This is a genomic window from Rahnella sp. ChDrAdgB13 (assembly GCF_017655185.1).
Classification (GTDB): Bacteria; Pseudomonadota; Gammaproteobacteria; order Enterobacterales; family Enterobacteriaceae; genus Rahnella; species Rahnella contaminans.
This window is the reverse complement of sequence record NZ_JAEMGT010000043.1, coordinates 1-104,188: the sequence shown is the minus strand read 5'-3', so window position 1 is coordinate 104,188 and position 104,188 is coordinate 1. Positions and strand designations below refer to the sequence as shown.

At 55.5% G+C, this 104,188-nt stretch carries 91 protein-coding genes and 1 pseudogene; 42 read left to right on the top strand and 50 right to left on the bottom strand.

The window, feature by feature from the left end:
* Positions 1-31: 31 nt before the first annotated feature.
* Positions 32-955, bottom strand: a complete 924-nt coding sequence (locus J8X26_RS13990) for a LysR family transcriptional regulator (protein ID WP_152326255.1) — start codon at positions 953-955, stop codon at positions 32-34.
* Positions 956-1,150: 195 nt separating this feature from the next.
* On the opposite strand from J8X26_RS13990, the gene J8X26_RS13985 reads away from it, so the two are divergent.
* Both J8X26_RS13985 and J8X26_RS13980 read left to right on the top strand, forming a co-directional pair.
* A complete protein-coding gene (locus J8X26_RS13985) occupies positions 1,151-1,756 on the top strand; it encodes a cysteine dioxygenase (RefSeq protein WP_208951160.1) in 606 nt (201 codons plus the stop codon).
* Positions 1,749-3,365, top strand: a complete 1,617-nt coding sequence (locus J8X26_RS13980; protein WP_208951159.1) for a rhodanese-like domain-containing protein — start codon at positions 1,749-1,751, stop codon at positions 3,363-3,365. Before J8X26_RS13985 ends, J8X26_RS13980 begins: the two co-directional genes overlap by 8 nt.
* A 64-nt stretch (positions 3,366-3,429) precedes the next feature.
* On the opposite strand, the gene J8X26_RS13975 is transcribed toward J8X26_RS13980, so the two are convergent.
* Positions 3,430-3,696: a DUF3811 domain-containing protein gene (locus tag J8X26_RS13975; RefSeq protein ID WP_095922033.1), complete on the bottom strand. Its 267-nt coding sequence runs from the start codon at positions 3,694-3,696 to the stop codon at positions 3,430-3,432.
* A 174-nt stretch (positions 3,697-3,870) separates the two neighbouring features.
* On the opposite strand from J8X26_RS13975, the gene J8X26_RS13970 reads away from it, so the two are divergent.
* Positions 3,871-4,989 carry an ABC transporter substrate-binding protein gene (locus J8X26_RS13970; RefSeq protein ID WP_208951158.1) on the top strand — a complete coding sequence of 373 codons (1,119 nt, stop codon included), beginning with the start codon at positions 3,871-3,873 and terminating at the stop codon, positions 4,987-4,989.
* A 119-nt stretch (positions 4,990-5,108) separates the two neighbouring features.
* Here J8X26_RS13970 and J8X26_RS13965 read toward each other — a convergent pair whose 3' ends face one another.
* Entirely contained in the window at positions 5,109-5,480 is a 372-nt protein-coding gene (locus J8X26_RS13965) for a protein YebF (protein ID WP_104922019.1), read from the bottom strand.
* A 215-nt stretch (positions 5,481-5,695) separates the two neighbouring features.
* Here J8X26_RS13965 and J8X26_RS13960 point away from each other — a divergent pair, with 215 nt between their 5' ends.
* Both J8X26_RS13960 and J8X26_RS13955 read left to right on the top strand, forming a co-directional pair.
* On the top strand, positions 5,696-6,571 hold the full coding sequence (locus J8X26_RS13960) for an NAD(P)-dependent oxidoreductase (protein WP_208951157.1): 876 nt from the start codon (positions 5,696-5,698) through the stop codon (positions 6,569-6,571).
* A 158-nt stretch (positions 6,572-6,729) separates the two neighbouring features.
* Entirely contained in the window at positions 6,730-7,743 is a 1,014-nt protein-coding gene (locus J8X26_RS13955) for an isopenicillin N synthase family oxygenase (RefSeq protein WP_208951156.1), read from the top strand.
* A gap of 1 nt (position 7,744) precedes the next feature.
* On the opposite strand, the gene J8X26_RS13950 is transcribed toward J8X26_RS13955, so the two are convergent.
* The 5 genes from J8X26_RS13950 to J8X26_RS13930 form a co-directional block, all read right to left on the bottom strand.
* The gene (locus tag J8X26_RS13950; RefSeq protein WP_152326249.1) at positions 7,745-8,794 is read right to left on the bottom strand and encodes an HlyD family secretion protein; all 1,050 of its coding nucleotides are present in this window, start codon (positions 8,792-8,794) and stop codon (positions 7,745-7,747) included.
* A gap of 48 nt (positions 8,795-8,842) precedes the next feature.
* Complete coding sequence (locus tag J8X26_RS13945) at positions 8,843-10,591, bottom strand: MFS transporter (RefSeq protein WP_208951155.1); 1,749 nt, start codon at positions 10,589-10,591, stop codon at positions 8,843-8,845.
* A 187-nt stretch (positions 10,592-10,778) separates the two neighbouring features.
* Positions 10,779-11,234 carry a MarR family winged helix-turn-helix transcriptional regulator gene (locus J8X26_RS13940; RefSeq protein ID WP_165057569.1) on the bottom strand — a complete coding sequence of 152 codons (456 nt, stop codon included), beginning with the start codon at positions 11,232-11,234 and terminating at the stop codon, positions 10,779-10,781.
* 227 nt (positions 11,235-11,461) lie between these two features.
* On the bottom strand, positions 11,462-12,472 hold the full coding sequence (gene gap, locus J8X26_RS13935) for a type I glyceraldehyde-3-phosphate dehydrogenase (protein ID WP_208951154.1): 1,011 nt from the start codon (positions 12,470-12,472) through the stop codon (positions 11,462-11,464).
* Between the two features lie 79 nt (positions 12,473-12,551).
* The gene (locus tag J8X26_RS13930; RefSeq protein WP_152326245.1) at positions 12,552-13,529 is read right to left on the bottom strand and encodes a GlxA family transcriptional regulator; all 978 of its coding nucleotides are present in this window, start codon (positions 13,527-13,529) and stop codon (positions 12,552-12,554) included.
* A gap of 199 nt (positions 13,530-13,728) precedes the next feature.
* Between J8X26_RS13930 and J8X26_RS13925 the strand changes: the two genes are divergently transcribed.
* Positions 13,729-14,334, top strand: a complete 606-nt coding sequence (locus tag J8X26_RS13925; RefSeq protein WP_152326244.1) for a transglycosylase SLT domain-containing protein — start codon at positions 13,729-13,731, stop codon at positions 14,332-14,334.
* 467 nt (positions 14,335-14,801) lie between these two features.
* Here J8X26_RS13925 and J8X26_RS13920 read toward each other — a convergent pair whose 3' ends face one another.
* Entirely contained in the window at positions 14,802-15,410 is a 609-nt protein-coding gene (locus J8X26_RS13920) for a class I SAM-dependent methyltransferase (RefSeq protein WP_165057562.1), read from the bottom strand.
* Positions 15,411-15,614: 204 nt separating this feature from the next.
* Between J8X26_RS13920 and yqfB the strand changes: the two genes are divergently transcribed.
* The gene (gene yqfB / locus J8X26_RS13915) at positions 15,615-15,923 is read left to right on the top strand and encodes a N(4)-acetylcytidine aminohydrolase (RefSeq protein ID WP_208951163.1); all 309 of its coding nucleotides are present in this window, start codon (positions 15,615-15,617) and stop codon (positions 15,921-15,923) included.
* A gap of 56 nt (positions 15,924-15,979) precedes the next feature.
* Here the strand turns inward: yqfB and J8X26_RS13910 are convergent, their stop codons facing one another.
* Positions 15,980-16,621 (bottom strand): HD domain-containing protein, encoded by a 642-nt coding sequence (locus tag J8X26_RS13910; protein WP_152326240.1) that lies wholly within the window; start codon positions 16,619-16,621, stop codon positions 15,980-15,982.
* 115 nt (positions 16,622-16,736) lie between these two features.
* Here J8X26_RS13910 and J8X26_RS13905 point away from each other — a divergent pair, with 115 nt between their 5' ends.
* Complete coding sequence (locus J8X26_RS13905) at positions 16,737-17,696, top strand: GlxA family transcriptional regulator (protein ID WP_208951153.1); 960 nt, start codon at positions 16,737-16,739, stop codon at positions 17,694-17,696.
* A 27-nt stretch (positions 17,697-17,723) separates the two neighbouring features.
* Here J8X26_RS13905 and J8X26_RS13900 read toward each other — a convergent pair whose 3' ends face one another.
* Positions 17,724-18,305, bottom strand: coding sequence for a DNA-3-methyladenine glycosylase I (locus J8X26_RS13900; RefSeq protein ID WP_208951152.1), 582 nt, complete (start codon positions 18,303-18,305; stop codon positions 17,724-17,726).
* Positions 18,306-18,483: 178 nt separating this feature from the next.
* On the opposite strand from J8X26_RS13900, the gene tus reads away from it, so the two are divergent.
* Entirely contained in the window at positions 18,484-19,419 is a 936-nt protein-coding gene (tus, locus tag J8X26_RS13895) for a DNA replication terminus site-binding protein (RefSeq protein WP_152326237.1), read from the top strand.
* A gap of 84 nt (positions 19,420-19,503) precedes the next feature.
* On the opposite strand, the gene fumC is transcribed toward tus, so the two are convergent.
* Complete coding sequence (fumC, locus tag J8X26_RS13890; protein WP_165057555.1) at positions 19,504-20,901, bottom strand: class II fumarate hydratase; 1,398 nt, start codon at positions 20,899-20,901, stop codon at positions 19,504-19,506.
* Positions 20,902-21,162: 261 nt separating this feature from the next.
* Here fumC and manA point away from each other — a divergent pair, with 261 nt between their 5' ends.
* From manA to fetB, 4 genes are all read left to right on the top strand, one after another.
* Positions 21,163-22,344 (top strand): mannose-6-phosphate isomerase, encoded by a 1,182-nt coding sequence (gene manA, locus J8X26_RS13885; RefSeq protein ID WP_208951151.1) that lies wholly within the window; start codon positions 21,163-21,165, stop codon positions 22,342-22,344.
* Positions 22,345-22,488: 144 nt separating this feature from the next.
* On the top strand, positions 22,489-24,012 hold the full coding sequence (locus J8X26_RS13880; RefSeq protein WP_208951150.1) for a YdgA family protein: 1,524 nt from the start codon (positions 22,489-22,491) through the stop codon (positions 24,010-24,012).
* Positions 24,013-24,204: 192 nt separating this feature from the next.
* Entirely contained in the window at positions 24,205-24,876 is a 672-nt protein-coding gene (gene fetA, locus J8X26_RS13875; protein ID WP_208951149.1) for an iron ABC transporter ATP-binding protein FetA, read from the top strand.
* Positions 24,863-25,636 (top strand): iron export ABC transporter permease subunit FetB, encoded by a 774-nt coding sequence (gene fetB, locus J8X26_RS13870; RefSeq protein WP_152326232.1) that lies wholly within the window; start codon positions 24,863-24,865, stop codon positions 25,634-25,636. Before fetA ends, fetB begins: the two co-directional genes overlap by 14 nt.
* 50 nt (positions 25,637-25,686) lie before the next feature.
* Here the strand turns inward: fetB and J8X26_RS13865 are convergent, their stop codons facing one another.
* The 5 genes from J8X26_RS13865 to J8X26_RS13845 form a co-directional block, all read right to left on the bottom strand.
* Complete coding sequence (locus J8X26_RS13865; protein ID WP_152326231.1) at positions 25,687-26,382, bottom strand: GntR family transcriptional regulator; 696 nt, start codon at positions 26,380-26,382, stop codon at positions 25,687-25,689.
* A gap of 284 nt (positions 26,383-26,666) precedes the next feature.
* Positions 26,667-27,281: a dual specificity protein phosphatase gene (locus J8X26_RS13860; RefSeq protein ID WP_244370561.1), complete on the bottom strand. Its 615-nt coding sequence runs from the start codon at positions 27,279-27,281 to the stop codon at positions 26,667-26,669.
* A 93-nt stretch (positions 27,282-27,374) separates the two neighbouring features.
* Complete coding sequence (locus tag J8X26_RS13855) at positions 27,375-29,108, bottom strand: iron ABC transporter permease (RefSeq protein ID WP_208951147.1); 1,734 nt, start codon at positions 29,106-29,108, stop codon at positions 27,375-27,377.
* A 19-nt stretch (positions 29,109-29,127) separates the two neighbouring features.
* Positions 29,128-30,129 (bottom strand): ABC transporter substrate-binding protein, encoded by a 1,002-nt coding sequence (locus J8X26_RS13850; protein WP_193333127.1) that lies wholly within the window; start codon positions 30,127-30,129, stop codon positions 29,128-29,130.
* A gap of 54 nt (positions 30,130-30,183) precedes the next feature.
* On the bottom strand, positions 30,184-31,245 hold the full coding sequence (locus J8X26_RS13845) for an ABC transporter ATP-binding protein (RefSeq protein ID WP_208951146.1): 1,062 nt from the start codon (positions 31,243-31,245) through the stop codon (positions 30,184-30,186).
* A 320-nt stretch (positions 31,246-31,565) separates the two neighbouring features.
* On the opposite strand from J8X26_RS13845, the gene J8X26_RS13840 reads away from it, so the two are divergent.
* Both J8X26_RS13840 and J8X26_RS13835 read left to right on the top strand, forming a co-directional pair.
* Positions 31,566-31,904: a type II toxin-antitoxin system RelE/ParE family toxin gene (locus tag J8X26_RS13840; protein ID WP_255562213.1), complete on the top strand. Its 339-nt coding sequence runs from the start codon at positions 31,566-31,568 to the stop codon at positions 31,902-31,904.
* Positions 31,888-32,190 carry a helix-turn-helix transcriptional regulator gene (locus J8X26_RS13835; protein ID WP_208951145.1) on the top strand — a complete coding sequence of 101 codons (303 nt, stop codon included), beginning with the start codon at positions 31,888-31,890 and terminating at the stop codon, positions 32,188-32,190. The genes J8X26_RS13840 and J8X26_RS13835 overlap by 17 nt, the downstream gene beginning before the upstream one ends.
* A gap of 27 nt (positions 32,191-32,217) precedes the next feature.
* Here J8X26_RS13835 and xdhC read toward each other — a convergent pair whose 3' ends face one another.
* From xdhC to J8X26_RS13805, 6 genes are all read right to left on the bottom strand, one after another.
* Positions 32,218-33,006 carry a xanthine dehydrogenase accessory protein XdhC gene (gene xdhC, locus J8X26_RS13830; RefSeq protein ID WP_208951144.1) on the bottom strand — a complete coding sequence of 263 codons (789 nt, stop codon included), beginning with the start codon at positions 33,004-33,006 and terminating at the stop codon, positions 32,218-32,220.
* A gap of 11 nt (positions 33,007-33,017) precedes the next feature.
* Positions 33,018-35,435, bottom strand: coding sequence for a xanthine dehydrogenase molybdopterin binding subunit (gene xdhB / locus J8X26_RS13825; RefSeq protein WP_208951143.1), 2,418 nt, complete (start codon positions 35,433-35,435; stop codon positions 33,018-33,020).
* Positions 35,428-36,831 (bottom strand): xanthine dehydrogenase small subunit, encoded by a 1,404-nt coding sequence (gene xdhA, locus J8X26_RS13820; protein ID WP_208951142.1) that lies wholly within the window; start codon positions 36,829-36,831, stop codon positions 35,428-35,430. The genes xdhB and xdhA overlap by 8 nt, the downstream gene beginning before the upstream one ends.
* A gap of 11 nt (positions 36,832-36,842) precedes the next feature.
* Positions 36,843-37,514 (bottom strand): TetR family transcriptional regulator C-terminal domain-containing protein, encoded by a 672-nt coding sequence (locus J8X26_RS13815; protein WP_165057534.1) that lies wholly within the window; start codon positions 37,512-37,514, stop codon positions 36,843-36,845.
* Entirely contained in the window at positions 37,511-38,863 is a 1,353-nt protein-coding gene (gene guaD / locus J8X26_RS13810; protein ID WP_208951141.1) for a guanine deaminase, read from the bottom strand. Before guaD ends, J8X26_RS13815 begins: the two co-directional genes overlap by 4 nt.
* A gap of 120 nt (positions 38,864-38,983) precedes the next feature.
* Positions 38,984-40,156 (bottom strand): ROK family transcriptional regulator, encoded by a 1,173-nt coding sequence (locus J8X26_RS13805; protein ID WP_193333141.1) that lies wholly within the window; start codon positions 40,154-40,156, stop codon positions 38,984-38,986.
* A gap of 317 nt (positions 40,157-40,473) precedes the next feature.
* Here J8X26_RS13805 and J8X26_RS13800 point away from each other — a divergent pair, with 317 nt between their 5' ends.
* The 8 genes and pseudogenes from J8X26_RS13800 to ydfG all read left to right on the top strand — a co-directional run bounded on the left by J8X26_RS13800 (position 40,474) and on the right by ydfG (position 49,198).
* Positions 40,474-41,724, top strand: coding sequence for an extracellular solute-binding protein (locus J8X26_RS13800; RefSeq protein ID WP_208951140.1), 1,251 nt, complete (start codon positions 40,474-40,476; stop codon positions 41,722-41,724).
* A 69-nt stretch (positions 41,725-41,793) separates the two neighbouring features.
* Complete coding sequence (locus J8X26_RS13795; protein ID WP_208951139.1) at positions 41,794-42,696, top strand: carbohydrate ABC transporter permease; 903 nt, start codon at positions 41,794-41,796, stop codon at positions 42,694-42,696.
* Positions 42,693-43,532, top strand: coding sequence for a carbohydrate ABC transporter permease (locus J8X26_RS13790; protein ID WP_208951138.1), 840 nt, complete (start codon positions 42,693-42,695; stop codon positions 43,530-43,532). Before J8X26_RS13795 ends, J8X26_RS13790 begins: the two co-directional genes overlap by 4 nt.
* A gap of 25 nt (positions 43,533-43,557) precedes the next feature.
* The gene (locus J8X26_RS13785; RefSeq protein WP_208951137.1) at positions 43,558-44,511 is read left to right on the top strand and encodes a carbohydrate kinase family protein; all 954 of its coding nucleotides are present in this window, start codon (positions 43,558-43,560) and stop codon (positions 44,509-44,511) included.
* A pseudogene (locus J8X26_RS27910) lies at positions 44,512-45,616 on the top strand (ABC transporter ATP-binding protein). It abuts the gene before it with no gap.
* Positions 45,617-45,731: 115 nt separating this feature from the next.
* Positions 45,732-47,177 (top strand): MFS transporter, encoded by a 1,446-nt coding sequence (locus tag J8X26_RS13775; protein ID WP_208951136.1) that lies wholly within the window; start codon positions 45,732-45,734, stop codon positions 47,175-47,177.
* Between the two features lie 47 nt (positions 47,178-47,224).
* Positions 47,225-48,280, top strand: a complete 1,056-nt coding sequence (locus tag J8X26_RS13770) for an aldo/keto reductase (protein WP_152326214.1) — start codon at positions 47,225-47,227, stop codon at positions 48,278-48,280.
* 168 nt (positions 48,281-48,448) lie between these two features.
* Positions 48,449-49,198, top strand: a complete 750-nt coding sequence (ydfG, locus tag J8X26_RS13765; RefSeq protein WP_152326213.1) for a bifunctional NADP-dependent 3-hydroxy acid dehydrogenase/3-hydroxypropionate dehydrogenase YdfG — start codon at positions 48,449-48,451, stop codon at positions 49,196-49,198.
* Positions 49,199-49,321: 123 nt separating this feature from the next.
* On the opposite strand, the gene J8X26_RS13760 is transcribed toward ydfG, so the two are convergent.
* Entirely contained in the window at positions 49,322-50,617 is a 1,296-nt protein-coding gene (locus J8X26_RS13760) for an NCS2 family permease (protein WP_104922061.1), read from the bottom strand.
* A gap of 329 nt (positions 50,618-50,946) precedes the next feature.
* Here J8X26_RS13760 and J8X26_RS13755 point away from each other — a divergent pair, with 329 nt between their 5' ends.
* Positions 50,947-51,852, top strand: coding sequence for a LysR family transcriptional regulator (locus J8X26_RS13755; protein ID WP_152326212.1), 906 nt, complete (start codon positions 50,947-50,949; stop codon positions 51,850-51,852).
* A 3-nt stretch (positions 51,853-51,855) separates the two neighbouring features.
* Here J8X26_RS13755 and J8X26_RS13750 read toward each other — a convergent pair whose 3' ends face one another.
* Complete coding sequence (locus J8X26_RS13750) at positions 51,856-52,182, bottom strand: YnfA family protein (RefSeq protein WP_152326211.1); 327 nt, start codon at positions 52,180-52,182, stop codon at positions 51,856-51,858.
* 134 nt (positions 52,183-52,316) lie between these two features.
* Between J8X26_RS13750 and J8X26_RS13745 the strand changes: the two genes are divergently transcribed.
* Positions 52,317-52,673 carry a DUF1283 family protein gene (locus J8X26_RS13745; protein ID WP_152326210.1) on the top strand — a complete coding sequence of 119 codons (357 nt, stop codon included), beginning with the start codon at positions 52,317-52,319 and terminating at the stop codon, positions 52,671-52,673.
* A 110-nt stretch (positions 52,674-52,783) separates the two neighbouring features.
* Positions 52,784-53,080, top strand: a complete 297-nt coding sequence (locus J8X26_RS13740) for a DUF1161 domain-containing protein (protein WP_152326209.1) — start codon at positions 52,784-52,786, stop codon at positions 53,078-53,080.
* Between the two features lie 129 nt (positions 53,081-53,209).
* Here the strand turns inward: J8X26_RS13740 and malI are convergent, their stop codons facing one another.
* On the bottom strand, positions 53,210-54,241 hold the full coding sequence (malI, locus tag J8X26_RS13735) for a Mal regulon transcriptional regulator MalI (protein WP_208951135.1): 1,032 nt from the start codon (positions 54,239-54,241) through the stop codon (positions 53,210-53,212).
* Positions 54,242-54,497: 256 nt separating this feature from the next.
* Here malI and malX point away from each other — a divergent pair, with 256 nt between their 5' ends.
* The 3 genes from malX (at position 54,498) to add (ending at position 58,496) form a co-directional block, all read left to right on the top strand.
* The gene (malX, locus tag J8X26_RS13730; protein ID WP_208951134.1) at positions 54,498-56,111 is read left to right on the top strand and encodes a maltose/glucose-specific PTS transporter subunit IIBC; all 1,614 of its coding nucleotides are present in this window, start codon (positions 54,498-54,500) and stop codon (positions 56,109-56,111) included.
* Positions 56,112-56,172: 61 nt separating this feature from the next.
* Positions 56,173-57,360 carry a MalY/PatB family protein gene (locus tag J8X26_RS13725; protein ID WP_208951133.1) on the top strand — a complete coding sequence of 396 codons (1,188 nt, stop codon included), beginning with the start codon at positions 56,173-56,175 and terminating at the stop codon, positions 57,358-57,360.
* A 137-nt stretch (positions 57,361-57,497) separates the two neighbouring features.
* Positions 57,498-58,496: an adenosine deaminase gene (gene add / locus J8X26_RS13720; protein ID WP_152326205.1), complete on the top strand. Its 999-nt coding sequence runs from the start codon at positions 57,498-57,500 to the stop codon at positions 58,494-58,496.
* 77 nt (positions 58,497-58,573) lie between these two features.
* On the opposite strand, the gene J8X26_RS13715 is transcribed toward add, so the two are convergent.
* The 9 genes from J8X26_RS13715 to argH form a co-directional block, all read right to left on the bottom strand.
* Entirely contained in the window at positions 58,574-59,584 is a 1,011-nt protein-coding gene (locus tag J8X26_RS13715) for a bile acid:sodium symporter family protein (protein WP_208951132.1), read from the bottom strand.
* A 51-nt stretch (positions 59,585-59,635) separates the two neighbouring features.
* Positions 59,636-60,679, bottom strand: coding sequence for an oxidoreductase (locus J8X26_RS13710; RefSeq protein ID WP_152326203.1), 1,044 nt, complete (start codon positions 60,677-60,679; stop codon positions 59,636-59,638).
* 114 nt (positions 60,680-60,793) lie between these two features.
* On the bottom strand, positions 60,794-62,149 hold the full coding sequence (locus tag J8X26_RS13705; protein WP_208951131.1) for an MmgE/PrpD family protein: 1,356 nt from the start codon (positions 62,147-62,149) through the stop codon (positions 60,794-60,796).
* Positions 62,142-63,044, bottom strand: coding sequence for a polysaccharide deacetylase (locus J8X26_RS13700; RefSeq protein ID WP_208951130.1), 903 nt, complete (start codon positions 63,042-63,044; stop codon positions 62,142-62,144). The genes J8X26_RS13705 and J8X26_RS13700 overlap by 8 nt, the downstream gene beginning before the upstream one ends.
* Positions 63,037-63,894, bottom strand: a complete 858-nt coding sequence (locus J8X26_RS13695) for a polysaccharide deacetylase (protein WP_152326200.1) — start codon at positions 63,892-63,894, stop codon at positions 63,037-63,039. The genes J8X26_RS13700 and J8X26_RS13695 overlap by 8 nt, the downstream gene beginning before the upstream one ends.
* Positions 63,895-63,915: 21 nt before the next feature.
* Positions 63,916-64,737, bottom strand: a complete 822-nt coding sequence (locus J8X26_RS13690) for an ABC transporter substrate-binding protein (RefSeq protein ID WP_165057496.1) — start codon at positions 64,735-64,737, stop codon at positions 63,916-63,918.
* Between the two features lie 38 nt (positions 64,738-64,775).
* A complete protein-coding gene (locus J8X26_RS13685; RefSeq protein ID WP_101079700.1) occupies positions 64,776-65,540 on the bottom strand; it encodes an amino acid ABC transporter ATP-binding protein in 765 nt (254 codons plus the stop codon).
* 11 nt (positions 65,541-65,551) lie between these two features.
* Complete coding sequence (locus tag J8X26_RS13680; RefSeq protein WP_152326198.1) at positions 65,552-66,424, bottom strand: amino acid ABC transporter permease; 873 nt, start codon at positions 66,422-66,424, stop codon at positions 65,552-65,554.
* Positions 66,425-66,461: 37 nt separating this feature from the next.
* A complete protein-coding gene (argH, locus tag J8X26_RS13675; protein WP_208951129.1) occupies positions 66,462-67,889 on the bottom strand; it encodes an argininosuccinate lyase in 1,428 nt (475 codons plus the stop codon).
* Positions 67,890-68,076: 187 nt separating this feature from the next.
* Between argH and J8X26_RS13670 the strand changes: the two genes are divergently transcribed.
* The 7 genes from J8X26_RS13670 to J8X26_RS13640 all read left to right on the top strand — a co-directional run bounded on the left by J8X26_RS13670 (position 68,077) and on the right by J8X26_RS13640 (position 75,358).
* The gene (locus J8X26_RS13670; protein ID WP_208951128.1) at positions 68,077-69,057 is read left to right on the top strand and encodes a LysR family transcriptional regulator; all 981 of its coding nucleotides are present in this window, start codon (positions 68,077-68,079) and stop codon (positions 69,055-69,057) included.
* A gap of 278 nt (positions 69,058-69,335) precedes the next feature.
* Complete coding sequence (locus J8X26_RS13665) at positions 69,336-70,346, top strand: ABC transporter substrate-binding protein (RefSeq protein WP_165057492.1); 1,011 nt, start codon at positions 69,336-69,338, stop codon at positions 70,344-70,346.
* Positions 70,343-71,152 (top strand): ABC transporter permease, encoded by an 810-nt coding sequence (locus J8X26_RS13660; RefSeq protein WP_101079695.1) that lies wholly within the window; start codon positions 70,343-70,345, stop codon positions 71,150-71,152. Before J8X26_RS13665 ends, J8X26_RS13660 begins: the two co-directional genes overlap by 4 nt.
* Positions 71,152-71,922, top strand: coding sequence for an ABC transporter ATP-binding protein (locus J8X26_RS13655; RefSeq protein ID WP_101079694.1), 771 nt, complete (start codon positions 71,152-71,154; stop codon positions 71,920-71,922). The genes J8X26_RS13660 and J8X26_RS13655 overlap by 1 nt, the downstream gene beginning before the upstream one ends.
* Before the next feature lie 16 nt (positions 71,923-71,938).
* Positions 71,939-73,279 (top strand): histidinol dehydrogenase, encoded by a 1,341-nt coding sequence (gene hisD / locus J8X26_RS13650; protein WP_152326192.1) that lies wholly within the window; start codon positions 71,939-71,941, stop codon positions 73,277-73,279.
* A gap of 2 nt (positions 73,280-73,281) precedes the next feature.
* Positions 73,282-74,610 carry a hypothetical protein gene (locus tag J8X26_RS13645; RefSeq protein ID WP_208951127.1) on the top strand — a complete coding sequence of 443 codons (1,329 nt, stop codon included), beginning with the start codon at positions 73,282-73,284 and terminating at the stop codon, positions 74,608-74,610.
* Positions 74,603-75,358: an SDR family NAD(P)-dependent oxidoreductase gene (locus tag J8X26_RS13640; protein ID WP_208951126.1), complete on the top strand. Its 756-nt coding sequence runs from the start codon at positions 74,603-74,605 to the stop codon at positions 75,356-75,358. The genes J8X26_RS13645 and J8X26_RS13640 overlap by 8 nt, the downstream gene beginning before the upstream one ends.
* Before the next feature lie 180 nt (positions 75,359-75,538).
* Here J8X26_RS13640 and J8X26_RS13635 read toward each other — a convergent pair whose 3' ends face one another.
* The 10 genes from J8X26_RS13635 to J8X26_RS13590 form a co-directional block, all read right to left on the bottom strand.
* A complete protein-coding gene (locus tag J8X26_RS13635) occupies positions 75,539-76,624 on the bottom strand; it encodes an iron-containing alcohol dehydrogenase family protein (RefSeq protein ID WP_152326189.1) in 1,086 nt (361 codons plus the stop codon).
* 81 nt (positions 76,625-76,705) lie between these two features.
* Positions 76,706-77,854 carry an alpha-hydroxy acid oxidase gene (locus J8X26_RS13630; RefSeq protein WP_208951125.1) on the bottom strand — a complete coding sequence of 383 codons (1,149 nt, stop codon included), beginning with the start codon at positions 77,852-77,854 and terminating at the stop codon, positions 76,706-76,708.
* The gene (gene hisC, locus J8X26_RS13625; protein WP_208951124.1) at positions 77,851-79,005 is read right to left on the bottom strand and encodes a histidinol-phosphate transaminase; all 1,155 of its coding nucleotides are present in this window, start codon (positions 79,003-79,005) and stop codon (positions 77,851-77,853) included. The genes J8X26_RS13630 and hisC overlap by 4 nt, the downstream gene beginning before the upstream one ends.
* A 182-nt stretch (positions 79,006-79,187) precedes the next feature.
* Complete coding sequence (gene hutU, locus J8X26_RS13620) at positions 79,188-80,870, bottom strand: urocanate hydratase (protein WP_208951123.1); 1,683 nt, start codon at positions 80,868-80,870, stop codon at positions 79,188-79,190.
* A 78-nt stretch (positions 80,871-80,948) separates the two neighbouring features.
* The gene (hutH, locus tag J8X26_RS13615; RefSeq protein WP_208951122.1) at positions 80,949-82,499 is read right to left on the bottom strand and encodes a histidine ammonia-lyase; all 1,551 of its coding nucleotides are present in this window, start codon (positions 82,497-82,499) and stop codon (positions 80,949-80,951) included.
* A gap of 117 nt (positions 82,500-82,616) precedes the next feature.
* Positions 82,617-83,402: an ABC transporter ATP-binding protein gene (locus J8X26_RS13610; protein WP_152326184.1), complete on the bottom strand. Its 786-nt coding sequence runs from the start codon at positions 83,400-83,402 to the stop codon at positions 82,617-82,619.
* Positions 83,402-84,283, bottom strand: a complete 882-nt coding sequence (locus J8X26_RS13605; RefSeq protein ID WP_152326183.1) for an ABC transporter permease — start codon at positions 84,281-84,283, stop codon at positions 83,402-83,404. Before J8X26_RS13605 ends, J8X26_RS13610 begins: the two co-directional genes overlap by 1 nt.
* 17 nt (positions 84,284-84,300) lie before the next feature.
* Positions 84,301-85,281, bottom strand: a complete 981-nt coding sequence (locus J8X26_RS13600) for an ABC transporter substrate-binding protein (protein WP_208951121.1) — start codon at positions 85,279-85,281, stop codon at positions 84,301-84,303.
* A gap of 232 nt (positions 85,282-85,513) precedes the next feature.
* Positions 85,514-86,095, bottom strand: a complete 582-nt coding sequence (locus tag J8X26_RS13595; RefSeq protein WP_208951120.1) for a HutD family protein — start codon at positions 86,093-86,095, stop codon at positions 85,514-85,516.
* Positions 86,092-87,465, bottom strand: coding sequence for a formimidoylglutamate deiminase (locus tag J8X26_RS13590; protein WP_208951119.1), 1,374 nt, complete (start codon positions 87,463-87,465; stop codon positions 86,092-86,094). The genes J8X26_RS13595 and J8X26_RS13590 overlap by 4 nt, the downstream gene beginning before the upstream one ends.
* A 240-nt stretch (positions 87,466-87,705) precedes the next feature.
* Between J8X26_RS13590 and hutC the strand changes: the two genes are divergently transcribed.
* The 3 genes from hutC (at position 87,706) to hutG (ending at position 90,782) form a co-directional block, all read left to right on the top strand.
* Positions 87,706-88,506 carry a histidine utilization repressor gene (gene hutC, locus J8X26_RS13585; RefSeq protein WP_208951118.1) on the top strand — a complete coding sequence of 267 codons (801 nt, stop codon included), beginning with the start codon at positions 87,706-87,708 and terminating at the stop codon, positions 88,504-88,506.
* A gap of 180 nt (positions 88,507-88,686) precedes the next feature.
* Positions 88,687-89,949: an imidazolonepropionase gene (hutI, locus tag J8X26_RS13580; RefSeq protein ID WP_374101280.1), complete on the top strand. Its 1,263-nt coding sequence runs from the start codon at positions 88,687-88,689 to the stop codon at positions 89,947-89,949.
* Positions 89,946-90,782 (top strand): N-formylglutamate deformylase, encoded by an 837-nt coding sequence (hutG, locus tag J8X26_RS13575; protein ID WP_208951117.1) that lies wholly within the window; start codon positions 89,946-89,948, stop codon positions 90,780-90,782. Before hutI ends, hutG begins: the two co-directional genes overlap by 4 nt.
* Before the next feature lie 301 nt (positions 90,783-91,083).
* Here the strand turns inward: hutG and J8X26_RS13570 are convergent, their stop codons facing one another.
* From J8X26_RS13570 to bcsR, 5 genes are read right to left on the bottom strand one after another with little or no spacing between them, the layout of a single operon-like run.
* The gene (locus J8X26_RS13570; RefSeq protein ID WP_307803472.1) at positions 91,084-94,374 is read right to left on the bottom strand and encodes a cellulose biosynthesis protein BcsC; all 3,291 of its coding nucleotides are present in this window, start codon (positions 94,372-94,374) and stop codon (positions 91,084-91,086) included.
* A gap of 4 nt (positions 94,375-94,378) precedes the next feature.
* Positions 94,379-96,715: a cellulose biosynthesis cyclic di-GMP-binding regulatory protein BcsB gene (gene bcsB / locus J8X26_RS13565; protein WP_208951116.1), complete on the bottom strand. Its 2,337-nt coding sequence runs from the start codon at positions 96,713-96,715 to the stop codon at positions 94,379-94,381.
* Positions 96,712-99,327: a UDP-forming cellulose synthase catalytic subunit gene (bcsA, locus tag J8X26_RS13560; protein WP_208951115.1), complete on the bottom strand. Its 2,616-nt coding sequence runs from the start codon at positions 99,325-99,327 to the stop codon at positions 96,712-96,714. The genes bcsB and bcsA overlap by 4 nt, the downstream gene beginning before the upstream one ends.
* Before the next feature lies 1 nt (position 99,328).
* Positions 99,329-100,048 (bottom strand): cellulose biosynthesis protein BcsQ, encoded by a 720-nt coding sequence (bcsQ, locus tag J8X26_RS13555; RefSeq protein ID WP_208951114.1) that lies wholly within the window; start codon positions 100,046-100,048, stop codon positions 99,329-99,331.
* 1 nt (position 100,049) lies between these two features.
* Positions 100,050-100,250, bottom strand: coding sequence for a cellulose biosynthesis protein BcsR (gene bcsR, locus J8X26_RS13550; RefSeq protein ID WP_152326368.1), 201 nt, complete (start codon positions 100,248-100,250; stop codon positions 100,050-100,052).
* Between the two features lie 203 nt (positions 100,251-100,453).
* Between bcsR and bcsE the strand changes: the two genes are divergently transcribed.
* The 3 genes from bcsE to bcsG are packed head-to-tail and all read left to right on the top strand — an operon-like array spanning position 100,454 to position 103,937.
* Positions 100,454-102,052, top strand: a complete 1,599-nt coding sequence (bcsE, locus tag J8X26_RS13545; protein ID WP_208951113.1) for a cellulose biosynthesis protein BcsE — start codon at positions 100,454-100,456, stop codon at positions 102,050-102,052.
* A gap of 5 nt (positions 102,053-102,057) precedes the next feature.
* Positions 102,058-102,291: a cellulose biosynthesis protein BcsF gene (bcsF, locus tag J8X26_RS13540; protein WP_152326170.1), complete on the top strand. Its 234-nt coding sequence runs from the start codon at positions 102,058-102,060 to the stop codon at positions 102,289-102,291.
* A complete protein-coding gene (bcsG, locus tag J8X26_RS13535; RefSeq protein WP_165057456.1) occupies positions 102,288-103,937 on the top strand; it encodes a cellulose biosynthesis protein BcsG in 1,650 nt (549 codons plus the stop codon). The genes bcsF and bcsG overlap by 4 nt, the downstream gene beginning before the upstream one ends.
* The last annotated feature ends 251 nt before the right edge of the window (positions 103,938-104,188 follow it).

Genomic DNA, 104,188 nt, shown 5'->3' with positions numbered 1-104,188 from the left:
CCTGAGGCCGGTTTGGGTGGCAACCCAAGGTTTAGAATTTGGAATTAAGGCCCGTTTGGGCGGCAATCCCAAGATCCAGCCCTTCTGCCACTGCCGCCGCAAACGCATCAATCGCCGGAACCTGACTCGCCGGGACATTCGGATACACCAGCCATAGCTGGCTTCGTGGGGCGAAATCTTTCAGGGCGTAAATTTCAAGCTCATCGCGCAGCGGATGGCGTTCGACCAGCGGTTTAGGCATCAGGCCGAGCCCGCGACCTTCGGCGATCAGCGATAACTGGAGCGTGGTACCAAAGGCTTCGAGATTGATGAGCAGCGGCAAACCCTGCTCAGTCAGTGCGCGTTGCAGGGCGGCGCGAAAACCGCAGCCTTCGGGATTGAGGATCCAGCCGCGCTGATAACAATCTTCCAGCCGCTGCGGCAGGGTGCCGGTGGTTTTCGGGCCGACAACCACCAGGTCAACCGCGCCGAGTGGCTGGTTTTCCACGCCCTCGGGGAATTGCTTGCTGGCCGGAAACAGCACCACGGCAGCTTCCAGTTCCTGACGCTGAATGCGTAACAACAATTCTTCTCCCCAGCCGCTGGAGAGGCGCGGCTGAATATCCGGGAACTGCGCGGAGAGACTCTTCAGCGCGGGCAGCAGACTGCCTTCGCTCAGGCTTTGTGGCACGGCGAGGCGTAAAAGACCGGAAGGCGGGCTGTCGGCGGCGACCAGATCGCTGAGCGCATCCACTTCACGCAGAATATGACGGCACTGCTGATAAACGCGGTTGCCCATCAGCGTCGGTTTCAGGGGTTTGGTCTGGCGGTTAAGCAGCGGAATACCCAGCGACTCTTCGAAATTCTGCACCCGGCGGGTAATTGCCGGCTGCGTCAGCCCCAGCTCATCAGCTGCAAGTCGCGTTGACTGCAACCGGATAACCGCCACAAAAGCGGTCAAATCTTCAATTTTCATCGGGACTCAGTATCAGAAAGTAAACGTTGTGCGTCTCCACAGGATAAAACAATTCCACCGGTGACGCTGGATCCCACCGCACATTTTTATGTGTGAATTGCATATTAGCTTATCCATAAAATGCATTTTGCTTGAGTTTGACCGGTGTTAGCCTGAGAGAAATCAGGATCGCTTATAGATGAAAGAGGTGAAGGTATGGTGGCTTTACAGGTGGCACCGCTGCGGCAGTTTCTGGCGGATTTTACCCGGCTGGTGCAGGAGCCTCACGGGCAGACCGAAATACTGGCGCAGGGCAGTGCGTTGCTGGAAAAGCTCGTCAGCACTGACGGCTGGCTGCCGGAGGATACCGCGCAGCCGCACGCTGAGCATTATCAGCAATACCTGTTGTATGCCGATCCGCTTTCACGTTTTTCCGTTGTCAGTTTTGTCTGGGGACCGGGGCAGAAAACGCCGGTGCACGATCACCGCGTCTGGGGGCTGATTGGCATGCTGCGCGGCGGGGAAACCAGCCAGAACTATGTCCGCTACAGCGACGGCAGTTTGCATCCTGAAGGCGCTGCCGTGACGTTACAGCCAGGCAATGTGGAAAAAATCGCGCCGGATTTGCTCGATATTCATCAGGTCAGCAACCTGTATGACGACCGGGTTTCAGTCAGTATTCACGTCTACGGCGGCAATATCGGTGCGGTGTCGCGGGCGGTTTATCTGCCGGACGGCACCGAGAAAGCCTTCATCTCCGGTTATTCCAATTCGTACATTCCCAATATCTGGGATCTGTCAAAAGAGAACACTCATGTCTGAATCTCATCCGTTACCTCTGCGTCATTTTTCACAACTGCATCAGGCCCTGCGTGACGGGCAGGAAGTGGCTCTGGTTGATCTGCGTGAAGAGGGGGCGTTTGCCACCGGGCATCCGCTGTTTGCCGCCAATCTGGCGCTGTCCAAACTGGAACTGGAAGTACCGGATCGCATTCCTAACCGGCAGACCGCCATCACGCTCTACGATAACGGCGAGTTTTATGACGAACGCCGCGGGGAACGTAAAACCACGCGCGCGGCGGCGTTGCTGAAATCGCTGGGTTACCGGGATATCGCAGTACTGGCGGGGGATCTGGCAGGCTGGAAAGAAGCGGGCGGTGAGATTTTTACTGATGTGAATGTGCCGAGTAAGGCGTTTGGTGAATGGGTTGAACATCATTATAAAACTCCGTCTCTGACGGCTAATGAAGTTCAGGCGTTACAGGAAAAGGGCACGAATGTGGCTGTGCTGGATGTGCGCCGGTTCGATGAGTTTCAGGCGATGAGTATTCCCGGTGGCGTGAGCGTGCCGGGCGGAGAACTGGCGCTGCGTTTACGCGACGTGGTGCCTGATAAAAAAACGCAAATCATCATCAACTGCGCCGGTCGTACCCGCAGCATTATCGGTACGCAATCGCTGATCAATGCCGGATTCACGCAGCCGGTTGCGGCATTGCGTAACGGCACCATTGGCTGGACGCTGGCGGGACAAACGCTGGCGCATCAGGAACACGCCCATTATCCGGCGCTGAGCGAAGATTCCCGCCGCATTGCCCTGAAAGGCGCGCAGGCGCTGGCAATTCGTGCGGGCGTGCGCTCGGTGACATTGTCACAAATTCATGAATGGCAGCAGGATCCGCAGCGGACGTTGTATTTGTTTGATGTCCGCACAGCGGAAGAGTACCGTGCCGGTCATCTCACCGGCGCGCGGCATGTTCCGGGCGGTCAGCTGGTTCAGGAAACCGATCATTATGCAACAGTGCGCGGCGCGCGCGTCGTTCTGGCCGACAGCGACGGCGTGCGCGCCCGGATGACGGCTTCCTGGCTGGCGCAGATGAACTGGGAAGTGTACGTAGCGGAATTCAAAGAAGAAGATTTCGCAGAACAGGGCGACTGGAAAGCACAGGTTGCACCTGCGCCTGCTGTGGAATCCGTCACGCCGGAACAGCTGCGACACTGGCTGGCAGAAGGCAGTACGGGCGTGGTTGACCTCACCACCAGCGCGAACTTCCGTAATCGCCGAATTCCCGGCGCAGTCTGGACGACGCGGGGCAATATTCCGCAGGTCATTGCCGCACAGCCGGAGAAAACGCGCTGGGTTGTGACCTGCACAAGCGGTTTGCTGGCGCGTTACGCTGTCACGGAAGTCGCGGCGCTGACCGGTAAAGAGACGTATTTGCTGGAAAAGGGCACGGTCGGCTGGATTAACGCCGGAGAATCACTCGAGCGCGGCGAGTCGGTATATCTGGAGAACGCGCAAGATCGCTATCAGCGTCCGTATGAAGGCACGGCGGTGAGCGCGCAGGCGATGCAGGATTATCTGGACTGGGAATACGGTCTGGTGGCGCAGCTGGAAACAGACGGGAGTCACGGTTTTCAGTTGTTGAAGTAAAAGCGGTTAACGCGATGTTCTGAGCTGACCCTCTGCGTAATACACGAAGAGGGTCAGTTTGTTTTTAACGACGGCCGCGCGGATGGGTGCGGGCAGTCCAGTCATAGGTCGCTGAGGTGCTTGGAACCGCTTTATTGCGGCGTTTTTCAGCACGCGCACGCGCGGCCACTTTCTCTTTCTCTTCCATCAGCTTGTCGATGTAGTCATCTTTAATCCGGTTGTTTTCCGAATTAGTCAACTCACGGCCCTGAGCTTTGCGGGCTTTGTCGAGCAACGTTTTCAGCTCGCGTTGTTCGCTTTCCGTCATATCTTGTTGTGTCAGTCTTTTCATCATTACTGCGTCCTGTGAGGAAAGTGGCTACCAGTGTAGTCGAATTACGGGCAGGCGTCGCTGCAAACTGGCGCGTGCGCGTTACCAAACCCTGTAGTAGTGGGCAATCATCACATTGCGACAAATAACGATAATCATTATCATCTCAGCCTTTATGACGGTTTTTGAGGTGTTATGCGTAAGTTCACACTGTCTCTGCTGGTTTCCTGCCTGTTGTTATCCGGCCTGGCGCAGGCCAGAACCGTGACCGATATTTCTAACCGGACGGTCACCGTACCGGATAATCCGCAGCGGATCGTGGTGGGCGAAAGCCGTATGTTGTATACGCTGGCGCTGGTGCAGGACGGAAACCCCGCGCAGCACGTGATTGGCTGGCCGGGCGACATGGCGCAGCTCGATGCGCAAAGCTGGGCGATGTACGTAAAAGCTTTTCCGGAAATCGCCACCATCCCGCTGCTCGGGCAAAACAACTATACGCAGCTGAATGCGGAGAAGGTGATTGCGCTGAAACCCGATCTGGTGATTTTGCCGGTGTATGCGAAGAAGCAAACCGACCGCGACCAGGTGGAAATCACGCTGACCAGTGCGGGGATCCCAGTGATCTACGTCGATCTGCGCGTGGATCACCTGCATAACACGATCCCCAGCGTAAAGTTGCTGGGCAACGTGCTGAATCATCCGCAGAAAGCGGCGCGCTTTATCGCTTTTTATCAGCAGCATATGGATCGCGTTCGTGAACGCATTGCGGCGTATCAGGGCAAACGGCAGACGGTGATGCTGCAATTGCATCTGGGTCGCCGTGAAGGATGCTGCACCACGGTTTCTCACGGCAATCTTGCCGATCTGCTGGCGTTTGCCGGCGGGGATAACATCGCCAAAGGTGCTTTTGTTAGCGTATACGGAGATCTGAACGCAGAGAAAGTGATTATGGCCAACCCGGATGTGTATATCACCACGGGCATGGCGGGACCGGAAGGAAAAAGAGTGTCCAACCTGATGCTGGGGCCACAGGTCACGCAACAGGAAGCGGAGCAAAGTTTCCGGCAGATTATGGATAAGCAGCCGGTGCTATCGACGCTGAAAGCCGTGCGCGAAGGGCGGGCGTACAGCGTCTGGCATAATTTCTATCTCAGCCCGTATCACATGGTCGCCGTCGAAGTGTTTGCCAAAACTTTGTATCCGCAGCTGTTTAAAGATGTCGACCCGCAGGAAACCATGAAAGAACTGTATACGCAGTTTCTGCCGGTTCCGTTCAGCGGCACCTACTGGAGTCAGTTGCCACCGGCGAAATAATTCTTCCACACCATCCGTTGGGCAGGCAATAAAAAACCGGCACAATCGCGTGCCGGTTTTTGTTTATCGGGCCAATGCTGTAATCAGAAATCCGCCGTTGCAGGGGAGGTAAACCGGCATTACTCGACGGTGGAATATTTCACGTAATGGTTTGAGCAGTTGAAGTGCGCCACATAACCCAGCGTGCCGTTCGGCCCTTTGGCGCTGAAAGGAATGTGGTAAGTGCCTTTGTCTTCTTTGACGTCATCGCTGATGAAATTCAACACCGGCACGGAGGTGCCCATATTGTCTTTATCGTTGCCCCAGTTGGGAATGCGGTTTTGCATGTAATCGCGGGTCACAGTGTCGATGGCGTTATCTTTGGTGATGGTGCTGCATGCGCCTTCAGTCGTGCGCTGCATCCACCACGGATACACATAGACCGAGCCCAACATCAGCACCATCAGGGCAAAAATGACGGAAATGATCCCGATTAAAACGACTTTACTCATAGTGCTGCGACTCCTGAAAATTCTCAGTCAAATCAGAGTTGCCGGGGCATTAGGGGTCAGCCCGGGCACGAAAGCGCGTATGTTACGCCACTTCGCCGGAAGAGGTTAAGTATTATAAGCCCTTCTGTTGCATCTGGTTACAGAAGCCGGTTCCGCCGCAGGGTCTGCGATGATAGCCTTTTGAATACATTTAACGTTTGCACAAGGAGTAAGACATGAGTCAGCAACCTGTAGTCGCGGTGCTCGGTTTGGGGGCGATGGGACATGCATTTGCCACCAATCTGATTAAAAAAGGTTTCACCACCCGCGTGTGGAACCGGACAGCATCGCGTGGTGACGATCTGGTGAAGGCGGGCGCGCAACGCGGCCTGACACCGCGTGAAACCGCAGAAGGTGCCGATGTGGTGATTACCATGTTATCGGACGGCAAAACGTCTCTCGAAGTTTATCAGGGTGATAACGGGCTTCTGGCCGGGCTGAAGCAGGGCGGGATTATCGCGCAAATGGGAACGCTGGGCGTCGATGCCACTGAATCGCTGATTGCGCTCATCAAAGAACAGCGTCCGGACGTGCTGTTCTTTGATGCGCCGGTTTCGGGTACCAAAGCGCCCGCCGAACAGGCGCAAATTGTGGTGCTGGCCAGCGGTGATCGTGAGGCGGGCGCAGCTGTTGAACCGGTGTTTGCCGCCATTTCGAAAGCCACTAAATGGCTGGGTGAAGCCGGTCGCGCGTCTAAAATGAAACTGGTGGTTAACGCGTGGCTGATTGCCATGATGGAAGGCATCGCCGAAAGTACCCAACTGGCCGAAGAACTGGGCTTTACGCCGGATGACCTGTGGGACGTGCTCGACGGCGGTCCGCTGGCGGCGCCTTACATCAAAGGCAAAATGGCGATGTTCAAAAGCGGCGATTACACCCCGCAGATGCAGCTGACCTGGGCGCTGAAAGATATCAATCTGGCGATTGATGCGGGCAGTAAGCTCGAGTTGCCTGTAATGAAACGCATCAGTGAAACCTGGCAGGCCGCCGTGGATGGCGGTTATGGCGATCAGGATCTGGCGGTGGTTTACCGTTATCTCGGTTCCCGCTGACCGGCGCAGCCCACGGACGGGCGCGTTATAACCGGTTAATATCCCGCGTAGTTTTTCATAACCCCGAAGCATAAACCAGATTATCTGGCTATTGGTCGGCCGCTCCGGCGCTGTGATAGCGTTGACGATTATCACCCATAATCACGGCGGAGTCAGCAATGAGCCAGACATCAACAACTATCCCTTCAGTCGATTTCAGTCAGTTTTCTGGTACGCCAGAAGAGCGTGAATCGTTTTTGTCGCAGCTGCGTTACGCCGCCCGCGAAATCGGGTTCTTCTATCTGAGAAATCATGGTGTAGATGCCACGTTGCTTCACGACGTGCAGCGCGTGGCGCGGGAATTCTTTGCCTTGCCGGAAGAAGATAAGCTGGCCGTCGCCATGATCAATTCTCCGCATTTTCGCGGCTATAACCGCGCTGCGTCAGAGATTACCCGCGGTCAGCCGGACTGGCGCGAACAGTTTGACCTCGGTGCCGAACGGCCAAAACTATCCGTAAGCGCAGAAACGCCTGCGTGGGCGAGATTGCAGGGGCCGAATCAGTGGCCGGAAGCGTTGCCTGAGTTGCGCCCGCTGCTGCTTCGCTGGCAGAGGGAAATGACGGCGATGTCGCTGCGTTTATTGCGGGCTTTTGCGCTGGCGCTGAAACTGCCGGAAGACGCCTTTGATCCTTTGTATGGCGAAAAACCCAATGAGCACATCAAGCTGATCCGTTATCCGGGGCGGGCGGCCGGCGCGGGAAATCAGGGCGTCGGTGCGCATAAAGATTCGGGTTTCCTGAGCTTTTTATTGCAGGATGAACAGCGTGGTTTACAGGTTGAAGTTGAGGAAAATGAATGGGTCGATGCGCTGCCGGTGGCGGATACGCTGGTGGTGAATATCGGCGAACTGCTGGAGCTGGCCACCAACGGTTACTTGCGTGCGACGGTTCACCGCGTGGTGTCTCCGCCTGCTGAAGGCGAACGGCTGTCGCTGGCCTTTTTCCTCGGCGCGCAGCTGGACGCCATAGTGCCGCTCTTTCCATTGCCGCCTGAACTGGCAAAAGAAGCTCGCGGCGATGCCAGCGATCCGCTCAATCCGCTGTTCCGCGACGTGGGATTCAACTATCTGAAAGGGCGGCTGCGCTCTCATCCGGACGTTGCGCAGCGCTACTACTCAGATATTGTCGGCTGATTCAGATTTTAGGTGCCTTTGAGGTATCAACACTGACGACCGTGGACATTCCCGGTCGCAGCTGGTCACTCTGCGCCTGATCCGGTTCCAGCTCAATGCGTACGGCGATACGCTGAGAAATTTTGGTGAAATTCCCGGTCGCATTATCGGCTTTCAGGACGCTGAATTCCGAACCGGCGGCCGGAGAAATCCGCACCACGTGGCCTGTAAACGGATGATCGTTCAGCGCATCCACCGTGAAAGACGCGGGCGCACCGACAGCCATTCCCGCCAGCTGGCGCTCTTTAAAATTGGCCGTCACCCAGACTTGTTTTGGCGTGACCGACGTGAGTTGCGTTCCGGCACTGACGTATTGCCCCATGCGGGCGCTGATTTCGCCGAGCTGCCCGTCGGACGGCGCGACAATCTGCGTGTGCTGTAAATTGATTTGTGCCACTTCAACTTTCGCCTGCGCGGCTTTTAATGCCGCGGCCAGCGACGCTTTATTGGCTTCCACCAGCGCGAGACTCTGGCGTGCGATATTTACGGATGCGCGCGCTTTTGCCACGTTGGCCTCCGCCGTCAGTAACGCCGCCTGAAGTTCATCTCCGGTGGTTTTTGACACCAATCCTTTTTGCAGCAATGGCCCGTTGCGACGGGTATCGATTGACGCTTTGCTTTGTGTTGCCTGCGCGCTTTGCAATTCCGCTTCTGCAAGTTGCAGGCTGGCAGCACCGGACGCACGGTTCTGTTCGAAGTTTTGCAGCGTCACCTGCGCCTGTGCCGCCGCGGCTTCGGCCTGTAACAGCTCCTGCCGGTAAGTGCTGTCGTCAATCTCAAACAACACATCGCCTTTTTTCACCGGCATAAAATCCTGCACTTTCACCCCGGTGATGTAACCCGACACCTGCGGGCTGAGCAGGGTAACGTTCCCCCGGATATACGCGTTATCGGTCGATTCCACCCTGGAGTTAAATGGAAACAGCTGCCAGCTGTACAACACAATCATCACGCCAATAATGCCTAAGCAAAGCACTACAATAATGGATGGATAACGAAAGATATTTTTCATCACTTTGTCCGTATACCTCGTTTTAATTCGTCAACAGGATCTGTTTATTCAGGCAACCGCTTCGGAGGCTGCGCGTTTTTTTGTCTGGATCCTTCCGGTAATAATGTGTCCGCCGAGCACGACGATACAGCCCAGCGACATATAAAAAACCACTCTAAAAACATCGTTGTAGGCCAGCAGTCCCGCCTGCTGGGTGATCTTCGTGCTCAGCTGCGCCAGACCTTCGGCGCTCTGCTGTGTGCCATCCGTCAGAACCGGTTTCAGCAGGTGGCTGTATTGGGAAATTCGTTCGACCACCAGCGGATTCTGCAAACTGATATGTTCAACCAGAACGGCGGAATGATACTTCTCGCGCAATATCTGAAGGGTGCCCAGGAAAGCGCCGCCGACCTGTGCGCCGACGTTCTGTGTAGACAGAAACACCAGCACGAAACTGATGATCTGGCTTTGCCCGAACTGCAACGCGCGGATAAAACCCAGCCATAAGGACGTCGGCAGAAAGATGGCACCGGCAAACGCAATCATGCCCTGTGTCAGGTAAAACTGTTCCGCGCGGGTGTCCGCAGTGGAATTGGCGTCCATCAGCGAGGCCACGGCAATCAGGGCAATGGAAAACAGATGGATGTAAACGATACGGTTCGCTTTATGAATAATGCTGACGACCACCAGCCCGGCAACGGTGGCGGCCAGAATCACGCAAAACAGCGTTACCAGCTGGTCATTCACCAGGCCGACCAGATTCAGAAAGCCAACCATGCCGGTGGTTTGCTCGGAAAGCAGCATACGGATAAACAGCATCGAACCGGTGAACAGCAGCATTTCAGGCGTCATCAGCCAGCGCAAATCGATTATCGGATTCTTACGTTTGAGTTCGACCATAAAAGACAGGGTCAGCGCAATAATCCCGACCACCAGCACTTCGCCTATCCAGTCTTTCTCCTGCCACCAGTAATAACGGCCCATCGTCAGCACCACGGACATACAGGCGACGGCGGTGGCGATCAGCGGATAGCTGATCCAGTCGATGCGTTCGAATACCTTCACGCGGGGCGGATGCGTCAGCGGCAGGATCCAGATAATTGCCAGACAAATCAGGGAAAGACCGGATTCCAGCATCGTCAGCTGGTGCCAGTGACCGAGATCGAGAAGATGCGGCGAAATAATGCGTGAAACCGGCAGGGCAATCTGGCTGCCCGCCAGCCCGAAACACAGCCCGGCGGTCAGTTTTTTAGCGGGCGGGAAAATCTCGAACATATAAAACAACGCCAGCGGGCCGAGAGAGGCCATCGCAAAACCCATGACGGCGCGAACGGCCAGCGCGGTCTGAAAATCGTGGGTAAAGGTTTGTGCCAGAGACGCCACGGCAAAAAACAGCAGCCCGTATTCGCCGAAACGCCGGAAGCCAAACTGGGTACGGATTTTATAAAGCAGGATCGTGCCGGTGACGCTGGTCGCGGTATAGGCTGCCACCAGCCAGTAACTTTCGACATTGGAAATGCCCAGCGAGCCCTGAATACCCGTCAGGTTAGAGCTGACCAGGTTAATCCCCAGCCCCTGCGTCAGGCCAATAATCAGCGAGGCCAGCGCATAAACTGCAATCCGGCCACGCGGATAGTGCCAGAGCCAGGTGCTGACCCGGACGGCAAAAGGGTGATGCTGTGACGGAGGCACCGAGGCTGGCTGCGGTTTCGGTAATCCTTCAGGCGGTGGTGTGGAGAGTTCTTTTTCTGGTGATGCATCCCGTGTTGTTAATTCACCGGCGTCCTGCCGGACATCTGAATCAGAACGCGTCGTCATCGTTATGCCTTGTAAGTCGTTACCCAACTAGTTTGTAGCTTGCTACATAATGTAATAAGGCGTTTCAGATGTGTCTAGTCCAATTATTCATATTGGTGATATTTACAAACGCAAATAACGAATAACAAATCAGTAACGCAAGTGATTAATGCAGAGGAAAGGGCAAAACGGGAAGGGGAAAACGCCACTAAAGCGCGGCGATATTGGCGGTGATGCTGGCGAGAACGTCGCGGGCGACATCAATATCTTTATCCGGAATGCCTTCCATTACGCGGATCAAAATGTCATCGGTCATGCTGCGAACCTGATTCGCCAGTTCAATTCCGGCGTCGGTCAGCTTAATGTCTTTCGAACGACGGTCGGAATCTCCGGGGCAGCGTTCCAGCAAACCCAGCTCGGCGAGGCTGTCAAACAGGCGGATGGCAGTCGGATGCTCAACTTCCAGCAGGGCGGTCAGCTCTCCCTGAGGCAGGCGACCCTGAGCGGCTTCGAGGTGCAACAGCACCTGCCCGCGGGCGAGCGTCAGCCCAATGGTTTTGAAACGGGCATCACAGTAAGTGCGCAACTGACGGCCGATATGAATGGTTTCCGGGAGGAAACGGAGCCTGGGAATGGATGCTTCCGGGCGGCGTAAAGTGGTCAAAGGTTCCTCACTGTCGGGCGTAAGCAGGTTTTCAGTGGCGTAAGATTAGCACGATCAGCAACATTTACCATTAATGGAGCCGCAGGAATAACGCATTTCATTCAAAGCAGAGATGCTTAGTTACAACATACAGTTTATTATTCAACACAAAGCGTCTGTCTGAAACAACTGTAAAAACACCGCCTTACGGCGGTGTCTCATTATACTGTCTGTCAGGAAAAAGGAGGCTATAAACCTCTTTTTTCCATCAGCAGCGCCAGATCAACCAGACGGTTTGAGAAGCCCCATTCGTTATCGTACCAGGCCAGAATTTTCACCAGCTTGCCGCCGATAACCAGCGTGGAAAGCCCGTCAACAATCGAAGAACGCGGGTCACCGCGATAATCACTGGAAACCAGCGGTTCTTCACTGTAGCCCAGAATATCTTTCAGCGGGCCAGACTCCGAAGCTTTACGGAATGCCGCATTGATTTCTTCGACCGTGGCTTCACGTTTCAGGTTGACGGTCAGGTCAACAATCGACACAACAGGAACCGGTACGCGCAGGGAATAACCCGTCATTTTGCCCTCCAGTTCAGGAATGACTTTACCGATAGCTTTGGCTGCACCACTGGAATACGGAACAATCGACACCGCCGCCGCACGCGCACCGCGCAAATCTTTCTCAGGCTGATCGTGCAACGCCTGACTATTGGTATACGCATGCGTAGTGTTCATCAGGCCATGCTCAATCCCGAAGGTTGAATGCAGAACCTGCGCCGCCGGTGCCAGACCGTTAGTGGTGCAGCTGCCGTTACTGACCACTTTGTGTTTGGCAGGATCATAACCGCCGTCATTTACGCCCATCACGATAGTGATGTCGTCATTTTTGGCCGGTGCGGAAATAATGACGCGTTTGGCGCCGCCCTTGGTGATATGCAATTCGGCTTTGTCTTTTTCAGTGAAGAAACCGGTCGCCTCGATAACGATACCAACACCGACGCTGCTCCACGGAATCGCTGCCGGATCTCTTTCGGAGAAGACGCGGATAGCTCTGCCATCGAGCAACAGTTGCCCTTCGCCAGCTTCGACTTTGGCATTTAACGTGCCGGAGAGGGAATCATATTTCAGAAGATGCGCGAGGGTTTTACTGTCGGTGAGATCGTTGATGGCGACGACCTGGAAGTCATTACGACCCAGTGCGGCGCGTAAAACATTTCGACCAATCCTGCCGAACCCGTTGATACCAACTTTGACCATGATGAAACTCCTTTATTATCAGACCTGCATGTAATGTAGACCGAAGGAGATTTGGCGTAAATGACAATAAAAGAGCTATTTACGCCAACATGCGTGAGCAGAAGCGTTCCCGGTATTCCGTCGGGGTCAGGTGTAAATTCCTTTCAAAAACACGCCGCAAATTCAGGCCACTGCCGAAACCGGTGACCAGTGCGATTTGCTCGACGCCTTGTGTGGTTTGTTCAAGCCGCTGCCTGGCTGCATTAAGGCGAACTTCTTCAACATATTTGGCCGGAGTGATCCCGGTTTCGCGGGTGAAAACCCGGGTAAAATTACGCGGGCTCATGGCGGCGCGTTCAGCCAGAGCTTCGACGGATAAATCACCGGTGAGATTTTCAGGTAACCAGAGCTGAAGCTCACGGATAGGGCCTTCGCTGGCCTGATTCAAAAGATAGCGGCTAAACTGCGCCTGTCCACCAGGCCTGCGCAGAAACATCACTAAATCCTGTGCAACGTCTCTGGCCAGATTAAAACCCTGATCGTCTTCCACCAGCGCGAGCGTGAGGTCAAAGCCTGAACTGACACCGCCGGAAGTCCAGACAGGACCATCCTGCACATAGATGGGCCCACGTTCGACGGTGATCTGCGGGAATTCGGCCTGCAACGTGTCCAGTAATCGCCAGTGAGTCGTGGCGTGACGTCCATCCAGCAGCCCGGTCTTAGCCAGTAACATGGCTCCGCCACAAATGGAGACAACACGCCGGGCATGGGGTGCAGCGCGTTTGACCCAGTCAACGACGTTCGAGCCTTCTTCTTCGGTCAGCCCTTTGCCGGTGATCAGGATGGTGTCGCGGGGAAGTTCAGGGTCGAGGTCGCAAAGCCGGTGATCCGCCAGCAAATTCAGGCCGGAAACGCCGTGAACCACGCGGTGAGGTTGCGTGGTGGCGACCGTGACCTGGTAAGGCGAATTTGTTCCGCCAGCAGGCATCAGACGATTCGCCTGCATAAGGATGTCGGCGATACCGGCCGCCTCGAATAACATGCCCCCGTCAGGGACGATAATCAGAAAAGTTTTCATGGCATTAAAAATACAATCTGTATTAAATAAGTCAATAAGGCATTCAGGCTAAGTCCGAGAAGATGAAAACGGCAGGGGGTTTGCATTGCGCATTTTTGGCACACATAAAATGTGAAAAAACTCAATTAAACCATGATACTCAGCGGCGTTAAGGGTATCTTGTCAGCGTCCAAAATGACGCATTCAACCGTGAGATTTCATGAATTCATTACTCAAACAGCCGTCACGGATCAGCCTGCTGATTATGCTGATGATTCTGGCGGGTTGCTCAGGCAAAACGCATTATAAAAAATACGATACCCACGCTTATGACGATGAAATTGAAGATGCGGCGGATAATTACAAAGTCGACCGGAAACTGATTAAAGCAATCATTCAGGTTGAGTCCAGTTACAATCCGGACGCCGTCAGCCCGTCGAATGCCATTGGGCTGATGCAACTTAAAGCCTCGACCAGCGGCTGTGATGCATACCGGTACAAAGGTAAACGTGGTTGCCCGAGCGACAGACAATTGCATGACCCGGAAACCAACATTGATTTGGGCGCGGCATATCTGAGCGGATTACAGCATCAGCAATTAAACTGGATTAACGATCCGCTGACGCGTCGCTATGCTACAGAAGTCGCTTACGCCAACGGTGCCGGTGCTTTATTGCGGACATTTTCCGCAAACCGCCAGACGGCAATCCAGATGATCAATCAGCTGACGCCGGAAGCGTTTAACTGGCATGTTCGTCAGTATCATCCGGCGCCGCAGGCACCACGATACATGGCGAAGGTTGAGAAGGTTTATGCCGGGTTATAGCAGAAACCGGCAGAAATGAAGAATGCGCTACGTGAATTCTGCAGCATTATGGTACTGCCATAAATTCAGAATTCACGTAGCGATGTCAGTTTACATTGGCTGAAATCCGCCGAAAGGAGAGTTCGCATGCTGTCCAATTTATTCGCCGGTTTACCGGTTACTGCCAGTGCGCAGGAACACGAAACCTTCGACGCGCTGTTAAACATGCCGGGCTTACGTATCTTATGGTGATATTGAAGATCAAAGCGCTGATGAAGAGTCATGAAAAAGGAACAGTATGGCAGGAGAGACGGTGGATTGATGGCGGGTGCGTTAATGGTATTCTTATTTAACATAATATACATTATACGTACTTTGATTATCTAAGAAACCCAGGATGTCCGGCTTTAGTCCGTCACGTCATTCCGTAAAATCTGCCAGTTCTGCATCCTTTCATTCCGGCAGCTTTCACCAATTCACTGACTATCTCAGCCTTTAAACTGTGCCAGCCAGATGGTATGTCCGGCACATGTCGGGTCTTCGGCAACCATCTTCACTTCCCTGAAACCATGTTCATCAAACAGCGCCCGGTATTCTTCCGGAGCCAGACTTGCGTGATACAGATCTTCCCCTTCAAATGTGCCAATCGCCTCGCCGTTGCCGGGACCGCTGGTGAACATCAATGCTGCATCAGGCTTTGCGTGTTTCTCAAAAATGGCAAACATGGCGCGCTGATCATCGCGCGTCAGATGGAAAAAACTGTCCCAGGCAATCAGCCCGTCGAACTTCTCATTCAGCGATAGCAAACGCATGTCGGCAACTTGCCAGCGTTGTTCCGGGAAACGTTCGCGGCAAATCGAAATCATCGGTTCTGAAGCATCGACGCCAGTCACTGAGAAATGACGTTCTATAAAATATTCGGCGATGGGTTTTCCTGCTCCGCAACCGATGTCCAGAATGCGGCCTTCTGACGGGATCAGAGCCAGAAAATCGTCCAGCCACGCCTTTTCATATCCCTGATCTTTACGCAATTTATCCCAGATATCAGCATGTCGCTGATACAGTGAAATGATGTTTTTCGCCGAAATATCGTCCATTTCCTCTCCATTCTGACCGTCATTTGATCGCGCTACGTGAATTCTGAGTGTCTCACGCGACCTCAGGCGCCTGTCAGCGAAAGATTTGGATTTGTTACCAATTCATCATTTTTTATCATATTTATCAATGTGTTTATTGATTTTATCGGCATGCTTCGTATGATGTGGCGGACAAGACTTTAACGTAGCGCTGAGAGATAACATCTGATGAAAGACATCACTTTTTACGGTCGTTTCGAGGCCGATATTCTGGCCGGGCGCAAAACGATCACGCTCCGTGAAGCCAGCGATGCGGATTTTGTGGCGGGCGATCGTGTTCGCGTAAGTCGTTATGAAGACAACGTTTTCTTCTGCAATATCGAGATTCTCGACGTTACGCCGGTACAGTTTGACGAGCTGAATAACGCCCATGCCGTGCAGGAAAATATGACATTACCTGAGCTGAAACAGGTGATCAGCGAGATTTACCCGGGTCTGAAATCACTGTTTATGATCGCGTTTCGTCTGGTTTGACAGTTTTGTTTGACAGGAAAACGCACCGGAATCTTGCCCGGTGCGCCCTTTTCTCCTTAACCCTGCCAGCGGGATCCGCGGATCACCGAACAGAAATTGCCTCTGATGAAATCGGGTTCTTTGTCGGCAATGACATCCGCTTTTACGTTGCCAAATGTGGTTTGCGGTCTGTTTTTGATGCCATCATAAAATGCCTGAATGATGTCTTCTTTAAATGCCGGTGTCCGCGGATGCGCATCCACAACCGCATTTCGAACATCGTCTTCGTATCCCTGATAATTAATCCCAAGAACGTCCATTTCCACACCCGCTGTCACCAGCGCTATGACCGGATCCATAAATTCAGGGATCCCCGGCGTGGTGTGCAAGGCAATTGCGGTCCAGACTTTATCAATATCCTGCGTGCTGACACCGTGTTGCTGCATAAATTTGCGGGCCGCGTTTGCGCCGTCCACTTCAAAGCGTTTATCGCAGCTACAATTTTCGTGGGTCAGCCCCATGTCGTGGAACATACAGCCGATATACAACAATTCGTGATCGACTTTAAGCTGACGTTGCTGACCGGCAAGCGCCGCCCAGTAATACACGCGGCTGGAATGATGGAACAGTAAATCGGTTTCTGTATCGCGCACCAGTTCGGTGGCTTCGCGCGCCATTTTGCTGTCGGGAATGCGGATGCCCTGAATGTTCAGACTCATAATATTTCTCCGGTTGGGTTGAATGAGTCCAGAATAAGCTTCACTATAAATGTCATCAATCGTCTCAAGGTGACGATTAAGGACATAACCGCATTCTGCGACAGGAAATTCTCTCATGCCCAAACACATCATTATCCTGGCCGTGCCCGGCGTTCAGTTGCTGGATGTTTCCGGCCCGCTGGACGTTTTTGCCGAGGCAAATCAACAACGCGGGCGTGAGGTGTATAAACTCAGCGTGATGGCCGTGGCCGATCCGGTCATTGTTTCGTCTTCCGGCGCCCGGCTTCTGGCCGATCTGACCCTCGACGCCCCGCTACCTGACGCACTGGATACCTTCCTGATAGCCGGTGCGCCGGTACTCGACAACTACCTTTCAGACGAAAAGCTGCATGAAAATATTTGCCGGTGGAGCCATCACGCGCAGCGTTTCGGTTCGGTTTGTAGCGGCGCGATGCTGCTTGCGGCGGCTGGATTAATCAACGGGCGTCGCGTTACCACACACTGGACTGTTGCGGAACGGCTTCATCAGGAATATCCGCAGGTGAGCGTAGAAGCTGACGCTATTTTTATTGCCGATGGCGAACTTCGCACCGCGGCTGGCGTAACGTCCGGGCTGGATTTGGCATTGAATATGGTGGAGGAAGATCTCGGGCGCGAAACAGCTCTCGTCGTTGCCGCGCAGCTGGTGATGTTTTTCAAACGTCCCGGCGGCCAGTTACAATTTAGCCGCCATGGGCAGGCCTCGTTAAGCGGACGTTCTGCTTTGCAGGACGTTCAGCGCTGGGTGCTGAATTCTCTGGATCAGCCGCATAATGTGCAAAGTCTCGCCACACATATGGGGATCAGCGCCCGACACATTACCCGTTTATTTAATCAGGAACTGAATCAGTCACCGGCCGAATGGCTTGAACAGCAGCGTGTATTTTACGCGCGTCAGCTGCTGGAAGCTGGCGAGCTGGCGGTAAAACAAATCGCAGCGGAATGCGGATTTTCCAGCGTCGATATCCTGCGGCGGGCGTTTGTCAGACAACTTTCAGTGACACCGTCACAATATCAAAAGTATCACAGCTCATGATATTTTTTACTTATAATTCAGTAGGTTTCAGGCATCTTCCGCTACCTGAGCACGACGAAAACAGTCGGGATGATGCGTATTGATCAGGCCCGTCGCTTCCATCCAGGCATAGACAATCGTCGGGCCGACGAAGGTAAATCCCCTTTTCTTCAGATCCTTCGAAATCCGTTCTGACAGCGCATCTTTCGTGGGAACCGGGCCAGTGTGCTGAATGGCTTGACCGTCAATTTGCGCCCAAATCCACTCACCAAATTCTTCACCTGATGCCTGCATGGCCAGATATGCACGGGCATTTTTAATCACTGCGGTGATCTTGCTGCGCGAACGAATAATGGTGGCGTCGTTCACCAATCTTTCGATATCTTCTTCAGTAAATTCAGCCACTTTTTGCGGGTCAAAATGGTAAAATGCCTGCCGCAAAGCATCGCGTTTTTTCAGTACGATCCGCCATGATAAGCCCGCCTGGAAACCATCCAGCATCAGCTTTTCCCATAAGGCCCGGCTGTCGCGAACCGGTTTTCCCCATTCGCGATCGTGGTAATCGCGCATCATCGGGTCGTTATCACCCCAGGGGCAACGCGGTAAATCATCAGGAAATTCAGAGTTCATGGCAGGCCTTCTGGCGATGTGATGAATAAGCTTACGATAAAGCCGGGCAGGTTTAAACCGCCCCTTTTCCCCTGCCAAACGGCATTCAAATTCGGGTATTGTTAAAAAAAATGAAGGTCAGGTGTGCACGGTTTTGAATTATGCCATAAACTGTATGTTGTAACTAACTGGAGGGTTTATGGCAGATTATGATTTAATTGCCCGGATGAACGGTTGTTTTAACGAACTGGAACTGGCTTTGCACGACCTGGGGAATTTCCTGAATCAGCTGGAGTTATTGCAGGCCAGAGTATTTGCCTTGCCGGAGATTGCCAAGGGCGAAGAACATAATCCTGCGGACAAAATTCAGGTGACCCCTTTTACCGGTGAAGCCGCGCAGCAGCTGGCGTTACAGCATTTTCAGCGTCTGTTTATCCATCATAATAACGAGAATGTGAGCAGTAAATCCGCCGTCCGTCTGCCCGGCGTGTTGTGTTATGCGGTGGACGAAGCCGAGCATCAGTCCGCCCTGTTGCTGATTGAAGAAGTGAATAAATTAAAAGCCGAGCTGGAGAATATTGTCACCGTTGAATCAGGTCTCGCCCGCGAACAGCGCTTTGAATTTGTTCATACTCATCTACGCGGGCTGATTACGCTGAACGCTTACCGCTCGGTCAATTTTCTGAATGATCCGGATTCCGTGCGGTTTGGCTGGGCGAACAAACATATCATCAAAAACGTCACGCGCGATGAAGTGCTGGCTCAGCTGGAAAAGAGCCTGAATGCAGGCCGCGCTGTTTCGCCGTACACACGCGAGCAGTGGATGGAAAATATTAACCGTGAGATGAACGACGTTAAGCGCCTGCCAGAGCATGCGGCGTTGAAATTTAAACGTCCGGTGAAAGTCCAGCCGATTGCGCGCGTGTGGTACCGCAACAGCCAGAAGCAGGTGCAACATCCCTGCCCGCTGCCGCTGATTGCGCTGTGTCTTCGCACGCCGGTCATGCAGGTGCCAAAACTCGGCGAATTGCAGGATTACGATGCGTCGTCGGTAACACACAAATATAAGCCGAAATCACAGCCGCTCAGCCTGTTGATCAAACGTCTTCATTTATATACCGACTATCCGTTATAAAGCGCCGTTATTGAACGCGGCGCGCACAAAAAAGGTCCGGAAATCCGGACCTCAATTTACTTTCTAACATTTAACCGGAAACGATCAGCGCTTCATGCTGCCCACCATGTCTTCCGGACGCACCCACTCATCAAACTGCTCTTCCGTCAGATAGCCGAGTTTCAGGGCTGAGCCTTTCAGCGTCAGGCCTTCGTGGTGCGCTTTTTTGGCAATTTCTGCCGCTTTGTCGTAACCGATATGCGTATTCAACGCGGTCACCAGCATCAGCGACTCGTTCAGCAATTGCGAAATACGGTCACGGTTTGGCTCGATGCCCACTGCGCAATGCTCGTTAAAGCCACGCAGCCCGTCAGCCAGAAGACGAACGGATTGCAGGAAATTGTGGATCACCAGCGGGCGGAACACGTTCAGCTCGAAGTTACCGGAAGCGCCGCCGATATTCACCGCCACATCATTACCCAACACCTGCGCGCACAGCATGGTCATTGCTTCGCACTGCGTCGGATTCACTTTACCCGGCATAATGGAACTACCCGGTTCGTTTTCAGGGATGGAAATCTCGCCGATGCCGCAACGCGGGCCGGATGACAACCAGCGCACATCGTTGGCAATTTTCATCAGCGACGCGGCCAGACCTTTCAGCGCGCCATGGCCGTGAACCAGCGCATCGCAGGTGGCCAGCGCCTCAAATTTATTCGGTGACGTCACAAACGGTTGACCGGTCAGTTCGGCCAGCGCTTTCGCCACGCGAACGGCATATTCCGGATGCGTATTCAGGCCGGTACCGACCGCAGTGCCGCCCAGCGCCAGTTCGGCGATATGCGGAATGCTGTTTTCGATATGCTTAAGGTTATGTTCCAGCATCGCCACCCAGCCGGAAATCTCCTGGCCCAGCGTGAGCGGCGTAGCATCCTGAAGGTGTGTACGGCCAATTTTGACGATATCGCGAAATGCTTCGGCCTTAGCCTGAAGAGTTTTGTGCAACACGTTCAGCTCAGGGATCAGCTTTTCGCGCAGCTCAGTCACCGCCGCCACATGCATTGCGGTCGGGAAGACATCGTTCGAGCTTTGGCTTTTATTCACGTCATCGTTCGGATGAACTTTGCGCCCTTCGCCGCGCTCGCCGCCGAGGATTTCACTCGCCCGGTTGGCCAGCACTTCGTTCATGTTCATGTTGGTCTGGGTGCCGGAACCGGTCTGCCAGATTGAAAGCGGGAATTCTGTGGTGTGTTTGTCGGCCAGCACTTCGTCTGCCGCCGCAATGATAGCGTTACCCCGTTCGGCGGGTAACAAACCCAGATCGATATTCACACTGGCCGCTGCACGTTTCGTTTGTGCCAGCGCGTGGATCAGAGCCACCGGCATTTTTTCCGAGGAAATACGAAAGTGTTCAAGCGAACGTTGTGTCTGTGCGCCCCAAAGCTTATCTGCCGGAACATCGATAGGCCCCATTGAGTCTTTTTCAATGCGAGTCGCTGCCATTACAGTCTCCTTAGCTTTTTTGCCCGAATGATGAATTCGATTGATAATTGTGGTTTTTTGCAGGTTTTTGAGTGCCGGATGCGGTCCCACGCATTCACGAAGCTATGGGTCGAGTATAGTGTCATATAAGGCAGACGTATAATTCGAATCGATCCTGATTCCGAGTTTTCGCCCTAACCGCACTTTTTGAGGCATCTTAGTTGTAAAGCCCGCTTTGTCATTGTTTACTATGCCCAGAACTTTTCTATTCAGGATGAAGCAATGCAAAAGATGCATAACGGTGTACAAAATTACGCCTGGGGCAGTAAAGACGCACTGACTAAACTCTATGGGATCACCGACCCGCAAGGCCGTCCGATGGCAGAACTGTGGATGGGTGCTCACCCGAAAAGCAGTTCTCAGGTTGTGAATGCCGAAGGCCAGACCCTTTCCCTGCGTGATCAAATCAGCGCTGATCTTGATGGCCAACTGGGTAAAAAAGTCGCCAAACGTTTCGGCGAATTGCCTTTCCTGTTTAAAGTCCTGTGTGCCGACCAGCCGCTTTCCATTCAGGTTCACCCGAGCAAAGGTGCCGCCGAGATTGGTTTTGCGAAAGAAAATGCTGCGGGCATTCCTCTGGACGCCGCAGAGCGTAACTATAAAGATCCGAACCATAAACCTGAGCTGGTTTACGCCCTGACGCCTTTCCAGGCGATGAACGGTTTCCGTGAACTGCGTGACATCGTTTCCCTGCTGCAACCCGTAGCCGGTGCGCATCAGCTGATTGCCAGCTTCCTGAATTATCCCGATGTCGACCATCTGCGTGCCCTTTTTGCCGGCCTGCTGAGTCTGGAAGGTGAAGACAAATCCCGTGCGCTGGACGTGCTGAAATCCGTGCTCCGTGAACAGCATGGCGAACCGTGGGATACCGTGCGCAGTATTTCTGAATTCTATCCGGACGATTCCGGTCTGTTCTCCCCGCTGCTGCTCAACGTGATCACTTTGCAACCGGGCGAAGGCATGTTCCTGTACGCCGAAACGCCGCACGCCTATCTGAAAGGCGTGTCTCTGGAAGTCATGGCGAACTCAGACAACGTGCTGCGCGCTGGTCTGACCCCGAAATACATCGATATCCCTGAGTTGCTGGCCAACCTGAAATTTAACGCCAAACCTGCAAGTGAATTGCTCACCACGCCGGTACAAAAAGGCGCGGAACTCAACTTCCCTATTCCTGTCGAAGATTTTGCCTTCTCGGTTCATGAGATTGCCGCGGAACCACAAACGCTGGAACAGGACAGCGCAGCAATCGTCTTCTGTATCGAAGGCCAAAGTGTGCTGTCAAGACAGGGTGAAACGCTGACGCTGCTGCCGGGCGAATCCTGTTACCTGGCCGCCAGCGAATCACCGGTGACCGTGAGCGGTAACGGCCGCATTGCGCGGGTCTTCAATACCCTGAGCAAGTAAGGTGAGATGAAACGAAGATGAAACAAATTGGGGCTGCGTGCCCCAATTTGATGATTTTTCTGTTGATTCAGCTACACTCAGAAGACTAAGAACGCCGTAAGGCGTTTTTTATTTTCGGGATATTTCATAAGGATAAACAGAGATATGAAGAAGTCGATAGTCGCTGTAAGCGTCATTGTAGTCCTTGGCGCGGCCTGGACAGGCGTCTCGTGGTATACGGGTAAACTTATCGAACAACATCTGGATGAGCAGGTTGCTGCGGCTAACAGCCAGTTGCAAAGCGCTTATCCAAAAGCAGGTCTGAAAGTCAGCTATCAGGATTACCATCGCGGGCTGTTCAGCAGCAACTTGCGTCTTGTTTTGCAACCCGAGGCCGCGGCTGCCGCGGCCGGTACCAGCGTGCTGAAAACCGGTGATGAAATTGCCTTTATCGAAACCATCGATCATGGCCCGTTCCCTGCCGCTCAGCTGAAGAAATTCAATCTGATCCCAAGCATGGCATCCGTGCATTCAGAGCTGCAAAACACCCCGACGCTGAAAGGTCTGTTTGACGTCACCAAAGGCAAATCGCTGATCACCGCGGACACGCGTTTGTCTTACAGCGGCGCCAGCGCTTCAGCGATTGATATCATTCCGGTGACTTACCAGAAAGACGAAAGTCAGCTGCAATTCTCCGGCGGTACAATCGATGTTGATGTTGATAAAGACCTGACTGCGATGAAACTGAAAGCCAGCACAGACAGCGTGGCGCTTACCTCTAAAAATCAGTGGGGCCAGCTTGAGAAAGTCACGCTGGCCGGTTTCAGCATGGACAGCGATACCCATCAGGGTAAATTCCAGGTAGGCGTGGGCGATCAGAATCTGACCGTGAAGCAAATTCTGGTGAACGTGGACGGTAAAGACGCAGGTTCTCTGGATAACTTCAAGCTGGTGAGCAAATTCGCTGAAAACGGCAATAACATCACCGGTCAGCAGGATTACACCATCGACGCTCTGAAAGTGCAGGGTCAGGATTTCGGTTCAGCAAAACTGTCCCTCAGACTGGATAAGCTGGATGGTGCGGCGCTGAAACAGTTTGCAGATAACTACAATCAGCAGTCGCGTGATTTGCTGATGAAACAGGGTGAACTGGATCCTGCGGCTTATCAGCAACAGGCAGCTGATTTACTGCTGGCGAACCTGCCATTACTGCTCAAGGGTAATCCGAGCATCAACATCGCTCCGCTGAGCTGGAAAAACAGCAAAGGCGAGAGCAGCTTTACCCTGCAACTGGATCTGAAAGACCCGGCTGCCACACCGGCACAAACGCAGGATCAAATGCTGTCGCAGCTGGTGAATAAAGTGGATGCCAAACTGACGATTCCTCTGCCAATGGCGACTCAGGTGACCACTCAGGTCGCGCAGCTCGAAGGCTATAACGCTGACGATGCCGCAAAACTGGCTCAGCAACAGGTTCAGGGTCTGGCCGCGATGGGTCAGATGTTCAAACTGACTACCGTGAAAGATGACACCATCACCAGCAGCTTCCATTACGCTGACAATCAGGTTGACCTGAATGGACAGAAAATGACGTTGCAGGAATTCGCCGGTCTGTTGGGTATTCTGGGCGGGCCAGCAGCGCCAGCACCAACGCCTGAACAGGAAGCCCCTGCTGCTCCTGCACAGTAGTCATCACAGATTGCCTTAACGGCTTTCTTGGCGGCTCTTGTCCTCACCGGGCGGGAGCCGTTTTTTTGTGGCATTAGCACAACCACCTGCCGAATATTTTGAAATCGTTTTAGACCTTCCGCGCCAGCCAATATCACCACAAAGAGTGATATCATTCACACTATCAATTAGTTCTCGCAAGGATCTTCTGAAGTGTCTGACCCCGCTGACCTCCTCCGGCTGAACGATGTTTCGTTCACCCTCAATAATATTCCGCTCCTTGAGCCCGTTTCATTAACCCTGAATCCCGGTGAATTTACCCTGCTGACCGGCCCTTCCGGCAGCGGAAAAAGCACGCTGCTGAAAATCATCGCATCATTACAAAACCCGACCGGCGGCAACCTGTATTTTAAAGGCGAAGACATCAGCCGGATTAAGCCTGAAACCTATCGTCAGCGTGTTTCCTACTGCTTCCAGACGCCGTCGCTGTTTGGCGAAACAGTCTACGACAACCTCGCGCTGCCTTACCAGATCCGCAATAAAAAGGTCGATGAAACACAGCTGCGCGCCTGGCTGACCAAAGTAAACCTGGCAGAGGATATGCTGACGAAACGGGTTCAGGAGTTGTCCGGCGGTGAGAAACAGCGCGTCGCCCTGCTGCGTAATTTGCAGTTTATGCCCGATGTGCTGCTGCTCGATGAAATCACCAGTGCGCTGGACGAGGAAAATAAAGTCAATATTAATGACATTATTGCCAGCCTGGTCGCCGAAAAACAGCTGGCCGTGTTGTGGGTCAGCCATGACCTGAACGAAATTTGTCACGCCAAACACGTCATTACCCTGACCCGCCACACGCAAGGAAGTCCGGCTCATGAATCAGCATAATATTACCGATCAGTCACTGGCTCTGGCGTTGATTCTGGTAGTCGTCGCCCTGCTGGTCAGCAAGAAAGAAAAACTCGGGCTGGAAAAAGACATCATCTGGAGCGTGGCGCGCGCCATTGTTCAGCTGGTGGTGGTCGGCTATGTCCTGAAATATATTTTTGATATCAATAACAGCTTGTTAACCGTGCTCATGGTGCTTTTTATCTGCGTCAATGCGGCGCTGAATGCGAAGAAACGCAGCAAGAATATCGATAACGGTTTTGTCATTTCGTTTATCGCCATAACAGTCGGCACGGCGCTGACGTTAACGATTCTGATCCTCAGCGGATCAATTGAATTCCTGCCAATGCAGGTGATCCCCATTTCAGGGATGATTGCAGGGAATGCGATGGTGGCAGTCGGTTTGTGCTACAGCAACCTGAATCAGCGCTTTATCGACAACCAGCAGAAAATCCTCGAAATGCTGAGCCTCGGCGCGCCGACAAAAATGGCCTCCGGAAAGATTATCCGTGACAGCATTCGTGCGGCGATGATCCCGACAATTGATGCCGCAAAAACCGTGGGGATCGTGAGTCTGCCGGGCATGATGTCTGGCCTGATTTTTGCGGGGATCGACCCGGTGAAAGCGATTAAATATCAGATTATGGTGACATTTATGCTGCTGGCGACCGCCAGTTTATCGACAATTATTGCCGGTTATCTGGCGTATCAGCGCTTCTACAATGACCGCGCGCAGTTGCGCTCATTGAAATCTTCATAGCTCTCAAAGCGCCTGCCCGCGGATCCGCGGCGGGCGCACGTGACTTGCGGCTACAGATCCGACAGCACCTGACGAAGATTAATTTCTCCCGACGCTTCATCATCCAGATCCAGAACCCTTTCCAGTTCGTTCAGATGTTCCTGCATCAGCTGCACGGCCAGTGCATTATCTCCCCTTTCCAGCGCCTCAATAATCGCCTGATGCTCATCGCACTGGCACGAAGACACGTCGGCGCGCTGATACAACGCCACAATCAGGGAACTGCGCACCATCAGGTTCGCGAGGATTTCACTCAGCACGCTATTGCCCGAGATTTCCCCGAGGATCAGATGAAACTCGCTCAGCTCACGCACAATCACGCGACGATCTTCGGATTTCGCCGCTTCCCGCTCGCCGTCCAGATGCGTCTGAATACGCTGGCGATGCTGACGGATACAGTCCGGGTTAATCCCTTCCACTATCGCGCGTTCAATCGCACGGCGGGCAATGAACACTTCACGGGCCTCTTTCGCCGTCGGCTGTGACACCATCGCCCCGCGGTTAGGTTCAATGGTGACGATGCGCTGCATAGACAGGCGCTGTAGCGCAACCTGCACATGATTACGGTTAGCGCTGAGAGCCTCAACCAGCTGCGACTCTACCAGGCGTGTGCCGGGACGCAGACGTTGCTGTGCGATAGCCTTCGATAAAACGTCGACAATGCGCTGAACTTCCAGCTGCTTGGCGGTTGTAATTTGATTACTCATGGAATGCTAAATAGCCTCTTTATGGCAGTTTTCGTGCAAACTATCACCGGCCGTAAACTTTCGTCATTAGCAAATGAAGTCTGGCCGTGAATAATGCACAAGTCCGCAACAAAACGGCACGTATTATTCATCATAATTATCATTCCCGCACGCATTCCCTAAATTCTTACATGATCAATACGAATCCGGATTCAGGCTGACGAATCAGCGCAGGCTCCCCGCGATGACAGGGAGTGCGGGTCTTTGAAATAAATCTGTTGCTGGATGTGATGAAACGAGGGGAATTACGGCATGGCTCCTGTCTCTGGTTGCGCAATTTGCCCGAACATAAATTTTACCGGCAATTCCGCAACCTGATGAATAAGCGCCAGCAACGGTTCGCAGGGATGTGCATTATCGAGGCCGCGCAGGGTTCGTAAAAAGGTCAGCGCGGTTTCGGGCGTCGGGAATTTATCCTGCTGGGTGAAATACAAATAAAGCGCCAGCACCGCCACCGAACGGCTGCGCCCGCCACGACAGTGAACCAGCACATTTGCCGCACGGTGTGGCGGATAACTGCGTTTACCGGGGCTGGCCTGTCCCAGTAAACCATCCAGCGCCAGCACGCCTGCAAGCAGGTGATTTACCGTATTGCCCGCCCCGTCAATCAGCCCGATTTGAGTTCGCCGCAGCCAGGTGCCATCCGGCAGCGCCAGATTACCGAGCTGGAGATTAACGGCCATATTGAGCGCCGAAGTAATGTTGTGCTGGTGTAACAGATAAGCATCCTGTGCCGCCGGGCCATTTCCGAGGTATAACCAGCGGTGGCTTTGTCCGGTAACCGGAACGAGTTTAATGAGTAGCGGTCGGCTGTCTTCTTCTTGTTCAGCGTGTTTACGCGTTTGCCGGGGATCAGTCATTATCATCTTCCTGATATCAGTGAGTTCCGAAACGGTAACACATTCGAAAGCCGCAAACTTTTGCCTGTTTAGCACTTTACCGACTTCCTTAATTCATACCCTCCACGGCAGCACACCTTCCGGCAAACGTCGGGCAAACACCGACGCCAGTAACATCAGCATCAGCACCACACCAATCATCAGGCAACCTGTAGCCGCCGCGAGCGTCGAAGAGCCGCCCTCGTCGAGAAACACAATCATCGGGCCAAGCGTTTGAGTGCCGGACGTCACCAGCAGAACCGACACCTGAATTTCATTAAGCGCCGTCAGGACCACCAGAATCGTCCCTGCCATTGCTGAAGGTGCCGCCAGCGGCATCAGGATATCGCGCATCCGCCGCAGGAAACCGGCACCAAAGATTTGTGCGGCCTCATCCAGAGAACGTTCTATCTGCGCAAAGCCCGCCATCGTGGGCCGCAGAACCAGCGCCATAAAGTTGGAAAGATAGGCCGCGAGAATAATCCACACCGTGCCATACAGGCTGACGTGGATCAGCGGCAGGGGTTTAAGGAAAAACAGAATGGCGGCAATGCCCGTGACAATCCCCGGTAACGCATAAGCCAGCTCCGTGGATAACTGTAAAACTCGCACCAGCCGCGTGCGCTGCCAGCTGAGAAAATAAGCCAGAAACAGCGAGACGACGGTCAGGATCACCGCCGTAAGCAGCGTCAGCCCCAGACTGGTGAAAAAGGCCTGGCGGATAGACGGATACCCGAACAGCGCATTGGCATAATTAGTCAGCGTCAGGCTGCTAAACGTCAGCGCCTGCCCGAATCCCTGCGTCAGTGATGTTGTCAGAAGCGCGGAAAGCGGCAACAACAGGGTCAGGATCATCCAGAGCCAGACGATAATCTCTACCAGTAAACGCCATCGCCCGAGTGACTGATGTAAAGATCGTGGCGTACCGGTCACACGCACATCCTGACGCCCGCCCAGCCACCGGCTGATCATCAGACCGCCCAGCGTAATCGTGGCAATCAGCAAAGACAGCACCGCCATATCCGCCAGCGCCGATGTACCAAGGGTATTGAGTTGCTGATAAACCAGCGTGATCAATGTGGGAACGCGCCCCGGAATGCCCAGCATCGCCTGAATACCGAAATTACCCGCCGCCGTAACAAACGACAGCGCCGCACCGGCAAAAATCGCCGGACGTACCAGTGGCAAAATGATCGTAAACAGAACCCGCCACGGTTGCGCCCCGCCTGCCCGCGCAGCTTCAACCAGATCGGCGGGCAAACGACGCAGCCCCGCGCGCACCATCAGAAAAACCAGCGGCGCATTGTGCAAACCCAGTAAAAGAAGGATGCCGCTCATCGAATATAACGGCGAAGGGGAACCCGGCGGCAGGCTCAGTCCGAAGAACTGCAAGACCGGGCTGGACGGCGAAAGCGCCTGAACCCACGCCAGCGCCGTCACCTGCGGCGGGATCATCAGCGGCAGGATGAACGTGAAAACCCATGCCTGCTTGCCGCGTAAATTGGTTAACGCGATAAGCAGCGCCGCCACGGTGCCGAGCAACATCGCCAGCAACGTGGAGACAACGGCAATCGTCAGCGTATTCAGCGTGGCGGTCAGCACCCGTCGTGTTCCCAGCAGATGGCTCAACCGCGAGAAATCCGGGATACCCTGCGGTGCCACCGCCGCCCACACCAGTCGCGCCAGCGGTGCTACAGACAAAATGCCAATCAGCAGCGTCAGCCCCCAGAGAACCGCCTTTTCGCTGCCCGGCCAGTAACGCCTGTGCGCAGCCACCGTGCGGCGCTGAATTTCACTCATCACGCTCATTTGCCTTTCCCTTCAGCCATCAGCCGCCGAAGATTTCTGTGAATTTCGCACGTACCTGCTTATCGTCAGCCACGGCTTTGTCAGAATCGAGCGTCAGCAGTTTGATGGAACCCACCGGCGCAAACCCTTCCGGTGCAGGAACGGTTGCATCAATCGGACGGTTACCCTGTTTTGCCACCAGTTGCTGTCCCTGCGGCGAGAGCATGAAATTCACAAACGCTTTGGCTGCCGGCACGTTATGCGCCCCGGCGAGGATGGCTACCGGCTCTGTCACAAATGACGCGCCTTCTTTCGGATACACCAGATCAATCGGTGAGCCTTGTTTCTTCGCACGAATAATATCGGCATCCGTGATCACACCGTATTTCGCCATGCCGCTGGCAACGGCTTTCAGCGCCGGGCCATTTCCACCTTCCGGCGTAATCCCGTTTGCCGCCAGTTTCTGATAAAACGCCCAGCCAATATCCGGCGTGTTAATGGCCGTGTGCAGGTGATAAAGCGCAGCCCCGGAATACAACGGGCTTGGCACCGCCACCTGACCTTTATTCTGTGCGTCGGTCAGCGCCATCCAGCTGCCGACCGGTTTGGCATTTTTCGTGTTGTAAGCAATGACCGTGGCGATGATTTTTGTGCCGAACCAGGTTTTATCTTTATCGTAAAAATCCGGGCTGATATTACTGACCGGCGCATCAGGATACGCCATCAGCTTGCCGTCTTTTTTCAGGGCACCCAGATTGATGGAATCTGCCACCAGCAGCACATCGGCTTTCACATCTCCGGCCATCATTTCCGTCTGCAACACATTCATCAGCTGCGTGGTGCCGTTACGCGTCCATTCCACCTGAACGTCGGGATATGCCGCTTTAAAGGCATCGACTGTCTGTTGTGCGATTTCCGGTGCCTGAGAAGTATAAATCACCAGTTTGCCCGACGCTGTTTCTGCCGCATTGGCAGAAGTGAACAGCACGGTAGCCAGTGACAGCGTGCAAAAACTCAATCTGATGGTATTAGAAATGTGCATAGCCCTGTCCTTTTGAGAATCAATAGTTTTAAGAATGAGTGAATTGAGAAGGGATCATTGAGGAAGTACCCAGCCGTCTGTGATGATAAAAGTGACGTTGTCACCCAACTGACTCTCTTTTTTAGAATGAATGGATAATCGGAGTTCCGGCGCGGCATATGGCGTGATGTCTGTCTGGCAGTAGCCGCCGCGATAAATCTGCCGGGAAACCCGTGCGGCAATCCCCGCTTCGCCCGGTTCGGCAAAACGTAAATCCGCCGCGTGAACACATGCCCGCGCTTTTGCCACGGAAGGCTGTGAAACCGCCGTACGCAATCTGACACAGGTGCCAAAAATCGCTACCCGCGCATGACCGTTGCCGTCCGGCTGAACATCCGTCACCGGAATGACGCGCCCCTCATCGATAAACGTGGCGACCATTTCATTGGCCGGTTCCCGGTACAAAATCTGTGGCGTGGCAAACTGCATCACGCGCCCTTCGTTCATCACCACCACGCGATCCGCCAGCGACATCGCCTCCTGCTGGTCATGAGTGATATACAGCAGCGTCGCGCCGGTGTGCTGATGAAAACGGCTGAACTCTTCTTCCATCGCCGCCCGCAGGTGTACATCCAGGTTTGCCAGCGGTTCATCGAGCAGCACTACGCCCGGGCGTGTAACCAGACAACGTGCCAGCGCAACACGCTGCCGCTGACCTCCCGATAAATCCGATGGCCGCCGTGTCGCAAATTCGCGTAACCCGACCAGCGTCAGCGCCTCTTGTGTGCGTACGCGCCGTTCATTACGATCCATTCCCACGACTTTCAGGCTGTACGCCACGTTTTCTTCCACCGACATATGCGGCCACAACGCGTAATTCTGAAACACAATTCCCAGCTCACGTTTCTCCGGCTGCACATGCACATCTGGCGATGAAAACAGACGGTCGCCAACGGTGATCGTGCCGCTGTTGACCGGCTCGAACCCCGCCACGGTACGCAGGAGTGTAGTTTTTCCGCAACCCGAGGGGCCCAGCACGGCCACAAACTCCCCCGGCCGGATATGCAGGGAGACATCGTTAAGCACCGGTTGTGTGGCGAAGGATTTACTCAGGTGGGAAATCTGGATGGCAGACATGCGTCGGTGTTTTCCTCAAAGCGGCGATGGCCTGTTCAATGAGAAAACAAATTACTGCGGATTTGTGACTGTTTTATGAACGGGTTGAGAAGGTTTGGTTTGTCTTATGTTTCAGTGATTTATTTCTTGCGAGACATCGCGGAGGAAAAGATCGCCCTTCTGAATTCCCTGCAAATACCCGACAGGATGCGCGGGTGCGATGGCACAACGCGTCGGGTGCGGGAAAGTATGTGAACCCCGTTCCCGTTTAAAAATAATCATAAATGATTACTTCCACTTTGCACAAAACGTAATCATACTCCACCGCAAGGAACGCCATTGTGTACGACGTGACGGTATTACCCGCTGCCATGAAGGAGCTTCGCAAGTTGCCTCCCACGCTGAGTGCCAGCATTGCTGATGCTTTGAAGGAGCTGGAGATCTACGGTGCCGCGTTACAGGATCCGCAGGTCCGGTATGTCGGAAATGGAATACGGGAAGTCCGGGTAACCAGTCTGGAGGGCCTGGGCAGAGCGTTTTATTTTTTTATGCAGGGTCGCCGCATTTATGTCGTGCATATCCTGCATAAGAAAACGGCTAAAACGCCGCTTCAGGATTTAGAACTGGCATTACAACGTATGAAAAATATTAAAAAGGATGAATATGAAAGATTACGATGAAAACAAACTCATTCCCCTCAGCGCAGTTATGGAGGAGATGATGCAGGATCCTGAATTCGCCGCAGCATATGAGGCCACTCAGGTACACAAAAAAATGATCGCCGAACTCAAGGCAGCGCGACTGGCGGAATCCCTGACGCAGGAGGATATCGCGCGGCGCACCGGCATGAAAAAACAAAATATCAGCCGGTTTGAAAACGGTGCCGCATCCCCGACGCTTAATACCGTCAGTCGTTACGCGGTCGCGCTTGGCGGCACTTTTGAATTCAAAAAACTGCACGGCTAGCCTTCAGCGGGTCCGGACAAAAGTCTGTCAGTTAACCGCCTGATTTTGCGCCCCGTACGCCGCGATAAATTCCCCCGCTATCGCCACTGCGATTTCAGCGGGGAGTTTACCCCGCACATCCGGCAGGCCGACCGGGCAACGCATTCTCATCAGTTGCTCGCCGGAAATCCCCTTGCCGGATAAACGATAATCAAAGCGTTTACGCTTCGTCTCAGAACCAATCAGTCCGAAGTAGCGGAAATCACCGCGTTTCAGAATCTTTTCGCTGAGGGCAAAATCCAGCTGATGATCGTGGGTTAAAACCATGAAATAACTGCCCGCGGGCATTTGCGCCACGGTGCCTTCCGGCTCGTCATCCACCACACAGGTAATCTGCGGGTCAACGTGAACAGGAAATTCACTGGCGCGCGCATCCACCCAGGTTATCCGGCACGGTAACGTACTGAGTATGTTCACCAGCGCGCGGCCGACGTGTCCAGCGCCATACACCACCACATGCGGCTGAGGTTGCCCGAGGGGTTCCAGCAAAACGGACGCCATCCCCCCGCAGCATTGACCGAGCCGTGCGCCTAACGAGAAACGCTCTAACCGGCTGGTTTTCGCGCCCTGTTGCAGCATTTCACGGGCAATGGCAGTGACCTGAAACTCCAGATTTCCGCCGCCCAGGGTATAAAACTGGTCACCGGCGGTGATCAGCATTTTACTGCCCGCATCACGCGGCGTTGAACCTTGCTGATCGACCAGCGTCGCCACCACGCAAGGCTCGCCGCGCTGCCGGAGGTCATGTAAACGGGTTATCCAGTCATCGGTACGCATAAAAACCTCCGTTAACCGTTCGCTTTTTCGGTTATTTCGCTGAGGGGTGTTTCACAGCCGTCCCTTGTGACAACGTCACCGTAAAATCTCAGCTGATTAATGCCGTTCAGCACCCTTTCCGGCGTGGCAGGTGCATCGATATGCGGATGAACGCGGTAATCCGCGAGACTGGAAACCGCGTCTTTAATCGCGCACCAGACAGATATTCCGTGCATAAACGGTGGTTCACCCACGGCTTTGGAATGGAAAACCGTGTCTTCCGGGTTCTTTCGGTTTTCCACCAGATGAACGCGCAAATCCTGCGGGATATTACCAATGGCCGGGATTTTGTACGCCGCCGGGCCACTGGTCATCAGCCGCCCTTTGTCGTTCCATACCAGTTCTTCGGTCGTCAGCCAGCCCATGCCCTGAACAAATCCGCCTTCCACCTGGCCGATGTCTATCGCCGGATTCAGCGAATCGCCAACGTCATGCAAAATATCGGCGCGCAGCAGTTTGTATTCGCCGGTCAGCGTATCAACCAGCACCTCGGCGCAGGCCGCACCATACGAGAAATAATAGAAAGGATGCCCGGCGGCCTTGCTGCGGTCATAGAAAATCTTCGGCGTTTTGTAATAGCCGGTGCTGGAAAGCGGCACCTGATTGAGCCAGCACTGGGTGGCGACCTGCTCAAAGCTGAAATACTGGTTTTTGACCCGCACCAGGCCGTTGCTAAACTCCACGTCGCTTTCTGCCGCGTCGTGAACACGCATCAGCATTTCCACCATGCGCGCTTTAATGATTTCGGCTGCATTCTGCGCCGCTTTACCGTTAAGGTCCGCGCCTGAAGAGGCGGCCGTTGGCGAGGTATTCGGCACTTTTCCGGTGTCCGTGGCCGTCATCTGAATGCGGCTGATATCCACCTGAAAAACTTCGGCGACCACCTGTGCCACTTTGGTATTGAGCCCCTGTCCCATTTCCGTGCCACCGTGGTTGAGCTGAATGCTGCCGTCGGTGTAAACCAGCACCAGAGCCCCCGCCTGATTGAGAAAACTGGCGGTAAAGGAGATGCCGAATTTCACCGGCGTCAGCGCCAGTCCCTTTTTAAGATACGGATTGCTTTGATTAAACAGAGTGACAGCGTCACGTCTTGCGGCATATTGCGCGCTTTCTTCCAGCTGGCGGGTCATCTCCTCAAGCAGGTTCTGGCCGACCGGCTGATGATAATGCGTGATGTTGCGGTTTTCCTGGCCGTAGTAATTATTTTTACGCACGGTCAGCGGATCCCTCCCCAGTTCGCGGGCGATGTGATCGACAATATGCTCGATGGCCAGAATTCCCTGTGGCCCGCCAAAACCGCGGTATGCAGTATTAGACGCCATATTGGTTTTACAGCGGTAACCGGTTATTAGGGCGTCGCCGAGGTAATAGGCGTTATCGGAATGGAACATCGCCCGGTCAACAATAGAACCGGAGAGATCCAGCGAATACCCGCAGTTGGCCGCCAGCTTCAGGTCGATACCGTGAATGATGCCGTCATCCGTAAACCCGACGTCGTAGCTGACGTGAAACGGATGTCGTTTGCCGGTGATCAGCATGTCGTCCTGCCGCGCCAGACGCATTTTCGCCGGGCGTCCGGTAAGGTGTGCCGCCAGCGCGGCCAGACAGGCCGTGCCTGCCGCCTGCGTTTCCTTACCTCCAAAACCGCCGCCCATGCGACGCATATCGACCACCACTTTGTGCATCGGTAAATCCAGCACCGAGGCCACCAGTTTCTGGACTTCGGTCGGATGCTGCGTCGAGCTGTAAACCAGCATCGCGCCGTCTTCGCCCGGCATCACCGACGCAATCTGCGTTTCCAGATAAAAATGCTCCTGCCCGCCAATCTCCAGCTCGCCCTGCAGGCGGTGCGGTGCACTGGCCAGCGCCATTCCGGCATCGCCGCGTTTATGCTGATGCGGTTCTTCCACGTAATGCTCAAGTGCCAGAGCCTGTTTGATGGTCAGCACGGCGTCACGGGGCTGATAATCCACTTTCGCCAGCGCAACGGCGGCGCGGGCGGCTTCCGGAGAAGTCGCGGCGACCACCAGCACAATCTGCCCGACGTATTCCACCACGCCCTGCGCCATCAGCGGGTCGCCGTGGGTCAGCGGCGCAATATCAGGATTACCCGGCACATCTTCCGCCGTCATCACCCGCACTACGCCCGGCACGCTGTAACAAGGTCCGGTATCGATATGCAGAATGTCGGCGTGCGCGTGCGGGCTGAGCAGCGGCACCAGATGCAGCTGACGCGGAAACTCCAGCCGGTCATCGGTGTACACCGCTTCTCCGCTAACGTGTTTATCCGCGCTTTCGTGTTTCTGGCTTTTGCCCACGCCGCTTTGAAGTCCGGCACGGAACAACTGTTCCATCTCCTGCCGGGAAAGTGACGGTTTGGATTCAGACATAATGAGTTACCCGCATCAGCGTTTCAGGAGAAGTCAGTTCGATATGGCAGCGGCGCAGCAGGTTTTTGGCGACCTGCATGCGGTATTCGCGGCTGGCGCGGAAATCAGTGATCGGTGTGAAATCCTTCTCCAGCGCCTGACATGCGCGCTCAAGGGTGGCGGTTTGCCACGGTTGCCCGAGCAGTTGCGCTTCACAATGGGTAGCGCGTTTCGCCACTTCCGCCATGCCGCCGAACGCGATGCGTGCATGCACCACCACGCCGTCGCGGACTTCAATCTGTAGCGCGGCGCACACCGCTGAAATGTCGTCCTCGAGCCGTTTCGACACTTTGTATACCCGCAACTGCCGAGCCTCAGACGTCACGCGCGGAATGCGGATTTGCTCAATAAATTCGCCCGGCTGTAACGCCGTTTTGCGATAGCCGAGGAAGAATTCGTCCAGCGGTAATTCGCGTTGTTCCGCGCCGCAACGCAACAGTAATGACGCCCCCAGCGCCAGCAGAACCGGGCCGCCGTCGCCAATCGGTGAGCCGTTGGCGATATTGCCGCCAAATGTGCCCTGATTACGGATTTGCTGCGAAGCAAAGCGTTCAAGCAATTCGCCGAATTCGGGGAATTCATCGTGTAAGACCGGCATACAGTCGCTCAGCGGTGCCGCAGCGCCAATGTGAATAGCCTGACCGGTCAGCGTAATCATTTTGAGTTCAGGAATATGACTCAGTGAAATCAGTTTCGGCAGACGCTGATAGCGCTGGGTCACTTCCAGCGCCAGATCGGTGCCACCGGCCACCAGGCGGGAAACCGGTTCAGCAAGATAACGTGCGGCCAGTTCATCCATGCTCACCGGCTGGTCAGTGGCAGAAATTGCCCTTAGCTTTTCAAGCGTCTGCTGTGCATCAGCATCAAACTGATCGGGCTGCGGCGCATCACAAATGGCTTTCGCCGCATCCATGATCGGACGATAACCGGTGCAGCGGCAGAGATTGCCGGAAAGCGCGTGCTGAGTATGCTCCGCGCTGAAAGCCTGCTGCTGTTTTTCCAGCGCAAACAACGACATCACAAACCCCGGCGTGCAGAAACCGCACTGCGAGGCGTGGTTATCCGCCATCGCTTGCTGCACGTGATGCAGTTCGCCACGATGTTTGAGATCTTCCACGGTGATCAGCTGTTTGCCATGTATCGCAGGCATAAACGTCAGGCAGGCGTTGACCGTGGTGTATTTCAGCCTGTCGCCCTCTTTTTCGGCCAGCACGACGGTGCAGGCGCCGCAGTCACCGGAGGCGCAGCCTTCTTTGGTACCGCAGCGCCCGGCATCGCGGCGCAGATACTGGAGAACCGTGGTATCGTCCGGCAGATTTTCCGTCTGGATCCTGCCGTTCATCAGAAACTGGATCATGATCATATCCTTCAAAAATCACTGGTTTGCTCTCTACCCTGCGAAGGGGGAGGAGCAAAGGCTTTACAGCCATTCAGAATCAGTGTCGTCACTTCACCAATAATGTGCTCGCGCGCCTGTGTATCGCCCCCGAAATTGCCGTACATATGTTTCACCTGCACGGCGAAATCGGCGTAATACTGCGTCAGCGCCCAGATGTGCATGATGAACAGACGCGCATCCAGCGGGCGGATTTTGCCCTCAACAATCCACTGATGGATCAGGTTTTCTTTTCCGACGATGTTCTGTGTCGCCTGCGGCCAGTACTTCTGCAAATAATGGCCACCGCTCAGCACTTCACTGGTGAAAATGCGCGAGAGTTCCGGCTGGTCGAACGAAAAACTCAGCTTGTTGCGGATGTAGCGGCTCAGCACGGCTTCAGGTTCACTGAGCGTCGGGTCGAACTGAATAATGTCGCCCCAGACTTTCAGCACTTTCTGCAAGAGTTCTTCGTATAGCTCCTCTTTTCCGGCGATGTAATAATGCAGCTGGGCTTTTTTGATCCCCGCGCGCTGAGCAATGGCCTGAGTCGTCGCGCCCTGAAAGCCCTTTTCGCTAAATTCTGCAATGGCGGCGGCGTGGATATTCTCCAGTGTTCGTTCACGTGCGACGCGGACTTTGCCGCCAGTTTCATTGTTCATCATGCTGAACGTTCCCCCTGCAAAGCATCGCGCGCATAGACCTGCTCGCCATCGACATACGTGCAGTAAACATTGCGGTCGTCGCCCAGCGTCATCAGCACAAACAGCTTTTCGGCAAGCGTATTGCTGTTGGTCGCACGCAGTTTTTGCAGCGCGCTGACGCCCGGCTCAAGCACCACGAAATCGGCTTCTTTTCCGGCGTCAAAATTGCCGATTTTGTCATCGAGATGCAGCGCCCGCGCGCCGCCCAGCGTGGCGTGGTAAAAAGCTTCGAAAGCCGATAACCGGTAACGTTGCAGCTGGCCGACTTTGTAAGCTTCGAGCAACGTTTGCAGCATGTTGAAAGTGGTGCCTGCGCCAACGTCGGTGCCCATCCCCACGCGGATCTGCTTCTGCCAGGTTTTTTGCAGGTTGAACAAACCGCTGCCGAGAAACAGGTTGGACGTCGGGCAAAACGCAATCGTCGAATCCGTTTCGCTCAGACAGTCCCATTCGCTGTCATCAAGATGCAGGCAATGCGCAAACACGCAGCGCTCGCCGGTCAGACCGTGCTGATGATAAACGTCGAGATAATGCTGATGTTCCGGGTGCATTTCTTTTACCCAGGAGAGTTCCGCCACGTTTTCGCTGAGATGGGTGTGCATATACACGTCCGGGAATTCCTGCTTCAGCAGACGGACTTTTTGCAGCAGTTCAGGCGAGGATGTCGGCGCAAAACGCGGCGTCAGCGCGTAGCTCAGGCGCTGACGGTTATGCCAGCGCGCAATCAGTGCGCGCGTATCGGCTTCACTTTGCTCCGGGGTTTCCAGCAGTGCGTCGGGGGCGTTTTTGTCCATCATCACTTTGCCTGCCACCAGCCGCATGTTGATATCAGACGCTTCTTTGAACAGCGCATCGACGGACTGCGGATGCACGGTACCAAACACCAGCGCCGTGGTGGTGCCGTTGAGTAAAAGCTGGTTGATAAAGAATTTCGACATGCGCTTTGCGTAATCCGCGCAGTGATATTGTTGTTCTGTCGGAAAGGTGTAGCGCGTCAGCCATTCGAGCAGTTGCTCGCCGTACGCGCCGATCATTTCGGTTTGCGGGTAGTGAATATGGGTATCGACAAAACCGGGAACGATCAGTTTGTCGCGGTAATCATCAATTTCCAGCCCGGCGGTTTTTCGCACGCCAGCGAGCTTTGCTTCGCCCTCCAGCCATTCCCCGAGCCAGACGATATGGCCGCCGCTCAGCAGCATCAGGCCGTCTTCGATATAACGTACGCTGGCTTCAAGTTCATCCGGCCCGGTGACCGGCTGGCGGATATCAAAGAAGTTTCCGCGTACCGCGCGGGTGATAACCTGACTCATGGCATAGTCCTTCTGTGCAACATTCTTATTGATGATTAATAACAGAACGTTTGCAAAGCTTATGCCAAATCTGACCAACCGGTCAGACCGTCTGGTTCTTTTTCTGTGCGTCAGCCAAAACTACTTCAGCAACACCTCATATTGCGGATTGAATTCATCAAAGATCGGCAACGCAGCCGCGCCCAGCGCCGGGGTATCGCTGCCGGACATCCCGATGCGGATCCGCGCACTTTGCGCATACCGGCTGCGCACTGAGCTGTAGAGCGGCGTCAGGCGCCTGATCAGCTTCTCCACCAGCGGTTTCGGCATCGTGCCGCCGATAATCACGCTCTGCGCATCAAACACGCATTCCATAATATTGATGGCCTGAAGCGCCGGTTCGACCGCAGTATCCAGCCATTTATCAAACAAGGCCTCATCGACATTCAGCAAATCTTCCGGCATGGCGGACATCGGATCCAGCCCGCAGGCTTCGTACGCAGCTTGCAAAGAAACGTAGCGTTCGAGGCATCCTTTGTTGCCGCAATAGCATTCGCGACCGCCCGGTTGCACCACAATGTGGCCGACCTCGCCCGCATTATGTGCATGACCGGTGTAAATCCGCCCGTCGGTGAAGATCCCCGCGCCGAGGCCGGTGCCGATATAGAGATACACAAACGAGGAAAGCTGCTTGGCAATGCCGTGAAAACGCTCGCCGATGGCCGCCACCGTCGCATCGTTTTCAAGCGTGACCGGCCAGCCGGTAGACGCACTCAACCGCGCTTCAATATCCACATTATCCCAGCCGTGCAGCGTGGTCGGCCCCTGCGAAGAAATGCCCTCAACGCCAAACGGCCCCGGCATCACCACGCCGACGCCCAGCATTTTGCGCCAGTCGATTTTCACCTGTTGGCGCATTTCTTGCAGTATCTGATCAATCAGGGCCAGCGTGGGCTCAGGCTGAGGTTTCTGTATGTGGATCTGGTGGCGAAAACGCACCGAGCCCGTGAGATCCACCAGCACAATCAGCAGCGACTGATGATCAAGATGGATGCCGATGGAATAGGCGCTGTCAGGATTGAGTGTCAGTGGCGTTGCCGGTTGACCACGTCCGCCCGCACGACGCGGCAGATGGGAAGAGAGTATGCCCGCCTGTTCGAGTTCGGTCGCAATATTGGAAACCGTCTGCGGCGTGAGCGACGTCAGCCGGGCAATTTCCGCGCGGGTCAGTTCACCGTTGAGGCGAATGGCTTCGATGACGACCCGGCGATTGTGCGCGCGGGCATGTTCAAGATTGGTACCAGAAGTTGTTATCACGGCCTTGTACCCAAAGGGGAAACCTGTGGGCAGTATGCGGAGAGTGATTACAGCAATCAAATTGATTTTATAAATATCAGAATATGAATATGACGATGCCATCACAGCTTTCAATGTTATTGGTATGTTAATAATAATCGTCAGTCACTATTCAGTTTGCACCGTTTATAGAATTCGTTTTAAGCCTCAGGTAGCAAGTATCAATCCGGCAGGGATGCAGGGGTTGCCGTCATCAACGGTCATCCCATTTTTTTTTAGTCCATTAAAGCAATCAAATTGATTTAATAAACTTAACCCTGTTTCGGAGAATGACGATGAGCCTACGACTTACCCCTGCGGCCACCCTGTGCGCCCTCTCTGCCCTCACCCTGGGATATTCGGTGAATGCACTGGCTGAAACCACGCTCAGTGCCTTGTTTATGACTCAGGCGGCGTACAGCGAAGCCGATATCCGCGCCATGACCGCGGACTTCACCAAACAACACCCTGACATCAAAGTGAATCTGGAATTCGTCCCGTACGAAGCGCTGCACGACAAAATCGTGGCCGCCCGCGGTGCCGGTGACAAAGGTTATGACGTGGTGCTGTTTGATGCGATCTGGCCAGCCGAATTCAACAAATACGGCCTGTTGCAGGATGTCACGGCGCGTATTCCCGCAGACGAAAGCAGTAAGATTTTTGACGGCGCGATTTCTACCGTGACCTACAAAGATAAACGCTGGGGCATGCCGTGGATCCTCGACACCAAATATCTGTATTACAACAAAGCGATGCTGGCAAAAGCCGGGATCACCACCCCGCCTGCGACCTGGGCTGACGTTGAGAAACAGTCTGAGATCCTGAAAGAAAAAGGCATCGTAAAATTTCCGCTGGTGTGGAGCTGGTCACAATCCGAAGCCTTACTCTGCGACTACACCACGCTGGTTTCGGCGTTCAAAGGCGATTTCTACAAAGACGGCAAGCTGAACTTCACCAATACCGGCGCGATGAAAGCCATCAACTACATGAAAGAGACGCTGGATAAAGGGCTGACCAACCCGAACTCCCGCGAATATCTGGAAGAGGACGTGCGTAAGTCGTTTTCCAACGGTGACGCGGCCTTCGCGCTGAACTGGACCTACATGTACAACATGGCCAACGACCCGAAACAGAGCAAAGTCGCGGGTGACGTCGGTGTGATCCCGGCACCGGGCGAAACCGCAGGTGAGGCGTCCGGCGTGAACGGTTCGATGGGGCTGGGCATCGCCAAAGCCAGTGCGCATCCGGATCAGGCGTGGGAATACATCAGCTACATGACCTCCCAGCCGGTACAGAACAAATACGCCAAACTGAGCCTGCCAATCTGGAAATCCTCTTATGACGACCCGGCGGTGCAGAAAGATCAGGAAGCCCTGATTGCGGCGGCAAAAGTCTCGCTGAACGTGATGCTTTCGCGCCCGGTGACGGCAGATTACTCACGCTTATCGAACATTTTGCAGCAAAACATTCAGGCGGTATTGCAGGGTAAAACCCCGGCGAAAGACGGTATGGAAGCCGCAACCACAGCCGCTGACCGTTTACGTTAAGTTTTTTTAAAGCCAACACAACGCCCCGGATACTGCGGTATGCGGGGCAAACCAACACCACGGAAAATTATGCTGACTTTACCGCAACGAGAACGTCGACAGGCCTGGTTGCTCCTTGCGCCCATGTTGTTAATGATGTTTCTGCTGACCGCCTGGCCGCTGGCCCGCACGCTGTGGCTCAGTTTCACCGACGCTGGCCTGATTGGCGACGGTTCTGCGCCCAACTGGGTCGGCAGCGACAATTTTATTTATGCTCTGACCGATCCGGATTTTCGCGCCGCACTGTGGCGGACGCTCTATTTCACCGTAGTTTCGGTGATTTTCGAAGGCTTCATCGGCGTGCTGGTGGCGCTGCTGCTGAACCAGAAATTCCGGGGGCGCAGTGCGTTACGCGTGCTGGTGATCTTGCCCTGGGCGCTGCCGACGATTGTTAACGCCACAATGTGGCGGCTGAACTTCAATCCGGACTACGGCAGCATCAACGCCCTGCTTTCCCAGCTTGGTCTTATCGACACCTACCGCAGCTGGCTCGGCGACCCGTCGTCGGCCATTAACGCCGTGATGTTTGCCGATATCTGGAAGAACTATCCGCTGATCACCCTGCTGGTGCTGGCGGCGCTGCAAACCATTCCTGAGGATTTGTTTGAAGCCGCGCGGCTCGACGGCGCGTCGGCGTTCCTGCGCTTTCGTAAAATCACCTTACCGGCGATTGCGGCTCCGCTGGCAGTGGCGCTGATTTTGCGCACCATCGACGCGTTTAAAGTCTTCGACATCATCTACGTGATGACCCGCGGCGGCCCGCTCGACAGCACTAAAACGGTCAGCTTTTTTGTCTATCAGGAATCTTTCAGCTATCTGCGTGCAGGCAGCGGCGCGGCTTACGCCATTCTCATGACGCTTATCTGTGCGCTGCTTATTCTGATTTATATGGTGATGTTATTGCGTCAGCGTCGTTCAGGGAGCGCCGAATGAAACAGAAAATCCGGCTCGTTTTACGCTATTTCGCGGCACTGGTGCTTGCGGTGTCGATTCTTGCACCGCTGTTGTGGATGTTCCTGATGAGCGTCAGCTCGGCGGAAGATCTGACCCGCATTCCGCTGGAATGGGTGCCACGCCACTGGGATTTCAGCCGCTACGCCAGCCTGCTGACGTTGCAGGCAGGCACACCAGGCGCGTTGTTCCTGCACGCGCTCGGCAACAGTTTGCTGGTGGCCTGTGGCGCAACGGTGATTTCCCTGCTGCTGGCCATTCCGGCGGCCTACAGCTTTTCCCGTTATCCTGGCCGCGACGGCTGGCTGTTTGGCAGCCTGGCAATCTATATGGTGCCGCCGGTGGCCTTCGTGCTGCCGCTGTATTTCATTCTGGAAAAGCTGACCCTGCTGAACACGCATATCGGGCTGATTCTGGTGTATTGCTCGATGATTTTGCCGTTCCTGACCTGGATGCTGAAAAACCAGTTCGATGCACTGCCGGTGGATATCGAACAGGCTTCACGCCTCGACGGATTGCGGTACTGGCAGGTATTGCTGCGCATCACGTTGCCGCTGGCGAAACCGGCGCTCGGCGCTTCGGCGATGTTCGGCTGGCTGCTCGCCTGGGATGAATTTTTCTACGCCCTGCTGTTTACCAACAATATCAACGCCCAGACATTGCCGGTGACTATCGCCGGATTCACCGCCGGGCGCGCCACCGATGACGGGCTGATTGCCGCCGTCGGCATTCTTGCGGCCATTCCGCCGCTCTTTATGGCGCTCTGGCTGCAAAAAACGCTGGTCAGCGGGTTAACCGCCGGCGGCAGCAAAGGCTGAATATGAACATCAGGGAATCTCATCAATGATTACAAGACCTGACACCCGCGCCACGCTGTATGTGGTGGGCAATATTAACGTGGATTTGATCATGAGCACGCTCCACGCGTGGCCGGAAAAAGGCACCGAAGCGATGCTCGAAAGCAGCTCTCTGCGCCCCGGCGGCTCTGCCGGAAACTGTGCGCTGGCGCTGTCGGCATTGGACGTCCCGCACCGGCTGGTGGCCAATCAGGGCAACGACCAGTTCACCGGCTGGCTGGCGAGTTTGTTCCCGGAAAGCGCGCCCCACTGGCCGACCTGCGACTGCGAAACGTCGCTGACGTTTGGCGTCACGCATCCCGACCACGAACGGACGTTTTTCAGCAATCAGGGGCATATTGTCCGCCTTTCCATGCAGGACGTTCTGGCTCAGTTACCCGAAAACGCACAACCCGGCGACTGGGTTTTACTGTGCGGAACCTGGTTGTGTACCGCACTTTACGCCGGTTATCCGCTCCTGCTGGCAACGCTGAAACAGCGTGGCTATCAGGTGGCAGTAGACAGCGGCTGGCCGCCGGAAGACTGGAGCGATGCGCTACGTGAACAGGCGTCCAAATGGTTGCCGTATTGCGATGCGCTGCTGCTCAATGAAGTCGAAACGCTCGGGCTGGCCGATGCTCAGTCGCTGGACGCTGCCGCGCAAAAACTGCTGGCGCAGATGGCTGAGAATGCTTTTTGCGTCGCGAAATGCGGCCCGGACGGTGCGCGTCTGTGGAGCGCGGATCAGGCGTTGCATCAGCACGCCGAGCCGGTTGAGGTGGTCGATACTATCGGCGCCGGAGACAGTTTTAATGCCGGATTTTTATCCGCGCTGATTTATGGCCTGCCGCCTGCCACGGCGTTGCAATGGGGTGTCCGCGTCGCCGGTTGTGCGATCAGCAGTTCCCCGCGCCGTTATCCTGACTGGCAATCGCTTTTTGGCCTTGTGGAGAAACTCTGAATGGCTCTGGTAGAACTGGTAAAAGTCGCCAAACATTATGGCAAAGTACAGGTGTTCAAACCGCTGGATCTGACCATTCCCGATGGCAGCTTTACCGTGCTGGTCGGGCCGTCCGGCTGCGGAAAATCCACCCTGCTGCGCCTGCTGGCCGGGCTGGAATCCTTATCCGACGGGGACATCCTGCTCGATAAACAGCAAATCAATAATTTTGACCCGGCGGATCGTGATATCGCCATGGTCTTCCAGAGCTACGCGCTGTATCCGCACCTGACCGTGGCCGAGAACATGGCGTTCCATATGCAGGTGAAAAAGGTGCCGAAAGCCGAACAACAGGCCAAAGTACAGCAAGCCGCGAAGGTGTTAGGGATTGATCATCTGCTGAAACGCCTGCCGAAAGATTTGTCCGGCGGGCAGCGCCAGCGCGTCGCAATGGGCCGCGCGCTGGTGCGAAATCCGAAAGTTTTCCTGTTCGACGAACCGCTGTCTAACCTTGACGCGCAGCTTCGCATGGAGCTGCGTGCGGAAATCAAATCCCTGCACCAGCAGTTCCGCACCACCACGGTTTACGTCACGCACGATCAGATTGAGGCCATGACGCTGGCGGATAACATTGTGGTGATGAAAGACGGTTTTATCGTGCAGCAAGGCGATCCGCTGTCGATTTACGACAAACCGGTGAACACCTTTGTGGCGCGCTTTATCGGTTCACCGCCGATGAATTTACTCAGCGGCGTGTTCCAGAGCATCGACGGCAAACCTGGCGTGACCTGCAATCAGCTGTGGTTTGCCCTGCCGGAGAAATGGGCGTTACAGGCGCGACATTCCGAAGGCGAACCGGTCACGCTCGGCCTGCGCCCGCATGATCTCAAACCGGTTCAGCACAGCGCGCAACCCCCCGCAACCCCCCGCCACGCTGCGTCTGCTGGAAGTCACCGGCGAAAGCAGCCTGCTGCATATCGACTGGAGCGGTTTCCCGCTGCACGTCCAGTTCGCCGGCCGCGCCCGCGTCAGTACCGAACAACCGCTGTACCTCGAAGCTAACAGCGACGCCATTCATCTGTTCGATGCGCAGACCGGGGAACGGCTGGAAGAAACTGAACTCTGAATTAATGTGCAAAATCTCCCCTTTCACCGGGGGAGATCCTCAATCCCGCCGTTGACGCCTTCCCCCGATGCGCTATGCTCAGACTTTCCTTATTTCATTAGCGCGCTTACCTTCTATGAGCTTCTTCTCAAACAAAAAATTCTCGCTGCCGCCGGGATCCGCTTTGCCGTTACTGGTGGCGGGCGCGTTCTTTATGGAAAATCTGGATGCCACGGTGATTGTCACCGCGCTGCCGCAGATGGCGAAAGATTTCGGCGTGCATCCGGTCGATATGAATATCGGCGTGTCGGCGTACATTCTGACGCTCACGGTGTTTATTCCTGCCAGCGGCTGGATCGCTAACCGGTTTGGCACGCGTAACGTCTTTTCGCTGGCGCTGATCCTGTTCACCCTCGCGTCACTGTTATGTTCTGCCAGCGTCAGTCTCAGCACGTTTACCGCCGCCCGCATGTTGCAGGGGTTTGCCGGTGCGCTGATGGTGCCGGTCGGGCGTCTGGTGGTACTGAAAAATACGCAAAAATCAGATCTGATCCGCGCAATTGCGACGATTACCTGGCCCGGGCTGGTGGCGCCGATCCTCGGACCGCCGCTGGGCGGATTCATTACGACCTATGCCTCCTGGCACTGGATATTTCTGCTCAATCTGCCGCTCGGGATTATCGCACTGGTGTTCAGTCGTAAGCTGATCCCGCAGGTCGAGGGGCAGAAAGGAGTGCCGTTTGATGTCACCGGTTTTGTGCTGACCGGCGCAGCGTGTCTGGGGTTAATCTTCGGGCTGGATATGTTTAATCAGGGCACCATTAACTGGAAACCGGTGACGATGGTGGGCGGCGCGGTGATCGTCGGGGCGCTGGCGGTCTGGCATTCCGGGCGGGCAACGCACCCGTTGCTGCCGCTGACGGCGCTGAAAATTAAAAGTTACGCCGTCACGATTTACGGCGGTTCATTGTTCCGCGTAGCTATCGGCGCCCTGCCGTTTTTGCTGCCGCTGATGTTCCAGCTGGGTTACGGCATGAACGCGTTTGATGCCGGGCTGCTGGTGCTTACCGTGTTCGCCGGTAATCTGGCAATGAAGCCTTTTACCTCGCCGATTTTGCACCGCTTTCGCTTTAAGTCGATTATGCTGGTTAACGGCCTGCTCAATTCTGCGACGATATTTGCCTGTGCGTTGCTGACGCCGGACGTGCCGACTGCCATCACGTTGCTGCTGCTGTTCGCCAGCGGCATGACCCGTTCGATGCAGTTCACGGCGCTCAATACACTGGCCTTTTCGCAGGTTCCGGCAGAACAAATGGGTGGCGCGAATACGTTATTTAACACCGCGCAACAGCTCTCTACCGGGCTGGGCATTGCCATCGGCGCGCTTTCCCTGCGCGTCGCGGAACATTTTTTACCGGCCAGCGCCGGGATGCAGACCGGCACGTTCCATATCGCTTTTATTATTATCGGGGTGTTTTCTCTGGCGGGAACCCTCGACAGTCTGACGCTCGACCCTACCGCGGGCGATGAAATACGCCGAAAAAAAGAATCTGTACCGCAACCGGCTTCGTCGCAAAAATAATGACGTTGCTAAACTGAAATTAAGTATCCGATAAATGGAGAAAACCCATGGAATACCGTCTGTTAGGCCATTCCGGCCTGAAAGTTTCAGTTCTCAGTCTGGGCACCATGACGTTTGGTGGTCAGGGCAAATTCGCTAAAACCGGCCAGACCGACGTCAGTGCCGCACAGCGCCAGATCGGTCTGTGTCTGGATGCCGGAATTAACTTATTCGATACCGCCGACGTTTATTCAGGCGGTGAATCGGAAGTGATTCTGGGCAAGGCGCTGGGCAGTCAGCGTCATGACGTGCTGGTTGCCAGCAAAGCCCGCTTCCCGATGGGCGATGGCCCGAACAATCGCGGTTCATCACGTCACCATATTTTGCGCGCCTGCGAAGCCAGCCTGAAGCGCCTGAATACGGACTATCTGGATTTGTATCAGTTGCATGAATGGGATGGTCAGACGCCGCTGGAAGAAACGCTGCGCGCGCTCGACGATCTGGTCAGCAGCGGCAAAGTGCGTTATGTCGGTGTCTCCAACTTTTCTGCCTGGCATGTGATGAAAACGCTGGGCGTGGCAGCAGCAAACCACTATATCCGCCCGGTCAGTCAGCAAATCCATTACACCCTGCAGGCACGTGAAGCCGAATATGAGCTGCTGCCGGTCGCACAGGATCAGGGGCTGGGCGTACTGGTGTGGAGTCCGCTGGCCGGTGGCCTGCTTTCCGGTAAATATCGCCGCAATCAGGCGGCACCGGAAGGCACACGTCATCTGGCTGACTGGGGTGAGCCGCCGGTGCGTGACGAAAATGCGCTGTATGACGTGGTGGATGTTCTGGTGGATATCGCCGGGCAGCGCGGCGTTTCCGCGGCGCAAATCGCGCTGGCGTGGCTGATTGCGCGCCCGCAGGTAACGTCCGTGATTGTCGGTGCGCGTAACGACACCCAGTTGCAGGACAACCTGCTCGCGGCAGATTTGACCCTTAATAGCGAAGAAATTGAAAGACTTAATCAGGTCAGCCAGTTGCCGTTGCTGTATCCTTACTGGCATCAGGCTCAGACCGCGCCGGACCGGCTTTCTGCGGCAGATTTATCGCTGATTGCGCCCTATTTGAAAAAGTGACCGCAATAAAATGATACCAAGTCAGACCGGCATCCGCTGCCGGTCTGGTTATTTTTGTGTTAATACTTATAGAGTTTCTTTTTCTGCACGCCGTGCGCGAGCAAACGCGTTCATTTTTGATTCGATTTTTATTTCATTCTATTTATTTAAATACTAAGGAATACCGGGATGATTATTTTTGTGACCGGCGCGACCGCCGGATTTGGTGCTGAAATCGCGCGCCGCTTTGTCAAAGAAGGCCATAAAGTGATTGCCTCTGGCCGCCGCAAAGAGCGTCTGGACGACCTGAAGGCGGAGCTGGGTGATGCGCTGTATACCGTTGAGCTGGATGTGACCAACCGTGCTTCCATCAAAGATGCCATCGACAGCCTGCCTGCCGAATGGAGCAACATTGATGTGCTGGTCAATAACGCCGGTCTGGCGCTCGGTCTGGAAAAAGCCGACAAAGCGTCGCTGGAAGACTGGGACAAAATGATCGACACCAACACCAAAGGTCTGGTGTACATGACCCGCGCCGTCCTGCCGGGCATGGTTGAACGCAACACCGGCCATGTGATTAACATCGGTTCAACGGCGGGCAACTGGCCGTATGCCGGTGGCAACGTGTATGGCGCGACCAAAGCCTTCGTCCGTCAGTTCAGCCTGAACCTGCGCACCGACCTGCATGGCACTCACGTTCGCGTGACCAATATCGAGCCGGGCCTGTGCGGCGGAACGGAATTCTCCAACATCCGCTTTAAAGGTGATGACGAGAAAGCCAGCAAAACCTACGACAAGACTAACCCGCTGACGGCCACCGACGTGGCTGAATCCGTGTTCTGGGTTTCGACATTGCCTGAGCACGTGAACATCAACAGCATCGAGATGATGCCTGTCAGCCAGTCTCTGGCCGGTTTGCAGGTTCACCGCGAAGACTGATCAGACATTGTGATGTACCTGAAAAGCAGCTCCGGCTGCTTTTTTTATTGGGTTTTCACCCGATTTTGAGCATAAAAAAAGGCGCGGGAGTCAAACCCGCGCCTTTTCCGACCCGCAGAGCGGTTACGCGCTCAGCCAGCCCAGTTTGATCACGAACAGAATCGACAGAACGATCAGCGCAGAATTCAGTTCACGCCAGCGGCCGGTAAGCAGTTTTGCCAGCGTCCAGGTGATGAAACCAAACGCGATGCCGTTAGCGATGGAATACGTGAACGGCATGGTCAGCGCGGTCACGGTGACCGGCGCGGCAACGGTGATATCTTTCCAGTCGATTTCTGCCAGACCTGAGGTCATCAGAACCGCGATGAACAGCAGAGCAGGCGCGGTGGCGAATGCCGGAACGCTGCCTGCCAGCGGTGCGAAGAACAGGCTCAGCAGGAACAGGATCGCGACCACGATTGCCGTCAGACCGGTACGGCCACCGGCGCTCACGCCCGCAGCAGACTCGATATAACTGGTGGTGGTTGATGTCCCTAAGAGTGAACCGAACAGCGCAGCCGCACTGTCCGCGACCAGCGCACGCCCCATTTTCGGGATATTGCCATCTTCGTCCGCCAGACCTGCGCGTTTGGTTACGCCGATCAGGGTGCCCGAGTTATCGAACACGTCTACGAACAGGAATGCGAACACGACGCTGATCAGCGAAACGTTGAATGCGCCTTTGATGTCCAGCTGCATAAAGGTTGGTGCGATAGAAGGTGGCATAGACATCACGCCGCCAAACGGTGAGTAGCCCAGCGCAATCGCCAGAACCGTCACAGCCAGCACGCCAATCAGCACAGCACCGGTCACTTTACGCGCTTCGAGAACCACAATCAGAATGAAACCGAGCATTGCAAACAGCGGACCCGGTTTGGTCAGGTCACCCAGGCCTACCAGCGTGGCCGGGTTTGCAATCACAATACCGGCGTTTTCCAGCGCAATCAGCGCCAGGAATAACCCGATACCGGCCGCAATCGCCGAACGCAGCGGCAGCGGAATACTGCGGATAATCCATTCACGAATTTTGAAAATTGATAACGCGAAGAAGATACACGCGGAAAGGAAAACAGCACCCAACGCGATCTGCCAGGTGTAACCCATGTGCAGCACGACGGTGTAGGTGAAGAAGGCGTTTAAACCCATGCCCGGTGCCAGTGCAATCGGGTAGTTGGCGATAAAGCCCATCAGTGCGGAACCGATTGCGGCAGCAAGACACGTTGCCACGAAAACCGAGCCTTTATCCATCCCCGTCGCGCCCAAAATGGACGGGTTAACGAACAGAATATAGGCCATTGCTAAAAATGTAGTCAGTCCTGCCACAATCTCAGTCCGCACGTTAGTACGGTGAGCTTTTAACTTGAATAGTTTTTCTAACATGAGAAGGAATCTCTTGGTCGCGTGATCACTTCAACCGGGTGATCAAAAGCGCACGCTTGTTATTAGTGTTGTTTTTCAAAACACGCACGCGCGCCAGCAGTACGAATGCCACAATTCGCACCCCTTCTGTCCAAAGAAAAGCGGCTCACGTGCTAAACGTGTTTTGACGAACCCTGTCATTACCCTTTATTGACCTTTTTTGCGCAGAGATTTGCGCATAAAACAATCTGAGGTGATTGTTTACAAAGGCCATCGCACAATCTAGGAAAAATGAGTGATGCAGTCCATAATAGATATCTCACTTATTCACTGCATAAATTAGTACACCTATGTCACCCTTCTCCCGTTTTTCGCAATATTTTACCGAAGTCGCCCGAACAGGAAGTTTGCGCAAAGCGGCGGAAGCGCTGCACGTCTCCGCTTCGGCCATTAACCGGCAGATTTTACAGGCTGAACAGACGCTGGAAACGCCGCTGTTTGAGCGTCTGCCGACCGGCCTGAAACTGACGTCCGCCGGTGAGATTTTGTTCGATGATATCCGTCGCTGGCGTAAAGAATTTTCCCGTACCCGCGAACGCTTTGATGAAATTCAGGGTTTGCGGCGCGGGCACGTCACCATTTCCATTATCGCGGCCCTCAGTGAAGGAATTATGGCGCAGCTGATTGCCGAAGTCGGCGCTGAGCATCCATATCTCACGTTTGATATCCGCATTGAAGACAGCCGGAATATCAGTGAACAGGTCAGTTCGGCTGAAGTGGATTTTGGCCTGCTGCTCGACCCCATTGAACATACCGGTCTGGAAGTACAGGCGTTCGCGGAATTGCCGATTGGCATCGCGATGCCGGTCGGGCATGAACTTTCAAAGCAGGAATCACTGTCGTTCAGCGATATCGCGGCTTACCGGCAGATTATTCCGTCGGAACCACTGATGGTGAATGCCCGCGCGAAGCTGCTGTATAACCGTTATCAGTTGCTGGATACGCCGTCAATTGTCTGTAATGACGTGCGGATGATGCGCGAACTTATCCGCAAAGGGGCTGGCGTGGGTGTGCTGAGTCTGCTCGACGTATTGCCCGATTTGCAGGAAAACCGGCTGGCGTTTGTGCCCTTGCAAGGGCGCAGCGCCAAACCGCTGACGCTCGCGCTATGCGTTGCGCCACGCCGTCAGCTTTCCCGCGCCGCGCAGATTGTGATTCAGAAAGTGATCGTGATGATGGAACAATTGTCGCAGTAACCGTTACGCCGCTTTCCAGCCAGAAATGATAATCAGCATCCCGGCCAGCGCCACACAGGCGCCGAGCCAGTCGGTGGTGCTGAGTTTCACGCCATCGACAAACCGCAACCACAACATCGCCGTCATCACATAGACTCCGCCGTAAGCCGCATACACCCTGCCACTGGCTGCCGGATGCAGCGTCAGCAACCAGACAAACGCCGCCAGGCTCAGCGCCGCCGGGAAAAGCAGCAGCCAGCTGCCGCCTTTGCGCAGCCAGAGATACGGCAGAAAACAGCCGATGATTTCCGCCAGCGCGGTCGCAAAGAACAGTAAAGTCGTTTTGAGCATATGAATCGCCAGGTTTACAGTCGTAAGTTAAACATGAATTCAACCCGTTAGCAGGCTTTGGGTGACGTGACTCAAGGTGATGTTATAATTGAAAGTATTCGCCTGAGCGATGTGTAAATTAAAAGGATTAACTAATGAATACAACGTTTTTACGCCGTTTACTGCCTGTTGCGCTGCTTGTTATGACCGCAAGCTGGCAGGCACCTGCGCTGGCAGCCACCAACTGTGCGGGCGGAACCTGTGTCTTTGGCGGCAGCGGCAATGACGCCATGTCCAACGAAGAAGCGCGTCAGAGCAAAGAGCAATGGAACGAAACCCAGCGTCTGCGGGCTTTGAAAAACCAGCGCGCTGAGAAGGATTATTCCAAGTACGATAATTCTGTGGATCTGCGCGATAAATGTAACGCCAGCCAGAATATCAACGCGTACTGGGAAGATAACACCCAGCGCTGCCTCGACCGCCGCACCGGCCGGCAGCTGATGGCACCGTAATACCGTAAATAAGTCTTTCCGCCCTTTTCCTGCCTGACAGCGGCTAACTTTGCCGCTGTCTCTATCTGCTAAACTCATTAATACACTGTTTCTCATAAAAGGAATGAATGATGAAAAAGACACTTTTAGCTGGCCTTGCGGTCATGATGTTAGCGCCGCTGGCGGTTCAGGCTGCCACCTGTGAAAGCGTGAAAGCGGATATCACCCAGAAAATCGTCGCCAACGGTTTGCCGGAATCCGGTTTTAAGCTTGATATCGTCCCGAACGATCAGGCAGATCAGGCCGGTGGTCAGGTTGTGGGTCATTGCGGGAATGATACGCAGAAGATTATCTACACGAAGACCGCTGGCGCGGAGGATACGACAGCAGCGAGTCCTAAGACGGGGACAAGCCAGGATTCTCAGTGATACGGACCGGTATCACGCTCAGTTATATTTTGTGCAACCCAGGTCAAGACCTTGGGTTGCCACCCAAGGTCTTGAGTTTAAGGCCAGCCTGACCAAAAACGAAATTTGTCACCTTTCTCAACGGTGCTTTCAGGCCGATTCCCTCTCTACCAGCCCCGGTGGCACAATAATATTCTGTGCTTCGAGATTCTGCCCCCCGATCCTCAGCAATAACCGTCTCGCCGTCGCATGACCAATCTCCCGGGCGGAGTTCGCGATTGACGTCAGCGGCGGTTCGGTGAGTTCGGATTCCGGTGCATCTTCCATGCCGATAAGGGCCACTTTTTGCTGGAAGAAACTGTCGACCGCCCCGCCGCCGACTTCTGCGCCGGTGCGCAAAACGCCGAAATAAGCACCGAGCGCGACGGACGATTTATGGCAGACGATGGCGCTGATTTTCGGGTAATGGGTCAGCAGCGTTTCAGCGGCGTCGGCGGCGCATTTCTGCTGGTAATCGCACTCGATAATCCACTCACTGCAAAACGGCAGGCCGTACTGCACGAGCGTGGCGCAGAAACCCCCGAGGCGTTCGGCGCGGGTTAACGAATTACTGAGGCCGCCGAGGTAAGCGATTTGTTTGTGGCCGTGGCGGATAAGATATTCGGTGGCCATTTTGGCGGCGAGCATATTGTCCGGGCGGACAACATCGACGCCTTCAATACCACCGGAACGCGCAGCGCAAATCAGCGGAACGCCCTGTTCATCGGCCTTTTCTTTCAGGCCGGAAATAGAACTGGTGCCACCGGCGATGACAATACCGTCAACGCCGTGGGTCAGCAAAGTGTCGAAACAGCGCATCAGACCTTTGCCTGACGGGCCACTTTGCAGCAGAAATAATACTTTGCCCTGCGCTTCAAACATCTCGCTGAGACCGGCGGTCATTTCTGCATAAAACGGCTCACAGATATCACGCACAATCAGCCCGACCACGCCGGACTCACCGCCGCGCAATGTGCTGGCCTGCCGGTTACGCACAAAACCCAGTTCATCCACCGCACGGTTTACCCGCTCAGCGGTACTCAGGGAAATGCGCCCTTTGCCGCTGAGCACCAGCGACACCGTGGTGACAGAAACACCGGCGTGCTGCGCAACATCGATAATCGTAATTTTTTTATGATTCATCAGGCTATGTCGTTCATTCCAGACTCCATGAAGCGGGATTATGACCCGTTCGTCGGACTTAAGCGTTTAAATCAGTAGCGCGGTCAAACAGTTATACCCGACTCGTCAGATTGAGTAAAACGTTAAACCTCCATTTCACCCTGATGGTGCAGCCATCTTTCAATATTGTGAGTTCCGACACGTATTGTTTTGGTAAAACGTTTTATCTTAGCCGCCATTACCACACAGCCAACACCAAACCACTCAGGGAGCAGTCATGCCTGCAAATAAAAAACAAAAAGTCACACTTTGGGAATTCTTCCAAAGTCTTGGTAAAACCTTCATGTTGCCCGTCGCGTTGTTGTCATTTTGCGGCATCATGCTGGGCATCGGCAGCTCGTTAAGCAGCCACGATGTCGTTACATTGCTGCCTGCACTGGGCAATCCTGTTCTTCAGCTGATTTTCGTGTGGATGAGCAAAGTCGGCTCATTTGCATTCAGCTTCCTGCCGGTCATGTTCGCCATCGCTATCCCGCTGGGTATGGCGCGTGAGAACAAAGGCGTTGCCGCCTTCTCCGGTTTTGTCGGTTTTGCCGTGCTGAACCTGGCAATCAACTTCTACCTGACCGCCAACGGCACACTGCCAACGGTTGATCCGCTGGTTCTGAAAGCCAATAACATCCAGATGATCCTTGGTATCCAGTCTATCGACACCGGTATTCTGGGCGCCGTTATCGTGGGTATTATCGTGTACATGTTGCACGAGCGTTACAACACCATCCGCCTGCCGGATGCGCTGGCATTCTTCGGCGGTACGCGTTTTGTACCGATCGTCACCACCGTCGTGCTCGGTTTAGTCGGTTTGCTGATCCCGTTAATCTGGCCATTCTTCGCCGCCGGGATTAACGGTCTGGGCCGTCTGATTCAGGGTGCAGGTGTGTTCGGACCGATGATTTTCGGTTCCGGCGAACGTCTGCTGTTACCGTTCGGGCTGCACCACATTCTGGTGGCGCTGATCCGCTTCACCGAAGCCGGTGGCACAATGGACGTCTGTGGCCGCGAAGTCAGCGGAGCCCTGACCATCTTCCAGGCGCAACTTTCCTGCCCGACCACGCACGGTTTCTCTGAAAGCGCGACACAGTTCCTGTCGCAGGGCAAAATGCCTGCATTCCTCGGGGGGTTACCGGGTGCTGCGCTGGCGATGTACCACTGTGCGAAACCTGAAAACCGTCATAAAATTAAAGGTCTGCTGATTTCCGGTGTTGTCGTTTGTGTTGTCGGCGGAACCACTGAACCGATCGAATTCCTGTTCCTTTTCGTTGCGCCGGTTCTGTATGTGATTCACGCAATTCTGACCGGGCTTGGCTTCACCATTATGTCGGTACTGGGCGTGACCATCGGGAATACCGACGGTAACATCATCGATTTCGTGGTCTTCGGTATCCTGCACGGCACAGCCACAAAGTGGTATCTGGTGCCGGTGGTCGCAGCAATCTGGTTCGCGGCTTACTACGTAATCTTCCGCTTCTCTATCACGCGCTTTAATATCAAAACGCCGGGCCGTGAATCTGAAAGTACGCCAGCCGCCGCGGCCGTGCCGTCTTCCAGCAAATCCGGTTACAACGTGCCGGTGATCTTAAGCGCGCTGGGCGGTGCCGGTAACATCGTTTCACTCGATAACTGCATCACCCGCCTGCGTCTTTCCGTGGCGGATATGTCGCTGGTCGATGATGCGACGCTTAAAGCCAACCGTGCAATTGGTGTGGTTCATCTCAACGAACACAACCTGCAGGTGGTGATCGGCCCTCAGGTGCAGTCGGTGAAAGATGAGCTGGATTACCTCATCCGTGAAGCAGCCAATCAGCCCGCGCCCGAACCGGCGATGGTATAAACACTGAATCCACAGGGCGACTTCGTGTCGCCCTTTTCTGCTTTCTTCAGGGAGTGAAAAAATGTCCTCAGCTTCTTTTGATTTCTCTACCGTCGTTGATCGTCACGGAACCTGGTGTACTCAGTGGGATTACGTCGCCGACCGTTTTGGCCGTGATGATTTACTGCCATTTACCATTTCAGACATGGATTTCGCCACCGCGCCGTGCATTCTGGATGCGCTGCAAAAACGCCTGCAACACGGCGTGCTTGGCTACAGCCGCTGGCATCATGACGATTTTCTCGGTGCCGTTGAACACTGGTATCAGCAGCGTTTTAACAGCCAGATTGACCGCAACTGGGTGGTGTATGGCCCGTCGGTGATTTACATGGTGGCGCAGCTTATCCGCCAGTGGAGCCAGCCGGGTGATGGTGTGGTGACATTCACCCCGGCCTACGACGCGTTCTTTAAAGTGGTTGATGGTAATCAGCGCAACCTGCTGGCTTGCCCGCTGATTAAAAACGGCAACGACTGGTCGCTGGATGCCGAAAATCTGGAAAGCCTGCTGGCGCAGCCGGACTGTTCGCTGTTGTTGCTGTGCAGCCCGCACAATCCGACCGGCAAGGTCTGGACGCGCGAAGAACTGACGCGGATTGCAGCACTTTGCGAGCGCCACAGCGTGCGGGTGATCAGCGATGAAATCCACATGGATATGGTCTGGGGCGGGAACCCACATACGCCGTGGAATGAGGTGGCGCGCGGTGAATGGGCGCTGCTGACGTCCGGCTCGAAAAGCTTCAATATCCCAGCGCTGACCGGCGCGTACGGCTTTATCAGCCATAAAACGCCGCGTGATGCTTATCTGCATCAGCTGAAAGCCTGCGACGGTTTATCCTCTCCGGCGGTACTGGCGGTACATGCGCACGTCGCGGCGTATCACGCGGGCGAACCGTGGCTGGACGCGTTGCGCGCCTATTTGCAGGGAAATCTGCATTATGTGGCGGAACAGCTGAACGCCGCGTTCCCGCAGCTGAACTGGCAACCTCCGCAGTCAACGTATCTGGCGTGGATTGATTTGCGTGCGTTAAACATCGACGACAAGCTGCTGCAAAAAGAGCTGATCGAACATCAAAAAGTCGCGATCATGCCGGGTTATACCTACGGTGAAGAAGGCAACGGGTTCCTGCGGCTGAACGTCGGCTGCCCAAGGTCGAAGGTAGAAGCGGGTGTACAGGCTTTAATTCGCGCGATTAATACCCTGCTGCCGTAACGTTCAATAATTTTCCGTTTCGCTCCTTCCTTGTACAGAGGAAGGAGCTTTCTCCTGCCGTTGCGCAACAACGTTTTCTTATCCCCCGATCTGACGTTATAATGCCCCGCACATTTCAATAATAACGAGTGCACCCCATGATCGACACACGCCTTCCCCTGACCGACATTCACCGCCACCTTGATGGCAACATCCGCGCTCAAACGATTCTCGATTTAGGCCGTCAGTTTAACCTGACGCTGCCCGCCAATGAACTTGAAGCCCTGCGCCCGCATGTGCAGGTGATGCACGCAGAACCCGATCTGGTTAGCTTTTTGCAAAAACTGGACTGGGGCGTCAAAGTGCTGGGCGATCTCGACGCCTGCCGCCGTATTGCGAAAGAAAACGTTGAAGATGCGGCCAAAGCCGGTCTGCACTATACCGAACTGCGTTTCTCCCCTTACTACATGGCGATGAACCACAAACTGCCGGTCGCAGGCGTGGTGGAAGCCGTGATCGAAGGCATCCGTGAAGGCCAGAAAAATCACGACATCGATGTGCGTCTGATTGGTATTCTGAGCCGTACTTTCGGTGAAGATGCGTGTCTGCAAGAGCTGGAAGGTTTACTGGCGCACCGCGATGGCATTACCGCGCTGGATCTGGCCGGTGATGAACTCGGTTTCCCGGGCAGTCTGTTCCTCAGCCACTTTAACCGTGCGCGCGACGCAGGCTGGCGCATTACCGTTCACGCCGGTGAAGCCGCAGGCCCGGAAAGCATCTGGCAGGCAATTCGTGAACTGGGCGCTGAGCGTATCGGCCACGGCGTGAAAGCCGCGCAAGACCCGGCGCTGATGGATTTCCTGGCGAAGCACCAGATTGGGATTGAGTCCTGCCTGACGTCGAATATTCAGACCAGCACCGTCTCCTCGTTTGAACAACATCCGCTGGCGACCTTCCTGCGCCACGGCGTTCTGGCGTCAATCAATACCGACGATCCGGCCGTTCAGGGCATCGAAATTGCCAACGAATACAACGTTGCCGCGCCAGCCGCCGGTCTGACTCAGAATGAAATCCGCAAAGCGCAGGAAAATGGCCTGACAATGGCCTTCCTGACCGGCGCAGAAAAACAGGCGATTCGCGACAAAGTGTCTGCGTAACGTTTTCTGAAAACCGTTCCCTGAGCGCAAAAAAAAGGGCGGGATTCATTCCCGCCCTTTTCTTTTCAATCAATCCGTTATGCCGATTTGATTTCTTCTTTCACGGCCAGTTTAGCGGCTTCTTCACGTGCAACACGTTTCGCGTAACGCGACGCCAGAACCGCGCACACCATCAGCTGGATCTGATGGAAAATCATCAGAGGCAGCACCATCGCCCCCACCGCAGACGCCGGAAACAGCACGTTCGCCATCGGAATACCGTTCGCCAGACTCTTCTTCGAGCCACAGAAAACAATGGTGATTTCGTCCTTGGTATTGAAACCAAATAGCCGTGCCACAAACGTATTGATGATCAGCACAATGGTCAGCAGCACAATCGAACAACCCAGCACCGCCAGCAGTGACCAGCCATCAATCTGGTGCCAGATGCCTTCCACGACTGCCGCACTGAACGCCACGTACACCACCAGAAGAATCGACGAACGGTCTGTAATATTCACGATCTTCTTATGACGCTGCACCCAGCCGCCAATCAGAGGACGACACAAATGCCCGATGATAAACGGCACCATCAGTTGTAAAACAATCGAACCGATAGCGTGCAGCGTATCGCTGGTTCCGCCCTGCGTGTGCATCAGCAAACCCACCAGCACCGGCGACAAAAACACGCCGAGAATACTGGACGCCGACGCGCTGCAAATCGCCGCCGGGATATTCCCGCCCGCCACCGACGTATAGGCAATCGCCGACTGCACGGTAGCCGGCAGCGCACACAAATACAGAAAACCGTAATACAGCGTCGGTGTCAGAATACCGACCGGCACCAGCCATTTCATGCCCAGCCCCAGCAGCGGGAACAGCGCAAACGTGCTGAGGAAAACCATAACATGCAAACGCCAGTGGCCGATCCCCGCCATAATCGCCTCACGCGAGAGCTTCGCGCCGTGCATAAAAAACAGCAGCGCGATGGCAGCGGTGGTCAGATGTTCGAAAATCGTTTTATAGATCCCTTCACAAGGGAAAAACGACGCGACCACGACCACACAAATCAGAATCAGCAAAAATTTATCGATTTTTAACCAGGACATGAACCTTCCTTGCCAGTTGAACGAGTAAAAGAGAATCGGGTTAACGGCGGCTTATTTTTTTACTTTCAGCGTCGCCTGTTGTTCTGAAGATTGCATGCCCAGCTCAATCATTTCCATTACGCGGATAGCATCCGATGCCGGAACCGGATTTTCGCCGTTACCGTTAATTGCATCGCGCACACCCGCGTAATACGCAGGATAGTTCCCCGGAATGGTCAGCAACGATTTCTCTGCCAGCACACCCTCGTGGCTCAGCGTGATCACGCCGTCACGTTTGTCGTATCCCCAGTCTTCCTGCGGCAGACGTTCGCCCGCTTTCAGACGATCTTCCTGCGGATCCAGACCAAATTTCACATAGCTGCCGGTTTCGCCCTGCACGATAAAGCGGGCCGTTTCCGCCACGGCGTACACGGTGCTGTGCAACACCACGCGGCGGCGCGGATACGTCAGCACGGCATTGAAATAATCCACCGCTTTACCGCCCGGACGCAGCACGGCCAGGTCAGCCTGTAACGAATCCGGCGTACCAAACAATTGCAGCGCCTGATCCAGCAGATGTGAACCTAAGTCGTACCAGATGCCGCTGCCCTGCGCATCGCTTTCACGCCAGCGCTGTAGCACCTGCGGTTTGTAGCGATCGTAATGCGATTCGAAATACACGATCTCGCCCAGCGATCCCTCTTCGATCAGCGCTTTCACGGTCTGGAAATCAGAATCCCAGCGACGGTTGTGGAACACAGAAAGCACTTTGCCTTTTTCACGCGCCAGCGCGTCCAGCTCGCGGGCTTCTTCGAGTGTCACGGTGAACGGTTTATCGACAACAACGTGTTTACCGGCTTCCAGCGCCAGCTTCGCCAGCGGGAAATGCGTGGTGTTTGGCGTAGGAATCACCACCAGATCGATGGACGGATCGGCAAGAAGCTTCTCCGGGGAATCAACAACCGTGACATTTGGCCAGTCGGCATGGACTTTTGCGGCATCACTGCTCGACACCACAGCCAGCTCAAGGCCCGGCGTGCCGTCAATCAAAGGTGAATGGAAAGTTTTACTGGCGAAGCCATAGCCGATCAGGCCAACGCGGAGAGTCTGGGACATGGGATTTTCCTCTGTTTAACGGTCTTGCCCGTCAGGACGCTAATCACCTGATTTGACACCAGCTTACAGAACGGGACAAGTAAAAATTTGGTTCGGGCCAACAGGGCCCTGGGCTCACCGCCCAAACACCCCCTGCACATCAGGCAAATTCTCCATTTCCATCCCGCTGTTCCAAATCCTCTCCGCACCCGCCACCGAAATCATCCGGGTCGCCAGCGACACAAACTTCTCCTTAAGCTGCTCATCCGACACCGGATTCCCCGGTGCGCCCAGCGCGACATCCACTCGCAAGGTTTTTGATTCTCCGGTTCGGATGAAAACCGTCACATCCGGCTCACTGTCGGAACTCATCGTGGCATCTTCCGTCAGCACGATCCGGGCGATCATCGCCAGCAAATCCGGATCCTGCCGTTGCGCCGTACCGTAAGCGTCCAGCCCGGCGTGGCCGAAAACAACACGCGCCGCGATGGCGTAACGCAGGCTCATCTGTGCCGCCGCCAGCGTGGCGATTTCATTATCTCCGCACATTCCGTTGAGGAACGGGCACAAACGGACGACGATTTTTTCGATATCACCGGCGGTCGCGTGCATTTCCTCAAGCAAAATGCCCGTCGCGTCGATCGCGGAATGCGTACCACGGCACGAGGCGTAAGGCTTGATGGAACAACGCTCCAGCTTCCAGATTTCACCCAGACTGGCCGTCAGCATTTCGGGCATTGCACTTTGCGGTGCCAGCGTTGAGAGGAATCCGCCCCACTGATCTTCGAATAACTGCGCAGGCCCGCTGATGCCCTGCCGGGCGCTGAGCGCGGCGAGAACTCCGCCTTCTGCGGCGCGGCCTGCGTGCAGCTTTTTGCTCTGCGAACCGTCATGGATAAACGCCCACAGGCCACCGCTGAAACTGCCGGAAATGCCCAGTGCAGAGCTGATCTGCCCTGCACTCAGGCCGAGAATTTTCCCCGCGGCCGCTGCTGCGCCAAATACGCCGCAGGTTGACGTGGAATGCCAGCCCGCCCGGTTGTGCGGGGAATAGCCGCCACAGGCTTCCAGCACGCGGCGCGCCACGTCGTAACCCATAACGACTGCCGTGATAAACGCTTTGCCGCTGACCGGTTGCGGGCACAGCGGCAACACCGCCAGCACGGCGGGAATAACCACCGCGCCGGAATGATCGCAGCCGCCGGTGTCATCGAGTTCCAGCGCGTGCGCCGCCACGCCGTTGAGCAGCGCAGCGTTGCGCGCAGACGTCAGCTCGCGGTAGCCCCAGACCGGGGAAAGCGGCAATGCGCCTTCACCGAGGATCATCGCGGCCACGTCTTTTGCCACGTCGCTGGTCGCCCCCACCAGCCCCGCGCCAATCGTATCGAGAATATGCCGTTTGGTACGTTCCACCAGCCGTGGCGGCAAATCGTCGAAATGGGTATTCACCACAAATTCGCTCAGAATTTGCTGCTGCGAAAGCTTACTCATGGCTGACTCCCGGCGCGGTATGTTGCATCCAGATCTGCGCCGGATGGGACGCCTCGTTTTGCGGCTGATTCTGTGACCACCAGTCGGCCACCTCGCTGGCGCTGGCGACCCAGACATCCGGTTTTGACGTGATGTAGTCCAGCAGTTCAGCCAGCACGCCAATGCGTCCGGCGGTGCCGATCACTTCCGGATGCAGCCGCAGCACATAGCACAGGCCAAAACGGTAGAAACCGTCGAAATCCATCTTCATGTTGCCCAGCGTCTGGCTGTAGGACGCAATGCGTGACTGCGCCGGGGGCACCGCCGGGCTGAGGTTAAAGGCGAAATACGGCTCGTCTTCCATCTCATAATGCAGCGGCAGTTCCACCAGCCGCGACGGCAAGCCATCCTGCATGGGCTGGAAATACGGCAAATCATCGCCGCGCCAGCCGGAGGTCCAGCTGAAACCTTCATCCGTCAGCACATCCGCAAAACCCGGTGCCCAGTTTCCTGCGGGCAGACGAAAACCGCGCGGCACCTTGCCGGTCAGGGTTTTTAGCGCCGCTTTGCCCCGTTGCAGGCTGTCAGTTTGCTGCGCCAGCGTCAGCCCGTCGAAATGCGCAAATTCATAGCCACAGGTCGCCAGCTCGTGACCGGCGCGGTCGATTTCGCGGATTTTCTCCGGGTTTTCGTCCGCCACAATGCCCGGCACACACCAGGTGCTGCGCAGGCTTTTTTCATCCAGCAGCGCCAGCAAACGGTCGATGCCGCGCAGCGTGCCGTATCGCCAGACCGACAGCGTTTTTTCGCGGCCAGCCACGGCGGGAACCTGGCTGAGAATGCCGTGAATATCGTTGAAATCCACCGTAATAATCACCGCGCAGCGATAGCCCTGCGGCCAGTTTTGATTAGTCATTGTCATGCTCCTGCATCCACCAGTGCGCCACGTCGCGGCAGCGCGCAAACCACACGTCGTCACGCGCTTTCAGGTGGCTGAAAAATTGATCAAGCAGCATGATGCGTCCCGGTTTTCCGCTGATTTTCGGATGGAACAACGTCGTCAGGCTCAGCCCTTCATTCATCGCGCCGTCGTATTCACGACACCAGTTGTCGAGCGTCAGCGCGTAACTGGCGGTGCGATCCAGCCCCGACGGGAAATTCGGCTCGCGGGTGTAGGCCAGAGACGCGTAATCGTCCATTTCCCAGCGGCCGGGAATTTCCACCAGCGGCCGTTCATGGCCGGGCACGGTGATCAGATAGGGCCGGTCGTCGCCGCGCATACTGCTGGAATACGTCACGCCCGCGTCGAGCAGCATCGCCGGTGTTTCCTTGTGCCAGTCGCCTGACGGCGTGCGGAAACCTTCGGCGCGTATCCCTAAAACCTGCCAGAAAATCTCGCGGGACTTCTCCATCACCTGGCGCTGTTTTTCGGCGCTGATGGCGTAAAAAGACTCATGACGATAACCGTGATACGCCACTTCATGGCCGCGCTCGACAATCGCCTGACACTGTTTCGGCCAGTTTTCCACCACCCACGCGGGAATGAAAAACGTCGCCGGAAGCTGATGTTCACTGAGCAAATCGAGGATCCGCCCCAGCGCCCGGTAAGGGCCGTAAGCGCCGAAGGTAAAGTAATCCGCTTTCTGCCAGATTGTGCCGTTAAGCATCGCGTCGCCGGTCGGGCCGTCGAGATCAAACGCCAGCGCCATGCAGCCGCGTTTGCCTTCCGGCCATAGACTGGCCGTGTGTTGTGCTGAAATCGTCATGAGTCGGTCCGTTACCTGAGGTTATTTGCCTTTGTTGATGGTGACTTCCGAAATTGCACCGTCCTGCAGGCCCCATTTGGTGAGAATTTTCAGATACGTACCGTCGGCAATCATGCCGGTCAGGGCGCCTTTCACCGCGTCAATCAGCGGCTGATCGTCTTTGCTGATCCCCATGCCGGTGACCTGATACGCAAAGGCTTTGCCCAGCGGTTTATAGGTGTCTTTTTCCAGATTCATGATGTACGGCAGAGTTTCGCTGCCCTGCACCACACCTTCGATTCGCCCCTGACGCAGCTGGGTACGCGCATCCGCCGTGCCTTCCGCACCAATCACCACGATGGCCGGTTTGCCTGCCGGCACGCAGTTTGCTTCGCTCCATGCAGCGATTTCAGCCGGGAAAGTGGTGCGGCGGCTGGTACCGACTTTCTTGCCGCAGAGATCTGACAGGGTGTTGATTTCTTTGTGCGCGACGGTGGTGTAGAACTGCGGCCCGCTGTTGTAGTAATCCACAAACGTGGCGATATCCTGGCGAGGCTTGGTGTCAGTCATGCCGGAAAGGATCATGTCCACGCGATGCGTGGCGACGGCGTTCACCATCTGTTCGAAGCCGATTTCCTGCCAGCTGATTTTGCGGTTCAGGCGCTTGCCGAGTTCCATGCCCAGATCGTAATCCATGCCGGTCAGCTGGCCGGTGGCCGGATCTTTGAATTCCAGCGGCGGATAGTTCGGCATCATCGCCACTTTGATTTCGTCTTTTTGTTTCAGCTCAGCGGCGCTGGCGACAGGAACCGCACCCTGCAACAGAACAGCCGCAGTAATAAGGGACAACAGTGTTTTTTTCATGAAGGCATTCCCATAGTCAAAAGTTAACGGCAAAAGGGTCAAATGAGGACGGCAGAGATAAAGTTCTGCGTCCGCGGGTTTTGTGGATTAAGCAAAATGTCTTCCGGATTACCACTTTCTATAATTCCGCCCTCATCCATGAAGACCACGCGGTTAGCGACTTCCCGCGCGAAACCTAATTCATGCGTGACCACAATCATCGTCATCCCTTCAGCGGCCAGGCCGCGCATCACCGCCAGCACTTCGCCGACCATTTCCGGATCGAGCGCCGACGTCGGCTCATCAAACAGCATCACTTTGGGTTTCATGGCCAGCGCACGGGCAATCGCCACGCGCTGTTGCTGACCACCGGAAAGCTCCAGCGGATACGCATCGCGTTTATGCGCCAGCCCGACGCGTTCGAGCAGCGCCATGGCTTCCTGCGTCGCCTCTTTCACCGGCCGCAGCAGAACCTGACACGGCCCTTCGATAATGTTTTCCAGCGCCGTTTTGTCCGGGAACAGATTGAAACGCTGGAAAACCATGCCGGTTTTCAGCCGCTGGCGGGCAATCTGCCGGTCATTGAGCGGGTAAAGTTTTTTGCCGTCCATGCGGTAACCGACCAGTTCGTCATCCACCCAGACGCCGCCGCTGTCGATGCGCTCAAGCTGATTAATACAGCGCAGAAACGTACTTTTCCCCGAGCCCGATGGCCCGATGATGCACATCACTTCGCCGTGTTTAACTTCAAGATTGATGTTTTTCAGCGCCTGAAACTGGTCAAAGTACTTATTGACGTTGACGGCTTTGATAATACTTTTCATGGTCTGGCTCCTCAGTGGCTGGTGCGGCGGCGGGTGCCACGACCGAAATAGCGTTCCAGACGGTTCTGTCCGAGCGACAACACCGTCACCACCACGAGGTACCAGATACCGGCGACAAACAGCAGTTCCATCACCCGCGCATTGGCGAAGTAAATGGTCTGCGCGTTATAAAGCACTTCGGAATATTGGATCATGCTCGCCAGACTGGTGGTCTTCACCATGCTGATAAATTCGTTACCAATAGGCGGAATAATCACCCGCATGGCCTGCGGCAAAATGATCCGCCGCAGCGCATGCAGACGCGTCATGCCGATGGACTTCGCCGCCTCGTACTGCCCGAGATCGACCGAAATCAGCCCGGCGCGCACCACTTCCGAGGTGTACGCGCCCTGATTAATACTCAGCCCGAGCAGTGCGGCGGTGAATGGCGTCATGATGTCCACGGTCTGAATACTGAACAGGCCGGGAATGGAAATGGTCGGGAAAATCAGTGCCAGGTTAAACCACAGCAGCAGCTGTAAAATCAGCGGCGTACCGCGAAAAATCCACGTGTAGCCCATCGCCACACTGCGCAGCACCGGGTTTTGCGACATGCGCATCACTGCGATAATCACCCCGAATACAATCCCCAGCGCCATCGCCAGCACCGACATCACAATGGTGTTGCCCAGCCCGAACAAAATCGCTTTGGCGGTCAGAAACTGCGCCACGTACTGCCATTCGATTTTGCCGTGCGCAAAGGCGTTCACCAGCAAGGCCAGCAGCACCAGGATCGCGACCGAGGCAAAAATCCGGCCGTAATAACGCTGCGGCACATAGTGGTATTCGCTGAGATCGATATCAGCGGTTTTCACGTTTTCAGACGTCTTCTGATACAAAGTCATTCGCCGCTCCCCGCGAGGTGTAGAAGTTATGCAGACGTTATAAAGACAGGCCGGTGTAGGCCGTTGCCCAGGCCGACTGCCCGGCCAGACGCACTTTCAGCCGCTCAATCTGCTCGGCCACGCGCACCGGAGACGTACCGCCCCAGCCGCTGCGGGCATTCACCGCGGCTTCTAACGTCAGGCAATCGCGCACGTCAGCGCTCAGACGCGGATCCACGGCCAGCAGCTGTGCGTCGCTGAGTTCATGCAGCGCCAGATTGTGTTGCTCGCAAACCTGCACCAGCTGGCCGGTGATTTCGTGCGCTTCCTTAAACGGCACGCCGCGGCGGGAAAGCCAGTCCGCCACTTCGGTCGCCAGCGTGAAACCTTCCGGTGCCTGTTCGCGCAGCCGTTCAACGTTCACCTTCATGTTGTCGATCATTCCGGCCATTGCAGGCAGCACCAGCAACAGCTGGTCAACGGTGTCCATCGCGTTGCGTTTGTCTTCAATCAGATCGCGGTTATACGAAAGCGGCAGCCCTTTCATGGTGGTCAGCATCGCCGTCACGTTGCCAATCAGACGGCCACTTTTGCCCCGCGTCAGCTCGGCAATGTCGGGGTTTTTCTTCTGCGGCATGATGGAACTGCCGGTGGCGTAACCGTCGTCAAGCTCGACCCAGCGGAACTGGCGCGACGCCCACAGACAAACTTCTTCGCAAATGCGCGATAAGTTGACGCTCAGCATGCTGCCGGCAAACAGGAATTCAGCGACGTGGTCACGGCTGGCAACGGCGTCAATGGAGTTTTCACACGCGCCGTCGTAGCCCAGATCTTTAGCGGATAATTCCGGGTGCATCGCGATGGCAGAACCGGCCATCGCCGCCGCCCCGAGCGGAGAAAGTGCGCAGCGTTTATCCCAGTCACGCAAGCGTTCAACGTCGCGGTAAAACGACTGCGCATGCGCCATCAGCTGATGACCAAACACAATCGGCTGCGCCTGTTGCAGATGCGTAAAACCAGGCGCGAGGGTATGAATATGCTGTTCCGCCTGTTTGATCAGCGCGGTTTGTAATTCCAGCAGCGCAACCACGATTTTGCGGGTGTTATCGCGCAGGTACAGACGCAAATCGTTGGCGGTCTGGTCGTTACGGGACCGTCCGGCGCGCAGTTTGCCGCCAAGTGCGCCCAGCCGTTCGGTCAGGCTGCGTTCGATAAACGTATGCACATCTTCATCGCCCTGAACCGGCGTCACGGTTCCGGCGCGAAAATCGGCGGCCAGTTGCTCAATGGCCTCAACCATCTGACGGGTTTCATTCTCATCAAGTAAACCGGCGCGCTTTAATTCATAAGCGTGTGCGCGGCACCCTTCCAGATCATATTCAGCAAGTGAAAAATAATATTCCGGGCTGCGCGATAAGGCGCTTAACGCCGCGGCTGGCCCGTGTTTGAAGCGGGCTCCCCAAAGAAGTTCTGGCTGCTGGGACATGATCGTTTCCTTTTATGGCATAGATGTTGCAAACCTGAATCCAGCGTATTGTCTGACGGCGTTTAAATAAATTTCAGCCGACAGTATTTCGAATGACACTGAACAATCTGAGGCTTACAGCGTAATAACGAGTGAGGCTAAGTGAATTTGATGTTGTAGATTTTTAGAGCGGGGGTAAATATTTATTATGGAAAGTCCACTTTCCAAATCAGGAAACACATCACCCGCAAAAAGTGATATTAACCAGCACAGCCTTGGCGTCGCAGATTTAAAACTTTTGCGCGTCTTTAAAACCGTGGTAGAGGCCGGTGGATTTACCGCAGCCTGTAATGAACTGAATATTGGCCTGGCGGCAATCAGCAAACAAATATCGGATCTGGAGATCCGCTTTGGGATGAAACTTTGTACGCGCGGGCGTGAGGGGTTTTATTTAACCGAACACGGAAAAGTCGCGTATCAGGCGTGTCTGGATTTATTTTCTTCCATCAACCTCTTTCGCGACAAACTCAATCATGCGCGCCACGAACTGTTCGGAGAGCTGAACATCGGCATTATCGACAACACCATTACGGATCCGCAATCGCCCGTCGTCTGTGGCTTAAGCGAGGTTTACCGTCAGGCGCCAAAGGTGAACATCCGCCTGCACGCCACCCAGCTCGACGAGATCGAACGCGGCGTGATTGATGGCCGTTTTACCTGCGGCATCATGCCGGTCTATCAGGAAAAACCGGAATTTGATTACTTTTTCCTGTATCACGAAATGACCTATCTTTATTGCGGCGATAAACACCCGCTCTTCTCCGTTCCGGCTCAGGAAATTAAAGAATCACAAATCAAATCCTCGCAAATGGTGAATCACTTTTACGCCAATCACAGTAAGAAAAATATCTTCTCCGACGTCACGACGCCGCACGCCATCGCCGTACAGGTCGAAGCGGTCACCATGTTACTGATGACCGGTAATTATCTCGGTTTTTTACCGGAACATTATGCCAGTGCGTTCATGGACGGAAATAAACTCAAAGCGCTGATGCCGGACAATATTGAAATCGCCACTCCCTTCAGCCTGGTGGTTAAAAAAGGTTCCCCGTTTAATTCCGTGCTGAATTTATTCTTTAATGCTCTCAAACAGGCACTCATTCCCCGGCCTGAAGCGAAAGCCAGCTGATTCGATTAAGCGGGAATATTGCCGGCTCCGTCTTCTTATGCACCGGCGCAGAGCAATGAAAGTCATATTGTGGTGCAGGTTATCACTTTTAATTATAAATTCGTTTACCTCCTTCTCATTAATTATCCAAAAATGTATAACATCAATGCCCTGCCTGATTTCCTTCCGTGATTTCAACTATGGCGTAGTAATTGCTTTACTCACTTGTCTATACAGGGTTGCACATTAGGATTTCTATTAGCCGTCTTTCTCTCTTTCAACACCATGCGAGGATCACCATGTCACCGACTCAGACCTTAAACGCCTTAAAAAACAAAGTTGCGCTGGCCTGTTGCATTGGCGCGCTCACGACATTCAGCCTGAGTGCTGGCGCGGCAACGACAGCACCGGAAGCCGGTACCTTCAAAATGGGTATCGAACCCTGGCTGGGCTACGGGCAGTGGCACGTCGCACAAAGTCAGGGCATTTTTAAACAGCAGGGGCTGGAAAAGGTCGACATCATTAACTTCGCCGAAGACAAAGACATCAACGCCGCGTTAGCCAGCGGGCAGATTGACGGCGCAAACATCGCCACACACACCGCCATGGCAATGGTTTCCGCCGGATTGCCGGTGAAAGTCGTCCTGCTGCTCGATCAGAGCGAAACCGCCGACGCCCTGCTGGTCGGCAAAGATATCGCCACGCTGAAAGACCTGAAAGGTAAACAGGTGGCGTTTGAAGAAGGCACCACCAGCGACATTCTGCTGCACAGCGCCGTCAACTCGGCCGGGCTGAAATGGAGTGATATCACGCCGGTGCCGATGCCTGCCGATTCCGCAGGCAGCGCGCTGATTGCCAAACGCGTCACCGCCGCCGTGACTTACGAGCCGTACATTTCTGCCGCCAGAAAACAGGATCCGTCGCTGAAAATGCTCTACAGCGGCTCTTCCGATCCGGGCCTGATCGGCGACGTTCTGGTGGTTCGCGATTCCGTATTGAAAGAAAAACCGGGCCAGATTGCCGCGCTGATTAAAAGCTGGGACGCCGCCCTGACCCATTATCAGGCCAATACCACCGCCGACCGCGCCCTGATCGCCAAAGCCGTGGGGGCCACACCGGCGGACCTGGAATCAGCGTTTGACGGCGTGAAATACTATTCGCTGGCCGAAAACAAACAGGTGCTCAGCCATTCGTTCTCCGACCAGACGTTTGCGCATGTGCTGAAAGCCGCCACCGCCGCCGGGCTGATCCCAAAACCGGTGACCGCCGCGCAGGTGATTGATGCCAGCTTTGTGAACAGCCTGCCATGAGTTCGCGCCGTAAACCGCTCAACCTGATGGTGATTGGCCGCCTGCCCTCGCGCAAATTGTTCGTCGGCATCGCCGTGGCGCTGTTCGTTGTCCTGTTTCTGGCCTGGGGGCTGGCGACCCGCAGCGGCGCCATTCCGCCGATTTTTCTGCCAAAACTCACCGATGTGTGGCTGAAAATGGTTTCACTGGCGCAGGACGGCACGCTGTGGAGTGACGTTAAAAGCAGCCTCTACCGCATCAGTATTGCATTCGCCATTTCCTCGGTGATGTCGATTGTGATTGGCGTGCTGGCAGGCTGCTACGGTTTTTTCAAAGCCCTGACCGAACCGCTGGTGGATTTCATTCGTTACATGCCGGTGGTGGCGTTCGTGCCGCTGACCATTTTATGGACCGGTACAGACGACGTGCAGAAATTCCTGATTATCTGGATCGGTACCTTCTTCCAGCAGGTGTTAATGGTCATCGACGCCGTGAAACGCGTACCGGGTGATTTCGTCGGTTTAGGCCGCACGCTCGGCATGCCGGATCGCAAAATTCTCTTCCGCATCGTTTTACCGGGCGCGCTGCCGGGCATCTGGGACGCACTGCGCATCAGCCTCGGCTGGGCGTGGACGTGGCTGGTGCTGGCCGAACTGGTGGCCTCCACCTCCGGGCTGGGTTACCGCATCGTCGTTTCCCAGCGCTTCTTCCAGACCGACACCATCATCGGTTACATCCTGCTGCTGGGGATTTTGGGGTTAATCAGCGACCAGATTATGCGTGCCGCCGAGCGCGTACTGTTCCGCTACAACAAGAGGCGTGCTTAATGTCGGTTTTAACCATTTCTCATTTGCACAAAAGTTTCCAGGTCGGAAAACAGACGCGCGAAGTTCTGCACGACATCAGCCTGACGCTGGCGGACAACGAATTTGTCTCGGTCGTCGGCACGTCGGGCTGCGGCAAAAGCACCCTGCTGTCCATCGCGGCAGGCCTTGAGGATTACGACAGCGGCGACGTGCAGGTTGACGGGCAAACCATACGCGGCGCGGGCATCGACCGTGGCGTGGTGTTTCAGTCCTATACTTTATTACCGTGGCTGACGGCGCGGCAGAACATCGAATTTGCGCTCAAAGCCGCCGGGTTCAGCCGGGCAGAATGCCGCGAAAAAGCCGATCAGCATCTCGAACTGGTTCAGCTGACGGCGTTTGCCGATGCCTGGCCGTCCGAGCTTTCCGGCGGTATGAAACAACGCGTGGCGATTGCGCGCGCGTTGTCCTATCGTCCGAAAATATTGCTGATGGATGAACCTTTCGGCGCGCTCGACGCCATGACGCGCCACCAGATGCAGGAACTGCTCACCGGTATCTGGGAGCAACACCGGCTGACGGTGATGTTCGTCACCCACGATATAGAGGAAGCGGTTTATCTTTCCGACCGCATCGTGGTGATGGGACCGGGCACCATTCAGGCAACGTTTGATGTGCCGTTGCCGCGCCCGCGCCGCGAAGAACTGACCGCCAGCCCTGAATTCACTGACCTGCAACGTCAGGTTCTCCACACTATCCGCAGCGGCCACACCCGCGCCGCGCTGGCCTGATCACCGGAGATTTACCATGTCTGCACCTTTTCAATCTGTGACTTTTCATGACCTGAGCGATTCGACTGACCTGCCACCGGCATTATTCCAGCGCACCGAAGCGGATTTATCCTTTTTCATTGAGCGTGTGGCACCGATTATCGACGCCGTGCGCACCGATGGCGACGCCGCCCTGCAACGCTTTGCCCGCGATTTCGACGCGGTCACCGCGCCGGAAATGAGCATCATGGCGGAAGATTCTGAGTTCGCCACGGCGTTTGAACGCCTTGATCCACAGGTCATCGAATCCATCCGTTTCTCGGTGGAAAACATTCGCGCATTCCACGAAGCGCAGAAACCCGAAGACATGTGGATGAAAGAAATCCGCCCCGGCGCATTTGCCGGTGACCGCCATGTGCCAATTGACTCCGTCGCCTGCTACGTGCCGCGCGGCAAAGGCTCGTTCCCCAGCGTCTTTCTGATGACCACGATCCCGGCGGTGGTGGCTGGCGTCAAACGCGCCATTGTCATCACCCCGCCGGGGCCGGACGGCAAAGTGGACGACGCCACGCTGGTCGCCGCAAGGCTGGTGGGCATCACCGAAGTGTATAAATGCGGCGGCGCACAGGGCGTGGCGGCCGTGGCATTCGGCACTGAAACCGTGCCGAAATGCCTGAAAATCGTCGGACCGGGCAGCCCGTGGGTCGTGGCGGCAAAACGCCAGTTATCAAACCTTATCGATCCCGGGATTCCCGCCGGGCCCAGCGAAAGCTTAATTCTGGCCGATGACAGCGTGGACGGTGCGCTGGCAGCCTTAGATCTCATCATCGAGTCCGAACACGGGCCGGACTCCTCGGCTTATCTGGTAACAAACAGCCGCCGCGTGGCCGAAGAAGCCATTGCCGCCTTGCCCGGCTACTGGGCGCAAATCGGTGAAAAGCGCGCCGGTTTCTCGCAGGCGGTTCTATGCGGAACGCACGGCGGCGTGGTGCTGACGCCAGATTTCGACACTGCCGTTGAGTTTGTAAACCAGTACGCGCCGGAACATCTGGAAATCCTTGCCGAAGAACCGATGGCCGTAATGGGCAAAATCCGCAACGCCGGAGAAATCTTGCTCGGCAACTACACGCCTATCACATTGGGGAATTTTGTGCTCGGCCCGAACGCTGTCCTGCCGACCAACGGTGCAGCGAAAACCGTCGGCCCGCTCTCAGTTTTCGATTACATGAAACGCATTTCAGTCGGCTACGTGACCCGCGAAGGCTACGCACCGCTGGCTGAAAAAGCACACGCGTTCGCACTGTACGAGGGCTTCCCCGGCCACGCGCTGGCGGTATCGGCATTACGCACTGAGATCCTCAACAAAAAAGGCCAATAACGATGAGCAATTTGACGGGCAGTGAACCGCTGGCCGCGCAGGCGCGTCAGTTAGTCCACGCGGGAGAGTGGCAAAAAGCGGCGGATGCGCTGCGACAGCTGATTGGCGAAGTCACCGGCGTGAAGGCCGGTCAGCTGACCATCAACCGTGACCAGTACAGCCTGAATTCCCTCAACGGTACGGTGACGCTCGACGATGGCCGCGCCCTGTTCTTCAAATATCACAATGAAGAAGGCGAAGATAAAACCATCGAAGAGTATTACAACGCTGAATTGCTGCGTGAAAGCGGCTTTCGGGTCGATGTGCCGGTGTATGCCTGCGGCGAACCGGGGCGGCAGATTCTGATGTATACCCTGCGCCACGACCGGCGTATGGCAGATGTCTGCCGGGATATCGAACAGCAACAGGCATGGGATCAGGAAGCTGAAATCGAAGAAGCCCAGCGCCGCGCTGACCGCGATATCCTGACAAATACGCTACCGACGCTGAAAGCCGGTTCGGTGGACGGCGTTTCCGCAGAACCCATCCATCAGCTGTTCCATCACCGGCTGGTTTCCCCGGACAACCCGGAGATCCCCGCCGGTTTCGGTGGCCGCGTCGCGCGTTTTTACGTCGGCAAAACCTTCCAGCTCGAAGACGAGCAACTGGAATGGCAAACGCTGAGTAACCTGCGCTGGGTCATCAACGGCGTCGCGTATGAACACAGCCTGCGGCAATTATTCGCCGAAGCGGGAACGCGTCTCGCGCCCGCCGCACTGGCCGACCACGGCGTCATCACAGCACACGGCGACGCGCACAACGCTAACGTCTGGTACGACACGTCGGAAGAAATTCCGCAACTGGTGAGTTTCGACCCCGCTTTCGCCGGGCGCAACATTCCGGCGCTGCTGGCGGAAATCAAAGCCACCTTCCACAACATTTTTGCGCATCCGCTGTGGTTGTACGAACCCGCACGCTGCGGCGAACTGTACAAAGTCACGGTGATGCGCCGTGGCGATACGCTGTTTGTGGATCACAACTGGCAGCTGACGCCGCTGCGCGCCGCCTTCCTGCGCGACAAAGGCGAGGAATACTGGCAGCCGTTGCTCGCCCAACTCGCCCGCCGTGGCTGGTTGCCGCCGCACTGGCAGCGGATTTTCCGCCTCGCCATGTTCTGCTGCCCGACGCTGGTTCTGGATCTCCGCGCAGGCGGTTTCAGCGGGCATATCCCCACCAGCTCCGCCCTCGGTCTGGCGATGTCCGTCATGCTGGGCAGCCAGCCGGTGGAAGATCTCGACGAATTCAGCCAATGGCTGGCCGGGATCAGCCCGGCGGAGAAAGCGAATGACTGACCCGTTCTCGCTGCAAGGCAAACGGGTGCTGATCACCGGCAGCTCACGCGGCATCGGTAAAGCGCTGGCGATAGGCATGGCAAAAGCCGGTGCCAGCGTGATCGTCAGCGGGCGTGACAACGTCACGATAAACGCTGTCTGCGGGGAAATCCGTCAACTTGGCGCGGAGGCCTTTCCGCTGGTGCTCGACGTCACGCAACCCGCCACCTTCGACGCCGCGCTGGCCAGGCTGCCCGCTCCGCCTGACGTGCTGGTCAACAACGCCGGAACCGAACACCTTTGCCCGTCACTGGACGTTGACGAAGCGCTCTGGGACACCATTCTCACCACCAACCTCAAAGGCGCATTTTTCTGCGCACAAGCCGCCGCACGGCTGATGGCCGAAAATGGCGGCGGCAGTATTCTCAACCTCTGCTCGATCACCAGCCAGGTCGGCGTTCCGGGTGCCGCAGCATACGGTGCATCGAAATCCGCTATGGCTGGTCTGACCCGCACGCTGGCGACGGAATGGGCCGTAAAAAATATCCGCGTTAACGGCATCGGTCCGGGATATTTCAAAACCGATCTGACGGCAGAGTTTTACGAAAACGCCGACTGGTGCCAGCAAATGCAGGGGAAAATCCCGCTCGGGCGTTTCGGAGAACTCGACGACCTCACCGGCGCGGCAGTATTTTTAAGCAGTGACGCCGCACGCTATATCACCGGACAGGTGTTATATGTGGATGGGGGATATCTGGCGGGGATCTGATGTCAGACCGGACATCTGGCGGTTTTTCACTTGCAGTAATCGCTCAGGTCAAGACCTTGGGGCTTTAAGGTCAAGACCTTGGGTTGTACCCAAGGTCTTGATTTTGAATTTGAAATTAAATTTAAAACCCTTCAGGTCGCTACCCCAAAACTCGCAGGCTTGGGCTGCAAGCCCAAAAGATCAAATCAGATCTGCCATTGCCTCTACCCGCGAAATCGCCTCATACAATCCCCCTGCCGTCACATGCCCCGGCATATTCTCCATATCCGGTGCGTGCAGCGATGCCTTCACGATGCTGTCGAGTTCTTCGGCGTTCAGTTCGGCGATTTCACTCAGACGCAGCGGCACGGCGCAGGCGTGGGCGAGTCTGATGGCTTCCATCAGCTCTTCGTCGCTGCGGTTTTCCAGCGCCAGCAGGCAGAGATTACCGAAGCCGACCAGCAAGCCGTGGCCAAATTCACGCGTTTTATCGCAAACAGTGAAGCCTTCGTAAATGGCGTGGGAGGCGGCGGCGTGGGCCCCGCTGCTCATCAGCGAGGTCAGACCGGCAAACATGAAAATGGCGTCCAGCACCTGATCCAGTTCGGCGTTTGGTTTACCCGCGCGCACCGCGTCGCAGGCTGCCGGGCCACAGGATTCAATCAGGTCATAACAAATCCGGCTGTTGGCGCTTGAAGATCGCGCCACGCCGCTTAACTGGCCGTGATGGCTGCTGATGGCGCGGAATTCGTACCATTTTGCCAGCGTATCGCCCAGCCCCGCAGCGAGCCAGCGCAACGGCGCGGCCGCCAGAATGTCGCTGTCGATAATGACCGCCGCCGGGGCCTGTGGCAGCGGGAATAAATCGCGAAAATGCCCGTCATCGTGATAACGGATAGTCAGCGGCGTCACGGCAGCGCAGGTCGCGGCGATGGTAGGAATGGTCACGACCGGCACGTTGGTTTCCACGCCAACGGCCTTGCAGGTATCGAGAGATTTCCCGCCGCCTACGCCAATCACGATGTCGGCCTTTTTGTCTTTCACTACTTTCGCCAGACGCGTGATATTGCCTTCGCTGCTTTCACCGCCAAACCATTCGCTGCCCACCAGTTCCACCGCACAGCCTTCAAGCTGATGACGAATTTTATCTCCTGCCGCCATCAGGGCCTGATGCCCGCCAATCACCAGCGCGCGTTTACCGAGCAACGCACAAATATCGCCAAGCTGAGAAATAACGCCGGGGCCGCGCAGAATTTGCGCCGGGAAGATAATGTTCTGTGCCTGCATAACTGCTTCTCCGTGATGCTTGTGTTTGACTGATTCAGGTTAAAAATTCTGAGGATGTTTACTGTTTTTACTTTGTGCAAATTAACGCTCAGGGCGCAGCAAATGCGGCCCCAGCTGATTCACCGACGTACAACCAAGCTGCGCCAGCGTGCGGTCTACTTCCTGCAAGATAATCTCCAGCGCACGTTGCGCGCCCGCTTCGCCCGCCGCCGCCACGCCGTAGAGCATCGGGCGGCCAAGCAATACGGCATTCGCGCCCAGCGCCAGCGCTTTCACCACGTCGGTACCACGACGAAAACCGCTGTCGATAAGAATAGTGGCATCCGCGCCGCACAACTGGCGAATTTCCGGCAGGACTTCCATCGCGCTGACCGAACCATCGAGCTGACGGCCGCCGTGATTGGACAGCACAATGCCGTCTGCGCCCGCGTCCAGCGCCCGTTGCGCATCGGCCGGTGCCAGAATGCCTTTAATCAGCAACGCGCCCTGCCACTGGCTGCGGATCCAGGCAAACGTTTCCCAGTTCAGGCGGGTATCCATCTGCTCAGAGAAATAGCTCGCCCCACCCGCGCCACGCTGTTTATCCGCAGGCACGTAAGGTTTTAAATTGCCAAAACCGGGCATACCCGCCGGTTTTAGCGTCCGCCACACCCAGCCGGGATGCAGCGCGACATCCACCAGGCTCGGCAACGAAAGCTTCATTGGCCGCCGGTAGTTGCGTTTGTCTTTTTCGCGATTACCGAAATGGACGGCATCGACGGACACCACCAGCGTGGTGCATCCGGCAGCTTTCGCCCGCTCCAGCAGGCCGGTTGTCACCGCGCGGTCTTTTAATACGTACAGCTGAAACCAGTGCTGCGGCAGGTTTTCCGCCGCGATTTCTTCAATCGATGCTGTGGACACCGTGCTCTGGATATACCCGATCCCGGCGCGTCTGGCGGTACGGGCCAGCATGGCGTCTGCGCCAAAACGCAGCATGCCGTTGTAACCGGTCGGTGCAATCAGCAGCGGCGCAGAGAGCGTCTGCCCGCAGAGCGTGACAGATAAATCGCGCTGGCTGGAATCCGTCAGTACCGGCGGAATAAAGCGCCAGCGGGCAAAAACCTCACGGTTATCTTTCAGCGTTTGTTCATCATCCGCCCCGCCTTCCACATAGCTGAAAGCGAAACGCGGCAACGCGCGCCGGGCCTGACGGCGCAATTCTTCAATGTTTAACGCAGCACGCTTCACGCGGCTTCCTCCGCCAGAATGTGTTTCAGGCTTTCCATAAACTGCCGGTTATCCTGCTCGTTACCGACTGACACGCGGATCCAGTTTTCATAGCCGGTTTCGCGCCACGGCTTAATAATTACGCCAAAGGTAAGCAATCGCTGTGCCAGTTCCGCGCTCGGCTGGCCGCAATCAAAGAACAGGAAATTGGCGTGCGACGGCGCAACGGTAAAGCCCAGAGCCATCAGCTCTGCGGCCATTTTTTCACGCTGCGCGGTGACCAGCGCAATGCTGTCACGCACGTGCTGTTTATCCTGCAAAGCCGCAACGGCGGCAGTTTGTGCCGAGCGGTTAATGTTAAACGGCGTCCGGACACGGTCGAGCAGATTCACCAGTTCAGAATGGCTGGCTAAACCATAGCCAATGCGCAAACCGGCCAGCCCGTAAGCTTTGGAGAAGGTACGCAACACAATCCACGGACGCGGCTGCTCAGCCAGAACGCGCAGGCTGTCTGGATAATCAGGCTCGTTTTCGCAATATTCAAAATAAGCTTCGTCAATCACCAGAATGCAATTCTGCGGGGCGGCATCGATAATTCGGGCGAATCCTTCGCGACCCAGCATGCAGCCCACCGGGTTCGACGGATTGCTGAAAATCACCATTTTTGCAGGTGTGGAAAGCGCCCGCTCCCAGGCCTCAATATCGAACTGCTGCTGCGCGCTGACGCCCACCAGCGTGACCTCAGCCCCCATCATGCGCGGGAAAATTTCATGCAAACCAAAAGACGGGATCAGCGTGACGACGCGGTCGCCAGGGTTCAGAAAGGCCAGCGCCAGCATGTGTAAAATGTCTTCAGAACCGTTGCCGGCCACAATGTTTTCCGCGTTGACGCCCGTTTCTTCCGCCAGCACCGCACGCAATGCCGCACTAGATGCATCAGAATAAATCGCGCTGAAACGGGCATCAGCTTCAAGCGCCGCAATCACTTTCGGGCTGGCCCCCAGAGGGTTTTCATTACTCGCCAGTTTGGCGATACGGGCTGCGCCATATTTTTGCTGTACAGCGTCGGCTGAAAGCCCGGCGTTATACACGCCCAGCGCCCGTGATGCGGGCCTTGCCAGATTTTTCAGGCACTCTTTTGCTGCATCAAAAGCTGTCGGATCTGAAGCCATCTTTTACCTCGTGCTGTGAAGATTCTGTTCCCGAGTATGCCGGAAGTCCGCGCGGTTTTACGCCACTTTTTAACGCATTTTCAGATTATTTTAGAAACAAAAACGGGCAGCGACCTGCGCCACTGCCCGCTGATTTTGTTCAATTTAATTGCCGCTGTATTCATCACTTACCCTAACGGGCTTCATAGCATCGGCAGGTTCAGGTCATTGCGTTCCGCACAGGCTTTAGCCTGCTCATAACCGGCATCAGCATGACGCATCACGCCGGTTGCCGGGTCATTCCACAGAACGCGCGAAAGGCGTGCATCGGCCTCTTTAGTGCCGTCCGCCACAATGACCATGCCCGCATGTTGCGAGAAGCCCATGCCGACGCCGCCGCCGTGGTGCAGGCTGACCCAGGTTGCGCCGCCCGCAGTGTTGAGTAACGCATTGAGCAGCGGCCAGTCGGAAACCGCGTCGGAGCCGTCTTTCATGGCTTCGGTTTCACGGTTTGGCGAGGCCACAGAACCGGTATCCAGATGGTCACGACCAATGACAACCGGCGCTTTCAGCTCACCGTTGCGCACCATCTCATTGAACGCCAGCCCGGCAATATGACGCTCGCCCAGACCGAGCCAGCAGATACGCGCCGGTAAACCCTGGAAGGCGATGCGCTCGCGTGCCATGTCCAGCCAGTTGATCAGGTTGGCGTTATCCGGGAACAGCTCCTTGAGTTTGGCATCCGTTTTATAGATATCTTCCGGGTCACCGGAAAGCGCTACCCAGCGGAACGGGCCTTTGCCCTCGCAGAACAGCGGACGGATATACGCAGGGACAAAGCCCGGAAAATCAAAGGCATTGGTCACGCCTTCGTCTTTCGCCACCTGACGGATATTGTTGCCATAATCCACGGTCGGAATGCCCATTGCGTGGAAATCCAGCATCGCCTGAACGTGTTTTGCCATCGAGGCTTTTGCGGCCTTCACCACAGATTGCGGATCCGATTTACGCGCTTCCTGCCATTTTTCCAGGCTCCAGCCTTCCGGCAGATAACCGTTCAGCGGGTCATGCGCCGAGGTCTGATCGGTGACGATATCCGGGCGCAAACCGCCTTCTTTCGCACGCGCAACCAGCTGCGGCATCAGTTCCGCGGCGTTGCCCAGCAGGCCGACGGAAATGGCTTTTTTCTCCGCGCAGGCTTTTTCAATCATCGCCAGCGCTTCATCAATGCTGTGCGCCTTGTAATCGACATAACGGGTGCGCAGACGGAAATCGATACGCGATTCCTGGCATTCAATCGCCAGCACGCACGCCCCGGCCAGAACGCCCGCCAGCGGTTGTGCGCCGCCCATACCGCCCAGACCGGCGGTTAAAATCCACTTGCCGCGCAGGTCGCTGTTGTAGTGCTGACGCCCCGCTTCGGCGAACGTTTCGTAAGTGCCCTGAACAATGCCCTGCGCACCAATGTAAATCCACGAACCGGCGGTCATCTGGCCGTACATCATCAGCCCGGCTTTATCCAGCTCATGGAAATGCTCCCAGTTTGCCCAGTGTGGCACGATATTGGAGTTGGCAATCAGCACGCGCGGCGCATCGGTATGGGTACGGAATACGCCGACCGGTTTGCCGGATTGAACGAGCAGCGTTTCGTCTTCACGCAGCTGGCGCAGGCTTTCCAGAATGCTTTCAAACGCGGGCCAGTTACGCGCCGCTTTACCAATCCCGCCGTAAACCACCAGATCTTCCGGGCGCTCAGCGACATCCGGATCAAGGTTGTTTTGGATCATGCGGTACGCGGCTTCAATCAGCCAGTTCTGGCAGCTCAGTTCAGTCCCGTGCGGCGCACGAACAACGCGGGCTACAGCCGTTTTTTGTGGAGCGTTCATCGTCGGTTCCTTCTCTCAAATAGGGTGTTTTCAGGCTCAAAATTTCAGGCAAAGCTTGTGTTCAGGCGAAGCTTTCGATCAAACAAAGCTTGGCAGCAGCGCTTCAATCGCCGCGGGCCAGTGTTCACGGGAAGCCCACAGACGCATCATTTCGACGTCCGGTGCCATCAGGCGATCCTTTTCAAGAAACGCGACGTTTTCACGGATAGCCTGCATTTCGTTTTCCAGCGTCACAGAGCTTTGCAGCGGACGATGGAAATCAATCCCCTGTGCGGCCGCCATGGCTTCGATGCCCACGACGACGCTGGTGTTAAAGCACATGTCCCCCAGACGGCGTGCGGCGTAAGTCGCCATTGAAACGTGGTCTTCCTGATTCGCTGACGTTGGCAGGCTGTCGACACTGCCCGGATGTGCCAGCGATTTGTTTTCTGACGCCAGCGCAGCTGCCGTCACCTGGGCAATCATGAAACCGGAGTTCACACCGCCGTCGTTCACCAGGAACGGCGGCAGGCCGGAAAGACCGGTATCGAGCAGCAGCGCCATGCGGCGTTCTGAAATCGCACCGATTTCTGCCACCGCCAGCGCGATGATGTCCGCAGCAAACGCCACAGGTTCCGCGTGGAAGTTACCGCCGGAAATCACATCACCATTTTCAGAGAAGACCAGCGGATTGTCGGAGGCGGCGTTGGCTTCGATGCGAAGAATACGCGCCGCGTGATGCAGGTTATCCAGACAAGCGCCCATCACCTGAGGCACGCAGCGGATGGAATACGGATCCTGTACACGCCCGCAATCGGCATGCGACGTGACAATGTCACTGCCTGCCAGAATAGTTGAAAGCGCCGCCGCAACGCCAATCTGGCCCTGCTGACCACGCGCTTCGTGAATGCGTGAATCGAGCGGTTTTACCGACCCTTTGATGGCTTCCAGCGACAACGCGCCTGCCACCAGCCCGGCAGAAAATACGCGCTCCGCTTCGAACAAACCGGAAAGTGCCAGAGACGTTGACACCTGGGTGCCGTTAAGCAGCGCCAGCCCTTCTTTCGGACCAAGTTCAAACGGCACCAGACCGGCGGTTGCCAGCCCGGCGATGGCCGACATTTTTTCACCTTTCGCCGTGACCTGACCTTCACCAATCAGCATCAGTGAAAGGTGCGCCAGCGGTGCCAGGTCGCCGGAAGCGCCGACCGAACCTTTCTCCGGAATACACGGATACACGCCCGCATTAAATAAAGTAATCAGCGCATCAATCACTTCAATGCGGATCCCTGAATGGCCGCGCGACAGGCTCAGGACTTTGGTTGCCATGACCAGACGCACCACGTTATCCGCCAGATCCTTGCCGATACCGACGCTGTGCGACAGCACCAGATTACGTTGCAGCTCAGCCAGCCGTTCAGCAGGAATGCGCGTTTGCGCCAGTTTGCCAAAACCGGTGTTGATCCCGTAAACCACTTTGCCCGACTCAACGATGCGGGTGACCGTTTCCTGCGAAGCCAGTACGCCAGCGCGCGCCTCTTCAGCCAGTTCAAGACGGACGTTGCCTTGATAAATTTTGCGCAGCATCGGCAGGTCAACATGGCCCGGTTGCAGGCGGCAAAGGGTTAAAGCGGTGGATGAAGAAGCCATAATCTATTCCTGTATAGACAAGTGAAACGGGAAGTAAACCCGGCTAAGGCCTCAGCCCGCCGGGTGTTTATGCAATACCTGACACAACAACGTTAAACGCTTACCCGCAGGGAGAGATCAGTGATCCATCGTCTGCATTGTTTCGGTACGGATTTCTTCCGTCACCCGCGCTTTCAGCGCCATAAATTCCGGTGACGTTTTCAGGGTGTAATCACGCGGATGCGGGAAATCCACGGCTATTTCTGTCTTAATCCGCCCCGGCCGCGCACTGAAAATGGCCACTTTGTTCGCCATGAAAATCGCTTCGTCGATATCGTGCGTCACGAACAGCACGGTTTTACGCGAAGATTCCCAGATCGACAGCAGCAGTTCCTGCATCATTACGCGGGTCTGGTTGTCGAGCGCACCAAAAGGTTCGTCCATCAGCAAAATTTTCGGATCATTCGCCAGCGCTCGGGCAATCGCGGTACGCTGCTGCATGCCGCCGGACAACTGACGGGGAAAATGCTGCTCAAATCCGCGCAGCCCGACCTTATTAATGAAATAGTCGCTGCGCTCTTTTTGCGCCGCTTTGCTGACACCGCGTTCCTGCAAACCAAAACGGATGTTTTGCTCCACCGTCAGCCACGGAAACAGGGTGTAGCTTTGAAACACCATGCCCCGGTCAGCGCCCGGCCCGTCAACCAGTTCGCCATCAAGCCAGACTTCCCCGCGCGTCGGCTGATCCAGCCCTGCCACAATGCGCAAAAGCGTGGATTTGCCGCAGCCCGATGGCCCGAGAATGGTGATGAAGTCATTTTCGTTAACCTGATAATCCACCGGCAACAGCGCCTGCGTTTTCTCGCCTTTCGGGCCGGTGAAAATACGTTCCACCTGCCGGACACTCAGTTTCGGATGGCTCATCACAGCGAACTCCAGACAAACAGGCGGCGGTTTGCCGCTTTAAATAACAGGTCAGAAAGCAAACCGATGCAACCAATCACGATAATGCCGAAGATCATTTGCCCGGTATTGAGCAGCGCCTGACTGTTAACAATCATATGGCCGATGCCACTCGATGAACCGATAAGCTCCGCCACGATGACGTATGTCCACGCCCAGCCCAGCACCAGCCGCAGCAGCTCGGCAATTTCAGGCGCGGCACCCGGAATAATCACCCGGCGAACCACGCTCTGATTCGTCGCACCCAGCGTGTACGCGGCTTCGACCAGATCACGTCGCGCAGCGCCGACCGTCACGGCCACCATCAGGGTTATCTGGAAGAAGGAGCCGATGAAAATTACCAGAATTTTCTGCATTTCACCGATACCCGCCCACAGGATCAGCAGCGGAACAAACGCTGACGCAGGCAGATAACGGCAAAACGACACAAACGGCTCAAAAAACGCTTCAATCAGTTTGTACGACCCCATCAGAATGCCCAGCGGCACGGCAATGGCGCAGGCCAGAACAAAACCGCCCAGCACGCGCATCACCGTCATGCCGATATCGGTAGTGAAATCGAAATCGGTAAACAGTAAAACGCCTTCCTGCAACATGCTGGCCGGGCTGGCCAGGAACGTCGGTGACACGAATCCGGTAAACGTTACCAGCGACCACAGGGCGAAAAACAGGACAAAAAAACAGAACCCGAGGAAACCGCGTCGCCTTGCTGCGACCGGGCGCAAAGGCACCATCATCGGGTTATGCCAGATTTTTTTGCTTGCCGGCAACGGGGCCGGCTCGCGTAAATCTGACTGCGCGTTAACGGGATGTACGGCTGCCTGAGTGACAGAACTGTTCATGTCTTTGTCCTTCATGGCTATTTCACGTACTTCGCGTCATATAAGGTATTGATGTCCGGCGTTTTACGCAGGATTTTCATCTCGGTCAGCAGGCGCGCCGCTTCGTTGGTGAAGGTGACGATTTCACCGCTGAAGAATTTCTTGTTGGCATCGCGACCCTGCCAGCGCAGATAACTGGATTCTTCCGCAAACTGTTTGCCGGTTTCTTTTACCGCAGCACCCATGATTTCGTTGGATTTTTCAGGGTCTTTCTTGATCATATCCAGCGCTTCAAAGTAGCTGTTTACCAGCGCCTGTGCGGCTTTCGGGTTTTTATCCAGCCATGCAGGCGTACAACCCAGCGTATCCATCACCATCGGATAATCGAGCGTCGTGGCAAGGATTTTGCCTTTGTCCGGGCTCTGGCGGATGGTGGAAAGGTAAGGCTCGTACGTTACCGCCGCATCGTTTTGCCCGGCGATAAACGCATGTGCGGCTGCGTCCGGCCCCAGCGTCGCGAGTTTGACGTCTTTCATCGTCATGCCGTTTTTATCGAGGATCCACGCCAGCAGGAAGTAAGAAGAGGTACCCGGCGCATCGACGCTGACGGTTTTCCCTTTCAGGTCGGTAATTTTGTTAATCCCGCTGCGCACGGCAATACCGTCCGCACCGTAGGATTTATCAAGCTGCACGATCTGTTTAATCGGCACGCCGCTGGCGTTCCAGGTTAAATAGGTTTCCACCGTGGTAGCCGCGCACTGCAATGAACCGGAAGCAATCGCCAGATGACGGGACTGCTGCGGCACCATTTTCAGCGTGACTTCAAGGCCGTTCTTTTTGAAGATCCCGGCTTTATCCGCCAGCGTCAGGGGGGCAAAACCTGTCCACCCTGAGATACCAATAGCTACCGGTGTATCTGCCGCCTGCGCCGCACTGACAGCCACGCTGCCCATCGCTACAGCCAGCCCTAACAAAGACAACGAACGTTTCAGTACAGCCCTGGAAATCATGTTGCTCATCTGCCACTCCTGCCAAAGTACCTGTCGGGGGAACGCCTGAAGCGGTGAAAAACCTCAGGCAAAATACGCTACTGTATATTCTTGTCTATACAAGTCAGTCGACTGTATTAAAGCAAGCTTTGTGCCAGTTCCGGCAGAGGCCATTTTACGTCGTTTTCTGTATCACACTGCCCGGTGGCCCGGCAGCGGATGAATCAATTCGGTGCGTCGCACGCTCTTTTTTAGCGCACGGTTAACGCGTGATTTTTGCCCAGAGCAGAAGGCCGTTGTCTGAAAGCGCCGTGATTTCCACGCTTTCACCACCGTGGTGCGCATCAGCAAGAGCGGCGTGGAAAAAACCTTCTCCGCCACCAAACTGGCGACCATCCGGCCATTGCCATGTTCCGCGGATGGCATACAGCACGCCACCATCGTTAAGAGAAACACTGGGACTTTTAGCGGTGGAAATCACCTGCGCAGAACACCGGTTGCGGCGGGTCATGATATTGAAATCTGTCGTTGTTCCGCCCGGTAAGCTCGCATTCAGCGCGATATCCCCGCTGAATGCGAAAGGCGTACCCGCTTCACTGAGATGATGATTAATTTCCGGTTCGCAAAGCAGGTGAACGCCCCCGCCGCTCAGCAACATGATAGAGCGGTCAACGCCGGGAAATGCAGAAAACGGGCCGTCCTGCGCAATGGTGGCAATGCTGGCGCGCCAGTCGAAATCGGCTTCACCCGGTGGCCAGCTGAGGATTTCACGGGTTTCTCCGCCGCCGTTTCGCCACGGGCTGACCGGTAAGTTCTCGAAGGAGAAATGCTGCCAGCTCGTCATGCGACCTCCTCTGCCAGCTGATTAAGCAGGTGCAGGAAATCTTCCGCCGCTTCCTGTTGCTGTTCATGCTGCCCGCCGATAATGCGCGCGACGCCGCCAACGAACACATCACGGATTTGCCCGATATTTCCGGCAAACAGCCAGCGGTTAAGCAACTCGCTGTCTCTGGCAGATGAAAGATAAGGATCCTGCCCGTCAAGCACCAGCCAGTCGGCGCGATAGCCTGCGGATAACTGCCCGATTGCCGCACCGCACGCCTGTGCGCCCCCCAGTAAGGCCTGGGTATACAGCACATCGCCGACGGAATTTTGCGAGGTTGTGGTCAGACGGTTCCGGCGCTGGTCACGCAGGCGCTGCCCGTATTCAAACCAGCGAAGTTCTTCCACCACGTTGAGGGAAACGTGGCTGTCGGAGCCAATTCCCCAGCGGCCAGATTGCACGAGGTAATCCACCCCGTGGAAAATGCCGTCACCAAGATTGGCTTCTGTCGTCGGGCAGAGTCCGGCAACTGCCCCGCTGTTCGCCATGCTCGCCAGTTCAAAGCGGTCGGCGTGAGTGGCGTGGATCAGGCACCAGCGGGCATCGATGTCGAGATTGTCATACAACCAGGCGATCGGACGCTGTCCGCTCCAGCCCAGACAATCGTTCACTTCTTTTTGCTGCTCGGCGATATGGATATGCACCGGCGACTGTTTATCGCCCGCCGACAGCACCTGCTGCATTTGTTCGAGCGAAACGGCGCGCAGCGAATGGAAGCACAACCCCTGATTTTGCAGTGGCTGGTTTTTCATCTGGCTGCGGATTATGTCCTGTTGTTGCAGGTAACCATCGGCATCCTGAATAAACCGTTTTTGCCCGGTCTGCGCGGGCTGAGCGCCGAAGCCGGCGTAGGTATAAAGCACTGGAAGCATGGTCAGACCGATACCGATTTGTGCGGCCGCATGGCTCAGATGCGCGGCCATTTCACCGCGGCTGGCATAAGGATTTCCGTTGATATCGTTGTGGAGATAGTGGAATTCGGCGACTTGTGTATAGCCACCTTTAAGCATTTCGATGTACAACTGACGGGCGATAACGCCAACCTGTTCTGGCGTCAGGCGCTGTACCATGCGATACATCAGGTCACGCCAGGTCCAGAAGCTGTCCTGCGGATCACCGGCAACTTCAGCCAGCCCCGCCATTACCCGCTGAAAAGCGTGAGAGTGCAGGTTTGGCATACCCGGCACGACCGGGCCGGAAAGGCGGATACAGCCTTGCGGATCACCACCGGGCGTCACGGCGCTCAGTGTTCCGGCGGCATCAACGTCCAGACGCACATTGTGCGACCAGCCGTGGGCAAGTAAGGCGCGTGAAGCAAAATAAGCAGGCATAACAGCGTTCCTGATCAGCAATGAGAAACATAAACGCAATTTTATAGAAACAATTGCAAAACTTTTAAGCGACTTGTCTATACATATACATATGCCTGATTGCGCTGTAAACTTGCATCAATCCTTTTTTTATAAATTTAGTTTTCCGTCACGCCTTTCCGTTTCTTTTCCTTAAGGGAAACTGGCGGACATTCCGGGAAACTTTCCAGATACCTGTGTATTTTTTGAGAGGTCAGAGACATGTCGGAGCCCACACCACTTTCTTCGCAAAGTGCAGCGCAACAGGGAGTGTATCAGCAGACATTGTCCGAACTGGCTGCGGCCATGAGCGACACGCCCGCGCCGATTTATCAGCGCGTGAAACAGGCGATCATCGGGCAGATCCGTGCCGGTGTCTGGAAACCGCATCAGCGCGTGCCTTCTGAAAGTGAACTGGTCAATGAACTGGGCGTCAGCCGCATGACCATCAACCGTGCGCTGCGCGAACTGACCAGCGAAGGTTTTCTGATTCGCATGCAGGGCGTCGGGACGTTCGTTGCCGAAGCCAAGGCCTACACGCCAATGCTCGAAGTGCATAACATCGCCGATGAAATTGCCCAGCGCGGGCACCGCCACGACAGCAAAATTCTGGTGTGCGAAGCCCGTCTGGCCGACGCAGAACAGGCGCTTCAGTTGGGTATTGCACCGGGCGCCATGCTGTTTTATTCGCAGATTGTGCACTATGAAAACAATGTGCCTGTGCAGATTGAAGACCGTTTTGTAAACCCGGAAACCGCGCCGGATTACCTTCAGCAGGTGCTCAATAAGCAAACGCCTTACACCTATCTGATGGAAATCGCACCGCTGACTGCCGGTGAACACCGCGTTGAAGCCATCGGTGCCAGCGATGAACAGCGCGAACTTTTGCAACTCAGCGAGCATGAGCCGTGCCTCTTAATTCATCGCCGTACCTGGAGCGGCAGCCGCGTGGTGACCTCTGCGCGCCTGATTTATCCGGGTTCCCGCTACCAGCTGTTCGGACGTTTCACCAGCCACGGCTGATGCCCTTTCATGCTGCCATACCCTAATCGCGGCCGTTCCGGGCCGCTATGCTTTCGTTTAAATTTTGGAAGACGTCTCGTAATAAGAAAAAACTATCGCTGGCCGCCTTGCCGGTTCCGCGGTTATGCGTTAGGTTGACTTTAGTTGTCTATACAAGATGAATTCAGCCTGGAGCCTGTCATGCCGGTAGCACTTTCCCCCCGTTTGTCTTCCGAACCGCCCACTCACTGTGACAGCGTATGGCGCGGCGCGGCGCTCGTTACCATGAAAGACGGGCATTACAACCTGATCGAAAACGGCGCGATTGCCGTCACCGGCGGCAAGATTGTCTGGACAGGCAGTGCCGCGGATTGCCCGGCCTTTTCTGATGCAAAACAGCACGAGTTTGACGGCGGCATCATCACGCCGGGTTTTGTCGACTGCCATACGCATCTGGTGTTCGGGGGCGATCGCAGCGCTGAATTTGAACAGCGTTTGAACGGTGTAAGTTATGCAGAAATCGCGGCAGCAGGCGGCGGAATTATCTCGACCGTCAACGCCACGCGTGACGCCACAGAAGATGAACTGCTGGCGCAGGCGTTATTTCGCCTCAAACCGCTGCTGGCTGAAGGCGTTACCTGCGTTGAGATTAAATCCGGCTATGGCCTGAGCGTGGAAAGCGAGCTGAAAATGCTGCGCGTGATCCGCAGGCTGGGCGTGATATTGCCGGTTGAGGTGAAATCCACCTGCCTTGCCGCGCATGCCCTGCCGCCTGAATTTAAGGGCCGCGCCGATGACTATATAGACCTGATTTGCGACACGTTACTGCCGGTGGTCGCCAGCGAAAACCTGGCCGATGCGGTGGATGCGTTCTGTGAGCATCTGGCGTTCTCGCCGGATCAGGTTGAACGGGTATTTAAGGCTGCTGCGGCACTGGGTTTACCGGTCAAACTGCATGCGGAGCAACTTTCTTCGCTGCACGGCAGCGCGCTGGCAGCCCGGCATCACGCACTCTCCGCCGATCATCTTGAATACGCAACGGAAGACGACGCCAAAGCCATGGCCGCCAGCGGAACGGTCGCCGTGTTACTGCCGGGTGCCTATTATTTGCTGCGCGAAACGCAGTGCCCGCCGGTAGCGCATTTCCGCCAGCATAACGTGCCGATGGCGCTGGCAAGCGACGCTAATCCGGGAACCTCTCCGGCGCTTTCGCTGCGTCTGATGCTCAATATGGGTTGCACGCTGTTTCGTCTCACACCGGAAGAGGCGCTGGCCGGGATCACCTGTCACGGCGCGAGGGCACTGGGATTACAGGAAACGCACGGCACGCTGGAAACGGGCAAAGTCGCTGATTTCATCCACTGGCCGCTGTCGCGACCGGCAGAACTGGTTTACTGGCTGGGCGGGCAGTTGCCCTGCACTATCGTTTATCGCGGAGAAATCCGGGGAGAATTTCGTTCATGAGCCTTTCAGCAGCTAACCGCATCACCGATCCTTACCATTTCATTCCCGGCACAGCACCAATACTGATCAGCATTCCCCACGCAGGCACACACCTGACGCCGGAAGTCGCCAGCGGGCTGAGTGATGCCGCCCTTCCGCTTTCGGATACCGACTGGAATATTCCGAAGCTGTATGACTTTGCCCGCGCGCTGGGTGCCAGCATTCTGGTCGGCCAGTATTCGCGTTTCGTGATTGACCTGAACCGCCCGTCCGACGATAAACCGCTCTACACCACGGCCACCACCGGTTTGTATCCGGACACATTGTTTGACGGGCGCGCCACCTTTAAACCGGGAATGACGCCGACTGACGCTCAGCGTCAGCAATATCTCGATGAAATCTGGCAACCGTATCACCAGAAAATTCAGTCAGAACTGGCGCGGATGAAACAGGAATTCGGCTTTGCGCTGCTGTTTGACGCCCATTCAATTGCCTCCGTGATCCCGCGTCTTTTCGACGGCCAGTTGCCAGATCTGAATCTCGGCACCAACAGCGGTGAAAGCTGTGCACCCGAGCTGAGTGAAATCCTCGAAAAAACCTGCCAGCAGCAGACGCGTTTCACCCATGTTCTGAACGGCCGCTTTAAAGGCGGGTACATTACGCGGGCTTACGGCCAGCCGGAAAACGATGTGCATGCCGTTCAGCTGGAACTGGCACAGGTGAATTACATGGAGGAAATTGAGCCGTTCAGCTATTCAGAGGACAAAGCCTCTGAGCTCCAGGCTTTGTTGAAGCCATTGCTGGCGGGGATGGTGTCGTGGGGATCGGAGAGGTATAAACAGGGCGCTGTTTAATCACGCTTTTTATCGCTGACGCTTGGTTTGATTGGATTGTATCAGGTGTAAGTTTCGGTTTCTCAATGGCAGTTATCACTCAGCGCCGGGTGCCGAAACCGACCAAAAGGGGAAAGTGCTTTTCCCCTTTTGGATTTCCCCACGCTTTATCAACACGCGCTCCGCTCGCAGTTTAAGAGCCCGGAATTCTCAAGGGGCGCGGCGACAGGCGCTCCTTGAGGCCCGTTTGGGCGGCAAGCCAAGGTTTTGAACTTGACCTCAGGCCAGCTCGGGCGATTAGCGCCCGATGCCCGCTCCGGCATTACTTAAAGTCCGCGTACGGCACCAACGGCTCCGGCGGCATATCCAAATCCCCCTGCCATCCGCTTAATGAATATCTCGCGTAGAGCAGATAGTGACTCGGCGTGTAATCTTTAGCCTGCTGGATGTCGATCCCGGCACCCACCGTCCAGTGGGAACTGACACGGCGTTCGACCAGCGCCTGAACCGTGTAACCAAACCCGGAACCGCTGCTGCCGGTTTCGACAGCGCCTTTGTCCGGCAGAGAATCAGGTACGAGATTCTGGATCGGATACCGCTTTTCATCGCTGGTGGATGAACGTGACCACGAAACCGAACCGCCCAGCTGCCATGACCAGTTTTCGGTGCGCTGGCGATAATTCACCGGTACCGATAAAGAGAAATACTGCTGCGGACTGTAGTAACCACCTTGCCCCAGCGTGTAGCCGCTGAGATCTTTCTGGTAATGCCACAGCATGGAGCTGAGGCCGACGGTCGCGCGGCGGTTATCTTCGTTGATAACTTTGTAGTAATAGCCCCCCATCAGGCGTTCGCGGGTGTTGTCTTCGACGTTTTCACCCGTCAGCTGATGTGCGCTGACGTCTGCCCAGACGCCGTTTGCCAGCCCCTGATCGTAGCTCAGGCCCAGGCTGGCACCGGTCGCGCGTACGCCGCCCCAGGTGGTGCCGGTTCCCGGATCTTTTGCACCGGCAAAGGAAAGCAGTGAGCTTGAAACCGGACGGCGTGAAACGGTGGTCGTCCAGCCGATATCACCCCAGTCTCCGCTGTAGGCCAGCCCGCCGACCCAGTCAACGACAGGGAAGCCCAGCGGCGTAGTGCCCAGATCCCCTTTCCATTTGTCGTTTTCCCAGCCCGCACCAAGGCTGACGCCGTTGGCCGTCTGGCTGCGGTAGCTCCGGCAATTCTGATCACTACAGCTCCCGAAACTGGCTTCGTAGTTGCCGTTTTCGTTGTCAAACGTTCCCGCGTCCATACGCACCCAGTCGGCACGCAGGAATCCACGCCCCTGATAAACCGGCATATCCGCCTGGAACATGGTGGTATTAGCGGTGAGGTCGGATTTCCCCGGCGTCCCGCTGGAGGTCCAGGAATCGGTGTCCACCGTGAAGTTCACATCCTGCTGGCGGTAGAGGTCATGCGCGTCCGAGCGGATACCACGTTTCAACCAGTCATCGCTGGCGTTGTTACGGGTCAGACGGGTGTAACTGTCGTTGTCCTGCGGCTGTTTGTCGGTGATCCCGCTGGCAATCATCGCCTGTTCGTAATCCTGACGCGCCAGTTGCGGCTGACCGAGCTGTTGTTCTACGTTTGCCGCATTGCGGTAAATCAGCGCTTTGTCCTGCCCGGCAGGTTGAGTTCGTGCTGCGGTTTTCAGCGGTTGTAACAGTGCGGCGGCGCGTGAGGTTTCGCCCACGTCCAGCCACGCCATCGCGACACGCCGCTGCTGATTCAGGCTCATGCCTTTCAGATCGGCGGCTTGCAGCCGTTGTTTCGCCTGCGATTTGTTACCCGCCGCTAACGCGGTATCAATGCCGGTGAGGGTTTTATCGAGCTGAATGCGCTGCGCCATTTCGCGCATGTTGTCGTTCCACGTCGTTTCCGGCAGCGTATGCAGATGGCGAAGCGCCGCGTCGTCGCGGTCAGAACCGGAAAGATAAAGTGAATATGCGTAAACCTGTTCCGCATCCGCTGGGCGTTTTGCCGCAAGATGTGCGAAAGCGGCGTCTGCCTGTGCCGGTTCTCCGGCTTCACGCAGCGCATTGGCGTAGTGGTAGGTCGTCCAGACGTCATCCGGATTGAGTTTCAGGGCTTCGGCATAACGGTTCGCCGCCTGATTCCACTGGCGGTGAGCAACGTACTTTTCGGCCTGTTCAGTGACAATGTCACTTTGTAATCCACGTTGTTTATCGATCAGTTTTGCCTGAGATGCAGCCGGTAATGAATTGAGGTAATCGAGCGCTTTTTGCGATGACTGACGCTGATAAATATTCACCAGCCCGCGCTGGGCGCTGCTGTTATCACGTTCCAGCCGCAGCGCATGCAAATAAGCCTGCCCGGCCTGCGGGTCATTTTTGCGCGCCACGGCGACATCACCGAGGCCAATCAGCGCCCACGGATCACGTGAGTCGATGCGCTGCGCCTGTTTGTACGCCGCTTCGGCCTGATCAAGCCGGTTGGCTTTCAGCGCGTTATCGCCCTGACTGATTTTCAGCCAGTAACTGTTGGCCTGGATCAGACTGGTCCATTTACCGGAATTATAACCGTCAGTTTCGGCGGCTTTGGCCCGCTCGAAAAGATTCAGCGCCTGCTGGCGGTTACCGGCGCGGGAATACGCCAGCCCCATTGCGCCCAGCACTTCGGCATCATTCGGTTTGGCCTGCAACGCCTGTTTAAGCGGAGCGATCGCGCCGGCTGAACCGCCGTTGCTGACCTGCGCCAGCCCGCGAACGCGCGCCTGATAATGAGGATCGGCCAGCAAACCCTGCTGACGCTGAAGTTCCTGCTGTGCCGCAATCGCCTGCGGGCCGGTATCAAACGTGGCAATAAACTGTTGCAGCGCGTCAACGCTGGCATTGCTTACCGGCTGATCTTTGATTTTCGCCAGCCACAAATCAGCGGCGGGTGAACGCCCTTCATTGGTGGCGGCAATCTGTTTCACCAGAACCACGGCTTTGGCGTTATCGCCTTGTTCAAAGGCCATCTGCGCCAGCTGCAAACGCAACTGCACATCGCCTGGATACTGGTTATTCAGCGCCAGTAACTGCGCCTGTGCACGCGCTTTTTGCCCAGGAAGGCGGGCAACCAGTTGCCAGTATTCCACCGCCAGATCTAAGGTTGGCGGCTGGCCATCAAAAAGCTGATCGTACTGCGCTTTCGCTTCATCCAGACGCCCTGCCGTGGCCAGCAAACGCGTCTGCTGGAGTTTTTGCTGCATCTCCGGCGAGGCGATCTTCAGGCTCAGCTGCGCCTGACGGTATTCGTCAGAACCCGGCGCTACCTCTTTAATTCTTTCCAGCTGTTGCTGCGCTTTAACCTGGTCGCCTTCCCGCAGGGAAAGGCGAAGACGTGCGGACAACACTTTTGGATTTTTCGGATCCATTAATTCCAGACGAAACAGCGACTGACGCACCAGATCGTCCTGATGGCTGGCCTCCCCGACGCGGACCTGTTCCAGCAACCACTGCTCGGGGGAAACCACCGGCGCCGAAATTGACGGCGCGGCGAGCAGAGCAAGCCCGAGCGTCAGGGCCAGCCGGTTGAAAATAAACGGTATTCTACGACGCGTGTTCACAAGCCTATTCCTGGTCATCATCAGACTGACGACGACGCGCCAGAGAACGCAGGCCGGTCCACAGTAAGATTGCAGAAAGAATCACCACAATAACCGCCATCAGTGCCAGCAAGGCCGGATGGTTTGCCAGCGCATTCCACACGCGTTCCCACCACGGCAGATGGCCGACATAGTAGGTATCGCCGACTTTCAGGCTGCTCACGCCGGAATCGCGCACCACGGTCACGGAGCCAAAGACCTGCGCCCGTTGTTTCGCATCCTGCATTGAGGTGTTCAGCATCTCAAAGCCTTTCTGACCGTTGGCCATCAGCGCCACAACGCTGCGCTGGTCAAAGTAAGGGGACTGCAAACCGACGATGGCCGCAATCGGCCCCTGCGCACTGATCTGCGTACTGGTATCGACGCGCGCATCGCTGGCCGGTGCGGTGTTGTCCGGTAACGCAGCCTGACGGATTGGTGTATTGACCGCATCGCGCGCCGCATCCAGCAGCAGGTTGGCTTTTTTGTCATCACGCAGGGTGTCGTCGCGCATGCCCGCTGGCAGGTTGCCGATAACCAGTAAATCTGCGTCGGTGGTTTTCGCTTTTGCCGCGTCTTCCGTGAGGCTAACGCCAAGTGACGGATAACCGGTCAGTGCGCCGATATTACCCATCGCATCCAGTAATGTGGTGAGCTGAACCGGCTGCGGCTGCGGCTGAACCAGTACCAGCGTCTGTGACAAATCGGCCATGCGGCTGAACGGGAAACCGGCGTTGGCAAATGCGCGCAAATCCGGCATCGCCATAAAGTGACGGTAACCGGAGAAGTCGATGGTGGAACTGTCGTCGATCACGACGTGGTTTGGCACGGTGGTGTAGGTTTCGCAGCGCCCTTCCATTCCGCTCGCCAGCAGCGAGGTGTAATCGAAGTCAAAGCGCATCTGGTTTACCGCGCCGAGTTTAAGCGCCGGAATGTTCAGATCTTTGCTGCCGTCCAGCAGCCCCTGTAACAGGGACAAATGCAGAAGCTGCGATTCTTCGTCATGACCGGCTTTCAGGGTTAAATCCTGCACAAACTGGTTATTCAGGCTGATGCTCAGACGGGAGGTATTTTTCAGCTGCGGCGAGGTGTAGCGATATTTCAGGCGCATATCGATACCGGTGCTGTTAATCAGGAACAGGTCTGGCGGCAGATTGATGTTCATGGTGATCGGGTTCGGCTGGAGGCCGTCCGACTGCAACTGTTCCGCGTACTGTTTAAGTTCGCCGAAGTTCATCGGACGATCTGTCCGCACCCAGTTTGGCGCGTCGTAAGGCTGGCGAGGCTGGATATGATCAACGTTATCCACGCTTACGGTTTCGCCACGGAACAGGATATTGCCCTGCGAAATGCCTTTTACGGCAGTCAGCAAATCGTTGTCATCGCGCCCCAGAATCAGCAGCATTTTGACGTAAGGATTGTCCGCGCGGCTGACCATCTGCACGACCGGCCCTTTCACCGGCGGCATGTCTTTCAGGAAATCAGGACGTTTGTCGTTGGTGGCAAACACTACGGCGTGGTTGTCCGGCAGCTGGTTGTACAGCGTCGGGAAAGACTGCCCGCGCCACTGCGCTTTAGCACCAAACCACGACGCCAGAATGGCGGCCGCCTGTTGCTGGCTGGCGTCCGGAGACGCGGCAAATACCATCGGTAAATCCAGCGGACGGCTGTCGCGCGCATCAAAGAACGGCACCGGGAAATGCGCCAGATCGTTGCTGAGCGGCAGTTTCTGGTATTGCAGACTGAGCGAACTGCCCTTGCCGATTTCCAGCCACAGCGTGGTGTTGGCCGGATTTTCACAGACGTTCTGATAATGGCCGATAAACTCCAGCCGGATGCGGTTGAAATCGGTGATGTAGCGCGGATCAATGACCATCTGTAAGTGATTTTTCTTGCCGAGCTGGTCTTTATCAATCACTTCAACGCCCATCAGCTGGTCGTTGAGATATACCTTGAGGTGCGACTGCACCGGAATTAATGACGGCGACGGCGTGAATTCTAGATTCAGGGTGGACTGCGTCACGACTTCGTCACTGCGCACACCAAATTCGATTTGCCCGTTGGGCTGAATACCGCGCAGGGTAATCGCGCCCGGCGTCGGGGCGACATCCGCAAACGGCAGCGTCACGTTGCGTACCGGCGCACCCGGAATAATCATCGGATTGACCGCCGGCGCAACCACCGGCAATAGCACTTGCGGCGCAGGCGTATTTTGTGCAGCGTCAGGTGCCGGTGCCTGCTCGCTGAACGCCGGAGCCGCTGAACCCAAAGCCAATGTCATCAATGCGGATGCCATTAAAGTCGTCAAAGGAAGTCTTTTCATTGTTTAGTCATCATCAGGTTGGATTCATCAGGCTGAGCAGACAGCGGCGGATTGCGTGGGGCAAAGGACAGCAACCAGCAGCCAAACGCCTGGGTGCCGGAGGCCAGAGGGCGATATTTTTTCGGGGCAATGTCCAGCATCCGCAGATAACCGCGGATACCCAGCCCCATCACTTCGCGCAGGCTTTCCATAGGTTTGTCTTCCGGGAAATTGTCTTCACGTAATACCCAGCTGTCAGCGCGGGCAAAGGTACATTGAATGAAATCGATATGTTGTTGGGTGGTTAAAGGCTGAAGCTGCATGCCGATGCTTTTGCCAAATACACGGCTGATTTGCATCGGGAATGTATACTCCTGCTGACCACGATGAAGCAGTAACGTGACGTTGTCACCCGGCTGGAACTGGCTTGCACTCTCGGTTTCCAGCCCGACACCATTATCGGAGTAGTCCTGCACGGTACAGACATAAATATGCCCGTCCGGGCGCATTAATGACGCCGGCATTTTGGCTTCCACGCGGTGAGCCTGACGCACCTGTTTGGATTCGAATGCCACCGCGATCGCCCCGCCCAGAATAATCATGTTGTAAATCACCCATGCCATACTCACCAGCACGGTAAGAATTTCGTCGGTGCGGCCATACATCACGCGGTAAATCCCAAAGAACAGACCGGCCAGATTAAGCAGCATCAGCACCTGATACGGGCGGCTGATTTTCCAGTCGACATACGCATGTTTGTTCAGGCCGCCTTTTGCCGTGACGTTAAAAGTCCCGGCGTGCGGATTAAACAGCGCGATGGTCGTCGGCCTGGCGATATACCACGCCAGCACGGTTTCGTAGATTTCATTCCAGAAGGAGTGGCGGTATTTCCCCTGCACCCTCGAGTTGGTCAGGCTGGCGTGGATCATGTGCGGCAGCACGTACAGCGCGATGGCCAGTGCAGGCGCGTAAATCACGTAAGCGTGCAGCAGCAGGAACGCCAGCGGCGCAGTCAGGAAGATCAGCCGCGGAATACCGGCCAGAAAGTGCATCATGGCGTTGGCATAACACAGCCGCTGCGCCAGTTTCAGCCCTTTGCCAAACAGCGGGTTATCTAGGCGGAAAATCTGCACCATCCCGCGCGCCCAGCGGATACGCTGGCTGACGTGCGCTGACAGGCTTTCTGTCGCCAGACCGGCGGCTTGCGGAATGCGGATATATGCCGAGCTGTAGCCGTGGCGGTGCATCCGCAACGAGGTGTGCGCATCTTCAGTGACGGTTTCCACCGCGATGCCGCCGATTTCATCGAGCACGTCACGGCGTAACACCGCGCATGAACCACAGAAGAAACTGGCATCCCACAGGTCGTTACCGTCCTGCACCAGCCCGTAGAACAGCTCGCCTTCATTTGGCGTGCGGCGCATGCGGCCAAGGTTGCGTTCGAAAGGATCCGGCGAGAAGAAGTGATGCGGCGTCTGCAACATGCTGAGATTTTTATCTTTAAAGAACCAGCCGACGGTCAGTTGCAGGAAAGATCGCGTCGGCACGTGGTCACAGTCAAAAATCGCCACCAGCTGGCTTTTGGCATATTTCAGCGCGTGGTTGATGTTCCCCGCTTTCGCGTGTTCGTGCGTTTCGCGGGCAATATACTGAACCCCGATTTCATGCGCAAAATCGGCGAACTCCTTGCGGTTGCCGTCATCGAGCAGGTAAATGGTGAGTTTGTCGCGCGGCCAGTCCAGCCCGAGCGCGGCATACAGCGTCGGTTTCACCACGCTCAGGTCTTCGTTATAAGTAGGGATCATCAGATCCACCGTCGGCCACGTCGATACATCCGCAGGCATCGGCACCGGTTTACGGTTTAGCGGCCAGATGGTCTGGATATAACCGAGCACCAGCACCGTCCATGAATAGGTTTCCGCACCCAGCAGCAGCAAGCCACAAATCAGGCTAAGCGGATCATCCCAGTTTAACGTCGAGGTGTAACGCCACCATAAATAGCGGCAGGAAATGGTCAGAGAGAGAACTATCAGCATCAGCGCGGGGAATCGCCCCGGGATCCGCCGGATAATCATCGCAATGCTCCACAACAGCACCACGAAAACAAACTGCGCGATATAGCCGAAAGGCTGCGAAATACAGAACATCGCCAGCGTAATCGCTACCAGGCTGGTCAGGGTTATCAGTACGCGTTTGCCGAGGCGGTTCATTTTACCAATGCGGCGTGTGACGCGAATTTCCAGCGGGTTCTGTTTAACCTGTTTCGGCAGCGATTCCAGCCACAGAATGACTTTCTCGCGTAAACGTTGCGGCCATCGGGTGTAAACGATGCGTTCGCGCAGGCCGTCCGATGGAATAATTACCAGCAACCACAGGCTCTGAACCAGATAACGCAAAGGATCGGCCAGACGAGGTTTTGACGGTGAAAATTGCGGATACCAGCGGGTGCGCCGGGCTTGTACATTTTGCCAGGAAGGTGATTCAAAACGCAGAAACAGCCAGCATACAGCGATACAAAAGACCATCGTTCCCGAGGCCAGCCGTGAAGCACGACTGGCGCGATACCGCCGGTAGCGGTCATGTAATTCAGACACCACCGGTGGCACGAGGAACAGGTTCAGCAGGCGGTTCATTTTATCGGACTCCGCGCAAATTCAGCAGGAACCAGTTCGCCAGCGTATTAATTTCGCGGCTGATTTTACTGTTTCCTTTCCACTCGCCGACCGACTGTTTGGCCGCCAGAGATTCGGCCATCGCTTCGTCGCGGTGTAAAATAACCGGGATCATGGCCGGCAAGGTTTCCTGCCACAACAGCAAAATGTCTTGCTGCAACAGGCTGGACGGCACGAACTGATTCACCAGATACCGGCCATTCGCCGGTAAAGCGCGCTGATGGAGTCGTATATGAGATTGCGAGTCGGCGTGGAGTAAAACGAGCGTGCTGTCGGCGATGGCCTGTGCCGGCAGCGGATCGGCGGCGGGAGAATCAATCAGGATCCAGTCATAAACGCCGCTGTTTTTGAGCTGCGTGATGGCTTTATTCCAGTCAAATGCAGGTGACGCCCCGCTTTGTGCGCGGGCACTTTCAGGACCGACATTACCGTAAGGTAAAAAGTCCAGATGAGAATGATAACGCATGGCGGATTTTTGCCAGGGTTCGCCGGCATTAAAGGCTGAACGCCAGCCGCGCGTCTGTGTGAAAGGCATTCCGAAATGCAGACGCAACAAATTTTCCGGTGAAAAGTCGATCACCAGAACCCTTTCATTGAGTTGCGCGAGCCCCCAGGCCAGCGCTGCGGTGACTGACGTCGTCCCCGTGCCGCCACGAAATCCCTGTAACGCAATGACAGACATATTAGTTTTTCTCCGCGCCGTGTTTATCGTATTGCGCCAGCTCAGCCAGTAACGGCCAGCGTGACATTAGTTGCGGAATTTTTTCTTTACGGGCGACATCCACGTAATTTAATTCAGTTAAAGAAAAAAGGTGACTCAGCGCAAAAAAATCATCATCTTTTGACGGCTCGGATTCTTCCGAGCCTACAATATTGGGCCCCACCGTTCTTCCTCCCTGCTTCAATGAAAATGCTAGCGGTCTGGCACGGAAAAATTACCGCTCACATAGCGGCATTTTAGTATCAAACATAATTGTGAAGTATTATGATTATTTAATGTAGCAATGATAGAATTTATTATACTCACATTTATCAGTGTGTCCCAAGCAGACTTTTTATCTAAAACGAATACAAGCAGATTAACTATATGGCACTCTCCTTTTCATTGGGCATGAAGCAATACTGGAATGGATTAGCCCAAATGCAGGCCCGGGGGCTTTACTGGGTCAACGCTGACAAGCAGGAAGCCGCGTATCACCTGTGCGGACAGGCTCTTGAGGCTCAGCAGGGCGAAACACCTGTCACTGTATTTTTCCCACAGCACAATTTAATTTGCACTGAAGAAGAAAATAGACTAGACGACGACCACATTCTTCTCTCTCATTTGAAGAAACACCCCAGGCAAACGTTTTATTACCAGTTAGCCGACGGCAAGAAAGCGTTTCTTGGATTGCCAGGTGATATTAATCGTTTGCCTCGTCATCCTGCGTTATTAATGATCTTATTACTTCCTGTTACCTCCTGGCAGATGCTTAATGATAAACAATTTGCCCATTGGGTGAGTGAAATGCGTACCAGCGCGAATAGTAAAGAGGCAACAATCCTTATTATCTGCTACGGCGCGGGTATTAATGGGGTTAAAACTCAGCTGCATTTATATCATCGCAATATATATGGTCTTGCTGATTTAAAAACCGATACCCTCCCGAATCAGTGGGGCATTTCCTGGTGGCACGACGGATTAGGGGCGGAAGCCAACACGCTCTATCCGCTGACACCACGCCAGACCGGCTGGGAACTTCAGAAAAATGTACCCGCCTCAGTGGCCGAACAGGCCGGTGACGATCAGTGGATGTTGCTGGCGGAGCGGTCGGTGCTGGAAGGCGCACCGGCGCTGTCCGAGCGTTGGTTCCTGTTTGACAGCAATGAAGAGCTGGCAGAAAGAGCCCTGCACGCCCGCTCGGCGACAGTTATTTTTGCCCTGAGCGGCAATGACGCCGTGGAAGTGATGGCACGCCAGATCCACCGTCTGCGTATGCAGCGCGGTACGGGTTTGAAAATTGTGGTGCGTGAAATGAATTCTTCCCTGCGCTATGTTGACCAGCGTTTATTGCAGGCTTGTGGCGCAAACCTGGTAGTTCCGCACGCTGCGCGGCTTTCTAATTTCCTGACGCTGCTCGACGATCTGCAAAACCTCACGTTTACCCGCCACGTGCAGGATGATATTGAAACCCTGCTCGACAGCCGGCTGCCGACGCACCATAAAGGCTATCTGCCGCTGCCGGTTTTTTGCAGCGTCATGAACGATATCTGGAACCATGCTTCACTGGCCACCGAATCACGCGGTTTACTGATTTCGCTGCGCCCTGCCGCCGGGATCAGCCCGCAGCAGGCGATGTCGCTGTGCTCACTGCGCCGCGACGGCGATATTCTTACCGTGACCGAACGGCATCTTTATTTGTTCCTGTCGAACTGTCAGGTTAGCGATGTCGGGAACGTTCTGGCCTTTCTGTTTAATCTGCCGGTGAAAGACGTTTTCACCAGCCAGACATTCTGGAGTCAGGAGCTGGATATTCAGACCGAAGTCCGCCGTCTTGCGGCTAAACCGCCGATGGCAAAAACCGTGACCGGCCCTGAAACGTATGTGCCACAAAAAGCAGAACCGCTGAAGCGCGCGCAGATCCACGCCCCTGTGCCGGTGACGCTCGTGTTAAACGACACGCCTGTTCAGCGGCAGCCGGAGTAAGCGAAATGGATATCCAGGACATCATTGAGATTTTTATTCTGGCCGCGGTGATATTCATTCCGCTGGGATATGCTTTGCGCAGCCGCCTTCCCGGCTGGAAAAACCGTCTGGCGACACGTTTTCTTTCACCCCGTTATTTAACTCCGATGACAGCCAGCATGATCAGTAAGAACCGCAAACGTTCCGACGCGCTGACTGAAGTTTCTCCGGTTACAGGGAAATCCAAGACTCCACTATGAACGAACCGAATTCTTCTTCACCGCGTTTGCGGATCTGGCAATCCTGGCGCGGACTTGGCGCCTGGAACTACTATTTCTTACTTAAATTCGTTCTGCTTTCACAGGGTTATCTGAATTTCGACGCGCTGAGCAATCTGGTGTTTGCCGCCGTATTATTATTCCCGTTGCCTTCGCTGCGTCTGCATCGCTGGCGTCAGTGGATGGCCCTGCCGTTTGGTCTGGCGCTGTTGTACCACGACACCTGGCTGCCGGGCTGGCGCTCAATTATGAATCAGGGCGCGGACGTCGCCGGTTTCAGCGTGAGCTATCTGCTTGAACTGGCAGACCGCTTTATAAACTGGCAGTGGATTGCCGTCGGCTTTGCGCTGCTGGTAGGTTATCTGTTTATTTCTCAGTGGGTGCGCCTGACCACGTTCACGGTTATCGCACTGCTGTGGGTGAATCTGAGCGGGATGATTACGCCGTTTTTCGCGCATTCTCCGGCGGCCGCGGTGGCAGAAAACACCCCCGCCGTGACCGCTGCCACTTCGGCGCAGCCTGCCGGTGACAACACCGTTAACGGCCCGCCGACCAATGCCAATCTGAGTGCTTATCTCGAGCAGTTCTACCAGAACGAAAGCCGCAAGGCGACGAAGTTCCCGGATGCGCTGCCTGCGGATGCCCAGCCTTTCGACCTTCTGGTCATCAACATCTGTTCGCTGGCCTGGTCGGATCTGGACGCCGTGAATCTCTCCAGCTCTCCGCTGTGGTCACGTTTCGATTTCGTGTTCAGCAATTTCAACTCAGCGACTGCCTACAGCGGCCCGGCGTCGATTCGCCTGCTGCGCGCCAGCTGCGGCCAGACATCGCACCACAATCTTTACCAGCCTGCCGGTCAGCAATGTTATCTTTTTGACGATCTGGCACGTCTGGGCTTCACCAATCAGCTGGCGATGGACCACACGGGCGTGTTTGGTAATTACATCGGCAATCTGCGTGACGATGCTGATATGAAAGCTCCGCTGATGTCACAGGCCGGTCTGGGTTATGAACTCACGTCATTCGACGGCTCACCGATTTTCAACGACGGGCAGTTGTTCTCCCGCTGGCTGGAAAATCAGGAAAAAGCAGGCACGGCGCGTACCGCCACCTTTTTCAACCTGATCCCCCTGCACGATGGCAACCGCTACGTGGGCAGCAATAAGGGGGCGGATTACCATAACCGTGCACAGACCCTGCTTAGCCAGCTCAATACCTTTATGGATCAGCTGGAGAAATCTGGTCGTAAAGTGATGCTGGTCGTTGTGCCGGAACACGGCGCGGCGCTGGTCGGCGATAAGATGCAGATTTCCGGCCTGCGCGACATCCCGAGTCCGGGCATTACGCACATCCCGGTCGGCGTGAAATTCTTCGGTATGCAGGCGCAGCACGCTTCAACACCGATGAAAATCGACGACCCGAGCAGCTACATGGCGATTTCCGAAATGGTTTCCCGCGCTGTTGATGGCAAAGTCTTCACCAGCCCGACGATGGACTGGAAAACCTTCGCCTCCAACCTGCCGCAGACTCCGCTGGTTTCAGAGAATGAAAACTCGGTGGTGATGGAATATCAGGGGAAAATTTATATCCGGTTAAATGGCGGAAGCTGGGTGCCGTACCCGAGCTGACGATTTGTTTGTGGGCTCGCCCCGCCCACACACTCAGTTCCCAAACTGGCTTTAAGGTCAAGACCGTGGGCGTCGGCCCACACCGACCAGAGACCCGGTAACGCGCGGGCCTCTGGACTCCGCGCTTTATCACTTCGCGCTGTCGCAGGTGCGACGGACATGTTCCGCAGCAATAGTGAGTGGCGCAAATCCAGGTGCTTCGCACTGCCTTCTCTCGGTCTTCGAGCCTATGGTCTCGAAGCCGCTCCGTT

Coding starts and splice junctions, on each gene's coding strand:
- J8X26_RS13990 (WP_152326255.1), bottom strand. CDS start 955: ATGAAAATTGAAGATTTGACCGCTTTTGTGGCGGTTATCCGGTTGCAG.
- J8X26_RS13985 (WP_208951160.1), top strand. CDS start 1,151: ATGGTGGCTTTACAGGTGGCACCGCTGCGGCAGTTTCTGGCGGATTTT.
- J8X26_RS13980 (WP_208951159.1), top strand. CDS start 1,749: ATGTCTGAATCTCATCCGTTACCTCTGCGTCATTTTTCACAACTGCAT.
- J8X26_RS13975 (WP_095922033.1), bottom strand. CDS start 3,696: ATGAAAAGACTGACACAACAAGATATGACGGAAAGCGAACAACGCGAG.
- J8X26_RS13970 (WP_208951158.1), top strand. CDS start 3,871: ATGCGTAAGTTCACACTGTCTCTGCTGGTTTCCTGCCTGTTGTTATCC.
- J8X26_RS13965 (WP_104922019.1), bottom strand. CDS start 5,480: ATGAGTAAAGTCGTTTTAATCGGGATCATTTCCGTCATTTTTGCCCTG.
- J8X26_RS13960 (WP_208951157.1), top strand. CDS start 5,696: ATGAGTCAGCAACCTGTAGTCGCGGTGCTCGGTTTGGGGGCGATGGGA.
- J8X26_RS13955 (WP_208951156.1), top strand. CDS start 6,730: ATGAGCCAGACATCAACAACTATCCCTTCAGTCGATTTCAGTCAGTTT.
- J8X26_RS13950 (WP_152326249.1), bottom strand. CDS start 8,794: ATGAAAAATATCTTTCGTTATCCATCCATTATTGTAGTGCTTTGCTTA.
- J8X26_RS13945 (WP_208951155.1), bottom strand. CDS start 10,591: ATGACGACGCGTTCTGATTCAGATGTCCGGCAGGACGCCGGTGAATTA.
- gap (WP_208951154.1), bottom strand. CDS start 12,472: ATGGTCAAAGTTGGTATCAACGGGTTCGGCAGGATTGGTCGAAATGTT.
- J8X26_RS13930 (WP_152326245.1), bottom strand. CDS start 13,529: ATGAAAACTTTTCTGATTATCGTCCCTGACGGGGGCATGTTATTCGAG.
- J8X26_RS13925 (WP_152326244.1), top strand. CDS start 13,729: ATGAATTCATTACTCAAACAGCCGTCACGGATCAGCCTGCTGATTATG.
- J8X26_RS13920 (WP_165057562.1), bottom strand. CDS start 15,410: ATGGACGATATTTCGGCGAAAAACATCATTTCACTGTATCAGCGACAT.
- J8X26_RS13910 (WP_152326240.1), bottom strand. CDS start 16,621: ATGAGTCTGAACATTCAGGGCATCCGCATTCCCGACAGCAAAATGGCG.
- J8X26_RS13905 (WP_208951153.1), top strand. CDS start 16,737: ATGCCCAAACACATCATTATCCTGGCCGTGCCCGGCGTTCAGTTGCTG.
- J8X26_RS13900 (WP_208951152.1), bottom strand. CDS start 18,305: ATGAACTCTGAATTTCCTGATGATTTACCGCGTTGCCCCTGGGGTGAT.
- tus (WP_152326237.1), top strand. CDS start 18,484: ATGGCAGATTATGATTTAATTGCCCGGATGAACGGTTGTTTTAACGAA.
- fumC (WP_165057555.1), bottom strand. CDS start 20,901: ATGGCAGCGACTCGCATTGAAAAAGACTCAATGGGGCCTATCGATGTT.
- manA (WP_208951151.1), top strand. CDS start 21,163: ATGCAAAAGATGCATAACGGTGTACAAAATTACGCCTGGGGCAGTAAA.
- J8X26_RS13880 (WP_208951150.1), top strand. CDS start 22,489: ATGAAGAAGTCGATAGTCGCTGTAAGCGTCATTGTAGTCCTTGGCGCG.
- fetB (WP_152326232.1), top strand. CDS start 24,863: ATGAATCAGCATAATATTACCGATCAGTCACTGGCTCTGGCGTTGATT.
- J8X26_RS13865 (WP_152326231.1), bottom strand. CDS start 26,382: ATGAGTAATCAAATTACAACCGCCAAGCAGCTGGAAGTTCAGCGCATT.
- J8X26_RS13860 (WP_244370561.1), bottom strand. CDS start 27,281: ATGACTGATCCCCGGCAAACGCGTAAACACGCTGAACAAGAAGAAGAC.
- J8X26_RS13855 (WP_208951147.1), bottom strand. CDS start 29,108: ATGAGCGTGATGAGTGAAATTCAGCGCCGCACGGTGGCTGCGCACAGG.
- J8X26_RS13850 (WP_193333127.1), bottom strand. CDS start 30,129: ATGCACATTTCTAATACCATCAGATTGAGTTTTTGCACGCTGTCACTG.
- J8X26_RS13845 (WP_208951146.1), bottom strand. CDS start 31,245: ATGTCTGCCATCCAGATTTCCCACCTGAGTAAATCCTTCGCCACACAA.
- J8X26_RS13835 (WP_208951145.1), top strand. CDS start 31,888: ATGAAAGATTACGATGAAAACAAACTCATTCCCCTCAGCGCAGTTATG.
- xdhC (WP_208951144.1), bottom strand. CDS start 33,006: ATGCGTACCGATGACTGGATAACCCGTTTACATGACCTCCGGCAGCGC.
- xdhB (WP_208951143.1), bottom strand. CDS start 35,435: ATGTCTGAATCCAAACCGTCACTTTCCCGGCAGGAGATGGAACAGTTG.
- xdhA (WP_208951142.1), bottom strand. CDS start 36,831: ATGATCCAGTTTCTGATGAACGGCAGGATCCAGACGGAAAATCTGCCG.
- J8X26_RS13815 (WP_165057534.1), bottom strand. CDS start 37,514: ATGATGAACAATGAAACTGGCGGCAAAGTCCGCGTCGCACGTGAACGA.
- guaD (WP_208951141.1), bottom strand. CDS start 38,863: ATGAGTCAGGTTATCACCCGCGCGGTACGCGGAAACTTCTTTGATATC.
- J8X26_RS13800 (WP_208951140.1), top strand. CDS start 40,474: ATGAGCCTACGACTTACCCCTGCGGCCACCCTGTGCGCCCTCTCTGCC.
- J8X26_RS13795 (WP_208951139.1), top strand. CDS start 41,794: ATGCTGACTTTACCGCAACGAGAACGTCGACAGGCCTGGTTGCTCCTT.
- J8X26_RS13790 (WP_208951138.1), top strand. CDS start 42,693: ATGAAACAGAAAATCCGGCTCGTTTTACGCTATTTCGCGGCACTGGTG.
- J8X26_RS13785 (WP_208951137.1), top strand. CDS start 43,558: ATGATTACAAGACCTGACACCCGCGCCACGCTGTATGTGGTGGGCAAT.
- J8X26_RS13775 (WP_208951136.1), top strand. CDS start 45,732: ATGAGCTTCTTCTCAAACAAAAAATTCTCGCTGCCGCCGGGATCCGCT.
- J8X26_RS13770 (WP_152326214.1), top strand. CDS start 47,225: ATGGAATACCGTCTGTTAGGCCATTCCGGCCTGAAAGTTTCAGTTCTC.
- ydfG (WP_152326213.1), top strand. CDS start 48,449: ATGATTATTTTTGTGACCGGCGCGACCGCCGGATTTGGTGCTGAAATC.
- J8X26_RS13760 (WP_104922061.1), bottom strand. CDS start 50,617: ATGTTAGAAAAACTATTCAAGTTAAAAGCTCACCGTACTAACGTGCGG.
- J8X26_RS13755 (WP_152326212.1), top strand. CDS start 50,947: ATGTCACCCTTCTCCCGTTTTTCGCAATATTTTACCGAAGTCGCCCGA.
- J8X26_RS13750 (WP_152326211.1), bottom strand. CDS start 52,182: ATGCTCAAAACGACTTTACTGTTCTTTGCGACCGCGCTGGCGGAAATC.
- J8X26_RS13745 (WP_152326210.1), top strand. CDS start 52,317: ATGAATACAACGTTTTTACGCCGTTTACTGCCTGTTGCGCTGCTTGTT.
- J8X26_RS13740 (WP_152326209.1), top strand. CDS start 52,784: ATGAAAAAGACACTTTTAGCTGGCCTTGCGGTCATGATGTTAGCGCCG.
- malI (WP_208951135.1), bottom strand. CDS start 54,241: ATGAATCATAAAAAAATTACGATTATCGATGTTGCGCAGCACGCCGGT.
- malX (WP_208951134.1), top strand. CDS start 54,498: ATGCCTGCAAATAAAAAACAAAAAGTCACACTTTGGGAATTCTTCCAA.
- J8X26_RS13725 (WP_208951133.1), top strand. CDS start 56,173: ATGTCCTCAGCTTCTTTTGATTTCTCTACCGTCGTTGATCGTCACGGA.
- add (WP_152326205.1), top strand. CDS start 57,498: ATGATCGACACACGCCTTCCCCTGACCGACATTCACCGCCACCTTGAT.
- J8X26_RS13715 (WP_208951132.1), bottom strand. CDS start 59,584: ATGTCCTGGTTAAAAATCGATAAATTTTTGCTGATTCTGATTTGTGTG.
- J8X26_RS13710 (WP_152326203.1), bottom strand. CDS start 60,679: ATGTCCCAGACTCTCCGCGTTGGCCTGATCGGCTATGGCTTCGCCAGT.
- J8X26_RS13705 (WP_208951131.1), bottom strand. CDS start 62,149: ATGAGTAAGCTTTCGCAGCAGCAAATTCTGAGCGAATTTGTGGTGAAT.
- J8X26_RS13700 (WP_208951130.1), bottom strand. CDS start 63,044: ATGACTAATCAAAACTGGCCGCAGGGCTATCGCTGCGCGGTGATTATT.
- J8X26_RS13695 (WP_152326200.1), bottom strand. CDS start 63,894: ATGACGATTTCAGCACAACACACGGCCAGTCTATGGCCGGAAGGCAAA.
- J8X26_RS13690 (WP_165057496.1), bottom strand. CDS start 64,737: ATGAAAAAAACACTGTTGTCCCTTATTACTGCGGCTGTTCTGTTGCAG.
- J8X26_RS13685 (WP_101079700.1), bottom strand. CDS start 65,540: ATGAAAAGTATTATCAAAGCCGTCAACGTCAATAAGTACTTTGACCAG.
- J8X26_RS13680 (WP_152326198.1), bottom strand. CDS start 66,424: ATGACTTTGTATCAGAAGACGTCTGAAAACGTGAAAACCGCTGATATC.
- argH (WP_208951129.1), bottom strand. CDS start 67,889: ATGTCCCAGCAGCCAGAACTTCTTTGGGGAGCCCGCTTCAAACACGGG.
- J8X26_RS13670 (WP_208951128.1), top strand. CDS start 68,077: ATGGAAAGTCCACTTTCCAAATCAGGAAACACATCACCCGCAAAAAGT.
- J8X26_RS13665 (WP_165057492.1), top strand. CDS start 69,336: ATGTCACCGACTCAGACCTTAAACGCCTTAAAAAACAAAGTTGCGCTG.
- J8X26_RS13660 (WP_101079695.1), top strand. CDS start 70,343: ATGAGTTCGCGCCGTAAACCGCTCAACCTGATGGTGATTGGCCGCCTG.
- J8X26_RS13655 (WP_101079694.1), top strand. CDS start 71,152: ATGTCGGTTTTAACCATTTCTCATTTGCACAAAAGTTTCCAGGTCGGA.
- hisD (WP_152326192.1), top strand. CDS start 71,939: ATGTCTGCACCTTTTCAATCTGTGACTTTTCATGACCTGAGCGATTCG.
- J8X26_RS13645 (WP_208951127.1), top strand. CDS start 73,282: ATGAGCAATTTGACGGGCAGTGAACCGCTGGCCGCGCAGGCGCGTCAG.
- J8X26_RS13640 (WP_208951126.1), top strand. CDS start 74,603: ATGACTGACCCGTTCTCGCTGCAAGGCAAACGGGTGCTGATCACCGGC.
- J8X26_RS13635 (WP_152326189.1), bottom strand. CDS start 76,624: ATGCAGGCACAGAACATTATCTTCCCGGCGCAAATTCTGCGCGGCCCC.
- hisC (WP_208951124.1), bottom strand. CDS start 79,005: ATGGCTTCAGATCCGACAGCTTTTGATGCAGCAAAAGAGTGCCTGAAA.
- hutU (WP_208951123.1), bottom strand. CDS start 80,870: ATGAACGCTCCACAAAAAACGGCTGTAGCCCGCGTTGTTCGTGCGCCG.
- hutH (WP_208951122.1), bottom strand. CDS start 82,499: ATGGCTTCTTCATCCACCGCTTTAACCCTTTGCCGCCTGCAACCGGGC.
- J8X26_RS13610 (WP_152326184.1), bottom strand. CDS start 83,402: ATGAGCCATCCGAAACTGAGTGTCCGGCAGGTGGAACGTATTTTCACC.
- J8X26_RS13605 (WP_152326183.1), bottom strand. CDS start 84,283: ATGAACAGTTCTGTCACTCAGGCAGCCGTACATCCCGTTAACGCGCAG.
- J8X26_RS13600 (WP_208951121.1), bottom strand. CDS start 85,281: ATGAGCAACATGATTTCCAGGGCTGTACTGAAACGTTCGTTGTCTTTG.
- J8X26_RS13595 (WP_208951120.1), bottom strand. CDS start 86,095: ATGACGAGCTGGCAGCATTTCTCCTTCGAGAACTTACCGGTCAGCCCG.
- J8X26_RS13590 (WP_208951119.1), bottom strand. CDS start 87,465: ATGCCTGCTTATTTTGCTTCACGCGCCTTACTTGCCCACGGCTGGTCG.
- hutC (WP_208951118.1), top strand. CDS start 87,706: ATGTCGGAGCCCACACCACTTTCTTCGCAAAGTGCAGCGCAACAGGGA.
- hutI (WP_374101280.1), top strand. CDS start 88,687: ATGCCGGTAGCACTTTCCCCCCGTTTGTCTTCCGAACCGCCCACTCAC.
- hutG (WP_208951117.1), top strand. CDS start 89,946: ATGAGCCTTTCAGCAGCTAACCGCATCACCGATCCTTACCATTTCATT.
- bcsB (WP_208951116.1), bottom strand. CDS start 96,715: ATGAAAAGACTTCCTTTGACGACTTTAATGGCATCCGCATTGATGACA.
- bcsA (WP_208951115.1), bottom strand. CDS start 99,327: ATGAACCGCCTGCTGAACCTGTTCCTCGTGCCACCGGTGGTGTCTGAA.
- bcsQ (WP_208951114.1), bottom strand. CDS start 100,048: ATGTCTGTCATTGCGTTACAGGGATTTCGTGGCGGCACGGGGACGACG.
- bcsE (WP_208951113.1), top strand. CDS start 100,454: ATGGCACTCTCCTTTTCATTGGGCATGAAGCAATACTGGAATGGATTA.
- bcsF (WP_152326170.1), top strand. CDS start 102,058: ATGGATATCCAGGACATCATTGAGATTTTTATTCTGGCCGCGGTGATA.
- bcsG (WP_165057456.1), top strand. CDS start 102,288: ATGAACGAACCGAATTCTTCTTCACCGCGTTTGCGGATCTGGCAATCC.